Raw genomic sequence first — 111249 nt, 5'->3', positions numbered from 1 at the left:
GGCGGCCTGCGCCAGGTCGGCCACGCAGGCGGCGGGTGCCAGGTCGATCAGGCCGTCGGGCGTGCGCAGCACCTCGGGCAGGCGCGGCTGCAACTCGCCCAGGTCGATGCCGGCGGGCGCGGCGGCCACCCGGTCCAGGCTCAGGCCCCCCGGGCGCTGGCCGAAGGCGTCGCCGTAGGGGCCGGCGCGCAGCGCCAGATCGAGCAGGCGCTCGGGGCCGCGGCGCGGCGACAGCGCGGCCATCAGTGCCTCCGCGTGCTGCGGGGCGCGGCGGCGCAGGTCCTCGGCGAGCAGCGCGTCATCCAGCGCGTCCAGGTCGGCGTCGCGGCCCTGGCCGCTGACCAGCGCCGCCAGGCGCAGCAGCAGGCGCCACTCCGGCGGGTGGGCGGCGTCGTCGGCGGGCAGCACGGCGGGGCTGTAGCGGGCGTGGTTGCGGTCGGACAGCTGCGGGAAGGCGACGTCGTAGTGGCCGTCCTCCAGCGGTGAGCGGCCGGGCAGGATGACGTCGGCGTGGCGGCTGGTCTCGTTGAGGTAGATGTCCAGGCTGACCATGAATTCCAGGCCGTCCAGGGCGTCGGCCAGGCGCGGGCCGCCCGGTGCCGACAGCACCGGGTTGGTTCCGGCGGTGATCAGGGCGCGCACCTGGCCAGGGCCGGGCGTGGCGATCTCTTCGGCCAGACAGGTCATCGGCAGCTCGCCGAAGACTTCAGGGGCGCCGCTGACCCGGCTGACGTGGCGGCCGGTGACGATGCCGCGGCCCTGGCCCGGACGGCCCTCGGTGTTGGCGGCGAAGGCGGCGGCACGGGGCCACATCGCGCCGCCAGGCTCGTCCAGGTGACCCGTGACGAGGTTGAGCGCATCGATCAGCCAGGCGCAGGTGGTGCCCCAGCGCTGGGTGTGCACGCCCAGGCGGCCATAGACGCAGGCGGCCTCGCTGCGCGCGATGTCGCGCGCCAGGGTGCGGATCGCCTCGGACGCCAGTCCGCAGCGCGCCGCCACGGTCTCCGGCGTGAAGGGCGCGACCGCCGCCTGCAGGCTGTCCAGTCCGCGGCTGAGTGCGCCGGCCCGGCCCGGTCGCGCCAGCCCCTCGGCAAACACCACGTTCAGCAGCGCGGCCAGCAGGAAGACGTCGGCGCCTGGACGGATGGCCAGGTGGGTGTCGGCGATCGCAGCGGTCTCGGTGCGGCGGGGGTCGATCACCACCAGCCGCCCGCCGCGCTCGCGCAGCGCGCGGGCCTTGCCGCGGAAATCGGGCACCGTCCACATGCTGCCATTGCTGGCCATCGGGTTGCCGCCCAGGATCACCAGCAGCCGGGTGCGGGCGATGTCGGGCACCGGCACGCTGAGCCAGTGGCCGTACATCCAGCCGCACTGCAGCTGGCGCGGCATCTGGTCGAGCGTGGACGCCGAGAACACATTGCGCGAGCCCAGCGCGCGCGCCAGTCGCGCGAAGTACAACAGCAGGCCCATCTTGTGCGCCGCCGGGTTGCCCACCGCCAGCGCCACCGCGTCACGGCCCTGCTCGGCGATGATCGGCAGCAGCCGGCGCTCGATCTCGGCGAAGGCCTCGTCCCAGGTGGCGGGCTCCAGGGTGGCGCCGCGACGGATCAGTGGCGTGCGCAGGCGGTCGGGGTCCTCGTGCAGGTCCTTCAGGGCCACCGCCTTGGGGCAGATGAAGCCGCGGCTGAAGACGTCGTCGTCGGCGCCGCGGATGCGCTGCACCCGGCCGTCGGCGACCTCGATCTCGAGGCCGCAGCAGGCCTCGCACAAGGGGCAGATGCGGCGGTGGACGGTGGCGCTCATGCGGGCTCCTGGGCAGCGAGGGCCGCATCCTCGCGCGGCGCGTCGGCGCGCGGTGTCGCCCGGGTGACGCGCCGGGGCCGGGCTTTCCCGGATCAGCTGACGATGTAGGCGGCGGCGCCGGTGGCGATCAGCGTGCCGTCCTGGTTGACCAGCCGCATCTGGGTGCTGGCCACCCGGCCGCCCAGACGCACCACCTCGGCCGAGGCGATGAAATGCTCGCCGATGCCGGGGCGCAGGTAATCCACCCGCAGGTCGATCGTGCCCAGGCGGCTGAAGCGGTGCATCACCACCTCGGCGGCCTCGTCACAGTATTTCTCGGTGATCCCCACCATCACGGCCACGCCGCCCATGGCGTCGAGCACCGCCGAAATGACGCCGCCATGCAGGCGACCGTACAGGTAGTGACCGATCAGGTCGGGCCGCATCTGGATGCGCGCCGAGGGCGCCGGGGGGGCCAGCGAGACCATGGTCATGCCCAGTGTCTGGTTGAAGGTGACCTTGTGCTCGAACAGGTCCCGCAGCGCGGTCTCCAGCAGGGCCTGTTCATCGGGCGATCGGCGGGTGGCGGCAACATGGGTCATGGGCGGATTGTGGCCCGAAGCTGCGCTATCGTCGGCGCATGCCCGGCGAACGCTTCGACCGCCTCGATGCCCTCAGGGGCCTGGCCATCGTCTGGATGGTGGGGTTCCACTTCGCCTACGACCTGAACCATTTCCGACTGCTGCAGCCGCCGCAGCAGTTCCTGGCGGATCCGTTCTGGACGCTGCAGCGCACTTCGATCGTCAGCCTGTTCCTGCTGTGCGCCGGGCTGGGCCAGGCGGTGGCGGTGCAGGCGGGGCAGTCGGCCGGCCGCTTCTGGCGCCGCTGGGCGCAGGTGGCGGCCTGCGCGCTGCTGGTGTCGGCCGGTTCGGCGCTGGTCTTTCCGCAGCGATGGATCAGCTTTGGCGTGCTGCACGGCATCGCGGTGATGCTGGTGCTGGTGCGCCTGGGGGTGGCGCCGCGACTGGGGGGCGACCTGGCAACCGCCCGCGCGCAGGCGTGGCTGTGGGGCCTGGGCGCGCTGGCACTGGTGGCGCCGAGGCTGTGGCAGCACCCGCTGTTCGACCAGCGCTGGGGCTGGGGTGTGGGCCTGGGCACGCACCTGCCGGCGACCGAGGACTATGTGCCCGTGCTGCCCTGGCTGGGCGTGCTGCTGTGGGGCCTGGCGATCGGCGGCTGGCTGCTGACCCACCGCCGCCATTGGCTGACCGGCGCCTTGCCCTCCGTGCTGCGGCCGCTGGCCTGGCTGGGTGCGCGGCCGCTGCGCATCTACATGCTGCACCAGCCGCTGCTGTTCGGCCTGCTGATGGCCTGGCAGGCGTTGCGCTGAGGCGGTTCAGCGCGGCACGCCGCGCTGCAGCGACTGCAGCATCTCGTGCAGGTCGTGGGTCATCACGGCCAGGAAGCCCAGCAGCGCCAGGTAGTACAGGCCGTACTCGATCTTCGTGCCCAGCGGCACGGCGTAGTAGGTGGCGGCTTCGGGGAGATCGCGCCGCCAGCGCAGCGCGCGCCAGACCTGCGGCGCCGCCAGCACCGCCATGATCAGCAGCATCGGGCTGGGCCGCCACCAGAACAGCGCCAGCAGCACCGGGACGCCCAGCAGCCAGATGCGCGGCGACAGCACCGCGGTGATGCGGCCGCCATCGAAGGGCGACAGCGGGATCAGGTTGAACAGGTTCAGGAAGAAGCCGGCATAGGCCACCGCCAGCAGCCAGGGCAGGTCGCCCTCGCCGCGGGCCAGCAGGTAGCACAGCACCGCGCCCACCGTGCCCAGCAGTGGCCCGCCCAAACCGACGAAGGCCTCCGTTTCGGCGTTGTGCGGGCGGTCCTTCAGTTCGACCCAGGCGCCGACGAAGGGGATGAAGGTGGGCCAGCCGACGTCCAGGCCCCGGTGCCGCGCCGCCAGCAGGTGGCCCAGTTCGTGCACGAACAGCAGGACGACGAAGCCGGCGGCATAGCGCCAGCCGTACACCATGGCGTAGACCGCCAGCGACAGCAGCATCGAGCCGCCACTGACCAGCAGCTTGCCCAGCTTGGCGCCGGACAGCAGGAGCAGCAGCAGCTTGATCATGGTCGCACTCAGGCGGCGGGCGGCTCGGCGTCGCGCGCAGGTTTGCGCTTGAAGACGCGTGTCGCCAGGGCACCCAGACCGGCCAGCGCCAGGAAGCCCAGCTTGGCGAACTTGGCCAGGAAGGCCCCCACCACGGCCAGCAGGCCCAGCTTCTTGGCACCTGCCCCCAACACCAGGGCCGCCAGACCGTACTCGGCGACCTTGTCGGTGCTGGCGTCGAAGTCGGCGTAGCGCTTGCCCTCGTCGAAGGCCAGTGCTGCCAGCAGCGCCTGGCCGTCGGCCTGGTACTTCGGCAGGTCCTTCAGCCCGGTCACCAGGTTCATGCTGAAGTAACCCTCGCGGCCCAGCAGGTAGGTGTTGTAGTTGACGCCCAGGTCGTCCTCGCCGGTCTGACCCTTCTCGCGCGACTTCATCGCCCACACCAGGCGGTGCGTGCCGGCGTCATAGGCCGGCGGCTGGGCCCAGCCGAGGATCTCCAGTGCCGGCGCGCCCAGCTTCAGGCGCTCCTCGTTGCTGGCCTCGGTGCCTTCGGTGAAGCTCTGCAGCAACTCGTCGGCCTTCCAGTCGCGGGCGTCGTCGTCGCGGATGTAGCCGGCCGACTCGAAGCGCACGGTCATGAACCAGTCGCCGCCATCGGCCGGGAACACCAGGCCTTGCAGGCGCGGGTCCTCGCCCGGGTTGCCCATGGCCTGCAGCAGGCGCGTGGCGTGCGGCTGGGGAATGAACAGGCGGCCGGCGGGCAGCGCCAGGTGGGCCTGGCCGGACAGCGCCACGCTGGCCGGGCCGGCCTGGGCGGCGGCCCGTGCGGCCTCCCAGGTCTGTCGGGCGCGCGTCTGGGCGTCGTCGGCGGGCTGGGCGAAGGCCGCCCAGGACAGCATCAGCAGCAGGCTGGCGGCCAGCAGATGGCGCAGGGTGCGCATGGTGATCATTCCTCCCCGTGGTGACTGGGGGGATTGTCCCCGGACAGCGGCCCGCCGCTCATCCCTCCAGTGCGGGACGGGCGAACAGGGCCTGCGCGGTGCGGCCCACCTGGCGGGTGTCCCAGGCCGCCCAGGCGGCCATGCCGGCGGCGCCGGCCAGCGGCAGCCAGCGTGCCAGGCTGCGCCCGGCCACCCGCCTGGCAATGGATGCGCCCACCTTGGCGGCTGCCATGCGCAGCAGCTGCGCCTGGGCCACCTGCACCAGGCCGCGCTCGCCGGTCTGCACCAGCAGCTGGCGCACGACGCGGGCGCCGGTGTGGTCGAACAGGCAGTACAGCAGCTGTTCGGGCGAGGGGGGCGGCTGGCCATGCACCGCGGCGATGTCGGCCACCAGCGCGCTCTGCAGCCGCCACACGGTGGCCAGCTCGGGCAGCACCGTCAGCCAGCCGATCGGCCCCAGCGGCAGGGCCAGTGCGCCCGCGGCCAGACCCGCCTTGCCGGCGGCGCTGCGGATCAGGGCGTCGCTGGCGGCCGCCGGGTCGGCGCGGCGGCGCAGCCGCGAGCGGGGTGGCTGACCGATCACGCCCAGCACGGCGCCCCCCAGGGCGTCGGCGGGCTCGGCATCGGGGGCAGGGCGTGTGGTTCGACTCATGCCGCGATGATGGGGGCAGCGGGCCGGGTTTCCAGGGCGGCCCACCCTGTTAACCTGTCGGCTTTGCCGCTTCGGCCACCGACATGTCCAGCAAGACCCTCTACGGCTTCCATGCCGTGACGGTGCGCCTGAAGACCGCACCCGAATCGATCGACGAGATCCACCTCGACGCCACCCGCCGTGACGCGCGCATGCGCAGCTTCGCCGAGCGCGCCCGCGAGGCCGGGGTGCGGGTGCTGGAGAGCAACGACGAGCAGCTCAGCCGCCTGGCCGCCTCGCCGCGCCACCAGGGCGTGGTGGCGCGGGTGCAGCCGCTCAAGCCGCGCCATTCGCTGGACGAGGTGATGGAGGACGTCGAGGCCGCCGGCATCGCGCCACTGCTGCTGGCCCTGGACGGCGTGACCGACCCGCACAACCTGGGCGCCTGCCTGCGCGTGGCCGACGGCGCCGGCGCCCACGCGGTGATCGCGCCCAAGGACCATGCGGTGGGCCTGAACGCCACGGTGGCCAAGGTGGCCTCGGGGGCCGCCGAGACCGTGCCTTACCTGATGGTCACCAACTTGGCGCGCAGCCTGACCGAGATGAAGGAGCGCGGCCTGCGCATCATCGGCACCAGCGACGATGCCGAGCGCACGATCTACGACCTGGACCTGAGCGGCCCGGTGGCCCTGGTGCTGGGCGCCGAGGGCAAGGGCCTGCGGCAGATCACCCGCAAGACCTGCGACGAGCTGGTCAGCATTCCGATGGCCGGCGCGGTCGAGAGCCTGAACGTCTCGGTGGCGGCCGGGGTCTGCCTGTACGAGGTGCTGCGCCAGCGTCGCGCGCGCCCCTGAGCGCGGCCGCTCAGGCCTGGCCGATCGCCGCCAGGCTGGTCGACAGGCGCAGCAGCATCTCGCTGCGCTCCTCGGGCACGAAGCGCAGCGCCTGCCAGGTGGCTTCCGGCACCATGGCCAGCGCCTGCTCGGCGCTCCAGCCGCGCTCCAGGGGCCCGAGCAACTGGTGGATTTGCGACAGCAGTGCGGCCAGACCCGGCGCCTGGGTGCCCTCGGGCCAGCCGCGGTGGTGATCGGCGATGGCCTCGACGATGGCCGGCGGGAAGTTCCAGCGCCGCGCCACGGCCGAGCCCACCTCGACATGGTCGGTGCCCAGCAGCTGCCGTTCCACCGCGCGGGCGGACTCGCCCTCGGCCACCCGGCGTTCGACGTCGGCCACGATCTCGGGCACCAGCACCACCAGCATCAGCTCGCCGATGTCGTGCAGCAGGCCGGCCAGGAAAGCCTCGCTGGGGTCCAGGTCCAGCCGGGCGCTGAGGGTCGAGGCCGTCATCGCCACGTTCATCGCATGGCGCCAGAAGCCGTTGAGGTCGAAGCCCGGGCACTGTTCGGGACGGATGGCCTGCTGCAGCGTGACCGCCGTCAGCAGGTTGTTCACGGTGCGCAGACCCAGCAGGGTGACCGCGCCGCTGACCGAGCCGATGCGGCCGGGCCGGCCATAGAACGGCGAGTTGGCCAGGCGCAGGCAGCGTGCGGCCAGCGACGGGTCGCGCTCGATCAGCGCGATGCAGCGCTCCATCGTCAGCCCGCCCTGGCGCAGCGCCTGCAGCACCTCGGCCAGCGCCGCGGGCAGCGGTGGCAGGTCCGCCAGGCGGCGGCTCAGGTCGGGCAGCTCCAGCGTGGCGCTCACGGGGCCCTCCGGCGATCGGCGTGCTTCATGCGGCTTCCGTGCAGCAGGGCAGCAGGACCAGCAGGTCGCCGCGGTTGAACTCGGCGCCATCGATGTGGCGCAGCCAGCCGCGCCACTGCTGGTCGCCCAGGGTGATCACGCCCTGGGGCTGGCCACCGCGCAGCTGCGCCAGCACCGAGGCCAGCTCGGGCGCCGGGGGCAGGCCCAGCGATCCCAGCGCCTGCGGGAACAGTTCGCTGGCACGCTCGTTCAGGTAGGCCAGCGTGCCCTCGGGGTCGATGCCCAGCACGGCTGCGGGCATCAGCTCCAGCAGGTCGCGCACGCCGCCGGCGCCGGCTTCCACCAGCTCGGCCTGCTCGCGCTGCTGGGCCAGCAGCGAGGACATGCGCCGGTTCAGGCTGGCCTGCTCGATGCTGGCACGCGCCAGGGCCTGGGTGAGCCGGCGGTTCTCGTCGGCCAGCTCCTTCTGGCGGAAGGCCTGGGCGACATGCTCGCGCAGCCGGTCGTCGTCCCAGGGCTTGGTCAGGAACTTGAAGACCGCGCCCTCGTTGACGGCGTCGATGATGGTCTGCAGGTCGGTGAAGCCCGAAAGCGTCATGCGGATCGTGTCGGGCCACAGCTCCTTGGCGCGGCGCAGGAAATCCACGCCGACCATGCCGGGCATGCGCTGGTCCGAGACGATGACGTCCACCTCGGTGGTGGCCAGCAGCGCCAGCGCCTGCTCGCCGCTGGTGGCGGTCAGCAGCTTGTAGCCGTCGCGCCGGAACAGGCGGCGCAGCGAGGACAGGATGTTCTCCTCGTCATCGACCAGCAGCAGCGTGCGCGAGCGGGTGCGGGTGCCGGCCAGCTCGGCCGGCAACTGGCGGCGCGTGCGCAGCATCGTGGCCAGCGTGTCGGCGTCCACCGGGGGACTGAAAAAGTAGCCCTGGATGGCGTCGCAGCCGGCGCTGGCCAGCAGGCGCAGCTGTCCTTCGGTCTCGACCCCCTCGGCCAGCACGCGCACTTTCAGGCCGTGGGCCAGGTTGATGATCGAGCGCACCACCGAGGCCGCTTCGGCGGATGTGGTGACATCCTGGACGAAGCTGCGGTCGATCTTCAGCACGTCGATCGGCAGCTGCCGCAGGCGGCTGAGGCTGGAGAAGCCGGTGCCGAAATCGTCCAGCGAGATCTCCAGCCCGCTGGCCTGCAGCGCGCCCAGCGTGTCGGCCACGCGGTCACCGTCGTGCAACAGCGCGCTCTCGGTCAGCTCCAGACCCAGGTCGGCGGCCCGGGCGCCACTGAGGTCCATCGCGCTGCGGATGCTCTGGGCGACGTCGCCCACCTGGAACTGCACCGGCGACAGGTTGATCGCGATGCGTGTGGCCGGCACGCCAGCCTGGCGCCAGGCCACGGCCTGGCGGCAAGCCTCGCGCAGCACCCAGTCGCCGATCGCGGCCACCAGGCCGGAGCGCTCGGCCACCGGCAGGAACTCGCTGGGCGCGACGCTGCTGCCGTCGGCCCGGAACCAGCGCAGCAGTGCCTCGACGCCACAGATCTCGCCGCCTTGCAGGCTGACCTGGGGCTGGTAGTGCAGCCGGAACTCGCCGTGCTCCAGGGCGTGGCGCAGCTCGTTCTCCAGCGCCAGCGCACGCAGGTTGCGCTCGTCGGCGTCCTCGGTGTGGAAGGAAATGGGCGTGGTGGTGCCGGCATCGGCGCGCGCGGTCTGCGCGGCTTCCAGCACGCGTGGGCCGGCCGGGCCGTCATCGGGGTAGGCGGCCACACCGATGCGGCAGCGCGGGTGCACATCCACCCGGCCCAGCCGCACCGGCTGTTCAAGCGCATCGATCACGGCGCGGGCGCGGGCCTCGATGGTCTCGCGCGGCAGGCCCGTCGGATGACGGATCACCAGCGCGAACTCGCTGCTGCCCATCTGGGCGACGAACTCGTCGCGCGAGCGCAGCGCCCGCAGACGGGCGGCCAGCGCGCCGGCCAGGGCGTCGGCGGCGCCGAAGCCCATCGAGCTGGCCAGCTCGGCGATGCGCGGCACGTCGATCGACAGCACGCTGAAGCCGCGCTGGTCCCAGCTGCTGGCACTGACCGCGATGTCCAGCTTCTGCAGCAGCCAGGCGCGGTTGGGCAGACCGGTGGTCTCGTTGGCGTTGGACAGCGCGTGCAGGCGCTCCTCGGCCTCGCGCTGCGCGGTCACGTCGTGCAGCACCGCGAAGCCCGAGGGGCCGTCCGGCTCGCTGGCGGCACGGCGCAGCAGGCCGCGGTGCAGCACCTGCAGGCGCCGGCCGTCGGCCGTCAGCACGGTGTGCCGCAGGTCGAAGACCGTCCCGGGCTGGGCGTTGCGCCACAGGTGGGCCAGCAGCTTGCGCTCGGCCTCGGGCACCCAGGTCAGCGTGTCCAGAGGCTGGTCGGGTGCCTGGGCTGGCAGACCCAGCAGGGTCAGCAGGCCGGCCGAGGGCCGCACGCGCCAGTCGGGGCCGCTGACGACGAAGCTCCCCGCCTGGCACAGTGACTCGCACTGGCGCAGCATGTCCGCCAGGGGTTCGTCCAACAGGATGTCGGTGGCGGTGGTCATGGCCTCAGCTCCAGGCGGGGGGCTGGCTGCCGGGCGGCACCGACTCGGGACCGGCGATCGGCACCCACACCCTGAACGCGCTGCCCACGCCCGGTGTCGAGCGCACCTGGATCGCGCCGGCATGGCGCTGGACGATCGAGAAGGCCAGCGACAGGCCCAGACCCGTGCCCTTGCCGACCTCCTTGGTCGTGTAGAAGGGCTCGAAGATGCGTCGGCGCACCTCGTCCGACATGCCGCAGCCGGTGTCGTCCACCTGGATCCAGGCCCAGGCGTCCTGGGTGCCGCTGGACAGCGTGATCGTGCCGTGGCCGCTGATGGCGTGCGAGGCGTTGACGATCAGGTTCATGAAGACCTGGTTGAGCTGGCCTGCCAGGCAGCGCACCGCCGGCAACGAGCCCAGGGACTTGACCACGTCGGCCTTGTACTTGACCTCGTTGCGCACCACGTTCAGCGTGGATTCCAGGCCGGCGTTGAGGTCGGCCTCCTGCCATTCGGACTGGTCGACGCGGGAGAAATCCTTCAGGTCCTGGACGATCTTCTTGACCCGGCTCAGGCCATCGGCGCTCTCGTCGAGCAGCTGCGGCAGGTCCTCGCGCAGGTAGTCGATCTCGATCTCGTCACGCATCTGGCGCACCGGGTCGAGCAGCGGCTCGTTGGGCAGCTGGTCGATCGCGGCCTTGCCGGTGTCCACCAGCCGCAGGATGTCGTTGACGTACTGGCGCAGCGTGTTCAGGTTGGAGCTGACGAAGCCGATCGGGTTGTTGATCTCGTGGGCCACGCCCGCGGCGAGCTGGCCGATCGAGGCCATCTTCTCGGACTGCAGCAGCTGGTTCTGCGCTTCCTCGAGCTTGCGGTTGGTGTCGCGCACGCGCTCGAACTGCTCGCGCAGCTCGTCCTGGGCGGCGCGCACCTCGGTGCGGTCCTGCACCATCCACCAGGAGCCCCACTCGGGGTCCTTGGGGTCGGGCATGAAGGCGTTCATCTGCACCCAGATGCGCTCGCCGTCAACACGGCGCAGCCACTGCTCCTGGTGCGTGGGCCGGCCGGCCAGCAGCTCCGGCCCGGCCACAGCCAGGAAGGACTTGAACTCGGCCGGGCTGCCGAACAGCGACGGTGTGTCGCGGCCCACCGCGCTGCCCTCGGCCATGCCGAACATCTGCTCCATCGCCCGGTTGCAGCGCTCGATGCGGTGCGCACGCACGTAGCTGACACCGATCGGCGCGTTGTCGACGAAGGCCTCCAGCGCCTGCATGCTGGCTTCCAGCTCCTGCGAGCGTGCCTCCACCAGCAGCTCGAGCTGGTTGCGGTGGCACATCAGCTCTTCCTCGGCCTGCTTGCGGGTGGTGATGTCCTGCATCGACCCGACGGCGCCAATGATCTCGCCCTGGGCGTTGCGCAGCGGCGCCGCGGTGAAGAAGATCCAGCGCCCGGTCTCGCCCAGATCGCCGAAGAAGGCCTCGACCTCGCAGAAGCCCGGCACCAGCTTGGACGGCTGGGCGGCCTCGCCGTAACGCGCCATCAGCTCGGGGCCACTCAGGCCGTCCACCACCAGGTCGGCCATCAGGGGGCGCTCGGTGGGGTAGAAGGCCCGCCAAGTGTCGGTGCGGCCGATCATCTCATGGGCCGGCTTGCCGGTCAGGCTGGCGCAGGCGGCGTTCCAGTGGGTGACCCGGTGGTTCATGTCCAGCACGAAGGTGGCCAGCGGGGCGTGGTCGACGATCTGACGCAGCATGTCGCTGAGGCCGAACAGGCTGCTCTGCACATGGTGGATGTCGGAGTGGTCGATGCAGGTCAGCAGCACCGTCGGCTGGCCGCCCAGCACGACCAGGCGCTGGGTGATCTCGACCTGGCGCTCGCTGGCGTCGCGCGTCAGCAGGGTGCTGGCCAGCGCGGGGGTTTCCTGTCCGGCCAGGCTGGCCCGGGCGGCGGCCTGCAGTGCGGCGCGGTCGGTCTCGACCAGCAGCTGGGCGGCCGGCAGTGCGCGCAGTGCGTCCTCGTCCAGGCCACTCAGGCGCTGCAGCGCGGTGTTGGCAGCCAGCAAGGCGTCGCCGCGGTGCAGCGCGGCGGGCACCGGCAGGGCATCGATCAGGCTGCGCGCGAGCAACTCGTCGGCAAAGGGCAGGTGCAGGTCGCTCATCAGGAGGTGGCCACGGCGGGCAGGGCCGGGCGGACGAAGTGCGGGGTGCTGGACTCGGCACGGATGAACAGGCTCAGGCGCAGGCCCTCGCGCTGGGCGAACTCGTTGACCTGGCGGATCACCCGTGGCTCGAACACATAGCCGGCGGCCAGCAGGATGGCGCCCTTGGACGACAGCAGGTCACGCGCCAGCACCATGCCAGGCTGCAACTCGCGCACGTCGACCTTGCGGTCGGTGTTGATCTCGCGGGCCTGCTCGGCCAGGGCCTGTTCCAGCGCTTCCACCACCCGGGGGTCGTAGCGGGTGCCGGCGCTGCCGCGCAGGGACTGCATCGCGGCATCCGGGCCGTAGGCGTTTTCGGTCAGGCTGCCCGTGACCATGCCGTCGTAGTCGCTGGCCGCGGCGATGATGCGGGCGCCCAGGACGATCTCGTCGCCCACCACGCCGTCCGGAAAGCCCTTGCCGTCGTAGCGTTCGTGGTGCTGGCGCACCATGCGCGCCACGCCGTGCATCTTGGCCAGCGGCATCAGGGCGGCCTCGCCGTCCAGCGGGTGCTTGCGGTAGCGGGCCAGCTCTTCGGGGTTGTAGACCGACACCGGGCGGCGCAGCATGCCGTCGGGGAAGCCCATCTTGCCCAGGTCGTGCAGCAGCGCGGCGAGGTAGACGTCCTCACGGTCACGTTCGGACAGCCCCAGCTTGATGGCCACGCGGCGCGACAGGTCGGCCACCCGTCGGCCATGGCCGGCCATGCCGCCCTCGCGGGCCTCCATCAGGCCGGAGAAGAGGTTGACGGCCAGCTTGAAGTTCTCGTTGAGCTCCTCGTAGGCCTTCTCGAGCATGTCGTTGATCTGCTCGATCTCGGCGGTGCGGGCTTTGACCCGGGCCTCGAGGCTGGCGTTGAGCTGGCGCAGTTCCTCGTTGCGGCGGGCGTTCTCGGCCGACAGCTGGCGGTTGCGCCGCTCCAGGCCCTGGCGTTCCAGCGCCTGGCGCACGATCAGCAGGATGTCCTGGTCGTCCCAGGGCTTCTGGATGTATCGGTGCAGCTCGCCGCGGTTGATCGCCTGCACGGTGGACGAGATGTCGGCGTAGCCGGTCAGCAGGATGCGCACCGCTTCGGGGGCGGGCTCGCGCGAGGCCTCCAGGAACTGCGCGCCGTCCATGCCGGGCATGCGCATGTCCGAGATGATCAGGTCCACCGGCGCCTCGCGCAGCAGCGCCAGCGCCTCGGCCCCCGAGGTGGCCTGCTGCAGGCGGTAGCCATGCGGGCGCAGCAGCCGGCGCAGTGCGCTCAGCACCGAGGGCTCGTCGTCGACCAGCAGGATGCTGGCGGCGGGCAGGGTGGTGTCGTCGGTCGAGGTCGGCATGATCGCGATCTGGTGCGGCTCAACGCGGTCATCGACCGATCCGGCGACCACTTTAGGGCCACAATCCGGCGCAGGCGGCCGGCCCGGCCGCCGCTGCCCCCCGGATCCACGCCGCCATGCCCGTCATTGCCGTTCCCCACCCGCTGGTCCGCCACAAGGTCGGACTGCTGCGCGAAGCAGACATCTCGACCAAGAAGTTCCGCGAGCTCACCGGCGAGCTGGCCCGCCTGCTGGCCTATGAGGCCACGGCCGACTTTCCGCTGGGCAAGGTGACGATCGACTGCTGGAGCGGACCGGTCGAGGTGGACCAGATCGCCGGCCGCAAGGTCACGGTGGTGCCCATCCTGCGCGCCGGCCTGGGCATGCTCGACGGCGTGCTGGACATGATCCCCAACGCCAAGGTCAGCGTGGTCGGCCTGGCGCGCGACCACGAAACGCTGCAGCCGGTGAACTACTTCGAGAAGTTCGTCGGCCACCTGGACGAGCGCACCGCGCTGATCATCGACCCGATGCTGGCCACCGCCGGCTCGATGATCGCCACGATTGACCTGCTCAAGCGCCGCGGCTGCAAGGACATCCGCGCGCTGGTGCTGGTGGCGGCGCCGGAGGGCATCGCGGCGCTGGAGAAGGCCCATCCCGAGGTGCGCTGCTGGACCGCCTCGATCGACAGCCACCTCAACGAGCACGGCTACATCATCCCCGGCCTGGGCGATGCCGGCGACAAGATCTTTGGTACCAAGGACGAGGACACCCGATGAGCAAGGCCCTTGCGCTGGCCCTGGTGGCGCTGCTGGCTGTGGCCGGCTGCACCCAGGAAAAGCAGAACCAGATCAAGCGCGAGATCCAGAACTGGACCGGCACCGACGGCGTGCTGGAGATCTACGCCGGCAACCAGGTGGTCAAGCGCTTCCTGAAGATCGACAAGCTCAGCACCGCACTGGGCACCGACGACAACCTGCCGCGCCACTACCGCTTCGGCTACGGTGTGCTCGACGAGAACCTCAACGGCAAGGTCGACGAGGGCGAGAAGCGGGTGTATTTCGAGCTGGGCGATTATGTCCAGTACGTCTTCTTCGACAACCCGCACTGAGCCCGCTCAGACCCAGCCCAGCGCGCCCGCCAGCGCGCCGGCCGCGATCGGCCACAGCGGGTTGAGCTTGGTGCGCCAGGCCAGCAGCACCGTGCCCAGCACCAGCAGCCAGGCTGCCGGTTGCTGCAAGGTGGGGCGCGCCAGCAGCCAGCCGGTGGCCAGCACCAGGCCCAGCGTCACCGGCGCCAGGCCGGCCACGAAGGCGCGCACGCCGCGGGTGTCGCGGCGGCGCGAGCCCCAGCGCGAGACCACCAGCGTCAGCACCGTGCTGGGCAGCAGCATGCCGCTCATCGCCGCCAGCGCGCCGGCCAGCCCGGCCACGTTGTAGCCCACCACGGCGACGAACAGCAGGTTGGGGCCCGGCGCGGCCTGGGCCAGGGCCACCGAGCCGGTGAAGTCGGCATCGCTGAGCCAGCCGTGTTCGATCACCACATGGCGGTGCAACTCGGGCACGGTGGCCACCGCGCCGCCGATGGCCAGCAGCGACAGCGTCAGGCAGTGCAGGAACAGCCAGGGCAGGGTGTCGATCACCGGTCGTCCTCCTGTCCCAGGCGCCACCAGGCCAGGCCCAGACCCAGCAGGCCCACCAGCGGCAGCACCGCCACCAGCGGCCAGCGCAGCACGCCCACCAGCAGCAGCGTCAGGGCCGCCAGCGGTACCCACAGCGCGCGGCCCAGCGGGTTGCGCGCCAGCGTGGGCAGCAGCTTCAGGCCCATGGCGAAGATCAGGCCGGCCGACACCGCCCCCATGCCGCGCACTGCGCCCACCACCGCCGGCTGGTCGGCCAAGCCCTGGTACAGCGCCGCCAGCGCCAGGACCAGGGCCGTGGGCACCACCAGCATGCCGGCCACCGCCGCCAGCGCGCCGCGCAGGCCGAACCAGCGGTCGCCCACCATCAGTGACAAGTTCACCACGTTCGGCCCGGGCAGCACCTGGCCGACGGACAGCAACTCGGCGAACTCGGCGGCCGTGAGCCAGCCCAGGCGGTCGACCAGTTCGCGCTGGGCGATCGGCAGCACCCCGCCGAAACCCATCAGCGATAGCCGGGTGAAGGCCAGGAAGACATCCCGCAGACCCCGCGGGCGGGCACGGGCTTCAGACATGGGTCGGGTCCCGGGCGATGCGTCGGGACACCCAGTGGCTCAGCGCCATCGCGGCCAGCATCCAGGCCAGCGCGATCCAGTGCAGGCGCACATAAGGGGGCTGACCGGCCGCCAGGCTGGCCGCCACCACCGCGCCGCCGCCGCCAGCGCCCAGCGCCTGGCCCAGGTAGATGGCCGAGGTGTTCAGCGCCATCAGCGCCGGTGCCAGCGCCGGAGCCGCCTGGCTCAGCCGGGCCTGCTGGGCCGAATTGCTGGCGAAGCCGGTCAGCGCCCAGGGCAGCAGCACCAGCGGCATCAGCCACAGCTGGCCGGCCAGCGGCCACAGGGCCATGCTCAGGGCCATGCCCGCCAGCGACCAGGCCACCGCACGGCCGGCGCCGACGCGGTCGACATGGCGGCTCAGCAGCACATTGCCCAGCAAGCCGAAACCGCCGAACCAGAAGAAGAGGGCACTGATCTGCGCCGCGTCCGCCTGCAGCACCTGGCGGTAGAAGGGCGCGAAGTAGGCGAACAGCGTGAACTGGCCGGAGCCCGACAGCGCGGTGACCGCCACCATGGCCATCAGCACCGGGTGGGTCAGCAGCTCGCGCCACTGGTCCAGGCCCAGGCTGGGCGGGCGCACGCCTTCGGGCACCGCGCGCCAGACCGCCCAGGCCGACAGTGCCGACAGCAGGGTCACCAGCCCGAAGGCCCAGCGCCAGCCGAAGGTCTCGCCGATGAAGCTGTGCAGCGGCATGCCCAGCACCGAGGCCACCGACCAGCCCAGGAAGACGAAGGTGATGGCCCGGCCGCGTCGCTCGGGCGGCGCCATCCAGGCGATCGCCGCGGCGGCCTGCGGCGTGAACACCGCGGCGGCCAGCACCGACAGCGCCCGCACCGGCAGCAGCGCCGCGTAGTCGGGCATCAGCGCGCTGGCGGCGTGGCCCAGCGCGTACCAGGCCAGGGCCAGCGCCAGCAGGCGCCGGCGGTCCCAGCCCGCGCACAGCGCGGCCAGGATCGGCGCGCCCAGCGACATGGCCAGCGCCGCCACCGTGATCAGCTGCCCGGCGGCGGCCACGCTGACCTGCAGCGAGCGCGTCAGGTCGTTCAGCGAGCCGGCCACCACCATCACGCCGCAGCCGATGGCGAAATTGCCGGCCAGCAGCGACCAGCTGGCCCGGCGCAGTGCGGCGTCGCTCACCGCAGGACCTTCAGCGCCTCGGGGTTGACGATGTTGGTCGGCGTGCCTTGGACGAAGTTGACGACGTTGTCGAACGCCGCCCCGAAGTACTGCTCGTAGCTGTCCTGCTCGACATAGCCGATGTGCGGCGTGCAGATCGCGTTCTCCAGGCGCAGCAGCGGGTGGCCTTGCAGGATCGGTTCGGTCTCGAAGACATCGACAGCGGCCATGCCGGGCCGCCCACGGTTGAGCGCCGCCACCAGTGCGCTGTCCTCGACCAGCTCGGCGCGCGAGGTGTTGACGAACAGGCTGGTCGGCTTCATCCGCGCCAGGTCGGCCGAGGTGACCAGGTGGCGCGTGGTGTCGGCCAGGCGCAGGTGCACGGTGAGCACGTCGGACTGCTCGAACAGCGCCTCGCGGGCTTCGAACACGCCGTAGCCATCGTCGCGGGCGCGCTGGCGGCTGTCGCCGCTGGCCCAGACCCGCACCTCCATGCCGAAGGCGCGGCCGTAGCCGGCGACCAGCGCGCCGATCTTGCCGTAGCCCCAGATGCCCAGCACCTTGTCCTTGAGCAGCATGCCCAGGCCGAAATTGGGCGGCATCGACTGCGACTTCAGCCCGGCCTGCTGCCAGGCGCCATGCTTGAGGTTGCCGATGTACTGGGGCAGGCGGCGCATGGCCGCCATGATCAGGGCCCAGGTGAGCTCGGCCGGCGCGTGCGGCGAACCCACGCCTTCGGCCACCGCGATGCCCAGCCGCGTGCAGGCGGCGACGTCGATGTGCGGCCCGACACGGCCGGTCTGGGCGATCAGGCGCAGGCGCGGCAGCTTCTCCAGCAGCTGGCGGTTGAAGGTGGTGCGCTCGCGGATGGCGACCAGGACCTCGGCGTCGCGCAGCCTCACCGACAGCTGGCCCAGGCCCTTGACGGTGTTGGTGAACACCTTGGCCTGCAGATCGTTCAGCTTGGTCGCGCAGCGCAGCTTGCGCACCGCATCCTGGTAGTCGTCAAGGATGATGATGTTCACGTCCCCGATTGTGCACCGGGGACGCGGGCCGACCGCTCAGCGCAGGGGCATCTGGCGCGTGTTGCGTGCGGCGTCCAGGCTGGGCATGGGCACACCCGCCGGGGGCACACCGGGCATCAGGTGCGAGCTGCCGAAGGCCTGGGGGAAGACGCCATCGATCGCGCGGTAGAGCTCGGCGCGCAGGGCCAGTGCGTCGGCGCTGTTGCCGGACTGGGCGGCCAGCACCGGGCCGCGCAGCAGCCACAGGTCCATCGGGTCGGTGGCCAGGCGGACCTTTTCCTGCAGCCATTGGCCCTTGCGGTCCTGCAAGGGCTCGACGGCCCGCATGAACATGGTCTTCAGGTCGACAAAGGCGCGGCGGGCAGCCAGCCGGGCCAGGCGGTCACCGGGCAGGCCGGCCAGCGCCGTGGCGACGATGGCGGCATCCGAGCCCGTGTCAGGCAGCGTGGTCGTGTCCATGGGGAAGCGCGCTCCGTTGGGCCACAGCCCGGGTGTCGACAGGAAAGTGGCGGTTCACCGCGACCAGGCGGCGTTCGGCCTCGCGCTGGTCCAGGTGGCGGGCGATCAGGCCGTAGAGCTCGGCGCGCAGATGCCACAGCTCGCGCAGCGAGCGGGCATGGGCGGCGCGCTGGCGCAGGTCCTGGGCGTCGCGGGTGAGCAGGCCGTTGAGGGCGGTGCAGAAGTCCTGCCGGGCCAGCGTGAGCTTGGGTCCGGGGTGGGGTTCCGCGGTCTGGGCGTCCTCGCGCAGCCACTGCCACAGCGACTGCCAGACCGAATCGGCCTGCCCCCAGCGCGCCGGTGGCCGGACATCCATCCGGGCCAGGGTGCTGGAAGGCGCGGTGGCCGGGCGCCAGCCCATCAGGCGGGCCAGCCAACGGCCTGCGGGCGCGGAAGGGGTGGGGGTACGGCGGAACATGGGCTCATCGTGACAGCCCGGTGCCGCCGCGATGGCCGGAAAAGCCAGCCCGGTGGCGGTCAGTTCATGCCGTCGTCACACGGCGGCGGGCGTGGCCCGGCCGTGCGCGTCACAGGCCGCGGCGCTCGCACACCGCATGCACCTGGCAGCGGCTGCACTGCGGCGACCGCGCGGTGCAGACATAGCGCCCGTGCAGGATCAGCCAGTGGTGGGCGTCGACCCGGTAGGCGGGCGGCACGCGTTCGAGCAGGGCCCGCTCCACCGCCAGCACGTCCTTGCCGGGCGCCAGCCCGGTGCGGTTGGAGACCCGGAAGATGTGGGTGTCCACCGCCATCGTCGGCTCGCCGAACGCGACATTGAGCACCACGTTGGCGGTCTTGCGGCCGACGCCGGGCAGCGCCTCCAGGGCCTCGCGGCTGCGCGGCACCCGGCCGCCGTGCTGCTCGACCAGGATGCGGCAGGTGGCGACCAGGTTTTTCGCCTTGGTGCGGAACAGGCCGATGGTCTGGATGTGCCGCTCGACCTGCTCGACCCCCAGCGCCAGCATCTTTCCGGGCGTGGGCGCGCGGGCGAAGAGGGCGCGCGTGGCCTTGTTGACGCTGACGTCGGTGGCCTGCGCCGACAGCAAGACCGCGGCCAGCAGCTCGAACACGTTGGTGAAGGCGAGTTCGGTCTCGGGATGCGGGTTGGCCCGCTGCAGCGTGGCGAAGAAGGTCTCGACCTGGGCGGGCGTCATCATCGGCGGCGGGCGGCAAGCAGGGGGTGGAGCTGGACCAGCAGGATGCTGCCCAGGATGGTGGCACAACCGGCCAGGCCGGCCGGGCCCAGGCGGTCGCCCATCAGCCAGGCGCCGAACAGGGCGGCGAACAGGGTCTCGGACGACAGCAGGATGGCCGCATCGGCCGGCGGCGCATGGCGCTGGCCCACCACCTGCAGCGTGAAGGCCACGCCCACCGACAGCACGCCGGTGTAGGCGATCGCGCCGGCGGCCACCCGCAGGCCGTCCCAGCTGACCGGCTCCAGGGCCAGGCCGGCGGCAGTGGCCACCAGACCGCAGACCAGGAACTGCGCGCAGGCCAGCAGGTAGGCGCCGCGCATGCGGTTGGCGACGCGGCCCACCCACAGCACATGGAAGGCCCAGGGCAGGCTGCTGGCGATCACCCAGGCGTCGCCGCGGCCGATGTCCAGCGTGGCGCCGCCGGCCAGCAGCCAGGTGCCGGTCAGGCAGCCCAGCGCGGCGGGCCAGACGATCCAGTCGGGACGTTCACGGTGCACGAGCCAGGCGATGATCGGCACCAGCGGCACGTACAGGGCCGTCAGGAAGCCGGCGTTGGTGACCGTGGTGGCCATCAGGCCGAACTGCTGCATCACCACGCCGGCGGTCAGCAACGCGCCCAGCAGGCCCACCTGGCGCCACTCGCGGGCACCGGGGCGGTGGTCCCGGGCGCGCAGCTGGCCCCACTCGCGCCAGGCCAGCGGCGCCACCACCGCAGCGCCCAGCAGGAAACGCAGGCCGGTGAAGGCCAGGGGACCGACACCGTCCATGCCCAGCACCTGCGCGACGAAGGCCGAACCCCAGATCACCGACGCCAGCAGCAGAAGGCCATTGGCCTGCCAGCGCGTCATCCGCCACCGTCCTGGCGGGCCTTGGCGCGGGCCATGGCGGCTTCGATCACGGCGCGCTTCCTGGCCAGAACGTCGGGGTCGGTGTGCAGCGACTGGTTCTCCAGGTCGGCCAGCTTGTGCGCCGCCTTGGCGGCCAGCCGGGCGTCGTTCTCCTGCTTGTCGCGCACGACGCGGAGCTGGTGGAAGGCGTAGCGCTGGCGCGCCTGCTGGGCCAGCTCGGGGCTCCAGGCGTCCCAGCCGGTGCGTGGCGTGGTGACCGCCTCCATCGAGATGCAGTCCACCGGGCAGGCCGGCACGCACAGCTCACAGCCGGTGCAGTCGGCTTCGACGATGGTGTGCATGCGCTTGGAGGCGCCCAGGATGCAATCGACCGGGCAGGCCTTGATGCACAGCGTGCAGCCGATGCACCAGGCCTCGTCGATCACCGCCACGGCGCGCGGCCGCTCCGGGCCATGCTCGATGTTCAGCGGGATCACCGGCCGTCCGGTCACCTCTGACAGCCGGGCAATCCCCTGGGCACCGCCGGGCGGGCACTGGTTGATCGCCGCCTCGCCGGCGGCGATCGCGTGGCCGTAGGTGGCGCAGTCGCGGTAGCCGCAGCGGGTGCACTGGGTCTGCGGCAGGACGGCATCGATGCGCCGCGCCAGCGCCTGGCCGGCGTCGTCGAGCGGGGGCAACTGGTCGCGGCCGATCGGGGCCGGGGGCAGGCCGGAAACAGGCGGGGCCGCGTCAGGCGCGGCCCCGTGGGGGTCTGGCAGGTTCACGCACCGGATTATCCCGCGAGCCGCGGGCGCCCGGGCTTGACGGCACTCAGCCGCGTGCGGTCTTGCGCGTGGCCTTGGCGGGGACCTTGCGAGGCGCTTTGGTGGCAGGCTGGGCGCTGGCCTGGACAGCCGGCTGGGCCGGCGCCGCCAACTCGGCCGGCTTCACGGCCGCCGGCCTGGAACGCTTGGCGGCAGGCTTGGCGACCTTCGTCGCCGCTGGCGTGGCCGCCGGTGTGGCAGACGGCTTGGCCGGCTTGCGGCCGGGCAGGTCCAGCTTGTTGGCGTCCTCGTTGAAACGCTGGATGAAGCGGCGGACCTCCGGGTAGACCATCTCGCGCCAGCGGCGGCCCGAGAAGATGCCGTAGTGGCCCGCGCCGGCCACGTCATAGTGGAACTGGCGCTCCTTGGGGATGCCTGTGCACAGCTCATGCGCGGCCTTGGTCTGGCCGGCGCCGGAGATGTCGTCCAGCTCGCCCTCCACCGTCAGCAGCGCGGTGGTGCTGATGTCGGCCGGCTGCACCGTGGTGCCCTTGACCACCCAGGTGCCGTTGACCAGGGCGAAATCCTGGAACACGGTCTTGATGGTTTCCAGGTAGTACTCGGCGGGCATGTCCAGCACGGCGTTGTACTCGTCGTAGAACTGGCGGTGCGAATCGACCGAGTCGTCATCGCCGCGGACCAGGTCCAGGAAATAGTCGTAGTGCGAGTTCAGGTGGCGGTCGGGGTTCATCGCCACGAAACCGGTGTGCTGCAGGAAGCCGGGGTAGACACGGCGGCCGGCGCCGGGGAAGTTCGGCGGCACGCGGTAGATGACGTTGTTCTCGAACCAGGAATGGCTCTTGTTCATCGCCAGGTTGTTGACCGCGGTGGGCGACTTGCGGGCGTCGATCGGGCCGCCCATCATGGTCATGGTGCGCGGCGTGGCTTCGCCGTGGGTGGCCATCAGCGACACCGCGGCCAGCACCGGCACGGTGGGCTGGCAGACCGAGATGACATTCACCTCGGGGCCGATGTGACGGATGAACTCCTGCACATAGGCGACATAGTCGTTCAGGTGGAACGGGCCCACCTCGGTGGGCACCATGCGGGCGTCGGTCCAGTCGGTGATGAACACCTTGTGGTCCTGCAGCAGGCTGCGCACGGTGTCGCGCAGCAGCGTGGAGTGGTGCCCCGACAGTGGCGCCACCACCAGCACCAGCGGGTGCTGCTTCATGTCGGCCAGGGCGGTGGGGTCGTCGGTGAAGCGCTTGAAGCGGATCAGGCGGCAGAAGGGCTTGTCGATGACCACCTGCTCCTGCACCGCGACGTCGACGTTGTCGACCTTGACCGTCTTGATGCCGAACTCGGGCTTCTCGTACTCCTTGGCCAGACGGTGCATCAGGTCCAGGCCGGCGGCCACGCGCTGGGCCATCGGGGTGTGGGTGAAGGGCGACAGCGGGTGGCTGTACAGCTTGGCCGAGGCGCTGGCGAACTCGGAGAACGGTGCCATCAGGGCACGCTGGGTTTCGTAGAGTTGATACAGCATCGCGGTGGCTCCAGGAATGACTTGAGAGACGTCAAGGGTCGGACGGCATGATGCACCCGCCTCGCTGAGAGGACGCTGACATCCAAGGCTCTATTGTGCACTGCAGCATGGTTCAGTGGCGTACGTGTCTCTCCGCACAGTGACATCCCCGATGCTGCGATGGGACGCGCAGCGGGAATCCACCGAAAAAACCCGCTGAACTGTCCCGTTCTGGTGCAGTGCCGGCCCGCCGGAGGGAACTGCCCCGCTGCGGCGCCGCATTTCCGGGCTTCCGGGCGGCCGGCTTCGGCCACCATCCTGCACGCAACGTGGCCAGCCGCCGATCAGGCTGCAGCGGCGTCGACACACTGCAGGAGACGGTTTGTGAAGATCACCTGGCGCTGGCCCGTGGGGCCGATCACCTCCCGGGGCAAGATGGCCGCCATCATCCGGGGTGCGGTGCCCTTGAACACCTCGGTCAACCCGCTGAGTGCACTGGGCCGCACGCTGGGCCGGTTCCTGGCCCGCATCCGCGAGCTGGTGCTGATCGCCCGCGGTGGCAGCATCCGCACCGCGATCAATGCGGCCCATCTGAAGAAGCACGTGGACCTGAGCGCCCAGCGCGCCGGTCAGCAGCGTGAGGATGCGCAGGCACTGGCGGTCTCGGCGCAGCGGGTCACCGAGCTGTCCGGGCTGGTCGAGTGCGGCGCGCAGGAGATTGCCGACATGTCGGGCCGCAACCTCAGTGCGGCCGTCCAGTCGATGGACGAACTGGAGCGGGTGCGCGCTCGCATGAGCGAGATCGAGGCGACCGTGGCCACCTTCGCCGGCACGGTGCGCGAACTGGCCGAGGGCGCCAAGGCGATCGAGAGCATCGGCGGCGTCATCCAGGGCATCGCGATGCAGACCAACCTGCTGGCGCTGAACGCCGCCATCGAGGCCGCGCGGGCCGGCGAGGCCGGGCGCGGCTTCTCGGTCGTGGCGCAGGAGGTGCGCGGCCTGGCCGCCCGGGTGAATGCCGAAACGCGCGAGATCAGCGAACGCAGCGCCCGGATGATCCAGTTGGTGGAATCGACCACCGTGGGCACACAGCAGATCCGCGAGGGCGTGGAGCATTCGGTGGGTGAGGTCGGCAGCACTGCCGACCGCTTCGGCCATTTCATGCGCGATTTCCGGGCGATGACCAGCACCGTCGAGCAGATCGCCGGCTCGATCCAGGACCTGGCCAGCGTCAACCGCGAGATGAACCAGCGCATCGAGGCCGTCGCCGGCTCGGCCGAGCAGGTGCACCGGCTGATGGACGACGCCGCCCACCGGGTGGATGAGCTGCGCCTGGGCACCGAGGACATGCAGGGCGTGCTGGCCGAATTCCGCACCGGCGGCACCACCTTTGACGAGCTGGTGCAGGCCACCACCCGGCTGCGCCGCGACGTGGCGGAGGTCCTGCGCCGCCACGGTGCCAAGGGTCTGGACGTGTTCGACCGGCGTTACCAGCGGATCGAGCAGTCCAACCCGCCGCGTTTCCACACCAGCTACGACCAGGCGGTGGAGGCCGAGCTGCAGGCGCTGTACGACGCCGTGCTGGGCTCGCTGGGCGGCTGCGTCTATGCGCTGGCGGTGGACGCCCAGGGCTACGCCCCGGCGCACAACAAGGTGTTCTCCCAGCCCCCCACGGGCGATCCGGCGCAGGACCTGCTGCGCAGCCGCCACAAGCGCATCTTCGACGACCCGGTGGGGCAGAAGCTGGCGGCGAACCAGAAGCCCTTCCTGTTCCAGACCTACCTGCGCGACACCGGCGAGGTGATCAACGACATGTCGATGCCGATCTTCCTGGGCGACCGCCACTGGGGTGCGGTGCGGGTGGGCTTCGACAGCAGCCGCCTGTCCTGAACCTCCCGGCGTCCACGAAAAAGGCCCCGCGATGCGGGGCCTTGGTCCGTCAGGGCCAGCGGGTTCAGAGCACCTTGGCGATGGCCTCGGCAACGTAGCCGATGTTCTTCTCGTTGAGCGCCGCCACGCAGATGCGGCCCGAATCGACGCCATAGACGCCGAACTCGCTGCGCAGGCGCTCCATCTGGGGCTTGCTCAGGCCCGAGTAGCTGAACATGCCGCGCTGGCCGGCGATGAAGGACATGTCCTGCTGCACGCCCGCGGCCTTCAGGCGCTCGACCAGGGCCACGCGCATCGCCTTGATCCGGTTGCGCATGCCCGCCAGCTCCTGCTCCCACTGCGCGCGCAGCGCCGGCGTGGTCAGCACGGTGGCCACGACCTGGGCGCCGTGGGTGGGCGGGTTGGAGTAGTTGGTGCGGATGACGATCTTCAGTTGGCTCAGCACCTTGGCCTGCTCGTCCTTGCTGGCGCAGACCACGCTGAGCGCACCGACACGCTCGCCGTAGAGCGAGAAGCTCTTGGAGAACGAGGTGGAGACGAAGAAGTCGATGCCGGCGTCGACGAACTGCTGGATCACCGCGCCGTCTTCGGCGATGCCATCGCCGAAGCCCTGGTAGGCCATGTCCAGGAAGGCCACCAGGCCCTGGGCCTTGACCACCTCGACCACCTGGGCCCACTGGGCCGGGGTGATGTCGTAGCCGGTGGGGTTGTGGCAGCAGGCGTGCAGCACGACGATGGTGCCGGCCGGCGAGCCCTTCAGGCAGGCCAGCATGCCCTCGAAGTTGACACCGCGCCGGGCGGCGTCGTAGTAGGGGTAGGTGTCGACGGTGAAGCCGGCGTTGGTGAACAGCGCGCGGTGGTTTTCCCAGGACGGGTCGCTGATCAGCACCTTGGCGCCCGGGTTGACCTTCTTGAGGAAGTCGGCGCCGACCTTCAGGCCGCCGGTGCCGCCCAGGGCCTGCACCGTGGCCACGCGGCCAGCGGCCAGCAGCGGGCTGCCTTCGCCGAAGACCAGGCCCTGCACCGCCTTGTCGTAGGCGGCGATGCCGTCGATCGGCAGGTAGCCGCGGGCGCGGGCGGCCTCGATCAGCTGCTGCTCGGCGGCCTTGACGCAGGCCAGCAGCGGCAGTTTGCCGTTCTCGTCGGTGTAGACGCCGACGCCGAGGTTGACCTTGGCCGGATTGGCGTCGGCGTTGAATTGTTCGTTCAGACCCAGGATCGGGTCGCGCGGGGCCATTTCGACGGCGGCGAAGAGCGACATGCGTTGCCTCTGAAGGTGCGGGAGCGGGCGGGGGGACAGCGGCCCCGGCATCGAACGGCCGGATGCGCTACGCTGTCAGGTTCGCTCGTGGGCCGGCAGGCCCTTGAGCGGCGTCATTTTATCCGCAGCCCCGGGAATACCCCCATGACCGATGTGCACGAGGTGGATGCGCCGGCCGAAGGCCAGTTCGTCAGCTTCCCCGATTCGCCGTTCCAGCTGTTCCAGCCCTACCCGCCGGCGGGCGACCAGCCCACGGCCATTGACCAGCTGGTGGAAGGGGTGCAGGACGGCCTGGCCTGGCAGACGCTGCTGGGCGTGACCGGCTCAGGCAAGACCTTCACCATGGCCAACGTGATCGCCCGCCTGGGCCGCCCGGCCATCGTGTTTGCGCCCAACAAGACGCTGGCGGCCCAGCTGTACGCCGAGTTCCGCGAGTTCTTCCCGAAGAACGCGGTGGAGTACTTCGTCAGCTACTACGACTACTACCAGCCGGAGGCCTATGTGCCGCAGCGCGACCTGTTCATCGAGAAGGACAGCGCGATCAACGAGCACATCGAGCAGATGCGGCTGTCGGCGACCAAGAGCGTGCTGGAGCGGCGCGACACCATCGTCGTGGCCTCGGTCAGCGCGATCTACGGCATCGGCAAGCCCGAGGACTACACCCAGATGCGTTTCATCGCCCGGGTGGGCGACAAGATCGGCCAGCGCGATGCGATTGCCCAGCTGGTGCGCATGCAGTACACGCGCAATGACGTGGATTTCTCGCGTGGCAGCTTCCGGGTGCGCGGCGACACGATCGATGTCTTCCCGGCCGAGCACTCCGAGCTGGCGGTGCGGCTGGAGCTGTTTGACGACGAGATCGAGTCCCTGAGCCTGCTGGACCCGCTGACCGGCCGGGTGCGGCAGAAGATTCCGCGCTTCGTGATCTACCCCTCCAGCCACTACGTGACGCCGCGCGAGCAGGTGCTGGCGGCGATCGACGGCATCAAGGCCGAACTGCGCGAGCGGGTCGACTTCTTCGTCAAGGAGGGCAAGCTGGTCGAGGCGCAGCGCATCGAGCAGCGCACCCGGTTCGACCTGGAGATGCTGCAGGAGGTGGGCCACTGCAAGGGCATCGAGAACTACACCCGCCACCTCAGCGGCGCCAGGCCGGGCGATCCGCCGCCCACGATGGTCGACTACATGCCCAAGGACGCGCTGATGTTCCTGGACGAGAGCCATGTGCTGATCGGCCAGTTCGGCGGCATGTACAACGGCGACCGGGCCCGCAAGTCCACCCTGGTGGAGTACGGCTTCCGGCTGCCCAGCGCGATGGACAACCGGCCGCTGAAGTTCGACGAGTTCGAGCAGCGCATGCGCCAGTGCATCTTCGTCTCGGCCACCCCGGCCGACTACGAGAAGACCCACGCCGGCCAGGTGGTCGAGCAGCTGGTGCGGCCCACCGGCCTGGTCGATCCGCTGGTGGAGGTGCGCCCGGCCGGCACCCAGGTCGACGACCTGCTGCAGGAGATCCGCCTCACCACCGACAACGGCGAGCGGGTGCTGGTGACCACGCTGACCAAGCGCATGGCCGAGCAGCTGACCGACTACCTGACCGAGAACGGTGTCAAGGTGCGCTACCTGCACTCGGATGTCGACACGGTGGAGCGGGTCGAGATCCTGCGCGACCTGCGCCTGGGCCACTTCGACGTGCTGGTGGGCATCAACCTGCTGCGCGAGGGCCTGGACATCCCCGAGGTGTCGCTGGTGGCCATCCTCGACGCCGACAAGGAAGGCTTCCTGCGCGCCGAGCGCAGCCTGATCCAGACCATCGGCCGGGCGGCGCGCAACGTCAATGGCCGCGCCATCCTGTACGCCGACCGAATCACCGACTCGATGCGCCGGGCGATCGACGAGACCGAGCGCCGCCGCGCCAAGCAGATCGCCTACAACGAGGCCAACGGCATCGTCCCGCGCGGCATCCGCAAGCAGGTGCGCGACCTGATCGACGGCGTGGTGGCCGACAAGTCGGGCGCCGACGACCTGCGCCTGGCCCAGCAGGCGGCCGAGGTCGAGGCCTTGTCCGAGAAGGACCTGGGCAAGCGCATGAAGGCCCTGGAAAAGCAGATGCTGGAGCATGCGCGCAACCTGGAGTTCGAGAAGGCGGCGCGCATCCGCGACCAGCTCGCGCTGCTGCGTGAGCAGGCCTGGGGCGGCGGTGGCGGCCATGACAGCAACGTGGTGCCCCTGGTGGCCCAGGGGGGCAGCCGATGAGCGGCAAGGTGCGTGTGCTGATGGTCTGCACGGGCAACATCTGCCGCTCGCCCACCGCCGAGGGCGTGCTGCGGGCGCTGGCGGCGCAGGCCGGCTGGCGCCAGCGGCTGGAGGTGGACTCGGCCGGCACCACCGCCTACCACGTGGGCGAGCCGCCGGACGAGCGCAGCCAGGCGCATGCGCTGCGCCGCGGCTACGACCTGTCGGCCCAGCGGGCACGACAGGTGCAGGACGAGGATTTCCGCCGCTTCGACTGGATCCTGGCCATGGACCGCGGCCACCTGCGCGAGCTGCGCGACCGCGCGCCGGTGCTGGTGCACGACCGGATCCGGCTGCTGCTGGACTTCGCACCCGGTCTGGCGGGCCGGGACGTGCCGGACCCGTATTACGGCGGCGCCACCGGCTTCGAACAGGTGCTGGACCTGGTGGAAGAGGGCTGCCGCGGCTTCCTGGCCGAGGTGGCCCGGCGATGAATGCGGTGGGGCAGGGAACTTTCTGGCGCCAATCTCGACAAAAAGACTCGGGTTCCTCTATAATTGAGCAAATCACTCGGGTTCATCGGGCCCCCCCGCTGACCCCGGGCCGACTGGAGATTGACATGCGACTGACCACCAAGGGCCGCTTTGCGGTGACCGCCATGATCGACCTGGCGCTGCGCTCGACCAACGGGCCCGTGGCCCTGGCGGCCATCAGCCAACGCCAGCAGATTTCGCTGTCCTACCTGGAGCAGCTGTTCGGCAAGCTGCGCCGCCACGAACTGGTGGAAAGCACCCGTGGACCGGGCGGCGGCTACTCGCTGGGCCGCAAGGCCGACGAGATCAGCGTGGCCGACATCATCGTCGCGGTGGACGAGGCCCTGGACGCCACCGGCTGCGGCGGCAAGGAAAACTGCCAGGGTGACGATTCCGGACGCTGCATGACGCACGAGCTGTGGACCAACCTGAACGCCAAGATGATCGAGTACCTCGATTCGATCAGCCTGAAGAAGCTGGTCGATGAGCAGCTGGCCAAGGGCATCTCGATCGAGGAAGCACCGATCAAGCGTGCGATCAGCAGCACGCCGGTGGTCAAGCCGATCAAGGTGACGGCGCCGAACTCGGTGTTCGCGCTCGGCAACGCCTTCTCCAAGTAAAACCAATTCCCCTTTGAGACGGCTGCGGCCCACCGGGCCGGCCGCCGCTTCGCCATGGACATGACCCCGCACTTCCCGATCTACCTGGACTACGGCGCGACCACGCCGGTCGACCCGCGCGTCGTCGACGCCATGATCCCCTGGCTGCGCGAGCACTTCGGCAATCCCGCCTCGCGCTCGCACGCCTGGGGCTGGGAAGCCGAGGAAGCGGTGGAAAAGGCGCGTGGCCAGGTGGCCGAGCTGATCGGCGCCGACCCGCGCGAGATCGTCTGGACCAGCGGGGCCACCGAGTCCAACAACCTGGCGATCAAGGGGGCGGCGCACTTCTACGGCCCCACCAAGGGCAAGCACCTGATCACCGTGAAGACCGAGCACAAGGCCGTGCTTGACACGGTGCGAGAGCTGGAGCGCCAGGGCTTCGAGGCCACCTACCTGGATGTCCAGGCCGACGGCCTGCTGGACCTGGATGCCTTCAAGGCGGCGATCCGCCCCGACACCGTGCTGGCCTCGGTGATGCTGGTCAACAACGAGATCGGCGTGATCCAGGACATCCCGGCGATCGGCGCCATCTGCCGCGAACACGGTGTGCTGCTGCACGTCGACGCCGCCCAGGCCACCGGCAAGGTGGCGATCGACGTCAAGTCGCTGCCGGTCGACCTGATGAGCCTGGCCTCGCACAAGACCTACGGTCCCAAGGGCATCGGCGCGCTGTATGTGCGCCGCAAGCCGCGCGTGCGCCTGGAAGCCCAGATGCACGGCGGCGGCCACGAGCGCGGCCTGCGCTCGGGCACGCTGCCCACGCACCAGATCGTCGGCATGGGCGAGGCCTTCCGCATCGCCCGTGAGGAAATGGCCGGCGAACACGCCCGCATCCAGGCGCTGCATGACCGCCTGGTCAAGGGCCTGTCCGACATCGAGCAGACCTTCATCAACGGTCACCTGACGCAGCGGGTGCCTCACAACCTGAACATCTCCTTCAACTTCGTCGAGGGCGAGTCGCTGATCATGGGCGTCAAGGGCCTGGCGGTGTCCTCGGGCTCGGCCTGCACCTCGGCCAGCCTGGAGCCCAGCTACGTGCTGCGCGCGCTGGGCCGCTCGGACGAACTGGCGCACAGCAGCCTGCGCATGACCATCGGTCGCTTCACCACCGAGGAAGAGATCGACTATGCGGTGACCGTGCTGAAGGACCGCGTGGCCAGGCTGCGCGAGCTGTCGCCGCTGTGGGACATGTACAAGGACGGCATCGACATCTCCACCATCCAGTGGGCGGCGCACTGAGCGCACCAGTCCAACCAGGAGTACCGACATGGCATACAGCGACAAGGTCATCGACCACTACGAGAATCCCCGCAACGTCGGCGCCTTCGACAAGGGCGACGAGACCGTGGGCACCGGCATGGTGGGCGCGCCCGCCTGCGGCGACGTGATGAAGCTGCAGATCAAGGTCAACGCCGACACCGGCCTGATCGAGGACGCACGCTTCAAGACCTATGGCTGCGGCTCGGCGATCGCCAGCAGTTCGCTGGTCACCGAGTGGGTCAAGGGCAAGACCCTGGACCAGGCCCTGACCATCAAGAACACCCAGATCGCCGAGGAACTGGCGCTGCCGCCGGTGAAGATCCACTGCTCGATCCTGGCCGAGGACGCGATCAAGGCGGCGGTCGACGACTACCGCGCCCGTCACGGCGCCAAGGCGGACTGATCCGATGGCTGTCACCCTGACCGAGGCGGCTGCCCGTCACGTCACCCGCTACCTGGCCCGGCGTGGCAAAGGGGTGGGCGTGCGGCTGGGCGTCAAGACCACCGGCTGCTCGGGCCTGGCCTACAAGCTGGAGTACGCCGACGATGTGGCGCCCGAGGACATCGTCTTCGAGGGCCACGGCGTGAAGGTGCTGATCGACCCGAAAAGCCTGCCGTACCTTGACGGCACCGAGCTCGATTTCGTCCGCGAGGGCCTGAACGAGGGCTTCAAGTTCCACAACCCGCGCGAGAAGGACCGCTGCGGCTGCGGCGAATCGTTCCGCGTCTGACCGACAATAGCTGCCTGGTCCGCCGGGGCGCCGCGCCTGTCGCCGCGCCCTTTTTCGTGCCTGATACCCATGCGTCCCTGTCTGTCCTGCCTGTCTCTGCCGCCCCAGGGCCCGAATCTTGCGCCGCTGTTGCGCAGCCGGGTCGGTGCGCTGTGGCAGGACGCCGGCCTGTTCGAGAACCCCCATTCGCGACGCCGGTCATGAAACTCCAGGACGACGACTTCACCCTCTTCGGCGTGCCCGCCACCTTTGCGCAGACCCGCGCCCAGCTCGACGAGCGCTGGCGCCAGCTGCAGGCCCAGGTGCACCCGGACCGTTTTGCCGCCGAGGGCACGGCCGCCCAGCGCGTGGCCATGCAGTGGGCGGTGCGCGTCAACGAGGCCTACGCCCGCCTGAAGGACCCGCTGGCACGCGCCCAGTACCTGTGCGAGCTGCGTGGCGCGCCCATCGACGCCGAGCGCAACACCGCCATGCCCGCCGCCTTCCTGATGCAGCAGATGCAATGGCGCGAGGCCTTGGACGAGGCGCGTGACCTGGCCGCGGTCGAAGCGCTCGACGACGATGTCGCCCGCCTCGGGCGCGCCATGTTCGATGACCTGGCGCGCCTGCTGGACGAGCAGGGCGACGCTGCCGCGGCGGCGCAGCAGGTGCGTGCACTGATGTTCGTCCAGCGTTTCCGGGCCGACCTGTCGCGGCGGCTCGAAGCCCTGGACCCCTGATTCCTGTTTCCCGATGGCACTGCTTCAGATTTCCGAACCCGGCCAGGCGCCGGACCCGCACCAGCGCCGCATCGCGGTGGGCATCGACCTGGGCACGACCAACTCGCTGGTGGCCTCGCTGCGCCATGGCGTGGCCGAGTGCCTGCCCGACGACCAGGGCCGGCTGATGCTGCCCTCGATCGTGCGCTACCTGGGCGAAGGTCGGCGCCAGTTCGGCTGGGAGGCGGCTGCGCACCAGGCCGAGGACCCGGAGAACACCATCGTCTCGGTCAAGCGCTTCATGGGTCGCAGCCTGGCCGACATCGCCGGGGCGGCCAAGCTGCCCTACCGCTTCGTCGATCAGCCCGGCATGCTTGCGCTGCAGACCCGCGAAGGTGTGAAGTCGCCGGTGGAGGTGTCGGCCGAGATCCTGGCCACACTGCGCCAGCGGGCCGAGGACACCTTCAACGATGACCTGTACGGCGCGGTGATCACCGTGCCGGCCTATTTCGACGACGCCCAGCGCCAGGCCACCAAGGACGCCGCGCAACTGGCCGGCCTGAACGTGCTGCGCCTGATCAACGAGCCCACCGCCGCGGCCGTGGCCTACGGCCTGGACAACGCGCTGGAGGGTCTGTACGCCGTGTACGACCTGGGCGGCGGCACCTTCGACATTTCACTGCTGCGCCTGACGCGCGGGGTCTTCGAAGTGGTGGCCACCGGCGGCGATGCCGCGCTGGGCGGCGATGACTTTGACCAGGCCATCGCCGACTGGGCCCTGCACCAGGCCGGCCTGGCCGTCGGCACGGCGGGCGACCGGCGGGCGCTGCTGGTGGCGGCGCGCACCGCCAAGGAAGCACTGACGGCCGCGGACCAGACGGAGCTGGTGGCTGAACTCTCCACCGGCCGCCTGGCCCTGCCGCTGAACCGCCCGCAGTTCGACCTGCTGACGCGGCCTTTGGTCGACCGCACGCTGGCGGCGGTGCGCAAGGTGCTGCGCGATGCCCGCGTCCAGCGCGACGAGGTGCAGGGCGTGGTGATGGTCGGCGGCTCCACCCGCATGCCGGCGGTGCGCACCGCGGTGGGCGAGTTCTTCGCCCGTGAGCCCCTGACCAACCTGAACCCCGACGAAGTGGTGGCGCTGGGCGCCGCCATCCAGGCCAATGCGCTGGCCGGCAATGCGCAGGACGGCGAACTGCTGCTGCTGGACGTGATCCCGCTGTCGCTGGGCCTGGAGATGATGGGCGGCCTGGTGGAGCGCGTCGTCGAGCGCAACAGCACCATTCCGGTGGCCAAGGCGCAGGACTTCACCACCTTCAAGGACGGCCAGACGGCCCTGGCCGTGCATGTGGTGCAGGGCGAGCGCGAACTGGTGGCCGACTGCCGGTCCCTGGCGCGCTTCGAACTGCGCGGCATTCCGCCGATGGCGGCGGGGGCGGCGCGCATCCGCGTGACCTTCCAGGTGGACGCCGATGGGCTGCTCAGCGTGTCGGCGCGCGAACAGACCAGCGGGGTCGAGGCCGCGGTGCAGGTCAAGCCCAGCTATGGCCTGGCGGATGAGCAGATCGCCCGCATGCTGCAGGACGGCTTTGCCAGTGCCGAGGCCGACATGCAGGCCCGCACCCTGCGCGAGGCCCAGGTCGAGGCCGAGCGCATGACGCTCGCCACTCGCGCCGCACTGGCCGCCGATGGCGAACTGCTGGACGGCGACGAGCGCGCCGAGATCGAACACCTGCTGCAGCAACTCACCGAGACGGCCCGCGGCACCGACGCTGCCGCCGTGACCGCGGCCACCGAAGCCCTGGCCACCGGCACCGAAGCCTTTGCCGCCGCACGCATGAACCGCGGTATCCAGGCGGCGCTGACCGGTCAGCGCATCGACAACCTCTGACCTCTGACGACGACCGAACCATGCCGACCATCACCGTCCTGCCCCACGCCGAGCTGTGTCCCGAGGGGGATGTGATCGAGGTGACCGCTGGCACCTCGGTCTGCGAGGCGCTGCTGGACAGCGGCATCGCGATCGAGCACGCCTGCGAGATGAGCTGCGCCTGCACCACCTGCCATGTGGTGGTGCGCGAGGGCTATGCCTCGCTGGGTGATCCGGATGAGCTGGAAGAGGACCTGCTGGACAAGGCCTGGGGCCTGACGCCGGTCTCGCGCCTGTCGTGCCAGGCCATCGTCGGGCAGACCGACCTGACGATCGAGATCCCGAAATACACGATCAACCACGCGCGCGAGAACCACTGAGGCCGCGCACCGCCGCCCGTGCCGGCGGCTCAGCGACAGGGGCAGGCGCTCAACCGGCGCGGCGGGTGCGCCACTGCTGCAGCGGCCAGACCCAGCGTGCCCAGCTGCTGTCGTGGCCGCGGCGCACGTCGGCGGGGGGGGTGTCGCGCTCGTCCAGCAGGCCGTGGCCACTCAGGTGGCCCAGCAGCAGCTTCAGGTCCTGCGGGGGCAGGCCACTTTCGCGCAGCAGTTCCGTCTCGCCGACATGGCGCTGGGAGAGCTGGTTCAGCACGCGGCGATGCCCCATCCGCCGGAAGCCCGGCGGCAGGTCCGGCCAGGCCTTGAGCTTGTAGGTCTTCATGTTCCCAACGCTGGTGTGTGTCTGTTGTGGTGGACCATGCGGTGCAGCGATACACCGTTGCCGATCAGAATATTGTCGGTCGGCGCCCCCTAGGTTGACGCAGTTCAACTTCCAATTGATGAAAATGAGAAGACCATGTATGGAAGCCACCACAGCGGTTCGCCTCTGACCGCCTCAAGCTGCCAGGTGCTGGGCATCGAGTCCTCTTGCGACGAGACCGGTGTCGCGCTGGTCCGTGCCGAGCCCGGGCAGGTGCCCCGCCTGCGCGCCCATGCGCTGCACAGCCAGGTGGCGATGCACCAGGCCTATGGCGGCGTGGTGCCCGAACTGGCCTCGCGCGACCACATCCGGCGCGTGCTGCCGCTGACCCGCCAGGTGCTGGCCGACGCCGCCGCGACGCTGGCCGAGGTGGATGTGCTGGCCTACACCCGCGGGCCGGGTCTGGCGGGGGCCTTGCTGGTGGGCGCCGGCACGGCCTGTGCGCTGGCGGCAGCGCTGGGCAAGCCCACGCTGGGCGTGCACCACCTGGAAGGGCATCTGCTGTCGCCCTTCCTGTCGGCCGATCCGCCCGAGTTCCCGTTCGTGGCCTTGCTGGTGTCGGGGGGACACACCCAGCTGATGCAGGTGGATGGCGTGGGCCGCTATGCGCTGCTGGGCGAGACGATCGACGACGCAGCCGGTGAGGCTTTCGACAAGTCGGCCAAGCTGCTGGGCCTGGGCTATCCCGGCGGTCCGGCGCTGTCCCGACTGGCGGAGCAGGGCGACCCGGCGGCCTTCGCGCTGCCGCGCCCGCTGCTGCACCAGCCCAACCTGGATTTTTCCTTCGCCGGTCTGAAGACCGCCGTGGCCACCGCGCTGCGCAAGCTGGGGCCGCAACCCACGGCGCAACAGCAAGCCGATCTGGCGGCCAGCACCCAGGCGGCGATCGTCGACGTGCTGGTGCGCAAGTCGGTGAAGGCCGTGCAGGCCAGCGGCCTGCGTCGTCTGGTGGTGGCCGGTGGCGTGGGGGCCAACCGGGCGCTGCGCGAGCAGCTCAACGCCCAGGCGCAGCGCCGTGGCTGGCGGGTGCACTACCCGGAGCTGTCGCTGTGCACCGACAACGGCGCGATGATCGCGCTGGCGGCGGCGATGCGTCTGCAGGCCGGCCTGGACCAGGCCGGCGCCGACTACCGTTTCGAGGTGCGGCCGCGCTGGGCGCTGGCCGGCACCTGAGGCTCAGTGCACCTCGAGCTGTGACGCGGTGGTCGCGCCCCGCTTGGCCAGCGTCAGCGTCAGCACGCCGTTGTCCAGGCGGGCTTCGGAGGCCGACTGGTCGATCTCCACCGGCAGCGTGAAGCTGCGCGCGAAGGACCCGCCTGAGCGCTCACGGTAGAGCAACCGCTCGCCGGGCTTGGCCTCGCCGTCCTGGCGCACCGCGGCCGACAGGCTGATGCGCCGGCCTTCGATCTGCACCTTCACGTCCTCGCGCGCCACGCCGGGCAGGTCGGCCTGGACGACGTAGGCCTGGGCGGTCTCGGTGATGTCCAGCGCCGGCGTACGGCCCGCGCGCTCAGCCGCGGCGGGCGCGGCGAAACGGTCGAAGAAGTGCTCGTCGAACAGGCGTTCGATGGAACGCGAGAAGTCGCTGGAAGGGCGGCCTACGGGGACGAGAAACATGGTGCAGCTCCTACAATCAGGGTTGAGGGTCCGATCGTCACGGGGGTGTGCATCGGCCCATGCCGCTCATCTGGAAGCGGCTTTTTTGTTTTCAAGGGCTGGCATCGCGCCGGCTGACGAGGTGAATGTGATGCATCCAGTCGACGGCGCTCGCCGTGCGTTGGTGGGGTCTGGCGTGGCACTGGCGGCGGCGCCGGTGTGGGCGCTGCGTTCGGCCGAGCCGATCAAGCTGGCCATGATCGAGGGCCTGTCCGGTGCCTTCGGCAATGCCGGCGAGGCGGTCTGGCGCAATCTGCTGTGGGCGGTGGAGCGGGTCAACGCCCGCGGCGGCGTGCGCCTTCCGGGTGGCGCAAGGCCGCTGCAACTGCTGCGCCTGGACAGCAAGGGCAACACCGAGGAGGCCCTGTCCCAGCTGAAGCTCGCCGGTGACCAGGGCATCGGCTTCGTGCTGCAGGGCAACAGCTCGGCGGTGGCGGCGGCACTGATCGATGCGATCAACAAGCGCAACGAGCGCGAGCCGGCGGCGCGTCAGCTGTTCCTGAACTACTCGGCGGTCGAGCCGGCGCTGACCCAGGACAAGTGCAGTTTCTGGCACTTCCGCTTCGACGCCCACGCCGACATGCGCCTGGAGGCGCTGACCGAGGTGATGCGCACCGATTCGCGCCTCAGGAAGGTCTACCTGATCGGCCAGGACTACAGCTTCGGCCAGCACGTGGTGCGGCAGGCCAGGGCGATGCTGGCGCGCAAGCGGCCCGACATCGAGATCGTCGGCGAAGAGTTGCACCCGATGGGCCGGGTCAAGGACTTCCTGCCCTACGCCACCAAGATCCGCGCCAGTGGCGCCCAGGCGGTGCTGACCGGCAACTGGGGCAATGACCTGACGCTGCTGGTCAAGGCGGTGCGCGACCTGGGCCTGGCGCCGCGCTTCTACACCTTCTACGGCAACGCGCTGGGCGTGCCGGCCACCTTGTCCGAGGCGGGCGTGGGCGCCGTGGTGGCGGTGGCCGAGTGGCACCCCAACGTCGGCGATGCCGGCTCGGCGGCCATGGTCAAGGCCTTCCGCCAGCGCTTCCCCGATCCGCGCGAGGACTACCTGCACGCGCGCATGCAGGCGCTGATCGAGATGCTGGCGCAGGCGATCGAGAAGGCCCGCAGCACCGAGGCGGCGGCGGTGGCCCGTGCACTGGAGGGCCTGAAGTTCGACGGTCGCGCCGTGGGGGTGCCGCACCGCGGCGAGATGCGCGCCGCCGACCACCAGTTCCTGCAACCGCTGTACGTCAGCGTGATGGACCGCGCCGGCTCGGGCGGAGTGGCCTTCGATGTCGAGGGCTCGGGCTTTGGCTTTCGCACGGTGCGGCGCTTCGAGGTGGACGAGCTGGCGCCGTCCATGAGCTGCCGGATGACCCGCCCCGCGGCCTGACCTGCGCAAAAAAAAAGCCGCCCGAGGGCGGCTTGTCGTGGCAGCGGGGCGCGCCTCAGGGCGTGCGGTACTGCAGGTGCATCTGGTCCATGCGCGTGGCTTGCAGCGCGGTGAACTGGTTCATGCACGAGTCATCGGTGTAGTCCATGAAGTTCGTGATCGGGTCCAGGCCGGGCTTGGACGTGCACGAATCGCGGCCCACCGGGCAGCCGAAGGCGGCGCTGGCTTCGTACGGGGTGTCATCGACGCTGTCGCCGGCGCCGGTGCAACCACCCTGGAAGGTGTGGTACAGACCCAGCCAGTGGCCGACCTCGTGGGTGCCGGTGTCGCCCTCGTTGTAGGGCGCCGCGGTGCCGCCAGGCACGCTGGAGTACAGCATCACCACGCCGTCCATCTTGGGCTGCGCGGTGTAGCTGGACGGGAAGGTGGCCCAGCCCAGCAGGCCGCCACCCAGGTTGGCCGAGTACAGGTTCAGGGTCTCGGGGCCGCCCTTGCGCAGGGCTGCCTTGGCCTTCTTCTCCTGGCGGCTGCCGTAGCCCATGGTGTACCACTTGTTGTTGGTGGTGCGGTCCACGCCGACCAGCTGGAACTGGAACGGGGTGCTGGCGTAGGCGGCGTTCAGCACGGCGATCTGGTCATCGATCTGCGACTGGGGAATGTCGCCGTTGGCCAGGCCAGCGCCCTTGTTGATCACGTGGAACCACACGGGGATGGTCACCGAGCCCGGGGCGCGGTGGGTCTGGCCGCCCTTGGCCCGCTTGGCCAGCAGGAAGGTGTTCAAGCGCTGGTCGATCGCGGCGCGCTCTTCCGGCTCGGGGGCGACGGTGTAGCAGCGGTGGCTCAGGTGGTCGTCGCGGGCGGCCAGGGTGGGGCCGGACAGGACGAGCAGGGCCGCGGTGGCGGCGGCAAGGCGGGTCAGGGTGCGCATGGGCGCTTCTCCGTGGGTGTACTGGAGGCCCGATTCTGGCCGCAGCAGGCCGGCTAAATCGATCCCCAAGGCCGTGGGGTGGCATTGGGAGTTTCCCGGGGCACCGTTTGCCCCTATAATCACCGGGTTGTGCCCTGGAAGGGGCGCAGCACCAGCACGACGCGGGTCGGTTTCACCCGCGATCGCAAGTCGACAACGGAAACCGCGCCCTGGCCAGTCTGGTCAGGGAAGGCGGCTTCCCATCTACAAGGAAATCGCCATGTCCGTGGCTGACATCAACAAGGCCGACATCGTCAAGGCCAACGCCCGCAGCGCCGCCGATACCGGCTCCCCCGAAGTCCAGGTGGCCCTGCTGACCGCTCGCATCAACGAGCTGACCCCCCACTTCAAGCAGCACGCCAAGGACCACCACGGTCGCCGCGGCCTGCTGAAGATGGTCAACCAGCGCAAGCGCCTGCTGGCCTACCTGAAGGCCAAGGACGCCGACCGCTACACCGCGCTGATCCAGAAGCTGGGCCTGCGCAAGTAATCAAGACGCCCATGACCAGGAGCCTGTCTGGAATCCAAGCCAGCACAGGCTCTTTGTCTTTCTCGCGTCTGCAGGAGACCACCCGCCACCGGGGTACTGTCGTGTCATTCCAGCGTTCGCGCGCGCCGCGCACGCTGGAATGGCATACCGCCCGGCCCAGGTGAACTCCCGGAATCCGGCGCCGCCGCAACGGGCGCCTGACTGCTGCAAGGAGCAAACCATGAGCATGTTCAACAAGGTCACCAAGAGCTTCCAGTGGGGGCCGCACCAGGTCCGCATGGAAACCGGCGAAGTCGCCCGCCAGTCCAGCGGCGCCGTCATCGTCGACATCGAAGACACCGTGGTGCTGGCCACCGTGGTGGCCAAGTCGGCCCCCAAGGCCGGCCAGGACTTCTTCCCGCTGACCGTCGACTACATCGAGAAGACCTACGCCGCCGGCAAGATCCCCGGCAGCTTCTTCAAGCGTGAAGGCCGCCCCAGCGAACTGGAAACCCTGACCAGCCGCCTGATCGACCGTCCGATCCGTCCGCTGTTCCCCGAAGGCTTCTTCAACGAAGTCCAGGTCGTCGTCCACGTGCTGAGCCTGAACCCCGAAGTCCAGGCCGACATCGCCGCGATGATCGCCACCTCGGCCGCCTTGTCGATCTCGGGCATCCCGTTCAACGGCCCGATTGGCGCTGCCCGCGTGGGCTATGTCAATGGCGAGTACGTGCTGAACCCGGGCAAGACCCAGCTGGCCGACTCCAAGATGGATCTGGTCGTCGCCGGCACCGAAGCCGCCGTGCTGATGGTCGAGTCCGAGGCAGACCAACTGAGCGAAGAGGTCATGCTGGGCGCCGTGGTCTACGGTCACGAGCAGGGCAAGGTGGCGATCAACGCCATCCACGAACTGGTGCGTGAAGCCGGCAAGCCGGTCTGGGACTGGAAGGCCCCGGCCAAGGACGAGCCCTTCATCGCCAAGGTCACCGCGCTGGCCGAAGAGCCGCTGCGCGCCGCCTACCAGATCCGCTCCAAGCAGGCCCGCACCCAGGCCTGTCGTGACGCCTACGCCAATGTCAAGGCCGCGCTGACCGCCGAAGGCCTGGCCTTCGACAGCGTCGAGGTCGACGGCCTGCTGTTCGAGATCGAGGCCAAGATCGTCCGTGGCCAGATCCTGGCCGGCGAGCCGCGCATCGACGGCCGCGACACCCGCACCGTGCGTGCCATCGAGATCCGCAACAGCGTGCTGCCGCGCGCCCACGGCTCGGCCCTGTTCACCCGTGGCGAGACCCAGGCCCTGGTGGCCGCCACGCTGGGCACCGAGCGTGACGCGCAGACCATCGACGCGCTGGCCGGCGAGTTCAGCGACCGCTTCATGCTGCACTACAACATGCCCCCGTTCGCCACCGGCGAAACGGGCCGCGTGGGCAGCCCCAAGCGCCGCGAGATCGGCCACGGCCGCCTGGCCAAGCGGGCGCTGATCGCCTGCCTGCCGGACCCGACCGAGTTCCCGTACACCATCCGCGTCGTCTCGGAGATCACCGAGTCGAACGGCTCCTCGTCGATGGCGTCGGTCTGCGGCGGCTGCCTGGCGCTGATGGATGCGGGCGTGCCGATGAAGGCCCACGTGGCCGGCATCGCCATGGGCCTGATCAAGGAAGGCAACAAGTTCGCCGTGCTGACCGACATCCTGGGCGATGAGGATCACCTGGGCGACATGGACTTCAAGGTGGCCGGCACCACCGGCGGCATCACCGCACTGCAGATGGACATCAAGATCCAGGGCATCACCAAGGAGATCATGCAGGTCGCCCTGGCGCAGGCCAAGGAAGCGCGCATGCACATCCTGGGCAAGATGGTCGAGGCCATGGGCGGTGCGAAGACCGAGGTCTCGCAGTTCGCGCCCCGTCTCTACACGATGAAGATCAACCCGGAGAAGATCCGCGACGTGATCGGCAAGGGCGGCGCCACGATCCGTGCGCTGACCGAAGAGACCGGCTGCACGATCGACATCGGCGAGGACGGCACCATCACCATCGCCTCCACCGACGCCGACAAGGCCGAGTTCGCCAAGAAGCGCATCACCGAGATCACCGCCGAGGCGGAAGTGGGCAAGGTCTACGAAGGCCCGGTCACCAAGATCCTGGACTTCGGCGCCCTGGTCAACATCCTGCCGGGCAAGGACGGCCTGCTGCACATCAGCCAGATCGCCCACCAGCGCGTCGAGCGCGTCGAGGACTTCCTGAAGGAAGGCCAGGTCGTCCAGGTCAAGGTGCTCGAGACCGACGAGAAGGGCCGCATCAAGCTGTCGATGAAGGCCCTGCTGGAGCGTCCGGAGGGCATGGAGGACGAGCCGCGCTTCGAGCGTCCGCGCCGTGACGACCGCGGCGACCGCGGCCGTGACCGTGGCGACCGGGGTGATCGCGGCGACCGTGGCCCGCGCCGCGAGCGCGCCGAGCAGCGCCCGGTCGAGGCACCGAGCGACGCGCCGGTCGACGCGGCCGAGCAGCAGCAACAGCAGCAGCAGTAAGGCGGCGTCGGCGTCCATGCGTGCCATCGCGATCCGCGAATTCGGCGGCCCTGAGGTGCTGGTCCCGGCTGAACGGCCGGACCCGGTGCCGGGCGCCGGCGAGCTCTTGATCCGCGTTAGCGCCTCGGGGGTGAACCGCCCGGACGTGCTGCAGCGCAAGGGCGCCTATGCGCCGCCGCCCGGCGCCTCGGACCTGCCGGGTCTGGAGGTGGCCGGCGTGGTGGCCGGCGGCGATGCCGCCGAGCTGGCCGCAGCCGGCCTGGCGCTGGGCGACCGCGTCTGCGCGCTGGTGGCCGGGGGCGGCTATGCCGAACTCTGCGTGGCGCCGATCCCGCAGGTGCTGCCGGTGCCCGCCGGCCTCACCGATGTCGAGGCGGCCTGCCTGCCCGAGACCTTCTTCACCGTCTGGTCCAACGTCTTCGACCGCGGCCGCCTGCAGCCCGGCGAGACCCTGCTGGTGCAGGGCGGCGCCAGCGGCATTGGCGTCACCGCGATCCAGCTGGCCAAGGCCTTCGGCGCCACGGTGATCGTCACCGCCGGCGCTGACGACAAGTGCGCCGCCTGCCTGCGCCTGGGGGCGGACCACGCGATCAACTACCGCAGCGCCGACTTCGCTGCCGAAGTCAAACGCCTGACCGGCGGCCGTGGTGCCGACGTGGTGCTCGACATGGTGGCCGGCGACTACGTGGCGCGTGAGGTGAGCTGCCTGGCCGACGACGGCCGCATCGTGATCATCGCGGTGCAGGGCGGCGTGAAGAGCGAGTTCAACGCCGGTGAAGTGCTGCGCCGCCGCCTGCTGATCACCGGCTCGACGCTGCGTCCGCGCCCGGTGGCCTTCAAGGGCGCGATCGCCGCGGCGCTGCGCGAGCGCGTCTGGCCGCTGCTGGCCTCGGGCCAGGTGCGACCGGTGATCGAGCGCATCTTCGCCGCCGACGAGGCCGCCCAGGCCCATGCGCTGATGGAGTCCAGCCAGCACGTCGGCAAGATCGCGCTGCGCTGGGCCTGACCTGACCCATTCTTAGATTCGAAGGAAGCAAGACCATGCGACGCAAGCTCGTGGCCGGCAACTGGAAGATGCACGGCAACCACAAGGCCAACGCCGAGTTGCTGGACGGCATCAGCGGTGCCCGGCCCTTTGGCTGCGACGTGGCCGTGTGCGTGCCGTTCCCCTACCTGTCCGAGGTGGCGGTGGCCCTGGCGGGCAGCGACGTTCGCTGGGGTGCCCAGGACTGCTCGCAGCATGAGCAGGGCGCCTACACCGGCGAGGTGTCGGCCGGCATGCTGCACGAGTTCGGCTGCCGCTACGTCATCGTCGGCCACTCCGAGCGCCGCCAGTACCACGCCGAGAGCGACCAACTGGTGGCTGACAAGGCCAAGGCCGCGCTGGGCAAGGGCATCACGCCCATCGTCTGTGTCGGCGAGACCCTGGCCCAGCGCGAGGCCGGCGAAACCGAGGCGGTCGTCAAGCGCCAGCTGTCGGCGGTCATCCATACGCTGGCCCACTGCGCCGGCGAGATGGTCGTGGCCTATGAGCCCGTCTGGGCCATCGGCACCGGCAAGGTCGCCACGCCCGAGCAGGCCCAGGCCGTGCACGCGGTGCTGCGCGCCCAGCTGCGCGCCGCCACGCCGCGCGCCGACCAGATGACCCTGCTGTACGGCGGCAGCGTCAAGCCCGACAACGCGGCGGTGCTGTTCGCCCAGCCCGACATCGACGGTGGCCTGATCGGCGGTGCCGCCTTGAAGGCAGCCGACTTCGTCGCCATCTGCCGAGCCGCGGGTTGACGCGGCCGGCCCCTGATCCATTGCGGAGTTTCTCTACATGCAAGTCTTCATGAACCTCATCGTCGTGGTGCAGCTGCTGGCCGCGATCGCGATGATCGGCCTGGTGCTGGTGCAACATGGCAAGGGCGCCGACATGGGCGCCTCGTTCGGCAGCGGCGCCTCGGGCAGCCTGTTCGGTGCCACCGGCAGCGCCAACTTCCTGTCGCGCTCGACCGCGGTCTGCGCCACGATCTTCTTCGTCGCCACCGTGGCGCTGGCCTTCGGCGCCAACCCGGGCGGCTCGCGCAGCAGCGGCGGCAGCGTGCTGGACAGCGCCGCCACGCCGGCGTCGGCCGCCGCCGCGGCGTCCGCCGCGCCCACCGGCCCGGCCATCCCGAACCAGTGAGCGGGCAGGGTGGGCGTCTCCGCCCACCCGCAGCGCCTCACCGCCCCCCGGGGCCCGCTGAAAAGATCAGCAGGAACCCTAGGAAGTGGCTTGATTTCGGGCTAGAATCCGAGGCTGTTCGGCCAGCCATCCTCATGCCAGCCGAGCAGCTGAAAAGCCCGCTGCGTGCGGGTCTTGAGGGGCTGTGCTGCAGCCCCGTCAAGGCCGGCACCGGCGAGCCGGACGAGCCGACGTGGTGAAATTGGTAGACACGCTATCTTGAGGGGGTAGTGGCGAAAGCTGTGCGAGTTCGAGTCTCGCCGTCGGCACCATGAACACATCGGTCAGCGCCTGCCCAGAGGCGACTGGCCGGGCGCCCTGAGCTGATCCAGGGAACGAAAGGGGGCGCGCTCCGTTCTGGCCAGACATGGGCCAAGGACAGCGCGCCTTTTTTGTGGCCGGATCGGATCACGGGCGTCGGACTCTGCACGACGAGCGACGCGCATCATGGACCTGCAAGCCTACCTCCCCGTCATCCTGTTCATCCTGGTGGGCGCCGCGGTCGGCGTCGTGCCCCAGCTGATCGGTTTCCTGATCGGCCCGCAGCGGCCCGACGCCCAGAAGAACAGCCCGTACGAGTGCGGCTTCGAAGCCTTCGAGGACGCGCGCATGAAGTTCGATGTGCGCTACTACCTGGTCGCCATCCTGTTCATCCTGTTCGATCTCGAAATCGCCTTCTTGTTCCCCTGGGCCGTGGCGCTCAAAGACATCGGGGCGTCAGGTTTCTGGGCGATGATGATTTTCCTGGCCATTCTCGTGGTGGGCTTCGCCTACGAATGGAAGAAGGGCGCGCTGGACTGGGAGTGATCCCGGCCGCCACCGTTCCTCACTGCACGAGACATCTAGAGGCAAGACATGGGTATTGAAGGCGTTTTCAAGGAAGGGTTCATCACCACCTCGGTGGACTCGCTGATGAACTGGTCCAAGACCGGCTCGCTGTGGCCCATGACCTTCGGTCTGGCCTGCTGCGCCGTCGAGATGATGCATGCCGGCGCCGCGCGCTACGACATCGACCGCTTCGGCATGCTGTTCCGGCCCAGCCCGCGTCAGTCCGACCTGATGATCGTGGCCGGCACGCTGTGCAACAAGATGGCGCCGGCGCTGCGCAAGGTCTACGACCAGATGGCCGAACCGCGCTGGGTGCTGAGCATGGGCTCCTGCGCCAACGGCGGCGGCTACTACCACTACAGCTACTCGGTGGTGCGCGGCTGCGACCGCATCGTGCCGGTCGACGTCTACGTGCCGGGCTGCCCGCCCACGGCCGAGGCGCTGCTCTACGGCATCCTGCAGCTGCAGGCCAAGATCCGCCGCGAAAACACCATCGCCCGCGCCTGAGCCGGGACTTCTCATGACGCAGAAACTCGACACCCTGCAGGCCGCGCTCGAATCCGTGCTGGGCGAGCGCATCGCCCACTTCAAGCGCGCCCTCGGCGAGATCACGATCACCGTCAAGGCGGCCGACTACGCCGCGGTCTGCACCACGCTGCGCGACCACCCCGAACTGGCTTTCGAGCAGCTGATCGACCTGGCCGGCCTGGACATGTCCACCTGGAAGGACCAGCCCTGGGACGGCCCGCGCTACCTGACCGTGCTGCACCTGCTGTCGGTGGGCAAGAACTGGCGCCTGCGCGTCAAGGTCTTCGCCCCCGATGACGAGCTCCCGGTGGTGGCCTCGGTCACGCCGATCTGGAACTCGGCCAGCTGGTTCGAGCGCGAGTCCTTCGACATGTACGGGATCATCTACGAAGGTCACCAGGACCTGCGCCGCATCCTCACCGACTACGGCTTCATCGGCCACCCGATGCGCAAGGACTTCCCGGTCAGCGGCCACGTCGAGATGCGCTACGACGCCGAGACCAAGCGCGTGATCTACCAACCGGTCACGATCGAGCCGCGCGAGATCACGCCGCGCGTGATCCGCGAAGACCACTACGGCGGCCTGCAGTAAGCCCGGGACGAACGCCATGGCAGAAATCAAGAACTACACCCTGAACTTCGGCCCCCAGCACCCGGCCGCGCACGGCGTGCTGCGCCTGGTGCTGGAGCTCGACGGCGAGGTCATCCAGCGCGCCGACCCGCACATCGGCCTGCTGCACCGCGGCACCGAGAAGCTGGCCGAGCAGAAGACCTACATTCAGTCGCTGCCCTACATGGACCGCCTCGACTACGTGTCGATGATGTCCAACGAGCACGCGTACTGCCTGGCCATCGAGAAGCTGCTGGGCATCGAGGTGCCCGAGCGCGCGCAGTACATCCGCGTGATGTTCGCCGAGATCACCCGCCTGCTGAACCATCTGCTGTGGCTGGGCTGCCACGGCATGGACTGCGGCGCGATGAACATCCTCATCTACTGCTTCCGCGAGCGTGAGGACCTGTTCGACATGTACGAGGCGGTGTCGGGTGCGCGCATGCACGCGGCATACTTCCGTCCGGGCGGCGTCTACCGCGACCTGCCCGACGCGATGCCGCAGTACCAGGTCAGCAAGATCAAGAACCAGCGCGCGATCGACCAGCTCAACAAGAACCGCCAGGGTTCGCTGCTGGACTTCATCGACGACTTCTGCGCGCGCTTCCCCAAGCTGGTCGACGAGTACGAGACCCTGCTGACCGAGAACCGCATCTGGAAGCAGCGCACCGTGGGCATCGGCGTGGTCACGCCGGAGCGCGCGCTGCAGATGGGCCTGACCGGCGCCATGCTGCGCGGCTCGGGCATCGCCTGGGACCTGCGCAAGCAGCAGCCCTACGATGTCTACGCCAAGATGGACTTTGACGTGCCGGTAGGCGTCAACGGCGACACCTACGACCGCTACCTGGTGCGTGTCGAGGAACTGCGCCAGTCCAACCGCATCGTCAAGCAGTGCGTCGACTGGCTGCGCGCCAACCCGGGCCCGGTGATCACCGACAACCACAAGGTGGCGCCGCCCTCGCGCGTGGCGATGAAGACCAGCATGGAAGAGCTGATCCACCACTTCAAGCTCTTCTCCGAAGGCTTCCGCGTCCCCGAGGGCGAGGCCTACGCCGCTGTCGAACACCCCAAGGGCGAGTTCGGCATCTACCTGGTCAGCGACGGTGCCAACAAGCCCTATCGCCTGAAGATCCGCGCCCCCGGCTTCGCCCATCTGGCGGCGCTGGACGAGATGGCGCGCGGCCACATGATCGCCGATGCGGTGGCGATCATCGGCACCATGGACATCGTGTTTGGTGAGATCGATCGATGAGTCTGTCTGAAGCCACGAAGGCCCGCTTCGCTCGCGAGGTGGCCAAGTACCCGAAGGAGCAGGCGCAGTCGGCCGTGATGGCCTGCCTGTCGATCGTGCAGCAGGAGCAGGGCTGGGTGTCGGCCGAGGCCGAAGCCGAGATCGCCGCCTACCTGGGCATGGCACCGATCGCCGTGCGCGAGGTGACCACCTTCTACAACATGTACAACCAGCAACCCACTGGCAAGTACAAGCTGAACGTCTGCACCAACCTGCCGTGCCAGCTGCGCAACGGCCAGAACGCGCTGGAGCACCTGTGCAAGGCGCTGGGTGTGGAAGACGGCGGCACCACCGCCGACGGCCTGTTCACCGTGGCCAAGTGCGAATGCCTGGGCGCCTGCGCCGACGCGCCGGTGATGCTGGTCAATGACCGCCAGATGCTGAGCTACATGAGCAACGACAAGCTCGACGACCTGGTCGCCACGATCAAGGCCGCCGAAGGGAAGGGGGCCTGAGCATGGCGCTTGATCTTTCGCGCTTCCAGGCCTCGGGCCTCGAGACCTGCTTCCACGGCCGCCACATCCAGCCGCAGATCTATGCCGACCTGAACGGCCGCAACTGGGGCCTGCAGGACTACCTGGCCCGCGGCGGCTACCAGGCCCTGCGCAAGATTCTCGGCGCCGATGGCGGCGAGGCGATGACGCCCGACCAGGTGATCGCCGAGGTCAAGGCCTCGGGCCTGCGCGGCCGCGGCGGCGCCGGTTTCCCCACCGGCCTGAAGTGGAGCTTCATGCCGCGCGCCTACCCGGGCCAGAAGTACCTGGTGTGCAACTCCGACGAGGGCGAGCCGGGCACCTGCAAGGACCGCGACATCCTGCGCTACAACCCGCACAGCGTGATCGAGGGCATGGCCATCGCCGCCTACGCGATGGGCATCAGCGTGGGCTACAACTACATCCACGGCGAGATCTTCGAGGTCTACGAGCGCTTCGAGGCGGCCCTGGAAGAAGCCCGTGCCGCCGGCTACCTGGGTGCCAACATCCTGGGCAGCGCCTTCAGCTTCCAGCTGCATGCGCACCACGGCTTCGGCGCCTACATCTGCGGCGAGGAAACCGCGCTGCTCGAATCGCTGGAAGGCAAGAAGGGCCAGCCGCGCTTCAAGCCGCCGTTCCCGGCCAGCTTCGGCCTGTACGGCAAGCCCACCACGATCAACAACACCGAGACCTTCGCGGCGGTGCCCTGGATCATCCGCAATGGCGGCCAGGCCTACCTGGAGTGCGGCAAGCCCAACAACGGCGGCACCAAGATCTTCTCGATGGTGGGTGACGTCGAGCGGCCCGGCAACTACGAGATCCCGATGGGCACCTCGTTCGCCCAGCTGCTGGAACTCGCCGGTGGCGTCAAGGGCGGCAGGAAGCTCAAGGCCGTGATCCCCGGCGGCTCGTCGGCGCCGGTGCTGCCGGCGGCGGTGATGATGGACTGCACGATGGACTATGACTCCATCGCCAAGGCCGGCTCGATGCTGGGCTCGGGCGCGGTCATCGTGATGGACGAGACCCGCTGCATGGTCAAGAGCCTGCTGCGCCTGTCCTACTTCTACCAGCACGAGTCCTGCGGCCAGTGCACCCCCTGCCGCGAAGGCACGGGCTGGCTGTGGCGCCTGGTCAACCGCATCGAGCACGGCGAAGGCCGTGCCGACGACCTGGCCCTGCTGGACAACGTGGCCGAGAACATCATGGGCCGCACCATCTGTGCGCTGGGCGACGCCGCCGCGATGCCGGTGCGCGGCATGCTCAAGCACTTCCGCGACGAATTCGCCTACCACGTCGAACACAAGACCTGCATGGTCCCGGCGTACATCTGATCGGCGGGGACGAACAAGATGCTCGATATCGAACTCGACGGCAAGAAGGTCCAGGTTCCCGAAGGCAGCATGGTGATGCATGCGGCCGACGCAGCCGGCACCTACATCCCGCACTTCTGCTACCACAAGAAGCTCTCGATCGCCGCCAGCTGCCGCATGTGCCTGGTGGATGTGGAGAAGGCGCCCAAGCCGATGCCGGCCTGCGCCACGCCGGTGACGCAGGGCATGATCGTGCGCACCCGCTCCGACAAGGCCGTCAAGGCCCAGAAGTCGGTGATGGAGTTCCTGCTGATCAACCACCCGCTGGACTGCCCGATCTGCGACCAGGGCGGCGAGTGCCAGCTGCAGGACCTGGCCGTGGGCTACGGCGGCACCGCCTCGCGCTACCAGGAAGAAAAGCGCGTGGTGTTCCACAAGAACGTCGGCCCGCTGATCTCCATGGAGGAGATGAGCCGCTGCATCCACTGCACGCGCTGCGTGCGCTTCGGCCAGGAGATCGCCGGGGTGATGGAACTGGGCATGCTCAACCGCGGTGAGCACGCCGAGATCACCACCTTCGTCGGCAACTCGGTCGATTCCGAGCTGTCGGGCAACATGATCGACGTCTGCCCGGTGGGCGCGCTGACCAGCAAGCCCTTCCGCTACAGCGCCCGCACCTGGGAGCTGTCGCGCCGCAAGAGCGTCAGCCCGCACGACAGCGTGGGCGCCAATCTCGTGGTCCAGGTCAAGAACGGCAAGGTGATGCGTGTCGTGCCGCTGGAGAACGAGGCCGTCAACGAATGCTGGATCTCGGACCGCGACCGCTTCTCCTATGAAGCGCTCAACGGCGAGCAGCGCCTGACCCGTCCGATGATCAAGCAGGACGGCCAGTGGCTGGAGGTCGACTGGAACACCGCGCTGCAGTACGTCGTCGACGGCCTGAAGAGCGTTCAGGGCCAGTTCGGTGCCGCCGGCATCGGCGCGATCGGCTCGGCCACCAGCAGCAATGAAGAGCTGCACCTGCTGGCCAAGCTGGTGCGCGGCCTGGGCTCGGACAACATCGACCACCGCACCCGCCACGCCGACTTCACGGCCGCTGCCGGCGTGCGCTGGCTGGGCACCTCGATCGCCTCGCTGAGCACGCTGCAGCGGGCCTTCGTGATCGGCTCCTTCCTGCGCAAGGACCACCCGCTGCTGGCCCAGCGCCTGCGCCAGGCCGTGCGCCATGGCGGCCAGCTGCTGAGCCTGAACGCTGTGCATGGCAATTGGGCGATCCCGGTGGCCGGCAAGATCACCGCCGCCCCGTCGGACTGGGTGCAGTCGCTGGCCAACGTGGCCGGCTACGTGGCCTCGGCCAAGGGCGTGGCCGCACCGGCCACCGCGCTGGTGGACGCGGCCGCCGAGGCCGTCGCCCAGGCGCTGCTGTCGGGCGAGCGCAAGGCCGTGCTGCTGGGCAACGCCGCCGTGCAGCACCCGCAGGCCAGCCAGCTGCTGTCGCTGGCCAACTTCATCGCCGCCCAGACCGGCGCCACCGTCGGTGTGCTGGGTGAGGCCGGCAACTCGGTCGGCGCCCAGCTGGTCGGTGCGCAGCCTCAGCAGGGCGGACTGAACGCCGGCCAGATGCTGAGCCAGCCGATGAAGGCGCTGCTGCTGCTGAACACCGAGCCGGCGCTGGACGCCGCCGATGGCGCTGCCGCCGTCGCGGCGCTGAACGCCTCCGGGCTGGTCGTCGCGCTGACCCCGTTCAAGGACGCCCGCGTCGACAACGCCGACGTGCTGCTGCCGATCGCCCCGTTCACCGAAACCGCCGGCAGCTATGTCAACGCCGAAGGCCGGCTGCAGACCTTCCAGGGCGTGGTGCCCGCGCTGGGCGAGAGCCGCCCGGCCTGGAAGGTGCTGCGCGTGCTGGGCAGCCTGCTGGGCCTGTCGGGTTTCGCGCAGGAGTCGGTCGAGGAGGTCCGCGCCGAAGCGCTGGGCGACGGCAGCGGCATCGCCGCCCGACTGTCCAACGCCAGCACGGCGGTGGCGCAGCCGGTCGGCCCCCTGGCCGGTCTGCAGCGCGTGTCCGATGTGTCGATCTACGCCACCGACGCCATCGTGCGCCGCGCGCCTGCCCTGCAGGCCACCGCCGATGCCAAGGAAGCGGTGCTCGCCGGCCTGCCCAGCGCGCTGTGGGCGCAACTGGGTCTGCAGGCCGGTGACAAGGTGCGCGTCAGCCAGGGCGGCGCCAGTGCCGTGCTGGGCGCCATCGAGGATGCCAGCCTGGCCGCCAACACGGTGCGTGTGGCGGCCGGCCACCCGGCCACCGCCACCCTGGGCGCGATGTTCGGCGCGATCACCGTCGAGAAGGCCTGAGGACGAGACACACCATGATCGACAACATCTACCAATCGGGTCTCGCCACACTGGGCGCCCCGGCCTGGGCCGTGGTCTGGTCGCTGATCAAGATCATCGTCCTGGTCGCGCCGCTGATGGGCTGCGTCGCCTACCTGACGCTGTGGGAGCGCAAGGCCATCGGCCGCACCCAGGTCCGTCCCGGTCCCAACCGTGTCGGCCCCTTCGGACTGCTCACGCCGATCGCCGATGCGGTCAAGCTGATCTTCAAGGAGATCATCCGCCCGACCGCCGCCAACAAGGGCCTGTTCTTCCTGGGCCCGATCATGACCATCATGCCGGCGCTGGCCGCCTGGGCCGTGATTCCGGTCGGCCCGGAAGCGGTGGTGGCCAACGTCAACGCCGGCCTGCTGTTCCTGATGGCGATCACCTCGATGGAGGTCTACGGCGTGATCATCGCCGGCTGGGCGTCCAACTCGAAGTACGCCTTCCTGGGCGCGCTGCGTGCGTCGGCGCAGATGGTCTCCTATGAGATCGCCATGGGCTTCGCGCTGGTCATCGTGCTGATGGTCTCGGGCAGCCTGAACCTGGGTGACGTGGTCGCCGGTCAGCAGAAGGGCACGTTTGCCTCGATGGGCCTGAACTTCCTGTCCTGGAACTGGCTGCCGCTGCTGCCGATCTTCTTCGTCTACTTCATCTCCGGCCTGGCCGAGACCAACCGCCACCCCTTCGACGTGGTGGAAGGCGAGTCCGAGATCGTGGCCGGCCACATGATCGAGTACTCGGGCATGTCCTTCGCGATGTTCTTCCTCGCGGAGTACGCCAACATGATCCTGGTCTCGATGCTGACCGTGCTGTTCTTCCTGGGTGGCTGGGACGCGCCGGTGAGCTGGCTGTCGTTCATCCCGGGCTGGATCTGGCTGGGCATCAAGGTCTTCGTCGTCGTCACGATGTTCCTCTGGGTGCGCGCCTCCTTCCCGCGCTACCGCTACGACCAGATCATGCGTCTGGGCTGGAAGATCTTCATCCCTGTCACGCTGGTGTGGCTGGTCGTCGTGGGTCTGTGGATCCAGTCGCCCTTCAACATCTGGAAGTAAGGGGAGGGCCAACACATGAGCACCAACAACTCCCTCAAGGGTTTCTTCGGCGCCTTCCTGCTGACCGAGCTGTGGAAGGGCCTGGCACTGACCGGTCGGCACTTCCTGTCGCGCACGATCACCGTGCAGTTCCCGGAAGAGAAGACCCCGCTGTCTCCCCGTTTCCGCGGCCTGCACGCGCTGCGCCGCTATGAGAACGGCGAGGAGCGCTGCATCGCCTGCAAGCTGTGCGAAGCGGTCTGCCCGGCGATGGCCATCACCATCGAGGCCGGCGAGCGCGCCGACGGCACCCGCCGCACCACGCGCTACGACATCGACCTGACCAAGTGCATCTTCTGCGGCTTCTGCGAAGAGTCCTGCCCGGTCGACTCGATCGTCGAGACCCACATCTTCGAATACCACGGTGAGAAGCGGGGCGACCTGTACTTCACCAAGGACATGCTGCTGGCCGTGGGCGACCGCTACGAGAAGCAGATCGCCGCCAACAAGGAGGCCGACGCCAAGTACCGCTGATGCGGTCACCCACGCGCTGACAAGAATGAACGCAACCTCCGCCCTGTTCTACCTGTTCTCCGCGGTGCTGCTGGTGTCGGCCTTCCTGGTCATCACCTCGCGCAGCACGGTCCACGCGGCGCTCTACCTGGTGCTCACCTTCTTCAATGCGGCCTGCATCTGGATGCTGCTGAAGGCCGAGTTCCTGTCCATCACGCTGGTGCTGGTGTATGTCGGCGCCGTGATGGTGCTGTTCCTGTTCGTGGTGATGATGCTCGACATCAACACCGACACCATGCGCGCCGGCTTCTGGTCGCACTTCCCGCTGGCCGCGCTGGTGGGCGTGCTGATCGCGATCGAGGTGGCGCTGGTGATGAAGGCCGGCTTCAACCTGCCTGACGCCAAGCCCATGGCGCCCGAAGTGCTGGCCATGGGCAACACCAAGGCGCTCGGCGTGGTGCTCTATACCGAGTACCTGTATCCGCTGCAGGTGGCCGCGGTGCTGCTGCTGGTGGGCATGATCGCCGCCATCGCGCTGACCCTGCGCAAGCGCAAGGACGCCAAGGGCCAGGACCCGAGCCAGCAGGTGCGCGCCCGCCCGGCCGACCGCGTCCGCCTGGTCAAGCTGGCGCCGACGATCGAGGCGCCCTCGGTGCCCAAGACCCCGGAAGGAGGCCAGGCATGAGCGCCGGCATCACCCTGTACCACTACCTGACGCTGGGCGGCTGCCTGTTCGCGCTGTCGGTGGTGGGCATCTTCATGAACCGCCGCAACCTGATCGTGCTGCTGATGGCGATCGAGCTGATGCTGCTGGCGGTGAACATGAACTTCGTGGCCTTCTCCCACTTCCTGGGTGACATGCACGGCCAGGTCTTCGTGTTCTTCATCCTGACTGTCGCGGCGGCCGAATCGGCCATCGGCCTGGCCATCCTGGTCGTGCTGTTCCGCAACCGCGCGACCATTGCGGTCGACGAACTCGACACCCTGAAGGGCTGACCGCCAAGAGGAGCCCCGAAGACCATGTCTGCACAACTGTCCCAGAACCTGCTGCTCACGGTGCCGCTGGCGCCGCTGGTGGGCTCCATCGTCGCCGGCCTGGCCGGCAAGGTGGTCGGCCGCCGCGGTGCCCACCTGATCACCATCCTCGGCGTTCTCGTCGCCTTCATCTGCTCGGCCATGGTGCTGCAGTCGGTGGCGGTCGATGGTGCGCGCTTCAACGCCACCATCTACGAATGGATGTCGGTGGGCCCGCTGAAGATGGAGGTCGGCTTCCTCGTCGACGGCCTGACCGCGATGATGATGTGCGTGGTGACCTTCGTGTCGCTGATGGTGCACATCTACACCATCGGCTACATGGAAGAGGACCCGGGCTACCAGCGCTTCTTCTCGTACATCTCGCTGTTCACCTTCTCGATGCTCATGCTGGTCATGAGCAACAACTTCCTGCAGCTGTTCTTCGGCTGGGAAGCGGTGGGCCTGGTGTCCTACCTGCTGATCGGCTTCTGGTTCAAGAAGCCCACGGCGATCTTCGCCAACATGAAGGCCTTCCTGGTGAACCGGGTCGGTGACTTCGGCTTCATCCTGGGCATCGGCCTGCTGCTGGCCTACACCGGCTCGCTGAACTACGCCGAGGTCTTTGCCAAGTCGGGCGACTTGGCCGCCAGGACCTTCCCCGGCACCGACTGGCCGCTGCTGGCCGTGGCCTGCATCTGCCTGTTCATCGGTGCGATGGGCAAGTCGGCGCAGTTCCCGCTGCATGTGTGGCTGCCCGATTCCATGGAAGGCCCGACGCCGATCTCCGCGCTGATCCACGCCGCCACCATGGTGACGGCCGGCATCTTCATGGTCACCCGCATGTCGCCGCTGTTCGAGCTGTCGGACATCGCGCTGAACGTGGTGCTGGTCATCGGCTCGATCACCGCGCTGTTCATGGGTTTCCTGGGCATCATCCAGAACGACATCAAGCGCGTGGTCGCCTACTCCACGCTGTCGCAGCTGGGCTACATGACGGTGGCGCTGGGCGTGTCGGCCTACAACGTGGCGGTCTTCCACCTGATGACGCACGCCTTCTTCAAGGCGCTGCTGTTCCTGGCCGCCGGCTCGGTGATCATCGGCATGCACCATGACCAGGACATCCGCAACATGGGCGGTCTGCGCAAGTACATGCCCATCACCTGGATCACCTCGCTGCTGGGCTCGCTGGCGCTGATCGGCACGCCGTTCTTCGCCGGCTTCTACTCGAAGGACTCGATCATCGAGGCGGTGGCTGCCAGCCACCTGCCGGGTGCCGGCTTCGCGCAGTTCGCGGTCATCGCGGGCGTGTTCGTCACCGCCTTCTACTCGTTCCGGATGTACTTCCTGGTCTTCCACGGCAAGGAGCACTTCCACCACAAGCCCTTCCCGGGCGAGCATGACCATCATGACGACCACGGCGAGCACCACGAGCCGCACGAATCGCCCTGGGTGGTCACCGCGCCGCTGCTGCTGCTGGCCATCCCCTCGGTGGTGATCGGCTTCCTGACGATCCAGCCGATGCTGTTCGGCGACTTCCTGAAGGACGCGATCTTCGTCAACCACGAGGCGCACCACGCGATGGAAGAGCTGGCGCACGAGTTCCATGGCGCCACCGCCATGGCCCTGCACGCCTTCAGCACGCTGCCCTTCTGGCTGGCGCTGGGCGGCGTGGTCACGGCCTACGTCTTCTACATGGTCGCCCCGGGCATCCCGGCGGCCATCGCCAAGGCGCTGAAGCCGGTGATCACCGTGCTCGAGAACAAGTACTACATGGACTGGATCAACGAGAACATCCTGGCCCGTGCGGCCCGCGGCCTGGGCATCGGGCTGTGGAAGGGGGGTGACCAGACCCTGATCGATGGGGCCGTGGTCAATGGCTCGGCCCAGGCGGTGGGCGCCCTCGCGCGCGTCACCCGACTGGTCCAGACGGGCTACCTGTCCTGGTACGCGCTGGTGATGGCGCTGGGCGTGTTCGGTCTGATGACCTGGCAACTGTGGCCCTATTTCCCCGGCCTGACCGGCCGTTGATCAGAGGGCGGAGAACTACAAATGGGTCTGTTGAGCGTTGCCATCTGGCTGCCGATCGCCTTCGGCGTCCTGCTGCTGGCACTTGGCCGTGACGAGAACGCGGGCGCCGTCCGCTGGATCGCGCTGGCCGGTGCCGTCCTGAGCTTTGTCATCACCATTCCGCTGGTCACCGGCTTCCACCTCGACACTGCCGCGCTGCAGTTCGAGGAGAACCTGGCCTGGATCGAGCGGTTCAATGTGCGCTACCACCTGGGTGTCGATGGCATCTCGGTGTGGTTCGTGCTGCTGACCGCCTTCATCACGATCATCGTGGTGATGGCGGCCTGGGAGGTGATCACCGATCGTGCCCACCAGTACCTGGGCGCCTTCCTGATCCTGTCGGGCCTGATGGTGGGCGTGTTCTCGGCCGTCGATGGCCTGCTGTTCTACGTTTTCTTCGAAGCCACGCTGATCCCGATGTACATCATCATCGGCGTCTGGGGTGGCCCGCGGCGGGTCTATGCGGCCTTCAAGTTCTTCCTCTACACGCTGCTCGGCTCGCTGCTGATGCTGATCGCGCTGATCTACCTGTACGCCAAGTCGGGTGGCAGCTTCGAGATCCTCGAATGGCACAAGCTGCCGCTGCCGCTGAACGCGCAGGCGCTGCTGTTCTTCGCCTTCTTCGCCGCCTTCTCGGTGAAGGTGCCGATGTGGCCGGTGCACACCTGGCTGCCCGACGCCCACGTCGAGGCGCCCACCGGCGGCTCGGTGGTGCTTGCGGCCATCATGCTGAAGCTGGGCGCCTATGGCTTCCTGCGCTTCTCGATGCCGATCGCCCCGGATGCCTCGCGCGAGTACGCCTGGTTCATCATCGCGCTGTCGCTGATCGCGGTGATCTACATCGGTCTCGTGGCGATGGTGCAGACCGACATGAAGAAGCTGGTGGCCTATTCGTCGATCGCCCACATGGGCTTCGTCACGCTGGGCTTCTTCATCTTCAACGAGTTGGGCATCTCCGGCGGTCTGGTGCAGATGATCTCGCACGGCTTCGTCTCCGGCGCGATGTTCCTGTCGATCGGCGTGCTCTATGACCGCGTGCATTCGCGCGACATCGCAGCCTACGGCGGCGTGGTCAACACCATGCCCAAGTTCGCGGCCTTCGCGCTGCTGTTCTCGATGGCCAACTGCGGCCTGCCGGGCACTGCGGGCTTCATCGGCGAGTGGATGGTGATCCTGGGCGCCGTCCAGTACAACTTCTGGATCGGCGCGCTGGCCGCCACCGCGCTGATCTTCGGCGCCGCCTACACGCTGTGGATGTACAAGCGGGTCTACTTCGGCGACATCGCGAATGACCATGTGCGCGAGCTGACCGACATCAACGCCCGCGAGTTCGCGATGATGGCGCTGCTGGCCGTCGCCGTGCTGGCCATGGGTCTGTATCCGAAGCCCTTCACCGACGTGATGCACACCTCGGTGGACGCGCTGATCAAGCACGTGGCCCAGCCCAAGCTGCCTTGACGACAGGGCGCACACCATGAATCCTATGAACTGGCTTGTTGTCTCTCCCGAGATCGTCCTGCTGGTCGCCGCCTGCGCGATCGCACTGATCGACCTCTACATCACCGACCCGAAGCGCACGGCGACCTTCTGGCTCACCCAGCTGACGCTGGCCGTGGTGGCGCTGATGCACGCCAGCGCCATGCAGGCCGGCCTGGGCGCCAGCGGCGCGGCGGCGTCGGTCTACGGCATGCAGGGCCTGGTGGTGTCCGACCCGCTGGGCCACCTGCTGGCGATGTGCGCCTCGCTGGCGCTGATGGCCACGCTGGCCTACGCACGCCCCTACCTGGGCGAGCGCGACCTGCTCAAGGGCGAGTTCTTCACGCTCTCGATGTTCGTGCTGCTGGGCGTGTCGGTGATGATCTCGGCCAACAACTTCCTGGTCATCTACGTGGGCCTGGAACTGATGAGCCTGTCGCTGTACGCGATGGCGGCGCTGCGCCGCGACCATGGCGTGTCCACCGAAGCCGCGATGAAGTACTTCGTGCTGGGCGCGCTGGCCAGCGGTTTCCTGCTCTACGGCATGTCCATGCTCTATGGCGCCACCGGCAAGCTGGACCTGCCCGAGGTCTACGCGGTGGTGGCCGCCGGCCAGATCAACCCGGTCGTGCTGACGCTGGGCGTGGTCTTCCTGGTGGCCGGCCTGGCCTTCAAGCTGGGTGTGGTGCCGTTCCACATGTGGGTGCCCGACGTCTACCAGGGCGCGCCCACCGCGGTCACGCTGATGATCGGCGGCGTGCCCAAGTTCGCGGCCTTCGCGATCGCCTTCCGCATCCTGGTCGAGGGCCTGTCCACGCTGGGCCACGACTGGCAGCAGATGCTGATGGTGCTGTCGGTGCTGTCGATGCTGATCGGCAACCTCGCCGCGATCGCCCAGACCAACCTCAAGCGCATGCTGGCCTACTCGGCCATCGCCCAGCTGGGCTTCATGCTGCTGGGCCTGACGCCCACCGTGGTGGCCGCCAACACCACCTCGGCCGCCAACGGCTACAGCTCGGCGCTGTTCTATGTGGTCACCTATGTGCTGACCACGCTGGGCAGCTTCGGCCTGATCATGCTGCTGGCCCGCCAGGGCTTCGAGAGCGAGGAGATCAGCGACCTGGCCGGCCTGGCCAAGCGTGCGCCCTGGCTGGCGGGTGTGATGACCGTCTTCATGTTCTCGCTGGCCGGTGTGCCGCCGATGGTGGGCTTCTACGCCAAGTTCGCGGTGCTGCAGGCGCTGGTCACCACCGGTGACAGCACCTACATCACGCTGGCCATTGTCGCGGTCCTGCTGTCCCTGGTCGCGGCCTACTACTACCTGCGCATCGTCAAGGTCATGTACTTCGACCAACCCGCCGAGTCCGGCGCTGGGCTGACCTCCGGCTCCGGTGTGTCGGCGCTGCTGGCACTCAATGGTGCCGCCGCGCTGGTGCTGGGCCTGCTGCCGCAAGGCCTGATGGCCCTGTGCCGCGACGTGATCGTCGCCGCGCTGCAGGGCTGATCCGATGAGCGCCGGGGCAGCCACCTGGCTCGTGGTGGCGGTCGCGCTGCTGGCCGCGAACCTGCCCTTCGTCAACGAACGCCTGTTCGTCGTCGGGCCGCGGCGCGCGCCCAAGGCCTTCGGCTGGCGGCTGCTGGAGCTGGTGGTGGCCGGCGGGCTGACCCTGTTGCTGGGCAGCGCGCTGGAGGCCTCGCTGGGCCAGCGGGCGCCCCAGGGCTGGGAGTTCTACGCCGCCTGGACCTGCCTGATGCTGACCCTGGCCTCGCCGGGCTTCGTCTGGCGCTACCTGCGGCGCGGCGCGTCGGCGGCGGCGCATGAGTGACGAGCACCTGATCGAGCGCCCGCTGCGTCCGGCCCAGGTCTGGCAGGGGCGCTTCCTTGACGTGCGCTGCGACGTCGCCCGCCTGCCCGACGGCAGCGAGGCCACGCGCGAATATATCGTCCACCCCGGCGCGGTGATGGTCGTGCCGATCACCGATGACGGCCGGCTGGTGATGGAGCGGCAGTGCCGCTACCCTCTGCAGACCGTGCTGCTGGAGTTCCCGGCGGGCAAGCTCGATCCCGGGGAGCCTCGCTGGCGCTGTGCCCAGCGCGAATTGCTGGAGGAAACCGGCTACCGCGCGCGCGAATGGGCCTGCGCGGCGCTGATGCACAACGCGCCGGCCTACTCGAACGAGCTGATCGAGATCTGGTTCGCGCGCGGACTGGAGCCTGGCCAGCAGCAACTCGACCACGGTGAGTTCCTGGACGTGTGTCTGGTGGATGAGGCCGAACTGGATCGCCTGGCGGCGCGCGGCGAACTCACCGATGCCAAGTCGCTGATCGGCCTGCTGTGGCTGCAGAAATGGCGTGCCGGTCTGTGGGAATTGCAGTGGCAGTCTGCACAGGACCTGGCTTCTGACCGATCATCCGGGGCATGAAGGTCCTGAACCTGCGTTGCGAGCACGAGCACGGTTTCGAAGGCTGGTTCGCGTCGGAGGACGACTACCGGGACCAGCTGGATCGGGGCCTGCTCAGCTGTCCGCTGTGCGCCAGCGCCGCCATCACCCGGCTGCCCAGCGCCCCACGGCTGAACATCTCTGGTGCTCAGCCCTCGCCGACTGCCGAGCCGCGGCCGCCGGCCGAGCCGGCCCGCAGCGCCCAGCCCGAACTCGCTGCCCAGTTGCAGTCGGCGCTGCAGGCCGTCGTGCAGGATCTGATGCAACGCACCGAGGACGTCGGCCCGCGCTTTCCGGAAGAAGCCCGCCGCATCCACTACGGCGAAACCGAGGCCCGGGGCATCCGTGGCCAGGCCACGCCACAAGAGCGCGAGGCCCTGCGCGACGAAGGCATCGAGGTCTTCGCGTTGCCGCTGCCGCCGGGGTCGGGCGGGCCGACGCACTGACCTGCCACTCGGCCCAGCAGCGCCGCGCCGCGGCAGGGCCGCCCGGTCGCACCGCAGAGTGGTCGCACCCCTGCCGGGCGGCTGCGCGCCTCAGGGCCCCAGCAGCCGCCCCGGGTTCATCAGTCCGTCGGGGTCCAGCGCCTGCTTGATGGCCCGCATCATCCCCAGCGCCACCGGCGATTTGCGCCGGGCCAGCTCGCCCCGCTTCAAGGCGCCGATGCCATGCTCGGCCGAGAACGAACCGCCTCGCGCCATGACGGCGTCATAGACGCGCTGGTTCAGCGCCGCCTCATGCTGTGCCAGAAAGGCCGCCGCGGACTCACCCTGCGGGGCCTGCAGGTTGTAGTGCAGATTGCCGTCGCCCAGGTGACCGAAGGTGACCAGACGGATGCCGGGCACCAGGGCGCGCAGCGTGTCGGCCATCTCGGTGACGAAGCCCGGGATGGCCGACACCGGCAGCGCGATGTCGTTCTTGATGTTCAGGCCTTCCTCGGCCTGGGCCAGCGGGATGCTCTCGCGCAGGTGCCACAGCGCCTGGGACTGCGCCAGGCTCTCGGCGACCACGGCGTCGTCCACCTCGCCCGATTCCAGGGCCTCGCCCAGCACCGCTTCCAGCAGCGCACGGGCCTGGGCTTCGTCGGGCGCGGCCAGTTCCAGCAGCACCGTCCAGCGGGCCGCGGGCAGCGGCTGGGGCAGGGTGGAGAAATGCTTCGCCACCAGGTCCAGCGCGAAGCGCTCCATGACTTCGAAGCCGGTGAGCCCGGCGTCCAGCCGCTGGCGTGCCCGCCGCAGCAGGGCCACGCAGGCCTCGATCGACCCGCAAGCGGCCAGTGCCGTCATCGTGGCGCCCGGGCGGGGGTGCAGCTTCAGCGTGGCCGCGGTGATCACGCCCAGCGTGCCTTCGCTGCCGATGAACAGGTCGCGCAGGTCGTAGCCGGTGTTGTCCTTGCGCAGCCCGGACAGGCCGTCCCAGACCTCGCCCTGCGGGGTCACCACCTCCAGGCCCAGGCACAGTTCGCGCGCGTTGCCGTAGCGCAGCACCTGCGTGCCGCCGGCATTGCTGGCCAGGTTGCCGCCGATCGTGCAACTGCCCTCGGCGGCCAGGCTCAGCGGGAACAGCAGGCCAGCCTCGCCCGCAGCCTGCTGCAGGGTCTGCAGCACACAGCCGGCCTCGGCGGTGAGGGTCAGGTTGTCGGCATCGATCTGGCGGATGCGCTGCATCCGGCCCAGGCTCAGCAGCACCTGGCGTCCGCTGTCGTCGGGCACGCCGCCGCCCACCAGGCCGGTGTTGCCGCCTTGCGGGACCAGGCTGGTGCCGTGTTCGCGGCACAGGCGCACCACCGCGGCCACCTCGGCCGTGCTGCCCGGTCGGACCACGGCCAGCGCGCGGCCGCGGTAGCGCTTGCGCCAGTCGACTTCGTAGGCGGACAGGTCGCCGTCGTGCAGCACGTGGGCCGCGCCGACCGTGGCGCGCAGCGCGTCCAGCAGGGTCGTCATCCCAGCGCCGTGGCCGCCTTGGCCCGCTGCAGCCGCCAGCGCACCTGCACCGCGCAGGCCGCGAACAGCACCAGGCACAGCGCGATCTCAATCATGGCCAGGGTCGCGCCCGGCGCCGGCTCGCTGGTGGCGCGCACCAGGCCCTCGGCGCAGTACAGCCAGACCAGCAGGCTGACCCAGCGGTAGGTGTAGAGCCGGTGCTTGAGCAGTCCGGCCAGCGGCAGCAGCAGCGGCAGCACCTTGATCACCAGCGTGCGCCGGCCGGTGGGCGCCAGCCACAGCTCCCAGGCCAGGCACAAGGCGATCAGCGCCAGCAACGCGCCCACCGCCACCCAGCGCGTGATCCGGGTCACGGCGTCGGCTTCCAGCGTCAGCGGGGGCGGCGAGGTCGACATGGGCTGGCATCATAGCGGCCGATGAATGTCCTCGATCCGAACCCCCGCGCCGAACGCGTGACCCTGGCCCTGCTGCTGGAGTCGCTGCGCACCTGGCCGTGGTTCGACACCCTGCGCACGCTGCGCCTGCGCTTTCGCGAAGACCGGCTGGGCCTGACCGCCGGCAGCCTGACCTTCACCACGCTGATCGCGCTGGTGCCGCTGCTGACCGTGATGCTGGCGGTGTTCACCGCCTTCCCGATCTTCAGCCAGTTCCAGGTGGCGCTGCAGAAGTACTTCCTGCAGAGCCTGGTGCCGGACAACATCGCCCGCCCGGTGCTCACCGCCTTGACCCAGTTCGCCAGCAAGGCCAGTCGGGTGGGTGCCGCCGGCCTGATCTTCCTGCTGGTCAGCGCGCTGATGCTGATGCTGACGATTGACCGCACGCTCAACGCGATCTGGCGCGTGCGCACACCGCGGCCGATCGCCCAGCGCGTGCTGGTCTACTGGGCGGCGCTGACGCTGGGGCCGCTGGTGCTGGGTGTCAGCCTGACGCTGACCAGCTATGCGCTGTCGGCCTCCAAGGGCCTGGTCGAGGGCCTGCCCGGGGGCGTCGGCCTGGTGCTCGACGTGCTGCAGTTCGGCCTGCTGTGGGCCACGATGGGCGGGCTGTTCCACTACGTGCCCAACACCCATGTGCGCTGGCGGCATGCGCTGGCGGGTGGGGCCTTCGTGGCGCTCGGTTTCGAGCTGGCCAAGTCGCTGCTGGCCTGGTATGTCTCCAAGGTGGCCACCTACGCCACGATCTATGGCGCCTTCGCCACCGCGCCGATCTTCCTGCTGTGGATGTTCACCGGCTGGGTGATCGTGCTGATGGGGGCGGTGATCGCCGCCTATGCGCCCAGTCTGCAGATGAGGGTGGTGCGGCATTCCGACACGCCAGGCCATCGCTTCGTCATCGCGCTGGCGGTGTTGCGTGAACTGGCCGCGGCGAGGGCGGCCGGGCAGGCTGGCCTGACGCTCAGCGCGCTGGCCGGCGTGCTGCGGATTGACCCGCTGCAGATCGAGCCCGAGTTGGACGAGTTGTTCGAGCCCGACTGGGTCGGCCGGCTGGAAGAGGGCGGCGAACAGCGCTATGTGCTGCTGCGCGATCCGGCGCTCACCCCCGCGGCGCCACTCGTCGACCGCCTGCTGCTGCGGCCCGATGGCCGGGTGGCGGCGTTCCGCGAACGCGCCGGCCTGGCGCGCATGACGCTGGCCGAGCTGCTGGCCTGAGGGCCCGGCTCAGGCCGGGTGCACCACCACCAGCAGTGCGCGGGCTTCGCCGCGACCGGGGTTGCGCAGCGCGTGGGGCTGGTCCACGGCGTAGCGCGCGGTCTCGCCCGGGGCCAGGCGCTGGCGCGCCTCGCCGGCATGCACTTCCACCTGGCCGCTCAGCACGCTCAGGTGTTCGCGGCTGCCGGGCTCGTGCGGCTCCGAGGCCAGCATGCCGCCGGGCTGGATCGTCAGCTCGTACCACTCGAACTGGCCGGCCAGCTCGATCGGGCCCAGGATGCGCAGCTCGCACTGGCCATCCGGGCTGCGCAGCGTGGGCACGGCGTGGGCCGGCACCGCGGCGATCGAAGGCGGCTCAGGTGCGTCGCCCGGCGTGAGCAGATCGGTCAGCGGCACGCCCAGCGCGTTGGCCAGGCGCCAGACCACGGCGACGGTCGGGTTGGCCTGGTTGCGCTCGATCTGCGAGAGCATCGACTTGGACACACCGGCCTGGCGCGACAGGTCGTCCAGCGACAGCTTGCGCGCATGGCGCAGCTGCGCCAGGGCCTGACCCACGCGGGGCGGTTCGGGGGAGGGGGCTGGGCGGGCCATCGCAGTCCTTGAGGGGCAGTCCTTGACGGATCGAACGCTTCACATGATACTGCACGAAAGTTCGATATATCGAACATCGCATGCAAGCAGTGAACACGCCGCCAGGACCCCGCCGATGAGCTCCACCGACGCCTTTCTCACCCATGTCCGCCAGGAGCTGGATCAGCTCGACCAGGCCGGCCTCTTCAAGCGCGAGCGCGTCATCGCCACGCCGCAGGGCGCGCATGTGCGCACCACCGATGGCCGCACGCTGATCAACCTGTGCGCCAACAACTACCTGGGGCTCTCCAGCCACCCAGCGGCCATCGCAGGCGCCCACGCGGCGCTGGACAGCCACGGCTATGGCCTGAGTTCGGTGCGATTCATCTGCGGCACCCAGGACCAGCACAAGACGCTGGAACAGCGCATCGCCCGCTTCGTTGGCTGCGAGGACGCGATCCTCTACGCCGCCGCCTTCGACGCCAACGGCGGCCTGTTCGAGCCGCTGCTGGGCGAGGCCGATGCCGTCATCAGCGACAGCCTGAACCACGCGTCCATCATCGACGGCATCCGCCTGTGCAAGGCCAAGCGCTGGCGCTATGCGCACGACGACATGGCCGACCTGGCGCGTTGCCTGCAGGAAGCCCGTGACGGCGGCGCCCGCTTCATCCTGGTCTTCACCGACGGCGTGTTCTCGATGGACGGCACGATCGCCCGGCTGGACGAGATCCGCGCGCTGTGCGACCGCTTTGATGCGATGCTGGGCATCGACGAGAGCCACGCCAGCGGCTTCGTTGGCGCCACCGGCCGCGGCACGCACGAACTGCGCGGCATCTTCGGCCGCGTCGACATCGTCACTGGCACCTTCGGCAAGGCCCTGGGCGGCGCCTCGGGGGGCTTCACCGCCGGCAAGCGCGAGGTGATCGAGCTGCTGCGCCAGCGCTCGCGGCCCTACCTGTTCTCGAACACGCTGGCGCCGGCCATCGTCGGCGGCTCGCTGGCGGTGCTGGATCTGCTGGAGGGCTCCACCGAGCTGCGTGACCGCGTGGCCGACAACGCCTTGTGGTTCCGCCAGGCGATCAGCGCCACCGGCTTCGAGATCAAGCCCGGCACCCACCCGATCGTGCCGATCATGGTCTACGACGCGGTGCTGGCGCAGCGCCTGGCAGCCCGCCTGCTGGAGCTGGGTGTCTATGTGGTGGGCTTCTTCTTCCCGGTGGTGCCCCAGGGCCAGGCGCGCATCCGCGTGCAGCTCAGCGCCGCGCACAGCCGCGACGACCTGGAGCGCGCCGTGGCCGCCTTCACCCAGGCCGGCCGCGAGCTGGGGATCCTGAAATGAGCGCCACGCCGAAGATCCTGATCATCGGCGCCAACGGCCAGATCGGCACCGAGCTGGCCGAGGCCCTGGCGGCCCGCCACGGCCAGAGCGCCGTGGTGACCAGCGACCTGTCGCCGAGGGGGCGTGTGCCCGGCCTGGCCCATGAGGCGCTGGACGTGACCGACGCCGGTGCACTCATCCAGGTGGCCGAGCGCCACGCCATCACCCAGGTCTACCTGCTGGCCGCCGCCCTGTCGGCGCGTGGCGAGCAGCACCCCACCTGGGCCTGGGACCTGAACATGAAGGGCCTGCTGAATGTGCTGGAGCTGGCCCGCACCCACAAGCTGGATAGGGTGTTCTGGCCCAGCTCGATCGCCGCTTTCGGCCCCACCACGCCGCGCGACCACACGCCGCAGAAGACGGTGATGGAGCCCACCACGGTTTATGGCATCTCCAAGCTGGCCGGCGAGGGCTGGTGTGCCTGGTACCACCGCATGCATGGCGTGGACGTGCGCTGCCTGCGCTACCCCGGCCTGATCAGCTGGAAGACGCCGCCCGGCGGCGGCACCACCGACTACGCGGTGGAGATCTTCCACGAGGCGCTCAAGACCAACCACTACACCTGCTTCCTGGGGCCCGAGAGCGCGCTGCCGATGATGTATATGCCCGATGCGATCCGCGCCACGCTGGCGCTGATGGACGCACCGGCCGACGCACTGCGCGAGCGCCACGGCTACAACCTGGCCGGCGTGTCTTTCACCCCGGCGGAACTGGCTGCCGAGATCGCCCGCCAGCGCCCGGGCTTCACGATCGACTACGCGCCCGACTTTCGCCAGGCGATCGCCGACAGCTGGCCGCGCTCGATCGACGATTCGGCCGCCCGCGCCGACTGGGGCTGGCAGCCGCAGGTCGATCTGGCCGCGATGACCGCCGATATGCTGGCCAACCTGGCGCCGCAGGTCCGCTGATCAGAAGCGGATGCGGCCGGTCCAGATGTCCTTGTACATGACCCAGTCGCCCATGAAGCTGTAGAGCGGGCGCTTGAAGCTGGCCGGCTTGTTCTTCTCGAAGACGAAGTGGCCGATCCAGGCGCAGCCATAGCCGCACAGCAGGCCGTAGAGCAGGTACTGCGGCCGACCGGTCCACAGCAGCATCGCCAGGCAGACCAGGGCCAGGGTGCTGCCCAGGAAGTGCAGACGACGGCAGGTGCGGTTGGCGTGTTCGCCCAGGTAGACCGGGTAGAACTCGGCGAAGCTGCGGATCGCGCCCAGGTCGGGCGTGGTGACGCTGGAAGGGGGGGCTGTGTTCATGCGGCGGCTCCGTGCAACGGCTTGGCCCCGATTGCAGCGCGCGCGGGCAGGCTCGGCCATCCGGGCTTGCCCCGGCGTGCTGTCGCGCAGGTGTCAGCCCGTGGCGCGCAGGCCCAGGCGCTCCAGGCGGTAGCGCAAGGTGTCGCGGCTCACGCCCAGCAGGCGCGAGGCCTGGGTGACGTTGCCTTCGCTGCGCCGCAGCGCCTCCTCGATCAGTCGGCGCTCCGCGCGCTCGAGGTTCAGGTCGCTGCCGGCGTCCAGCGGCGCATCGGCGCTGGCAGGCGCCACGGTGCGCAGACCGGCCAGTTCCAGCTCGGTCACCCGGTCGGTGGTGGCCAGCAGCACCGCCTGTTCCATCAGGTTGCGCAACTCACGCACATTGCCTGGGAAACGGTGCGCCCGCAGCCGCTGCTCGGCGCCCTCGCTCAGGCGCATCTCGCCGCGGCGGTAGCGCTGCGCATGGTGCGCCAGGAAATGCCGGGCCAGCACGATCACGTCCTCGCCGCGCTCGCGCAGCGGGGGCACCTGCAATTCGACGATGCGCAGCCGGTAGTACAGGTCGGCGCGAAAGCGCCCCTCCGCCACCATCTTCTCCAGCGACTGGTGGGTGGCACTGACGATGCGCACGTTCACCGCCTGGTCGCGCAGCCCGCCCAGGCGCCGGAAGCGCTTGTCCTCGAGCAGCTTGAGCAGCTTGACCTGGGTGGCGGCGTCGGCCTCGCCGATCTCGTCCAGGAACAGCGTGCCGCCCTCGGCGGTCTCGACCAGGCCGGCCTTGCGTTGGCGGGCATCGGTGAAGGCGCCTTTCTCGTAGCCGAACAGCTCGGCCTCGACCAGGTGCGCCGGCAGGGCGCCGCAGTTCAGTTCGACGAAGGGGCCGTCGCGGCGCGGGCCGTCGAAGTGCAGCGCGCGGGCCACCAGTTCCTTGCCGGTGCCAGTCTCGCCGTGGATCAGCACGGCCGGCCCGTCGGCGTCTTCCAGCTGGCTTTCCGAGGCCAGCATCTGGCGGATGCGCTGGCGCAGCTGGTGCATCGCGGGCGAGTCGCCGACGATCTTGTCCAGGCCGCTGCCGGCCGCTTCTCGGCCCGCGTAGTAGTGCACGGTGCGCTGCAGCCGGTCCTGGCTGAGCAGGCGCTCGATCAGCAGGCGCACCTCGCCCAGCGCCAGCGGCTTGGACAGGTAGTCCAGCGCGCCGCTCTTGAGCGCGTTGACGGCCAGGTCCACGCTGCCGAAGCCGGTCATCAGCACCACCCGGCAGTCCGGGTCCATGGCCCTGAAGCGGCCCAGCGCCTGCAGACCGTCCATCCCGGGCAGGTTGTGGTCCAGCAGCACCAGGTCCGGCCGGAACTCGGGGTACAGCGCCAGGCCCTCTTCGGCGGTCTCCGCCACCCGGGTATCCCAGCCCTGCCGCGACAGGAAAGTGGCCAGGTTGCGCGCGAGCGCGGCCTCGTCATCGATGATCAGCACGGCGTGGCCGGCGCGTTCAGACATGGTGGTGAAGCGGTCTCAGGTGGGGCTGGCCGGCAGCAAGGGCAGGCTCAGGACGACGCGCGTGCCATGCGGCGTCGCGGGTTCGATGCGCAGGCTGCCGCCAGCGCGTTCCATCGCGCGGCGGGCCAGCGGCAGGCCCAGTCCCAGGCCGCGCGGCTTGGTGGTGAAGAAGGGCTGCAGCAGTTGCTCGCGTCCGGTGGTGGGCAGACCGATGCCACTGTCCTCGACCACGATGCGCAGCTGGCCGTCGGCCTGGCTGGCGCGCAGGCTGACCTGGTCGCCGCTGCGCGTGGCCTCGGCCGCGTTGGTCAGGACCGAGGCAAGCGACTGGGTCAGCAGGATGTCGTCCAGGGCCACTTCGCCCAGCTGATCGGGCCAGTCATGGCTGAACTGCTTGTGCTGTGCGGCCAGGTCGGGGGCGATGCGGGCGCGAGCGGCTTCGAGCACCGGCCGCACGGCGCAGCGGTGGGGTCGGCCCGTGGGGTCGCCGGCGCTGGTCAGCAGCGTGCGCACCAGGTGTTCGATGCGGTCGACGTGGCGGATCACCTCTTCGTGGTCCAGCGGCATGGTCGGCCCCAGTTCGCGGGTCAGCTCGGCCGCGCTGCGGATCGAGCCCAGCGGGTTGCGGATGTTGTGGGCCACGGCGGCCGACAACTCGCCCACCATCGCCAGGGCCTCGTTGTCGACCAGGCGCCGCTGCTGCTCGCCCAGCGCCCGCTCGATGCGGCGCACGAACCACAGCAGCGACAGCACCAGCAGCGAGCCGCCCAGCAGCGCCGCGCCCCAGATGCGGCGCTGGCCCTCGGCCAGGGCCTGGGTCAGGGCGACCGGGCGCCGGTAGAGTTCGATCACGCCGACGATCGGCCCGTTGCGGGCGGCGTGCACGGGGATGTAGTTCTCGACGAACTCGCGCGGCGAGCCCAGCATCACATGCTCGGACTTGTCGGACTCGGCGTCGAAATTCGCCACCACCTCGCCGGCCAGCGCCTCTTCAAGCTCGTCGTTGTGGCCGAAGGTCTGGCCGATCATCTCGGGGCTGCTGGACCACAGCACCCGCTGTTCAGTGGTGTAGGCGTTGATGCGCAGCACATCGGGCATCGCCGCGACGTGGGCCAGGAATTCGACGAAGTCGGGGTCGCTGGCGCGCTCTGGGTGGCGGAAGGCTTCCGCGGCCTTCTGGGTGTCGGCCACGCTTTGCACGAAGTCGCGGCTGAGTTCGGCATCGCGGTGCAGCAGGCGCGACTCGATGAAGGCATCGAGCAGCCAGGCCATGCCAATGGCGAACAGGGCCACGCCGATCGAGCCGGCGATCATGAACCAGCGCGTGATGGCCGCAGGGCGGCCCACCGTGGTCATTGAGGGGGATAGGATGTCAGGCATCGGGGCGGGCATCGGCAGCGGGGGCAGGCCGCTGCCGATTGTGCCCGGACCCGGTGACCTGAGGGATCAGCGCACGCGGCAGGCGACGGTCTTGGTCGCGACCAGCGCGCCGGCTTCGGTGTACAGCGCGCCGGTGGCCTGGCCGCCGACGATGAAGTCGGCCGCCAGCGGGGTGGCACCCTTGTTGATGTCGCGCGGACGGCTGGAGAAGTCGATCTCGACTTCACGCTGGATGGTGGGCTGGGCGGTCGAGGTGGCGCTGTTGGCGCCCGAGGTCAGCACGGCGTAGTAGTTGCCGTTGGGAACGCTCTTGCCGTCGACCGAGGCGGTCGAACGGTCGCTGCGGACTTCGCACTTGACGCGCAGTTCGGCCTGGGCGGCGGTGGCGACAGTCAGCGAGGCGATGGCGAGGCCCAGCAGGGTGGTGATGCGACGGGTCATGGCTTGCTCCAGTGTGGTGAGGGATGGATGGGAGGAGGAGAAATGCCCCGGCGCTTTGGTGGGCAGGACCTCGGCGACCGGGACGATCCATGATTCGCAATGGACGTGCCAGCAAGTGTGCAAGGTGCACACTTTTCGTAAGTTGTTGATTTATAAGGATTCGTGTGGGTCCCGTCGCCTGGCGTCCGGGGCCAGCATCGGCCGGCTGGGGCATTTGCCCCACCCACTGGCGTGAAATCCCCCGGTGGCCGGGGGCGATCGCCCGATCAGGCCAGCGCGGCCCGCAGCGCGGCCAGCAGCGCGTCCGGCTGCTCGGTCATGATGGAATGCCCGCCGGGCACCCGGTGCACGGTGGCGCGCAGGCGCTGCGCCAGTTCGCGGGTGAGCTTGGGCGGTGTCATCTGGTCGGCCTGGCCCAGCACCAGGTGGGCAGGGCAGCGCACGGCATCGGCCGCCTCGTGGCCGTGGGCGTAGGCATTGCACAGCCCGAAGTCGTGGCGGAACACGTTCGCGCCCTGGGGCCCATGGGCCTGCACCTGGGCCATCAGCTGGCGCCCCCCGCCATGCAGCCACATGCCGGGCCCGGGGTAGCTGGGCTTGGCCGCCCAGGTCGACAGCGAGAAGGCATTGACCATGTCCATGCCGGCCTGGGGACGCTGCTCGGCGGCGTCGAGCAGGCTGGACGACACCGCCATCGGGTAGGCGGTGCCCACCATCACCAGCCGCGACACCCGCTGCGGGTGGCGCGCGGCCGCCTCCAGCGCGATCAGCGAGCCCATGCTGTGACCGACCAGGGCCGCCTGGGCGACACCGGCGGCGTCCAGCACCGCCACGGTCCAGTCGGCCAGCGATTCGATGTCGGGCAGCAGCGGGCCCTCCGAGCGCATGTGGCCCGGCTGGTCCAGCGCCAGCGCGCCGAAGCCATGGTGGGCGCACCAGCGCGCCAGCAGGTTCCAGACGCTGTGGTCGTTCAGCGCGCCGTGCAGGAAGACGACGCAGGGCAGGGCGGGGTTGAAGGGCTTGCCGCCGGTGTAGGCATAGGCGCGGCGGCCGTGGACGCTCAGTTCCATCTCAGGCCCCCGCTTTCTCGGCCGCCTTCAAGGCGCGGCCCAGGTCATCGATCAGGTCGGCGGCATCTTCCAGGCCGACCGACAGGCGGATCGTGCCGGGCGTGATGCCGGCCTGGCGCAGCGCGGCGTCGTCCATGCGGAAATGGGTGGTCGAGGCCGGGTGGATCACCAGCGAGCGGCAATCGCCCACATTGGCCAGGTGGGAGAAGATCTTCAGCGCCTCGATGAAGGCCACGCCCTGGGCGCGGCTGCCCTTGAGGTCAAAGCTGAAGACCGCGCCCGCGCCGCGCGGCAGCAGGCGCTGGGCCAGGGCGTGGTCGCGGTGGTCGGGCAGGCCGGGGTAGGCCACGCGCTCGACCATCGGGTGGGCCGCCAGGAAGGCCGTCACCGCCCGCGTGTTCTCGACATGGCGGGCCATGCGCAGCGGCAGGGTTTCAATGCCCTGCAGGATCAGCCAGGCGGTGTGCGGGCTCATGCAGGCACCGAAGTCGCGCAGGCCTTCGCGCCGGGCGCGCAGCAGGAAGGCGCCGACGGTGCTTTCCTCGGCAAACACCATGCCGTGAAAGCCCTCGTAGGGCTCGCACAGTTCGGCGAAATGCCCGCTGGCGGCATGCGCATCGGCCCAGTTGAAGCGACCGGAATCGACCAGCACCCCGCCCACCACGGTGCCGTGTCCGCCCAGGAACTTGGTGGCCGAGTGGAACAGCAGGTCGGCGCCGTGCTCGAAGGGCTTGAGCAGCCAGGGCGGAGTGAAGGTCGAGTCGACCAGCAGCGGCAGGCGGTGGGCGTGGGCGATGGCGCTGACCGCCGGGATGTCCAGCACATCCAGGCCCGGGTTGCCCAGGGTCTCGCCGAACAGCAGCCGGGTGTTGGGGCGGATCGCGGCGCGCCAGGCGTCCAGGTCGTGGGGCGGCACGAACGTGGTTTCAATGCCGAAACGCCCGAGGGTGTAATGCAACAGGTTGTGCGAGCCGCCGTACAGCGCGGCACTGGCCACGATGTGGCTGCCGGCGCCGGCAATGGTGCTCACCGCCAGGTGCAGCGCCGCCTGCCCGCTGGCGGTGGCGATCGCCCCGACCCCGCCTTCCAGCGCGGCCATGCGCTCCTCGAAGACCGCGGTCGTGGGGTTGGAGATGCGGCTGTACACATGCCCCGGCCGCTCCATGTTGAACAGCGACGCGGCGTGCGCGCTGTCCTGGAAGACGAACGACGTGCTGAGGTGGATCGGCACCGCCCGCGCGCCGGTGGCAGGGTCCGGGGCGGCGCCTGCATGCAGGGCCAGGGTGTCGAAACCGGGATCTGTCGCGCCAGGCATGAAGAGGGGGCCGTTTGAGGGGCAGCCAGAGCTTGAATGGCACGCATTGTGTGCTATGTTGGGCGCATGCCGTCACAGGGTCCGGGAGACGCTGACCCCGTGGCGGCGCCCAGGCATCCCACGGTCGGAAGGAGAACCCACGATGAAGGTCAGCGACATCCTGCGCGTCAAGGGCAACACGCTGTTCACCGTCACGCCGGACCAGCCACTGGCCGACGCTGTCACCACCATGGCCACGCATGACATCGGCTCGCTGGTGGTGATGGACCACGGCAACCTGGTGGGGATGCTGACCTTCCGCGAGGTGATCCTGGCGATCGTCAAGAACGGCGGCCAGGTCGGCGCCACCACGATCAGCGGCGTCATGGACAGCCACCCGCTGACCTGCTCGCCCGATACCGAGATCGACGAGGTGCGCCGCATGATGCTGGGCCGCCATGCCCGCTACATGCCGGTGCTCAACGAGCGCACGCTGATGGGGGTGATCTCGTTCTACGACGTCGCCAAGACCGTGGTCGAGGCGCAGGACTTCGAGAACCGCATGCTCAAGGCCTACATCCGCGACTGGCCCGTCGAGGAAGGCGCGCCCGGCAACACCGCCGTGCCCGGCGCCTGATCAGGCGGCCGTGGCGTCGGCCGGGCTGCGGGACGCGGCCGGCTGACGCGCCATCATCCAGGCAAAGGCCGCATCGGCGTCCACCGGACGGCAGTAGCGGTAGCCCTGGACCATGTCGCAGCCGTGGGCGCGCAGAAAGCGCGCCTGCTCGTCGTTCTCCACGCCTTCGGCGATCGTGCTCAGGTGCAGCGCCCGGGCCAGCTGGATGATGGCCTGCACGATCGCGCGGTCGTCGGCGTCGGTCGAGATGTCGCGCACGAAGCTCTGGTCGATCTTCAGCGTGTGGATCGGGAAGCGCTTGAGGTAGTTCAGCGACGAGTAACCGGTGCCGAAGTCGTCGATCGACAGGCGCACGCCCAGCGCGTGCAGGCGCTCCATCATGGCCATCGCCGCGGCCGGGTTGCCGGTGGCCACGCTCTCGGTCAGTTCCAGCTCCAGGCAGGAGGCCGGGATGCCGGCCTCGTCGAGGATGGCCTTCACCCGGTCGGGCAGCGTGGGGTCGCGGAACTGCAGCGCCGACAGGTTGACGGCCACGGTGATCGGCGGCAGCCCGGCGGCCATCCAGGCCTTGACCTGGTGGGCGGCGGTGCGCATGACCCACTCGCCGATCGCCAGGATCTGGCCGCTGCTCTCGGCCAGCGGGATGAATTCACCGGGCGAGACCATGCCCAGCTCCGGGTGCTTCCAGCGCACCAGGGCCTCGATGCCGCTGACTTCGCCGGTGTCCACCGCCAGCTGGGGCTGGTAGTGCAGCAGCAGCTCGTCGCGCTCCACCGCGCGACGCAGCGCCGATTCCAGCTGCAGCTGGCGCACCGAGCGCTGCTGCATGCCTTCCGCAAAGAACGCGACGCGGCCGGGACCCTCCTGCTTGGCGCGGTACATCGCGGTGTCGGCGCAGCGCACCAGGGCTTCGACGTCCGGGCCGTCGGCCGGGTAGACGGCGATGCCCACCGACAGCGTCATGCTCAGCTCGTGACCCATCACCATGAAGGGCTGGGCCACCTGCTCCAGCAGCTTGCCGGCCACATGGGCGGCGCCGTTGGCGTCGGTGTCGGGCAGCAGGACGGCGAACTCGTCGCCGCCCAGGCGCGCCACGGTGTCGCCCTCGCGCAGCGCATTGCGCAGGCGCAGCGACATCTCCAGCAGCACCGCGTCACCGGCGGTGTGGCTGAAGTTGTCGTTGATGTCCCGGAAACGGTTCAGGTCCATCACCAGCATCGCCACCGACTGGCCCTGGCGCCGCGCCTGGGCCACCGCGGCGTCGGCGCGCTCGAGCAGCAGGTGGCGGTTGGGCAGGTCGGTCAGCGCGTCGTAGTGCGCCTGGCGCTGCATGCGCTGCTCGGTCTCCCGGGTGCGCGTGATGTCGTTGATGATGCAGATCAGGTGGGTGGTGCGGCCCTCGCCGTCGACACGCCGGCTCATGGACACCCAGGCGGTGTAGAGCTCGCCGTCCTTGCGCAGGCTGCGCAGTTCGCCCTGCCAGTGGCCGCTGCGCAGCAGCTGGCGGCGGATGCGGCGGTGCAGGTGGGGGTCTTCCAGCGCGGTGGTCAGCATCGCCGGGTAGTGGCCCTGGACCTCGTGCGCGTCGTAGCCGGTGATCTGGCTGAAGGCGGGGTTCACCGACACGATCACGCCGCGCGGGTCGGTGATCATGATGCCCTCGCGCGCCTGGTCGAAGACCGCGGCGGCCAGCATCAGTTTGTCCTCGGCCAGGCGGCGCATCGTGATGTCGCGTGCCTCGATCAGCAGGCGTGCCGGCGCGCCCAGGCCGTTGATGCGACGGGCCTGGAATTCGATCTCGCGGCGGCCCTGGCCGGGGCTGTCGAGCCGCAGGTCCAGCCGTGCGGGCTGGCCGTCCAGCGCAGCTCGGACCGCCTGCTGCAGCCGCTGCGCCTGGGCCGCCGGCTCATGCCAGCCGGCACATTCCCACAGCGGTCGGGTGGTCCGGTCCTGGCCGTCCAGCCAGGGGCGGCCCGCAGCGTTGACCTTCAACAGGCGGCCGCTGTCATCCATCAGCCCGATGAACTGCGGGCCCTGCTCCAGCATCGCCTGGCACATCAGGTCCTCGTTGGGCGGGCTGGCCGGGTGGCTGCGGCGGCGTGCCCAGGCCCAGCCAGCACCGGCGCCCAGCGCCAGCAGGCCCAGGCCGACCAGCCCGGAGGCGCCGCTCGCCGAGCTCTGTGCCCAGGCCGGTGCGCTCGCGCAGGCGGTGCCCAGCGCCAGCAGGCGGGGCATCGTGCGCAACAGGGCGGGCGGGGGGCGAAGCGGCATCAGGCTGCAGAACGGACAGGGTTACAGACCTCACTGTGCCGCGAAGCCACCCCTCACGATGCCCGGAGTCCCGGGCAAAAAACGGTCCTGTTCGGTGGCGAGGCCAGGCCGGGCACAGGCCCGTAAAATCAGCAGCTCTTCACACGACCCCGGACCGCCCCTGGCCGGTCCGCCCGCGATGTCCGGCAGCACCCTCGGCGAACTCTTTCGCGTCACCAATTTCGGCGAAAGCCACGGCCCGGCCATCGGCTGCGTGATCGACGGCTGCCCGCCGGGGATGGCGCTGAGCGAAGCCGACATCCAGCCCGAGCTGGACCGGCGCCGCCCGGGCACCAGTCGCCACGTCACCCAGCGCAACGAGGCCGACGCGGTGGAGATCCTCTCCGGCGTCTACCAGGGCCACACCACCGGCACGCCGATCTGCCTGCTGATCCGCAACACCGACCAGCGCAGCAAGGACTACGGCAACATCACCGAGACCTTCCGCCCCGGCCACGCCGACTACACCTACTGGCACCGCTACGGCATCCGTGACCCGCGCGGCGGCGGCCGCAGCTCGGCACGCCTGACCGCGCCCACCGTGGCCGCCGGCGCGGTGGCCCGCAAGTGGCTGCACCAGGTCTACGGCACCACGTTCCGCGGCTGCCTGACGGCGATCGGCGAGCGTGAGATCGCCCGCGACGACTGGACCCAGGTCGACCGCAACCCCTTCTTCGCCGCCACCGCCCAGGGCATCGACGAGCTCGAGGCCTACATGGATGCGCTGCGCAAGTCCGGCGACTCGGTCGGCGCGCGGCTCTATGTGGAGGCCCAGGGCGTGCCGGTGGGCCTGGGCGAGCCGCTGTTCGACCGCCTGGACGCCGACATCGCCCACGCGATGATGGGTCTGAATGCGGTCAAGGGCGTCGAGATCGGTGCCGGCTTCGACTGCGTGCGTCAGCGCGGCAGCGAGCATGGTGATGAGCTGACGCCCGAGGGCTTTCTGAGCAACCACGCCGGCGGCATCCTGGGCGGCATCTCCAGCGGCCAGGACATCACCGTGAACGTGGCGATCAAGCCGACCAGCTCGATCCGGCTGCCCCGCCGCTCGATCGACCTGAACGGGCAGCCGGCGGTGGTCGAGACCCACGGCCGCCACGATCCCTGCGTGGGCATCCGCGCCACACCGATCGCCGAGGCGCTGCTGGCGCTGGTCCTGATGGACCACGCACTGCGGCGGCGTGCTCAGTGCGGCGATGTGTCGGTGTTGACGCCCGATATCGCCCGCGCCACCCGCTGACCCGGCGCCACGCGGGCCTGCTGCAGCAGCCAGGGCGCGATCTCGGGCAGCGGCAGCACCGCGTCGGCCGCGCCCAGGCGGATCGCCTCCTTGGGCATGCCGAACACCACGCTGCTGGCCTGGTCCTGGGCGGCGGTGAGGGCGCCGGCGTCGTGCATGTCGCGCAGACCGCGGGCGCCGTCGTCGCCCATGCCGGTCATGATCACGCCGATCGCCGCCGCACCCGCCTGCTGGGCCACCGAGCGGAACAGCACATCCACCGACGGCCGGTGGTGGTTGATCAGCGGCCCGTCGATCACCTCGACCACGAACTGGCTGCCCTGGCGGCGCAGGCGCATGTGGCGACCGCCGGGGGCGATCAGCGCGCGGCCGGGCAGCACACGCTCGCCGTGGCGGGCCTCGGCCACCTCGATGTCGCACAGGCCGTTCAGCCGCGCGGCCAGTGAGGCGGTGAACCCCGCCGGCATGTGCTGAACGATGACGATGCCTGGCGTCTGCACGGGCAGGGCGCGCAGCACCACCTCGATCGACTGCACGCCGCCGGTGGACAGGCCCATAGCGATGACCCGGCTGCCCGGGGGGCCGAGCGGCGCCGCGGGCAGCGGCGGCGGCGTCAGCGGCGCCGGACGGGCGGCCTGCGGCAGCGCGCCCAGCGCGCCCAGGTTGGCGCGTGCGGCGCTGCGCACGGTGTCGACCAGGTCGTTGGCCTGGTCTTCCAGGAAGGACTTCAGCCCCGCCTTGGGCTTGGTGACGAAGCCCACCGCGCCGGCGGCCAGCGCCTCCAGTGTCACCTCGCAGCCGGCCTCGGTGAGGGTGGAGCACATCACCACCGGGGTGGGTTGCTCGGCCATCACCTGGCGCAGGAAGCTGATGCCGTCCATGCGCGGCATCTCGACGTCCAGCACCAGCACATCGGGTTGCAGCGAGCGCAGCTTGGGCCAGGCGAACAGCGGGTCGGAGGCGGTGGCCACCACCTCGATGCCGGCTGCCTCCAGCCGGTCCGACAGGTGTTTGCGCACGACCGCCGAGTCGTCGACGATCATCACGCGGGTGCGGGGTGGCCGGGGGGCGTTCATGCGTGTCGTCGTCCGCCGCGCCGCACCTCGACCGTCCCGCTGCCCAGCGCCAGCGTGACGGTGCGCGGGACATGGTCACCGACATCGACGCCTTCGAGCTGGAAGCCGTGCTTGTCGATCTGCGTCCAGCCCTGTTCGATGTTGCGCTCGCCCACGTTGAGCTTGACGCCGGTCTGGTCGGGCATGGTGTCGGCGCCGCCATAGAGGTGGGCGACGTATTCTTCCGGCCGCGTGCCCAGCTCGCGCAGGCGCATCACCAGCAGGTCGATCGCCTCCGAGCCGTAGCGGCCGTCGAGCACGCCATCGGTCGGCCCCTTGCGCTCGGGCAGCAGGAAGTGGCACATGCCGCCCCAGCGCTTGGCCGGGTGCCACAGCGTGACGGCCACGCAGGAGCCCAGCAGCGTACGCAGCTCCGAGGCCTTGCCGCCGAAGTACCACTGGCCCGGCATCAGGAACAGCTTCTGCCCGGACTCCGCGACCATGCCGCCGCGGCCCGGGGGCAGCGCGCTAGCGGGCGTAGACCGCGGTGCGAACCGGCCGGAGCTGGGTGGCGAGATTGCTGAGTGATTCCGCATGGCCTGTGAACAGGTATCCCTGGGGCTTGAGCAAGGGCGCGACCCGGTTGACGATCGCCTCCTTGGCCGGGTTGTCGAAATAGATCAGGACGTTGCGCAGGAAAATGACGTCGAAACTGCCCAGCGCGGGCAGGGTCTCCATCAGGTTGGCATTGTCGAAGCGCACGTTCTGCCGCAGGCTGCGCGAGATCAGCAGACGCCCTTCCTGGTCGCCATGGCCGCGCAGGCAGTGGCGCTTGAGGTACTCGCGCGGCACATGGCGCGCCCGCTCCATCGGGTAGACGGCGCGCCGCGCGGTCTCGACCATCACCGTGGACAGGTCGGTGCCGATCACTTCCCAGCCGGTCGCTCCCAGCTTCTCGGCCAGCAGCATGGCGATGCTGTAGGCCTCCTCGCCCGATGAGCTGGCGGCGCTCCAGACGCGGAACGGCTCGTGGCCGTCGTGGTCCTCGGCCAGCCGCGCCAGGAACTCGAAGTGCTGGGGTTCGCGGAAGAAATAGGTCTCGTTGGTGGTGAGCTTGTCCACCACGCGCACGATCTCGGCTGGGTCGCGCTGCTCGAGCAGCTGGCGCACGTAGTCGTCCAGCCGGCGCACGCCCAGGCGCTGCGCCAGCTTGTGCAGGCGCCCTTCGACCAGCGGCCGCTTGGCTTCGGACAGGCGGATGCCCGAGACGCTCTCGAACAGGCCCACCACGGCCAGGAAGGATTCCTTGGACAGGCTGTCGGACATGGTCAGGCGGCCAGCGGCTGGCCGATCAGGTCCGCCAGTTCCTCCAGCGCCAGCGTGCGCGACAGCGCCAGCACCGGCACCATGTCACCGCGGTGGCGGGCAATGCCGGCCATGAAGCGCGGATCGATGCGGTTGCCCAGCGCCGGTGGCTCTTCCAGTTGCTGGGCGTCAGCGTCCAGCACCTCGTGCACCGCATCGACCATCAGGCCGATGACCTGGGCGCCGTGGTCGGACAGCTCAGACGGCGGCACCTCGACGACGATGATGCAGCTGCGCCGGCCCGGCACGGCCGGGGGCAGGGCCAGGCGCGCCGCGAGGTCGATCACCGGCACCACTGCGCCGCGCAGGTTCATCACGCCGCGCACGAAGGCGGGCATCAGCGGCAGCGGCGTCGAAGGGCCCAGCTCGAGGATCTCGCGCACCGCATCGATCGGCACGGCGAAGATGCCGTCACCCAGCGCGAAGCGCAGGAACTGGGACGAGGCGCCCTGCAGGTCGGCCAGGAGGCCGGTGTCGCCGGACGGGATGGCATGCATGGCGGCTCTCCGTCAGAAGGGGGCAAAGGCGTCGGACTCGGCGGCCGCTCGCCGCGGACGGGCGCGCGCGGCAGGCCCGTCCCGCCGCGCGGGCTTGGCCGCCGGCGCGGCATCGTCGGCCAGCTGGAAGCTGGCCATCAGCTCCTGCAGCTGGGTGGCCTGGGCCGACAGTTCTTCGGCCGTGGCCGACAGCTCTTCGGACAGCGACGCATTCTGCTGCGTGCCCTGGCTGATGTGGTCCATGGCGGTGGAGACCTGGTTGACGCCACCCGCCTGCTCGGCGCTGGCGGCGGCGATTTCCTGGACCAGCGCGCTGGTGCGGCTGATCGCCGGCAGCATGCTGGCCAGCAGCTGGCCGGCCTGCTCGGCCTTGCCCACCGATTCGGTGGCCAGCGTGCTGATTTCCTGCGCCGCGACCTGGCTGCGCTCGGCGAGCTTGCGCACCTCGGCAGCCACCACCGCAAAGCCCTTGCCGTGTTCGCCGGCGCGGGCGGCCTCGATCGCGGCGTTCAGGGCCAGCAGATTGGTCTGGTAGGCGATGTCGTCGACGATCGAGATCTTGCGGGCAATGACCTTCATCGCCTCCACCGTCTGCGCCACCGATTCGCCGCCGCGCGCGGCCTCCTGGGCGGCCTGGTTGGCCATCTGGTCGGTCAGCGTGGCGTTGTCGGCGTTCTGGCGCACCGACGAGGCCATTTCCTGCAGCGAGGCGGTGGTCTCTTCCAGGCTGGCTGCCTGCTCCGAGGCCGACTGCGACAGCACCTGGGAGGTGGACGACACCTGGCCCGCCGCCGAACCCAGCTGCTGGGCCGAGCGGCGCACCTCGACGATGGTGCGGCTGACGGTCTGGACCAGGCCGTTGAAGCGCTCGGCCAGCTCCTTGTAGAAGCCACTCTTGTCCTCGGTGCCGATGCGCAGCGTGAAGTTGCCCTCCACCGCCAGCGAGGCCAGCTGGCTGATCTCGGCCTCGGCCGCCAGCTGCTCGGTCATGTCGTTCCACTGGCCGACCGAGCCGACCTGGCGACCATCGGGGGCGAAGATCGGCGAGGTGATCACGTCATAGGTGCGCCCACCCAGCATCATGCGGGTGGTGGTGGGCTGCTTGAGGCTGCGCAGGCGCGCCAGCGCCTCGTCCGGCTTGACGTAGAACACGCCGACCGAGGAGCCGACGATGGTGTCCGGATTGAACTGCGGGCCCAGCGAGGCGCGGAAAGCCGTCAGATCGCGGCGCAGGATGCGGTCCAGCGCCTTGTTGATGAAGATGATCGTGCCCTCGGCGTTGGCGATGCGGGTGGGCGTGGCGGCCTCATCCAGCGCCTGGCGCACGCGCGAGGCTTCCTCGGCCTGCTTGCGGGCGTCGGCGTACTCGAAGCCCAGGCGCGTCTGCACCTGCTTGAGCGACATCAGCATGGTCGCCAGCTGGTCATGACCATGCACGTCGATGGCGCCGTCGAAGCGGCCCTGGCCGAAGGCCTGCATCTGCTGGGCGGTCACCGCCAGCGAGCTGGACAGGCGGCGGGCAAAGCGCCAGCTGGCCACGCCGGACACCGCCAGCACGCCGGCGCAGACCTGCGCCAGCGGCCAGGAGCCACTGGCATAGGCCAGGCCGCCCAGGGCGCCGCTGGCCAGCATGGACAGGCCCAGCAGACCGGCCTTGCCAATCAGCCCCAGGGCATCCAGGCCGCGGCTGAAGCGGTCGCCCCAGGCGGCCAGGCGGCCGCTGATCACGCGTCCCTGGCGCAGCTCGATGCCGTGACCGGCGTCCTCGCGCATCCGGCGGTACAGGGCCTCGGCCATCTCGACACGGGCCCGCTCGGGACGGGTGCGCACCGACATGAAGCCGGCGATGCGGCCGCCCTCGTACAGCGGCGTCACGTTGGCCTGCACCCAGTAGAAGTCGCCGTTCTTGCGGCGGTTCTTGACCAGGCCCGACCAGGGCTGGCCGTCCTTGAGCGTGCGCCACATGTCCTCGAAGGCCGCGGGGGGCATGTCAGGGTGACGCACCAGGTTGTGCGGCTGGCCCAGCAGCTCCTGCTCGGTGAAGCCACTGGCCCGGACGAAATCCTGGTTGACGTAGGTGATGCGGCCCTGCGGGTCGGTGCGCGAGACGATGGTCTCGCCCTCCGACATCAGGTACTCGACTTGGGTGACGGGCTGGTTGTTGCGCATGGCTTCGAGCAGGCGGGGGGGCCGGCCTCAGAACGGGGCGAAGGAGCCTTCATCCACCGATTCGCCCAGAGGCGTCGGGGCGGCGGGCGTGCGTTGGCGTGGCGCGCTGGCGCGCGGGCGGGCTGCGGCGCCGGCCTGGGCCGGGCTGCGGGTCACGGCCCGGCTCTCTGCCCGACCGCTGCCCTCGTCGCCGGCGACCTGGAAGAAGGCCATCAGCTCCTGCAGTTGCGCAGCCTGGGCCGACAGCTCCTCGGCCGTGGCCGACAGCTGCTCGGCCGACGAGGCGTTCTGCTGCGTGGCGCCGTTGAGGTGGTCCATGGCGGCGGTGATCTGGCTCACGCCACCGGCCTGCTCGGCGCTGGCGGCGGCGATTTCCTGCACCAGTTCGCTGGTGCGGTTGATCGAGGGCACCATCTCGGCCAGCAGGGCGCCGGCCTTCTCGGCCTGTTGCACCGAATCGGTGGCCAGCGTGCCGATTTCCTGTGCCGCGACCTGGCTGCGCTCGGCGAGCTTGCGCACCTCGGCCGCCACCACCGCAAAGCCCTTGCCGTGTTCGCCGGCGCGGGCGGCCTCGATCGCGGCGTTCAGCGCCAGCAGGTTGGTCTGGTAGGCGATGTCGTCGATGATGGAGATGCGGGTGGCGATCTGGCGCATCGCGGCGGCGGTGCGCACCACGGCCTCACCGCCCTCGGTGGCCTCGCGGGCCGCCTTGGTGGCCATGCTGTCGGTCTGGTTGGCGTTGTCGGAGTTCTGCTGCACCGACGACGACATCTCCTGCAGCGAGGCGGTGGTCTCTTCCAGGCTGGCCGCCTGCTCCGAGGCCGACTGCGACAGCATCTGCGAGGTCGACGAGACCTGCGCCGAGGCCGAGGTCAGCTGTTCGGCCGCCGCGCGGACTTCGATGATCGTCTGGCTGACCGTCTCGAGCAGGTTGTTGAACAGGTTGCCCAGCGTGGCGAAGAACGGCTGCTTGCCTTCGGTGTCCATGCGGGCGGCGAAGTCGCCGCGGCCGGCGCCTTCGACGATGGCGCCGATCTCGCGCTCGGCTGCCACCTCGTCGGTGCGGTCGTTCCACTCGACCACCGTGCCGATCCGCAGGCCGTTGGCGTCGGAGATCGGGTTGGCGATCAGCGAGAAGCTCAGGCCGCCGATCTCGATGCTGGCGCGGTGCTCGCCGCGCAGGTGACCCAGCAGGTTGCGCTGGTGGCTGGGGTTGCGGTGGAAGCTGTCAAAGCTCTGGCCCATCACATGGCTGGCACTGAAGCCGGGCAGGGCGGTGCGCATGGCGGCCTCGCGGCGCTGCAGCATCTGCTCGACAGCGCGGTTCATGTAGACGATCTGGCCATCGGCGTCGGCGATCATCATGTTGGTGCTGCTGGTGTCCAGCGCCTGGCGCACGCGCAGGTTCTCCGAGGCGATGCGGGCATCACGCTCGATGCGCTGCTTCAGGTCGCTCTGCATGCGCGAGAGCGACTGCAGCAGCTGCGAGGCCTCGCTGCGGCCGTTGTCCACAGGGATCACGTGGTCCAGCTCACCGGCACCCACCGCCTGCGCAGCGGCCACGGCATCCGCGATCGGCCGGGTGACCGAGCGAACGATCAGCACCGAGAAGCCCAGGCCGCTCAGGGCCAGCAGGGCCACGGTCGCGATGAGCGTCGTGATCTCATTGAGATGGGCCGACTCGCGCGCTTGCAGACTGGCCTGCAGCGCGGTGTGCAACTGATCCACCAGTTGGTAGTGGGCCTGCACCGCCGGGTAGAAAGCCTTGTGGGCGTCGATCGCGTTGCCGCTCTGGCTGGCGCCCGGGCGCAGCACCGCGGCCGCGAACTTGACCGCCGCCTGCTGGGCCTCGTCGGTCTTCTTGGCCAGGGCGCCGACGCTGCCTTCCAACGAGGCGTCGGCGGCCAGGATCTTCTCGATCTGCGTGGTGTAGTGGTTCTGTACGTTGGTGAGGGCTCGCAGCGTGGCCGCCGCCTCGGTCAGGCCTGCCACGTCGCCACCCGCGCCGGCCAGCAGACGCTGGCTGTCGGCATGGAGCTCGGTGAGCGCGCTGGTGGTCAGCGCGGCATCCATGACCGCGGCCGCCTGCAGGAAGTAGCCATCGGCGGCCGGATCCAGCGTCAGGCCGAAGTGGTCGGCGATGTGCTCCTGGAGGTCCCGGCCGTTTTGCAGCATCGCGTCGAACTGCGCCATCGCGTCGTCCAGCTTGGAGTCGTCGACCGTGCCCAGGGCCGCCAGCGCCTGGCTGGCCTTGGCGATCTCGCCCCAGTGATGGCTGATCTCGTCGTCGCCGGTGATCGTGCCGACGGTCTTCTCGACTGTGGCGTACGCGGCAGAGAATCCGCCGTCCCCCGCAGGGGCCAACCGTCGCACGGCTTCGTCGCTGCTGGCCAGTTGGACCATTGCGGTGCGGCGCGTCTCCACCGCCCGCAGCAGGGCATGGGTGTGGCGGATCGGCTCGACACCGGCCAGCTCCAGGCGGGTGGAGCCGAGCGTGGCGAACTCGGTGCGCATCAGCAAGGCCAGCGGCACGGCGCACAGCACCAGGGCCAGAACGCCCAGCACGGCAAATTTCTGCCACAGCAGCAGGCGGGCAAGCAGGTTCTTCATCGGGCGTCTCCGGACAGGACAGGCTGCAGGCCGCTCGACGAGACGGCCTGGTGGGTCGGGTGGGTGAAGGAACGGGTGGTGTGCACGACAGCGCTGGACACCAGAGCCGGCACATCCAGGACCAGGGCGACTTCGCCCGAGCCCAGGATGGTCGAGCCGGCGATGGCGCGCAGGTGGCGGAAGATCGGTGACAAGGGTTTGAGCACGGTCTGGTGCTCGCCCATCAGGCGATCGACGATCAGGCCCACGCGCTTCATGCCGTCACGCACGATGACCAGGCTGCGCCGGGCGTTGGGCGCCAGGGGCGCCGGGGCGTGGCGGTAGAACGCGGCGACGTCCAGCCAGGGCAGGACCTCGCCACGCAGGTCGAAGCAGCCCGAGACGCGCTGGGTGTCGCGCGTGCAGGCTTCGGGCACGTCGATGCACTCCGAGACGATCTCCAGCGGCAGCACATAGCAGACGCCGCCGACCTGGGTCAGGAAGCCGTCGATCATCGCCAGCGTCAGCGGCAGGCGGATCTGCATCGTCGCGCCCTTGCCCGGGCGGCTGTAGACACGGATCTGGCCGCGCAGCGACTCGATGTTGCGCTTGACCACGTCCATGCCGACACCACGGCCAGAGACATTGGTCACCTGCTCGGCCGTGGAGAAGCCGGGCAGGAAGATCAACTGGTCGATGTCCTCGTCGGCCAGGTCGGCGTGCGCCGGCACCAGGCCGCGCTCGATCGCCTTGGCGAGGATGCGCTCGCGGTTCAGGCCGCGACCGTCGTCGCCCACCTCGATCACGATGGCGCCGGCCTCGTGGTACGCGTTCAGGCGCAGCTTGCCCACGGCCGGCTTGCCGGCGGCCTGGCGGCCTTCGGGCGTTTCCAGGCCATGGTCCATGCTGTTGCGCACCAGGTGCATCAGCGGGTCGGCGATGATCTCGACCATCGACTTGTCGAGCTCGGTGTCGCCGCCGGTGATCACCAGCTCGACGTCCTTGCCCAGTTGCTTGCCCAGGTCGCGCACCACACGCTGGAAGCGCGAGAAGGTGTCGCCCACCGGCACCATGCGCAGGCCCAGGGCGCCGTCGCGGGCTTCCTCGACCAGGCCTTCGATGCGCAGCGCGGCTTCCATGAAGGCCGGCGAGGCCTCCTGCTGGGCCACCAGCTGGGCGCCCGAGCTGGCGATGACCAGCTCACCGATCAGGTCGATCAGGTGGTCCAGCTTGTCGGCGCGCACGCGGATGAACCGGGTGTCGTCGCCTGGGCGGCGGGCCGCGGTGGTGGCGGCGGCGGCCGCAGCAGCGGTCGGCGTCGTCGCGGGGGCCGGTGCGGATGCGGTGACAGGGGCGGCCGCCACGGCGACGGCCGGGGCGGCGGCCGGTGGCACCTCGGGCGCCTGGCTGGCGGGAGGGCTCAGGTCGAAGCCGAAGGCCTGCCAGGTCTGGCTGAGCCGATCACGCACCGCGGCGTCCTGCGCGGCGCGGCGCTCCAGCAGCGCCAGGCGCTGCGCGGGGTCGGCCTGCGGCTCGAGGATCGCGATGTCGCAATCGTCGGCACAGAACTCGAACACCTGTTCAATCTCCTGTCGGCTGGCCGCGCTGTCAAAACGCAGCTCAACACCGACATGGCAGGACTCCGGATCCAGTGCCGCCAGCGGCGGCACCTGCTCGGTCAGCAGCCGGATGCCGGCCACCCGGCCCAGGGATTCCAGATAGCGCAGGAAGGCCAGCGGGTCCAGGCCGTTGCGCAGGGCGTCGGGGCCGAAGCGCAAGGACAGCTGCCAGGCGCCGGCAACGCCGGCGTCGGCGTCGGCGTCGGCGTCGGCCGCCGGCGTATCGTCGACCAGCTCCTGCGGCGCTGGCTGGCCGCCGGCGGCCTGCGCGGCGGCGCGCAGTTCGGCACCCAGGGTGCGGCTGACATCGGCCACCGCGGCATCGCGGGCGCCGGTGCGCACCTCGTCGAGCAGCGCCTCCATCTGGTCGCGGCTGCGCAGCAGCAGCTGGGTCACGTGCTCGTCGACGGCCAGGGTGCCCGAGCGCAGATGCTCCAGCAGGGTTTCGGCCTCGTGGGTGAAGGCCACCACGGCCTCGAAGCCGAACAGGCCGGCGGTGCCCTTGATGGTGTGGGCGGCGCGGAAGGCCGCGTTCAGGTTCTCGCTGTCCTGCGGGTTCTCTTCCATCACCAGCAGCGCCTGCTCGAACTGGCGCAGCATGTCGCCGGCCTCGTCGAGGAAGCCCTCGCGTGCGACGGCCAGGATCTCGTCGTCGTCACGGCTCATGCAGGCTCTCCGGCAGGGGCGGTGGAGGAGGGACTCAGCGAGGCGTCGAGCCCGTAGGTGCGCAGCGCCTGCTCGACGGCGGACGACAGCTGCACCAGGTGCAGGCGGTGGCCGCGTTCGCGCAGGCTGCGGTCGGTGGCCAGCAGCAGCTGCACGCCCGAGGTGTCGGCTTCATCGACCTGGGTCAGGTCCAGGCTCAGGTCGCCCGGGTGGCTGTCCAGCAGCGCGATCAGCTGCTCGCGCTGACGCGCGGCATCGACCACCCCCAGACCGCCTTCGAGGCGCACCGCCATCGGCTCGCTCATCGCGCGCTCCCGGTGTTCAGACGCACAGGCGGCCGACGGCGTCGACCAGTTGCGAGGGCTGGAAGGGCTTGGTGATCCAGGCGCGGGCGCCGGCGGCCTTGCCCTCGGCCTTCTTGGATTCCTGCGACTCGGTGGTCAGCATGATCACCGGGGTGAACTTGTACTGCGCCATGGTCTTGAGGTGGCGCAGGAAGCTCAGGCCGTCCATCTGCGGCATGTTGACGTCGCAGACGATCAGGTTGAGCTTCTGGCCGTTGAGCTTGGCGACCGCGTCCTTGCCGTCACAGGCCTCCACGACCGCGTAGCCGGCCTTCTGCAGCGCCAGCTTGACGACGGTGCGGAAGCTGCCGGAATCGTCCACCACCATGATGGTCTTGCTCATGTCGATATCTCCTGGAAATGAAAGCGTGTGGGGATGACGGGGGTCAGATGCAGAGCTTGTTCACGGCATCGAGCAGCTGCGCGGTCTGGAAGGGCTTGGCCAGCCAGCCCTTGGCGCCTGCTGCCCGCGCCTCGTCCTTCTTGGACTGCTGGGTCTCGGTGGTCAGCATCACCACCGGCGTGAACTTGTGCAGCGGACTGGCCTTGAGCTGCTTGACGAAGCTGATGCCGTCCATCTGGGGCATGTTGATGTCGCAGACCACCAGGTTGAGCTTGCGGCCGGTCAGCTTGGCCAGTGCGTCCCGGCCGTCAGTGGCCTCGACCACGTCGTAGCCCGCCTTCTGCAGGGCCAGCTTGACCACGGTGCGGAAGCTGCCGGAATCGTCGACGACCATCACGGTCTTGTTCATGGTGTGCTCCATCGATCAGAAGAACTCGACCTCGGACTTGGCGTCGACCTTGGCCGTGGCATGGTGGGAGGAGCGCATGTCCTCCATCGTGTAGGTGGATTCCAGGCGGTCCAGCCAGCGGTTGGCCGACTGCGCGGCCTCGTCGGGCTCGCCCTCGAGCCAGCGCTGCAGGCGCTGCATGTCGTCGGTGACCGAGACCAGCATCTGGCTCAGGCGGTCCTGGGCCTGCAGGTTGACGAGGATCTGCTCGACCTCCTGCTGGACCTGGTGTCCGGCCTCGTGCAGCGTGCGCTGCGAGCGGGCGACATCCTCGATACCCACCAGCAGGGCCTGCAGCACCGCGCGGGCGCCCTGTTCGGCCTGCAGGCGCAGTTCGTCCTCGGTGGTATCCACCGACTGGCCATGGCGGCGCAGGCCCTGAACCTTGGACTGCAGCTGGGCCAGGTGGCGGCCCAGTGCGGCGCCGGCCTGGCGCGACTGGTCGGCCAGCTGGCGCACCTCCTGGGCGACCACGGCGAAACCGTGGCCGGCCTGGGCGCCGCCACCGCTGCCGGCGCGCTGGGCCTCGACGGAGGCGTTCAGCGCGAGCAAGTGGGTGGCGCGGCTGATCGTCTGGACTTCCTTGCTCAGCGCGGTCATCTGGTCGAGCGTGCCGCCCAGCTCGGACAGCCCGCCCAGCAGCTCGTCCTTGAGCTGGGTGATGGCGCGGGTGGAGGCCAGCAGGGTTTCAAGCTCGTCGCGGTGGCTGTCGAGCAGCTGGTCAATGGAGGCGGCGTCCAGGCGCGGCGCCTGGCCGCCGGTCTGCAGCGCCTGGTCCAGCTGAGAGGCGATCTCGGCGAAGCTTTCGACCAGCGCCGACATGCTCTGTTCGGCATGCAGCCGCGCGCCGTCGACGTTGCGGCGCCACACCGGCACGATCTGCCGCGTCAGGCCGCTGGCCGGCGTTGCGGGGGCCGACGGGGTGGCCGCCGATGCCGCTGCGGCAGCGCCTGTGGACCGTGGCACGGCGCGCCGTTGCCAGTACCAGCCGACGGCCAGGCAGGCGCCGGCGCCCAGCGCCAGCGGTGCCGCCTGCTGGGTTCCCAGGGTGGCGCCTAACGCCAACGCGCTGGCCAGCGCCAGCCCGGGCAGCCAGGATTGCCATGCGGCGGCGCGGATCGACGGGCGGGTCCCGTCGATGGCGTCATCACCCGGCGAGCTTGGAAGGTGCATGCGAAAGGGCTCCGATGGATGTGCAGGGCCTGAAGGGCCCGACACTGGATCGACCAATGCAGCCAAGTGTGTAGGGCTCGGTCGCGGATTGATCGACCGATCAGGCCTGAAAAGCGTCTGCTCTTCGGTCCATGGGGGGGATGGCGCCTGCCTAGGATGCGTCCATCGGTTCCCCGCCCGTGGTCGTCTGGCGCGCGTGCGGGGTTTCCCACGCCCCACGCGCGACCTGCATGATCGACTTACGACACCTTCTCGGCCTGCACCGCCGCCGCAGCGATGGCAGCGTCGAACAGCTGCATCTGCTGCGCTACCACGGCCTGTGGGGCCCGGGCGTGCGCCTGCTGCAGAACCTGCGCTTTCGCAGCAAGATCATGCTGTTGCTGGTCTCACTGGCGATGCCGCTGGCCTTGCTGCTGACGCAACTGGCATTGGCCGGCTGGACCGAATGGCGCGAACTGCAGCGCTCGGTGGCGGCGCTGAAGGTCTACCGCGCGGTCGCGAACGAGCAACTGGCGCTGGGCCAGCTGGGGGTGGCGATGTTCGATGCCGACCGCGACCCCGCCGCCGCACCGCAGGTGGCACAGGCGCTGAAGGCGGCCCAGCAGGCGGCGGCCGATCTGCGCCAGCAGCTGGCCAGCGAGCCCGCCACCGCCGAGCGTCTGCGCGAAGCCCTGTACGTGCTGCGCGACGACGACCGCACGCTGCAGGCCCTGGTGGCCGATACCCGAAGCGGTGCGGCCGGCCGCCCGCCCGCCAAGTACATGGGTCTGTTGGACGTTCAAGCCGGCCTGGACACCTTCCGGACCGCGGTGCTGCAGGAGGGCGGCAAGGCGCTGCATGACCAGCATGTCGCCTTTGCCCTGAATGCCGGTGCGCTCGACGCCATGCCCCTGGTCAACCGCCACCTGTGGCGCAGCGAGCGCCCCGGCGTGCGCGTGTTCACCGAGGAGGGGCGCGCCGCCCACGGCATTCGGCTGCTGGAGAGCACCGTGGTGATGCAGCGCGAGGTGGATGTGCTGCGCAGTCACCTCGACTCGCTCAGCGACGACGGCCTGCCCGAGATCGCCAACCTGCGCCGCTCGATCGATCAGCTGACCAGCTTCGGCGCCCTGGCGCGCCGGTTGGCCGGCGTGGCCCAGACGGCCGGCTCCGAGGCCGAGGTGGTCCGGGCCATGGGCATGGACGTGGCCGGCTTCCTGCGCCAGGCGCGCGGCAGTCAGGCCCTGGCACGCGGTCTGCACGAGCAGTTGATGAACCTGGCCGAGCGCACCCAGCAGCAACGCCTGGCGCACACCCGTGCGGCGCTGCTGAGCGTGGCCCTGAGCACGCTGGCCTGTCTGGCGGTGATGGCCTATCTGCTGGTCTGCGTGGTGAAGGTGGTGGGCGGCGGCCTGAGCGAGCTGTGTTCACGCGTCGATGCCCTGGCCAAGGGCGACCTGAGCGAGAAGCCCGAAGCGCGCGGCACGGACGAGGTCGGCCAGGCGCTGACCGCGCTGTCCATGTCGACGCACCGGATGTCCACGCTGTTCGAGGCGGTCACGCAGGGCGTGGCCGCGGTGTCCTTCGCCTCGCGCGAGGTGGCGGTGGGCAATGCCGGCCTGAACGGCCGCACCGGCGACATCCAGCGCTCGATCGAGGACGTGGGCCAGCGCGCCCGGGCCTCGATGGAGGCGATGAACCGGGCCGGCGGCGAAGTCGACCGCATTGCCGAGCACATGCGTGAGGTGCGCGTCGACGCGCACCGCAGCCGGCGCGCAGCCCAGGAACTGGCGTCGTGCATGAATGGCCTGCAGGCCAAGAGCCGGGAGATCGGCCGCGTGGTGATGCTGGTCGAGTCGGTGGCCCACCAGACCCGGCTGCTGTCGCTCAACGCCTCGGTCGAGGCCGCGCGCGCCGGAGCGGCCGGCAAGGGCTTCGCGGTCGTGGCCCAGGAGGTGCGCCAGCTGGCCCGCCGCAGCGAGACCGCGGCGCACAAGATCGCCGAGATCGTCAAGGCGTCGGTGGACGAGATCGCCCAGGGCAATCTGCTGACCGAGCGCGTGGGCGAGAGCGTGCGCAAGACCGACGAGCGGGTCGGCGAGGTCAGCGCCATCATGGGCGACATCGTCCGGCTGACCCAGGCCGGACGGGACCAGTCCAGCGAGGTGGTGGGCATCACCCGCCAGGTCGAGGAGTCGGCCGGGGGCAATGCGCGGATGGTCGAACAGCTGGCCCAGGCCTCGGCGGGGCTGCGTGAGCAAGGTGATCACCTGAAGCGCTCGATGCAGCACTTCGTCTTCGGTTGAGGGGCGCGACATGGTGTCGTTGATCTGGGAGCGCGGCGTTGCGTGGACGCAGCGGCGGGGCCTGTATGCCAAGCTGGGCCTGATGCTGCTGGTGCTGGGGCTGCCGCTGGTCGCGCTGCTCGGGCAGTCCCTGCACGAACGCCTGGGCGAGGTCGAGCGCCTGTCGCGCCGGCTGGATGGCCTGTTGGCCACCGAGCAGCTGCTGCGTGTCCAGCAGCGCCTGGATGCACCGGCGGATCTGACCGATCTGGCGGCGGTGGACACCGCTCTGGCTGCGCTGAACATGCCGGACAGTGAGACCGGCTGGCACGCGCTGCGTGAGCGCCTGGCGCAGCGCCCGGCGCAGGCCGCACCGGTGCTGCGGTCGGCCTTGCTGGCCGACCTGCAGCGCCTGGCGCTGCGCGTGGCGCGCGACAGCGGCACGCTGGAGTCGGGCAGTGCCACCGAGGCCCTGCGCCTGTCGCTGTCGACCGATCTGCTGCCGGCGTTGCAGGACGAGGTGGGCCAGATCGCACCGCGCCTGACCCCGGGTCAGATGCCCGACATGGGCGACGGCGAGCGCTCGGCACTGCGGACCCAGCTGGCGATGCTGGAGCGCGACACCGAGACGATCGATCAGCGCACCGATATGCTGCTTGGCGCCGAGAACCTGCAGTCGCCCGCCTGGTCCCAGGCGCGGCAGACCATGCGCGCCTACCTGCGCGAGGCCGACGCCGCGCTGCAGGACCCCGACGGCGCGGCCGGCCAGGTGGACCTGCCGGGACGCGGGCAGCAGGTGCTGCAGCAACTGGGCAACACCGAGGTGGCCCTGCTTGAGGCGCAGATGGACGACTCTCGGTCCGCGCTGGCGCGTGCGCGCTGGTCGCTGTGGGCCACGGCCCTGGTGGCCCTGCTGTGGCTGGGCGTGGTGGTCATCACCGTGCTGCTGCTGCGCTCCGGGTTGCTGCAATCCTTTGCTGCGCTGGGCGGCGCGATTCGCGCCATCGCTGACGGCGACCTCGGCCACCGTGCCGATGTGCCCGGCCAGGACGAGCTGACCGCGCTGGGGCGCCGTGTCGACCGCATGGGACAGCGCATGTCGGCGATGGTGGCCGAGATCCGCACCACCGCAGTGCGCGTGCGCGAGGGCGGCGCGCAGGTGGCCGACGAGGCGCTGTCGCTGGCCGCCCGCAACGAGCGGCAGACCGAACGCCTGACCCGCTCGGTGCGGGATGTCGGGCGCCTGGGTGACGAGGTGCGGGTCACCGCCGAGGCGGTGGCCGATCTGGGCACGATGTGCCGACGCCTGGAGGAGCGCGCCAGCGAGAGTGGCGAGGCGATGCGCCACGCCGTCGAGACGGCGACCGCCCTGCAGGACAGCTCGCGCCGGGTGGCCGAGATCAACGGTGTGATCGACGACATCGCCTTCCAGACCAACCTGGTGGCGCTCAATGCCTCGGTCGAGGCGGCACGGGCCGGTGAGAGTGGTCGCGGCTTCTCGGTCGTTGCGGCGGAGATCCGCCAGCTGGCGCTGCGCTGCGCGGAAGCCGCCGGCGAGGTGCGCGAGACGATCGAGCTGATCGTCGACGGCGCCGACCACTCGGCCACGCGCATCGCGGGCATTGGTCAGGCGCTGGAAGGCATGGGGCAGGGCATCGGGTCGATGGCCCGCCGGGTGCACGACATCGGTCAGGCCGCCGAGCGCCAGGCCGACGCGCTGGCCGAGGTCAATGGCGAGGTGCAGGCGCTGCAGGCGCTGGGCCAGGAATATGCGCGCAGCGTGCTGGCCACCGAGGACGCCTCGCGCGCCATGGTCCAGCAATCCGAGGCCTTGCAGACCTCGGTGGCGGCGTTCCGGCTGCGCCAGGGCACGGCCGATGAGGCACGCGCGATGAGCGAAGCCGCCCGTCGGCGGGTGGCCGAGGTCGGCTGGACCAAGGCGGCCGAGGAATTCCACCGGCCCGACGGCCCGTTCCTGGACCGGGACATGTATGTCTTCGCCTTCGACGCCGAGGGCCGCTACCTTGCTTGTGGCAACGCTCCAGACCGGGTCGGACGCTGCGTGCTGGACATCCCCGGCCTGCCGCCCAGCGGGGCCGAGACCCTGTTGAACGCCGGCCGGGCCATGGCCGAGCAGGGCGGTGGCTGGGTCGAGTACGAATTCGCACTGGCCGACCTGTCCGGTTCCGGTCGCAAGAGCGCCTGGGTGGAAGACCTGGGTGACGGCGCCTTCCTGGGCGTGGGCGTCTACCGCCCGGGCCCGACCAGCGACGCCGCATCACCGCCGGTGGCGGGTGCGGGCGCCTCCGCCGCCGCACCGGCGACCGAGGCCCACGCCTGAAGACGGCCCGGGCGGGTTCCCCGTTTCGTCGGCCCCGGCTGCACTTCGTCGGACGGCCACGCCGTTCATCGGGCACTGCGCCAGATCAAGCCGCTGCCTCTACACTGCGCCACGCCTCACGAGGGCAATCACGCGGTCGATGGTCGACCGGGCACAGGGGACGAGGATGCGGTCAGGCAAGCAATGGGTTTTTGGCGTTGTGGCGCTGGTGGTGCTGGCGGGTGCTGGCATGTGGTGGAAGGGCCAGCAAAGTGCCCAGGCGGCTGACAAGAAGGAGCCGCCACCGCCGCCGCTGGTGTTCTCACCCAAGGAAGTGGCCACCGCGCAGATGCGCGCGCTGACCCAGGTGATCACCTTCTCGGGGCCGCTGGTCTCGCCCAATACCGCCACCGTCAAGGCCAAGGCAGCGGGCACGCTGCTGTCGCTGTCGGTGTCCGAGGGCAGCCGGGTGAAGCGCGGCCAGGCCCTGGGCATGCTTGATCTGGCCGACCTGACGGCCCGGCTGCAGGAGCGCCAGGCTGGCGTGGCCTCGGCCCAGGCCACGCTGGCCCAGGCCGAGCGCACCCATGCGTCCAACCAGCGGCTGGCTGACCAGCAGTTCATCTCGCCGATCGCGCTGGACAACTCGCGCGCCGCGCTCGACACCGCCCGCGCCCAGTTGGGTGCGGCCCAGGCGCAGGTGGAATCGGCCCGCATCGCGCTGCGCGAGGCCGCGCTGGTGGCGCCGATCGATGGCATCGTCGCCAAGCGCCATGCGCTGCCGGGCGAGAAAGTGTCGGCCGAGCAGCCGGTGCTGACCCTGGTGGACCTGCGCACGCTGGAGATGGCCGGCAGCGTGGGCACGCGCGACATCGCGCGGCTGCGCCCCGGGATGACGGTGCGCCTGCTGATCGAGGGCGACCCCCGCGCGGTCGATGGCCAGCTGGCGCGCATCGCGCCGTCGGTGGATGCCGGCGCACGGTCGATCCAGGTGACAGTGACCCTGGGCAACCCTGACGAGCGCTGGCGCGCCGGCCAGTTTGCGCTGGCCCGGGTGGAGTTGCCGGCCGAGCAGCCCACCCTGGCGGTGCCGGCCACCGCGGTGGGCACGGCCTCGGGGCAGGAGTACGTCTGGGCGCTGGAGAAGGACCAGCTGATCCGCCGCACCGTGGTGACCGGCCGCCGCGACCCGTCCAGTGGCGAGGTCGAGGTGCTGCAGGGCCTGAGCGCCGGCCAGGTGGTGCTGGCGGGCAGCTTCGAGAACCTGCGCGAAGGCCGCACGGCCCGCGTGGGCGACGCCACGGCCAGCGCACCGGCCGCCGCCGCGTCGCGCTGATCCCTCATCCCATGTCCCGGAGGTTCCAGCCATGTGGATGACCCGCGTCTCGATCAACAACCCCGTCTTCGCCACGATGGTGATGGTGGCCATCTGCGTGCTGGGCCTGTTCGCCTACAACCGCCTGGGCGTGGAGCAGATGCCCGACGTCTCGCCGCCGATGGTGTTCGTCCAGGTGGCCTACCCCGGCGCCTCGCCACCGGCGGTGGAAACCGAGGTGACCCAGCCGCTGGAGCAGGCCCTCAACGGCATTGCCGGCATCAAGCAGATCACCTCGAACAGCTTCGAGGGCCGCAGCGAAAGCTACCTGCGCTTCAATGTCGACGCCGACATGAGCCGCGCCGTGCAGGACGTGCGTGACAAGGTAGCCCAGGTCCAGGCCAGCTTCCCGCGCGACGTCAAGCAGCCGCTGATCGCCCGCTTCGATGGCGACAACCAGCAGCCCACGGTCATCGTGGCGCTGATGGCCAGCGACCGCAGCGCCCGCGAGCTGTCGCTGCTGGCCGACCAGACGCTGCGCCGCCGCTTCGAGCGGGTCGACGGCGTGGCGCGCGTGCAGATCGGCGGCCTGGTGGTGCGCCAGGTGCGCATCGACCTGGACCCGCAGCGCCTGCGCGCCCATGCGCTGACGCCGGCTGACGTGGCCGCCGCGCTGCAGCGCGCCAACGCCGACCAGCCGGTGGGCCTGCTCAGCGGCGAGCGCATCGATGCCATCGTGCGCATCGAGGGCCGCATCCGCACGCCCAAGGAATTCGGCGAGGTGGTGGTGTCCTCCGGCGCGGCCGGCGTGGTCACCGTGGCCGACCTGGGTCAGGTGGTGGAGCGCGAGCAGGAACCCGACTCGCTGTCGCGCATCAACGGCAAGCAGGCGGTGACCTTCAACATCGTCAAGCAGCAGGACGCCAACCTGGTGGCCACCGGCGAGGCCGTCAAGGCGGCCTACGAGGAGATCAAGGGCAGCCTGCCGCCGGGCATGGAGATGCGTCTGATCTGGGCGCGCAGCGACTGGACCAAGGACTCGCTGGACGGCGTCAAGCGCACCCTGATCGAGGGCGCGCTGCTGACCGTGGGCATCGTCTTCCTGTTCCTGCACAGCTGGCGCAGCACCGTGATCACCGGCCTGACGCTGCCGATCTCGGTGATTGCCAGCTTCCTAGCGGTGTACGCCTTCGGCTTCACGCTGAACTTCATGACGATGATGGCGCTGAGCCTGTGCATCGGCCTGCTGATCGATGACGCGATCGTGGTGCGCGAGAACATCGTGCGCCACGTGAAGATGGGCAAGGACCACCACACCGCGGCCCGCGAAGGCACCGACGAGATCGGCCTGGCAGTGCTGGCCACCACCTTCGCGATCTGCGCGGTGTTCACGCCGGTGGCCTTCATGCACGGCATCGTCGGCAAGTTCTTTTATCCCTTCGGCATCACGGTGGTGGCGGCGGTGCTGGTCAGCCTGTTCGTCAGCTTCACGCTCGACCCGATGCTCTCGGCCGTCTGGAAGGATCCTCCGGGTGACCGCTTCAGCCGGCTGCCCGTCGTGCGGCACCTGCTGGCCGCGGTGGATGCGGGCATGGAGCACCTGCACAGCCTGTATGGCGCGCTGATCCGCTGGGCGATGGGGCCCAGCCGATACCGGCTGCCCTGGCCCGCCTACGGCCATCCGTTCGGCCCCGATGGCCACCGCCAGAAGGGCGAGCCGCGCCGCTGGCGCCGGGCCACGCTGAGCCCGCGCGGGGTGGTGCTGTGGATCGCCGCCTTCAGCTTCGTGGCCGCGCTGGCCATCCCGGCCTCGGGCCTGATCGGCGCCGAGATGATCCCGCAGACCGATGACGGCTTCATCCAGATCAACGTCAAGCTGCCGGTGGGCTCCAGCCTGGAGCGCTCCGACGAGAAATTCCGCCAGCTCGAGGCCATCGTCACCCGCTTCCCCGAGGTGGTGACGGTCAACACCAACATCGGTGGCGAGCAGGGACGATCGGCCGGCACGATCGGTGTGAACCTGAAGCCGCGCAAGCAGCGCGAGCGCAGCCAGAAAGAGGTCGAGGACGCGATCCGCGCCGCCTTCGCCAGCGTGCCCGGCGTTGACGTGGCCCTGGGCTGGGACCGCCCGATCTATGTGGGCGTGCTGGGGCCGGACCCGGAAGTGCTGGACCAGATCACCACCCAGCTGACCGAGAAGATCCGCAAGATCAAGGGCATCGCCGACCTGGAGAACTCGGTCAAGCCCGGTGTGCCCGCCTACGCGGTGCGCCTGAAGCCCGATGCCGCCCGCGAGCTGGGCCTGTCGGCGCAGACACTGGCCAGCTCGATGCGCGCCTATGTGAACGGCGACGTGGCCACCTGGTGGACCACGCCCGATGGCCAGCAGGTGGAGGTGCAACTGCGCCTGCCGCAGGACCAGCGGCGCGACATCGACCAGCTGCGCCAGCTGCCGGTGGCCTATGCCAAGGACGGCACGCCGGTGGCGCTGGAGCGCGTGGCGACGATCACCGCGGTCACCAACCCGCAGCTGATCAAGCGCCAGGACCTGCAGCGCCGCCAGGGCATCTACGCCGGCATCGACCATGGCTCGGGCCGCGCTGCCGGTGACGTGGGCGCCGACGTGAAGAAGCTGGTCGAGCAGACCTCGCTGCCGCCGGGCTACCGCTTCGATGTGGGCGGCCAGACCAAGGACCAGGACGAGGTGTTCGGCGCCATCTTCGGCGCGCTGGGCCTGGCGGTGATCTTCATCTACATCGTGCTGGCCAGCCAGTTCGGCAGCTTCATCCAGCCGCTGGCGATCATGGCCTCGCTGCCGCTGTCGCTGATCGGCGTGATGCTGGCGCTGTGGATCAGCCAGTCCACGATCAACCTGTTCTCGCTGATCGGCCTGATCATGCTGATGGGCCTGGTGACGAAGAACGCGATCCTGCTGGTCGACTTCGCCAACCATGCGCGCCAGCGCGGCGCCGGCATGATGGACGCCCTGCTCGAGGCCGGCCAGACCCGGATGCGGCCCATCGTCATGACCACCGCGGCCATGGTCTTCGGCATGCTGCCGCTGGCGCTGGCGCTGAATGAGGGCGGCGAGTTCCAGGCCTCGATGGGCCGCGCCATCATCGGTGGCGTGATCACCTCGACGCTGCTGACGCTGGTGGTGGTGCCGGTGATCTACAGCTACCTGGTGCGCGAGAAGCGGGGCTGAGCGGGCGGCCGGCGGCGTCTCATCCGGCGCGGGTGGTGGGCTGGAAGCGCTGCAGGAATCGCTCGGCGATTTCCTCGGCGCTGCCCTCGATCACCTGGTTGCGGCCCAGACGCAGTGCCAATGCCGGGCTGAGGGCGACGTCGCCGATGCGCACCGCGAACACCGGCTTGCCCAGGTCGTCGGCATAGCGCACCTCGCGCTGTACCCAGGGTGACGCCACGCTGGCCGGAGACAGGAAGAGCAGCAGGGCCTGACAGTTCTGCACCTGCAGCGCCAGGCTGGTGTCCCAGTCGGTGGCGCCCTCCAGGCCTTTGTCGAACCACAGCGCCTGACCGGCGGCGTCCAGGCGGTCCAGGACAGGCAGCAAGGCAGCCAGGTCGGCATGGGCGTAGCTGACGAACACATAGGGCCTGCCCTCCGACGCGGTGCTCGGCGCGCGTCGGATCAATGCCTGGAAGCCCGGCCGGGCCAGTCCGGTGGCCAGTACACAGGCGGCGCACCAGGCCAGCGCCCAGGACAGCAGCAGCGCCAGGCGCACCAGATCGACGCTCCAGGGCTGCCAGATGCGGGTGGCCTCGTACTCGGCCGAGCGCAGCGCATCCAGATCGTCGTCCGGGCAGGTCTGCGGGTAGATCAGGCGCGCCTCTGGCGTGCAGACGAAGCCCTTGACACCGGTCTCGCCAGTGGCGGGGATGGTGAAGCCAAAGCGCGACATCAGGCCCAGGAACAGGGCGGCGCAGAGCAGCAGCGCCAACAGCGCGCCGCGCTGCAGGCCCACGCTCCAGACCGATGGGCGATGGGCCCGCCAGCGACCCAGCGCCAGCGCGCCGGCCACCGCCAGCACCGCCGTCAGCGAGCCGCTGCGCGCCGGCCACGGCGGTGCCGTGCCACCCGCCGACAGCACCAGGGCCACTGTGGCGAGGGCCAGCAACACCCACCAGGGCGGCTCCAGGTGGCGCAGCAACAGCAGGCTGCGGGTCAGGCCCGGACGCCGGGCCGCGGGGCTTGGCGGGCGGCTCATTCAGCGGCGCAGCTCAATACGGACAATGTCGTCGGCAGGCCCATCGACCACTGAGGCCGGGCGGGTGTCGAACACGCCCGAGCTGAGCTGACCATCCGGCCAGCGCACCTGGTAGGCGTACTGGCCGCTGAGGAATTCCTGGGCCTTCACCACATCCACCCAGCCGCGGCAACGCTGGCGGTCGGTGGGCGGAATGCGCTGGACCTCGCACAGCCGGTGTCTGAACAGCGTGATATAGCTGATGCGCCCTCCGGCCGGCCGCGTCCGCAACTCCACCGGCAGCTCACCGGCACCGCAGCCGTCCTGAAGCACCACCGGCGGGCCTCGGCGCTGGCGTTGATGGCGCACCGCGGCTTGCTCGAGTTGCCCCTTGAGCGCCTGATGGCGCGCGGACAGGCGCTCGACGCTACGTTGATGCGCCGCACCGCGGGTGCTGGGTTCGGCCAGCGCCTCGATCGCGGCACTTTGCATGCCGTCGAGCAAGGGCTGCCACAGCGCGGGGGGCAGTGCCAGCGCACGCAGCGATTGGCCCAGTTGCTCGACCTCCATCGCGACCTGGATGACCATGCTGTCCGGGTCCTTCTCGCCGACGCCCAGGTCGAGGCCCGCGTCCAGGCAGTCGAGCAAGGGAATCGTCGGTTCGCCGGGAGTCCGCATGGCAGGGCGGCTCAGGCTGGGTGCGGCGGCCACGGCGGCCTGGCGGATCTGCGCGAAGCGTGTGGCGGCGTCGGCGGGCGTCTGGGCAGGCGCTGGGCACACGGCCAGCGTCATGCACAGGGCCAGGCCGCCCCGCAGGCCAGTCGGGAGACGATGGACGCTTGTAGGCATGGTGGCTCCGCTTGGCCGGTCGTCGCGCCGGCGTCCCGCTGTTGTAGCGCCGGCCAGCCAGCGCCGCCACCCCTTGTGCTGGGGTGGCGGGCCGCACTCAGCATTCGACGATATTGACCGCCAGACCGCCGCGCGCGGTTTCCTTGTACTTGGTCATCATGTCGGCGCCGGTCTCGCGCATCGTCTTGATGACCTTGTCCAGGCTGACGAAGTGGCTGCCGTCGCCGCGCAGTGCCATGCGCGCGGCATTGATGGCCTTGACCGAGGCGATCGCGTTGCGCTCGATGCAGGGAATCTGCACCAGGCCACCCACCGGGTCGCAGGTCAGGCCCAGGTGGTGCTCCATGCCGATCTCGGCGGCGTTCTCGGCCTGCTCGGGCGTGCCGCCCATCACCGCGCACAGCGCGCCGGCGGCCATCGAGCAGGCCACGCCCACCTCGCCCTGGCAGCCGACCTCGGCGCCGGAGATGCTGGCGTTCTCCTTGTAGAGGATGCCGATCGCGGCGGCGGTGAGCAGGAAATCGACCACCCCGGCCTCGGACGCACCGGGCACGAAGCGGGTGTAGTAGTGCAGCACCGCCGGCACGATGCCGGCCGCGCCGTTGGTGGGCGCGGTGACCACGCGGCCGCCGGCGGCGTTCTCCTCGTTGACCGCCAGCGCATAGAGGTTGACCCAGTCCAGCACCTGCAACGGGTCGCGCAGCGCCTCCTCGGGCTTGGCGGTCAGCGCCTCGCGCAGCGCCTTGGCGCGGCGCTTGACCTTGAAGCCGCCGGGCAGCGTGCCCTCGGTGCGGCAACCGCGCTCCACGCAAGCCTGCATCACCGCCCAGATGCGCAGCAGACCGGCATCGATCTCGGCGTCGCTGCGCCAGTGGCGCTCGTTGCGGCGCATCAGCTGGGCGATCGACAGGCCGTGCTCGGCGCACAGCGCCAGCAACTGCTCGCCGCTGGTGAAAGGCAGCGGCAGCACCGTGGCGTCGGGGGCGATGGTCTTCTGGCGGCTGCCGTCGGCGGCCACCTCCTCGCTGACCACGAAGCCGCCGCCCACCGAGTAGTACACGCGCTGACAAAGCTCGGCACCGCTGGCGTCGAAGGCCGTCAGGCGCATGCCGTTGGCGTGGAAGGGCAGGCTCTCGCGGCGGAAGAAGGCCAGGTCGCGCGCCTCCTCGAAGGCCACCGCATGCTCGCCTTGGAGCAGCAGGCGGCCACCGCCGCGAATCGCCGCCAGCAGCGCCGGCACCTGGTCCACATCGACGGTGTCGGGCTCATGACCGGCCAGGCCCAGCAGCACCGCGGTATCGCTGCCGTGGCCCTTGCCGGTGGCGCCCAGCGAGCCGTACAGGCCGCAGTGCACGCGCGCGGTGCGCGCCAGCAGGCCCTCATGGGCCAGGCGCAGCGTGAACAGGCGCGCGGCGCGCATCGGCCCCACGGTGTGCGAGCTGCTCGGCCCGATGCCGATCTTGAAGAGGTCGAAGACCGAGACAGCCATGGCTCAGTGCTCAGGCGTAGTCCGACATCGGCGGGCAGCTGCAGCTGAGGTTGCGGTCGCCCCACACGTTGTCGACCCGACCCACCGGCGACCAGTACTTGCCGGCGCGCAGGCTGGCCACCGGGTAGGCGGCCTGTTCGCGGGTGTAGGGGTGCGTCCAGTCGGCGGCCAGCAGGCTGGCAGCCGTGTGCGGGGCGTTCTTCAGCGGGTTGTCCTCGCGCGGCCAGGCCCCGGCCTCGACCTGGCGGATCTCGTCGCGGATCGCGATCATCGCGTCGCAGAAACGGTCCAGCTCGGCCTTGCTCTCGCTCTCGGTGGGCTCGACCATCAGCGTGCCGGCCACCGGGAAGCTCAGCGTGGGCGCATGGAAGCCATAGTCGATCAGGCGCTTGGCGACGTCCTCGGCGCTGACGCCGGAGCTGTCCTTCAGCGGGCGCAGGTCCAGGATGCACTCATGGGCCACGCCACCGCCGGCGATGCCGTCATGGCCGCCGCTGAAGTGGATGTCGTAGTGCGGCGCCAGGCGCGCGGCGACGTAGTTGGCGTTCAGGATGGCCACCTCGGTGGCGTCCTTCAGGCCGTCGGCGCCCATCATGCGGATGTACATCCAGCTGATCGGCAGCACCGCGGCATTGCCCAGCGGACCGGCGCTGACCGCACCGACGCCGCCCTCGCGGGTCTGCCCGGCCGTGGCATGGCCCGGCAGGAAGGGCACCAGGTCCTCGACCACGCAGACCGGGCCGACGCCGGGGCCGCCGCCGCCGTGCGGGATGCAGAAGGTCTTGTGCAGGTTCAGGTGGCTGACGTCACCGCCGAACTCGCCGGGCGCGGCCAGGCCGACCAGGGCGTTCATGTTGGCGCCGTCCACATAGACCCGGCCGCCGTAGCGGTGGACCATCGCGCACAGCTCCTTCACCCGTGGCTCGAAGACACCGTAGGTGGAGGGGTAGGTGATCATGATGCAGGCCAGCTGCTGCGCGTGCGCCTCGCATTTGGCCTGCAGGTCGTCCAGGTCGACGCTGCCGTTGGGGTCGCACTTGACCACCACCACGCTCATGCCGGCCATCTGCGCCGAGGCCGGGTTGGTGCCGTGAGCGCTTTCGGGGATCAGGCAGACGGTGCGCTGCGCATCACCGCGCGAGGCATGCCAGCCGCGGATGGCCAGCAGGCCGGCGTACTCGCCCTGCGAACCGGCGTTGGGCTGCAGGCTGATGCCGGCGTAGCCGGTGGCCTGGCTGAGCCAGCCGCACAGCTGGGCGTTCAGCTCAGCATAGCCTTGCAGCTGCTCGGCCGGTGCGAACGGGTGCAGTTCGGCGAACTCGGGCCAGGTGATGGGGATCATCTCGCTGGTCGCGTTGAGCTTCATCGTGCAGGAGCCCAGCGGGATCATGCTGCGGTCCAGGGCCAGGTCCTTGTCGGCCAATTGCCGCAGGTAGCGCAGCATGGCGGTTTCGGAGTGATGGCGGTTGAAGACCGGGTGGGTCATGAACGCCGACCGACGCTGCAGCGCAGCGGGGATCAGGCTGTCGCAGTCGCCTGCCAGCGCCTCGACGCTGGGCAGCGCGGCACCTGCCGGGGCCAGCCAGCGCCACAGCGCGGCCAGGTCGGCGCGGGTGGTGGTCTCGTCCAGCGCGATGCCGACGATGCGATCGGACAGGCGGCGCAGGTTGGCATGCTCGGCGCGCGCAGCGGCCAGCACGGCGTCGGTGCGCTCAGCCGTCTCGACCGCGATCGTGTCGAAGGCATGCGGCGTCAGCACCTTCAGGCCCATCTGCTGCAGGCCGGCCGACAGGATGGCGGTGTAGCGCGCCACGCGGCGGGCAATGCGGGTCAGGCCCTCGGGCCCGTGGTAGACCGCGTACATGCTGGCCATCACCGCCAGCAGCACCTGGGCGGTGCAGATGTTGGAGGTGGCCTTCTCGCGGCGGATGTGCTGCTCGCGGGTCTGCAGCGCCAGCCGGTAGGCGGGCTGGCCATGGGCGTCGATCGACACGCCGACCAGGCGGCCGGGCATCGAGCGCTTGTACTCGTCGCGGCAGGCCAGGTAGGCGGCGTGCGGGCCGCCGGCGCCCATGGGCACGCCGAAGCGCTGGGTGTTGCCCAGCACGATGTCGGCGCCGAACTCGCCCGGCGGCACCAGCAGGGTCAGCGCCAGCAGGTCGGCCGCGACGATGAAGGCGGCCTGCTTCGCGTGGGCCTGCTCGACATAGGGCTTCAGGTCGTGGATCAGGCCGGTGGTCGACGGGTACTGCGCGATCACCGCGAAGTAGTCGTTCTCGGCCATCAGCTGCGGCGCCATGCCCACCAGCACCTGCAGGCCCAGCGGCTCGGCACGGGTGCGGATGACCTCGATGGTCTGCGGATGGCAGTCGCCAGCGACGATGATGGTGTCGCTCTTGCTCTTGACCGAGCGCTTGGCCAGGGTCATGGCCTCGGCGGCGGCGGTGGCCTCGTCCAGCATGCTGGCGTTGGCGATGGCCATGCCGGTGAGATCGCAGACCATGGTCTGGAAGTTCACCAGCGCCTCCATGCGGCCCTGCGAGATCTCGGCCTGGTAGGGCGTGTAGGCGGTGTACCAGGCCGGGTTCTCGAGGATGTTGCGCAGCACGACGCCCGGCACATGGGTGCCGTGGTAGCCCTGGCCGATGAAGCTCTTGAAGACCTGGTTCTTCGCCGCGATCGCGCGCAGCTCGGCCAGGGCCTGGGCCTCGCCCACCGGGGCGGGCAGGTCCATCGGCGCCGGACGGCGGATGCTCTCGGGGACGATGGTGCGCATCAGCGCCTCGCGCGAGGCGGCGCCGATGGCGGCCAGCATCAGCGGTTCATCAGCGGCACCGGGGCCGATGTGGCGGGGGGCGAACTCGCGGTCGGTCTCGAGCGCGGCCAGGGGCAGGGCGGTGGGCATGGGCGGCAGGCGGGGGTCAGGGTCAGGCGCCGGGGCGCCGGAAATCAGAGGGTCTTGAGCAGCGCGTCGTAGGCCGGCGGGTCCATCAGCTCGTCGAACTGGGCCATGTCGGTGACCTTGACGGTGAAGAACCAGCCCTTGCCCAGCGGGTCGGAGTTGGCCAGCGAGGGGTCGTTGCGCAGCTCTTCGTTGACCTCGACGATCTCGCCGGTGACCGGCATGTAGATGTCGGCAGCGGCCTTGACCGACTCGACCACGCCGGCCACGTCGCCCTTGGCGTAGGTCTTGCCCACCTCGGGCAGGTCGACGAAGACCACGTCGCCGAGCGCGTCCTGCGCATGCAGCGTGATGCCGACGACGGCGGCCTCATGGTCCTCGATGTTGATCCACTCGTGGTCGGCGGTGAACTTGGTCGTCATGGGTTGGCTCCTGTGGGGGGATGGGGAGGTCAGCCGCGGTAGTAGCGGTTCGGGGTGAAGGGCATGGCGGTCACGGTCATCGGCAGGCGCTTGCCGCGCACCTCGGCGAACACCTGGGTGCCGACGGCCACGTAGGCCGGCGGCACATAGGCCATGGCCACCGGCTGGCCGACGGTGGGGCCCAGCGTGCCACTGGTGACAGTGCCCAGGGCCGTGCCGTCGGCGGCGAAGAGGGCGGTGCCTTCGCGCACCGGGGCGCGTTCCTGGCCGAGCAGACCGACGCGCTTGCGGGCGGCGCCGGCGGCCAGCTGGGCGTCGATCACCGCGGCGCCGGGGTAGCCGCCGGCGCGCGCGCCACCGGCGCGGCGGACCTTCTGGATGGCCCAGGTCAGCGCGGCCTCGACCGGCGTGGTGGCGGTGTCGATGTCATGACCGTACAGGCACAGGCCGGCTTCCAGGCGCAGCGTGTCGCGCGCGCCCAGGCCAGCGGGCTGCACCTCGGGCTGTGCCAGCAGTGCGCGGGCCAGGGCCACGGCCTGGTCCTGGTGCACCGAGATCTCGAAGCCGTCCTCACCGGTGTAGCCCGAGCGGGTGACAAAGCAGTCAAGGCCGTCCAGCGCGAAGCGGCCACCCGTCATGAAGGTGAGGCTGGCGACATCCGGGTTCAGCCGGGCCAGCGCGGCCACTGCCTGCGGGCCTTGCAGCGCCAGCAGCGCGCGCTCGGGCATCGGGATGACCTGGCAGCGCTGGCCGATGCCGGCCTGCAGGTGGGCGATGTCCTGGGCCTTGCAGCCGGCGTTGACCACCACGAACAAATCACCGAAGGCCGCGCGCGCGTCCAGCGCAGGGCGGGTGACCATCAGGTCGTCGAGCAGGCCGCCCTGCTCGTTGGTGAACAGCGCATAGCGCTGCTTGCCCACCGGCAGGTCGACGATGTCCACCGGCACCAGGGTTTCCAGCGCAGCGGCGGCGTCGGCGCCGACCAGGCGCAGCTGGCCCATGTGCGAGACATCGAACAGCGCCGCCGCCGTGCGGCAGTGGCGGTGCTCGGCCATCAGCCCGGCGGGGTACTGCACCGGCATGCTGTAGCCCGCGAAGGGCACCATGCGAGCGCCCAGTTCCAGGTGCAGGTCGTTGAGGGGGGTGGTCAGCAAAGGGGTGTCAGGCGTGCTCATCAGGGCGGTGTCCAAGGGGCAGTTCGGGAAGGTCTGGCCGTTCGAAATGCCCCCGCTGTCCGCTTTACCTGAGAGATTGACCCCGCCGCGTCAGACGGCCGGGCTTGCCCCTTCGGTGGACGGACTCCAGGGTCCGCCTCTCTCCAGTGAGGAGCGCGTGACCTGGGCCACGCGCCTTGCCAGTCCTTTTGCCTGAGCGTTCGGGTGGGCCCTGCGCCTTCGGCGGCCCCGGGTGGGGCTCTCTCCTGACAAGCGGGCACTGTAGCAGTGCGCGGCCGCTGAGGCATCATGTGCGAACCCCAATTGCCCACCCGCCGTCATGACCGAGGCCGATGCTTTCCACCGCCTGCTGCAGGCCCACCGCTCGATCCGGTGTTTTCGCAGTGACCCGGTGGACGATGCTCTGGTGGACGCGTGCCTGGTGGACGCGCTGCAGGGCAGTTCGTCCAGCGGCAACCTGAACATGGTGTCGGTGGTCAAGACCCGCGACCAGGCCTCGCGCCGCCAGTTGCATGCGCTGCACGGCGAGCAGGACATGATCCTGCAGGCGCCTCTGCTGCTGACCTTCTGCGCCGACACCCACCGCACCCGGGCCTGGCTGGCCGAGCGTGGCGCCCGGCTGGGTTTCTCCGACCTGGTGAGCTGGCACGTGGCCAGCTTCGACGCGATGATCATCGCCCAGACCGCCGCACTGGCACTGGAAAGCCATGGCCTGGGCATCTGCTACATGGGCACCACGCTGTTCTCGATGGCGGCCATTGCCGAGCTGCTGGGCTGCCCCGACCACGTGCTGCCGGTGACCACGCTGGTGGTGGGCTGGCCCGACGAGGCGCCGGCCCAGCGTGACCGACTGCCAGCGAGCGCCTGGATCCATGACGAGCGCTACCAGCGCCTCGACGCCGCCAGCATCGAACGCGATTTCCGCGAGCGCGAGGAGCGTGGCAAGGCGCGCTACCTGGCGGTGCCGCACATGGCCGAGCGCTGGCGCGAACTGGGCATCGAGTCGCTGGCCCATTACTACACCAGTCCGATCAAGTACGACCCGGACGTCTTTGCCGAGTTCAGCGCCGAGATGGAGCAGGCCTTGCGCCGCAACGGCTTCCTGGCCTGATCGCCACCGCCGGCAGCGCTACAGTCCGCACACACCGCCCGGGAGCTTCCACATGACGTCGATCTACGACCTGCACCTTGACCGCAACCCCGCCAACCACGTGCCGCTGTCGCCGGTCAGCTTCGTGGAGCGCAGCGCCGAGGTGTTTGCCGACCTGCCGGCGGTGATCCACGGCGCGCGCCGCTACACCTGGGCCCAGGTGCGCGGGCGCAGCGCCCGGCTGGCCGCCGCCTTGCGTGCACTGGGCGTGGGGCGCGGCAGCACCGTCACGGTGATGCTGCCCAACACCCCCGAGATGGTCGAGGCCCACTATGCGGTGCCCGCGCTGAACGCGGTGCTCAACACCCTGAACACGCGGCTGGACGCCTCCTTGCTGGCCTGGCAGATGAACCACTGCGAGGCCCAGGTGGTGATCACCGACACCGAGTTCGGCCCGGTGATGTACGAAGCCCTGCGCCTGCTGCGTGAGAAGCATGGCCGCGACCCGGTGGTGATCGACGTGGCCGACAGCGAGCACACCGGCCGTGCCGAACGCGTGGGCAGCCACGAGTACGAGGCCCTGCTGGCCGCCCATGCGCCGCTGGCCCGGCTGGACGGCCCGGCCGACGAGTGGGATGCGATCGCGGTGAGCTACACCAGCGGCACCACAGGCGACCCCAAGGGCGTGGTCACCCACCACCGGGGCGCCTACCTCAACGCAGTGTGCAACGCCGCCACCTGGACCATGCCGCACTTCCCGGTCTACCTGTGGACGCTGCCGATGTTCCACTGCAATGGCTGGTGCTTCCCGTGGACCATCGCGATGCTGGGCGGCACCCATGTCTGCCTGCGCAAGGTGGATGCGGCCCACATCCTGGCGGCGATGCGCGAGCACCGTGTGGACCACTACTGCGCCGCCCCCATCGTGCACAACCTGCTGATCAGCGCCGACCCGGCGCTGCGCGACGGCATCACCCAGCGCGTGCGCGGCATGGTGGCCGGCGCGGCACCGCCGGCGGCGATGATCGAGGGCATGGCCAGGCTGGGCTTTGACATCACCCACGTCTACGGCCTGACCGAGGTCTACGGGCCGGCCTCGGTGGCGGTCAAGCGCCCCCACTGGGCCGGTGAAAGCCTGTCCGAACAGACCCGCCTGAACGGTCGCCAGGGCGTGCGCTACGCGCTGCAAGAGGGCATGACGGTGATGGACCCCGAGACCATGACCGAGGTGCCGGCCGATGGCCAGACCATGGGCGAGATCATGTTCCGCGGCAACATCGCGATGAAGGGCTACCTGAAGAACCCGTCGGCCACCGACAAGGCCTTCGAGGGCGGCTGGTTCCATACCGGCGACCTGGCCGTGCTGGAGCCCGACCGCTACGTCAAGATCAAGGACCGCAGCAAGGACATCATCATCTCGGGTGGCGAGAACATCAGCTCGATCGAGGTGGAGGACGCGCTGTACCGCCACCCGGCGGTGGCCGCCTGCGCGGTGGTGGCCAAGCCGGACCCGAAGTGGGGTGAGACGCCGGTGGCCTTTGTCGAGCTGGCTGCCGGTGCGCAGGTCAGCGCCGAGGACCTGGTGGCGCATTGCAAGGGCCTGCTGGCCGGCTACAAGGTGCCGCGCGAGATCCGTTTCGAGCCCATCCCCAAGACCAGCACCGGCAAGATCCAGAAGTTCATGCTGCGCGACCGCGCGAAGTCGGCGCAGGCCTTCGAATGACGACCCCAGGAGACACCCCCATGCTGACCACCGAAGACCCGCTGCTGCTGCGCAACCAGGATGCGCGCGGCGTGCTGACGCTGACGCTGAACCGCCCGCAGGCCTTCAACTCGCTGTCCGAGGCCATGCTGGCCGCGCTGCAGACCGAGCTGGACGCGATCGCCCGCGACGACAGCGTGCGCGTGGTGGTGCTGGCCGCGGCCGGCAAGGCCTTCTGCGCCGGCCACGACCTGAAGGAGATGCGCGCCGACCCGTCGGAGGCCTACTACCGCCGCCTGTTCGCCCAGTGCGCCAAGGTGATGATGGCGATCCAGAAGCTGCCGGTGCCGGTGGTGGCCAAGGTGCAGGGCATTGCCACCGCGGCCGGCTGCCAGCTGGTGGCGATGTGCGACCTGGCGGTGGCCGCCAGCAGCGCCCGCTTTGCGGTCAGCGGCGTCAACCTGGGTCTGTTCTGCTCCACGCCGGCGGTGGCGCTGAGCCGCAACCTGGGCCGCAAGGCGGCCTACGAGATGCTGGTGACCGGCGAGTTCATCTCGGCCGACGAGGCGCGCGCCAAGGGCCTGGTCAACCGCGTGGCCGCGCCCGAGGCGCTGGACGAGGCGGTGGAGGCACTGGTGGCCAGCATCGTGGCCAAGCCGCGGGTCGCGGTGGCGATGGGCAAGCAGCTGTTCTATCGCCAGCTGGAATCCGGCATCGAGGCGGCCTATGTCGACGCCGGCCAGACCATGGCCTGCAACATGATGGACGATTCGGCGCTGGAAGGCGTGCAGGCCTTCATCGACAAGCGCGCACCCAGCTGGAAATGAGCCTGGGAAAGTGCCTGGAAATGAATCAGCCGCCGGCGCCCAGGGGCGCACGGCGGCTGACGGTAAGAGGGTGACGAGCCTGAACCCCGGCACTGGTCACAACGGTTAGGGCTGCTTGGTTCCCCACCTGACCCGGTTGGCCGCGCTTCCATGCGAGGAGGCCCGTCACTGCCCATTGTAGGCGAGATGAACCGTCTGCGCCGGCCACTACACTCTCAGCCATGCTGCCTCATTCCCTCGCCCTGGTCGATGACGATGCGGACTTCAGCGGTTACCTGGCCGAGTTCCTGACCGGACTGGGCGTGTCGGTCAGCAGCTTTGCAGACAGTGACGACCTGCTGACCAGCGACGGCGCCTTCGAGCACGAGTTCTACGTGGTCGACCTGATGCTGCCCGGCATCGATGGCCTGGACCTGCTGCGCCTGCTGCGCAAGCGCACCAATGCCGGCATCCTGGTGGTCTCGGGCAAGCTGGGCAGCGACGTCTTCGGCCATGTCATCGAGGCCGGTGCCGACATGCTGCTGGTCAAGCCGGCGACCTTCGAGCAGATCCTGACCGGCATCCGGGCGATCTACCGGCGCAGCGGCCGCGGAGGGTCGCAGCAGGAGGTCTGGGTGCTGGATGCCGCGCACGCCACGCTGCGGGCGCCCGACGGTGCGCTGATCGAGCTCAGCCCGACCGACCTGCAGGTGATGGAGAGCCTGCTGGAACACCCCGGCCAGACCGTGGGGCGCGATGAATTGACGCGTCGGCTGGGCCTGGACAGCGAGGACCCCAACGCGCTGCACGCCACCATCTACCGCCTGCGCCGACGCATCGAGCGGGCCACCCCGGCGCTGGTGCCGCTGCAGTCGCGCTCGCGCCAGGGCTACCTGTTCAAGGCCGAGTTGCGGCGCGCCTGACGGCGGCTCAGGCCAGGCGCTGGCGCGGGCTGGTGCGGGTGTCGGGCCAGGGAAACAGCATCGTGGCCTCCAGCCCGCTGGGCTGGACCGGGCGCAGCACCAGCTGGCCGCCGTGCACCGACATGATCTGCCGCACCACGCTCAGCCCCAGGCCCTGGCCGCGCTGGCTGGGGAAGGGCTTGTGGTGGGTGGCCGGGTCGTCCAGGTGGGCCCAGTGCGAGGCGCTCAGGCCATGGCCGTGGTCGCACACCGACAGGGCCATGCCATAGGGCGAGTGGCTCTCCTCGATGCGCAGTTGCACCAGCGACTGACTGTCGCCGCCGTGGACGAACGCGTTGCGCAGCAGGTTGCGCAGTGCCAGGCGCACCAGGCCCGGCTCCACCTCCAGCGTGCGCAGGCGCGTCAGGCGCTCGACCACCACGCGCTGCCGCTGGTCGGGGGCCAGGTCGCCCATCACCAGCTCGATCAGCAGGTCCAGGTCCACGTCCTGCAGCGTGACCTGTTCGCGACGGGTCAGGATCTGTGCGGCGGCCAGCGTGTTGTCCAGCACCGAGCGCAGCTCGCCCAGCACGGTCTCGGCGGCGTCCAGGCGCTCGGCGATGGCCTGCACGTCGGCCCGCGGGCCGCGCAGCGCCGCCCCGGCCGACAGCAGGGCGCCGGTCGCGCGGTGCAAGGGCTGACGGATCTCATGGGCCAGCACCCCCAGCAGCTGCTCGCGTTCGCGGGCCAGCGCGTCGAGCTGGGTCAGCGCCTCGGTCAGCTGGCCGGCGTGCTGCTCGGCCGATTCGCGGCGGGCTCGCTCGGCGTACTCGGCGGCCTGGGCGCGGGCCTCGCTGGAGCGCACGCGGTCCAGCACCATGCCCAGGTAGGCCACATTGCCGAACAGGCCCAGCGCGTAGCACATCACCCAGGTGGCCAGATTGGCCGGGGTCAGCGCGGCCACATTGGCCGATGGCGGGTCCCACAGCGCCCAGACCACGCGGCTGGCCGCCACCGCCGCCCAGGCGCCCAGCAGCGCGGCCAGCCATTGGCCGCTGCGCGAGGGCAGCACCGCCGCCGCCCGCCAGGCCAGGCGGGCGTTGATGGCGAAACCCGCGGCCAGCACGCTGGCCGCGAAGAGGAAGCGTGGCGTCACGCCCGCCAGCACGTCGATCAGCAGGTAGGCGGTGCTCAGCAGCAGCCACAACGCGGCCAGCAAGGCGGGCGGCGAGGACTCGCCGGCTTCGCGCCGCAGCGCCAGATGGGTCAGCAGCATGCCGGCAAAGGCCAGCGCATTGGCGAGGGGGAATCCCGCCCAGTCCGGCACGATGCCGCGCAGGCCCAGCAGCAGCATCCAGCCGCCGGACGCCACCGCGGCGAAGGCCCAGGGGCGCAGCCGGTCGC

The 111249-nt window shown here is 70.0% G+C and carries 102 protein-coding genes, 1 tRNA gene, 1 other RNA gene and 2 riboswitches (2 of these 106 running past the window's edge); of the genes, 52 read left to right on the top strand and 52 right to left on the bottom strand.

Annotated elements, in window-relative coordinates:
• Nucleotides 1-1803, bottom strand: partial view of a molybdopterin-dependent oxidoreductase gene (locus KAK03_RS13025; protein ID WP_210854385.1) — the 5' portion only. It extends 411 nt beyond the left edge of the window; only the first 1803 of its 2214 coding nucleotides appear in the window; the start codon lies at nucleotides 1801-1803; the stop codon falls past the left edge of the window.
• Between the two features lie 92 nt (nucleotides 1804-1895).
• Nucleotides 1896-2384 (bottom strand): thioesterase family protein, encoded by a 489-nt coding sequence (locus KAK03_RS13020; RefSeq protein WP_210854384.1) that lies wholly within the window; start codon nucleotides 2382-2384, stop codon nucleotides 1896-1898.
• Between the two features lie 38 nt (nucleotides 2385-2422).
• Here KAK03_RS13020 and KAK03_RS13015 point away from each other — a divergent pair, with 38 nt between their 5' ends.
• Nucleotides 2423-3172 carry an acetyltransferase domain-containing protein gene (locus tag KAK03_RS13015; RefSeq protein WP_210854383.1) on the top strand — a complete coding sequence of 250 codons (750 nt, stop codon included), beginning with the start codon at nucleotides 2423-2425 and terminating at the stop codon, nucleotides 3170-3172.
• Nucleotides 3173-3178: 6 nt separating this feature from the next.
• Here KAK03_RS13015 and KAK03_RS13010 read toward each other — a convergent pair whose 3' ends face one another.
• From KAK03_RS13010 to KAK03_RS13000, 3 genes are read right to left on the bottom strand one after another with little or no spacing between them, the layout of a single operon-like run.
• The gene (locus KAK03_RS13010) at nucleotides 3179-3913 is read right to left on the bottom strand and encodes a site-2 protease family protein (protein WP_210854382.1); all 735 of its coding nucleotides are present in this window, start codon (nucleotides 3911-3913) and stop codon (nucleotides 3179-3181) included.
• An 8-nt stretch (nucleotides 3914-3921) separates the two neighbouring features.
• Nucleotides 3922-4833 (bottom strand): DUF2167 domain-containing protein, encoded by a 912-nt coding sequence (locus KAK03_RS13005; protein WP_247661132.1) that lies wholly within the window; start codon nucleotides 4831-4833, stop codon nucleotides 3922-3924.
• Between the two features lie 58 nt (nucleotides 4834-4891).
• Nucleotides 4892-5485, bottom strand: a complete 594-nt coding sequence (locus KAK03_RS13000) for a hypothetical protein (RefSeq protein ID WP_210854380.1) — start codon at nucleotides 5483-5485, stop codon at nucleotides 4892-4894.
• 83 nt (nucleotides 5486-5568) lie between these two features.
• Here KAK03_RS13000 and rlmB point away from each other — a divergent pair, with 83 nt between their 5' ends.
• Nucleotides 5569-6318: a 23S rRNA (guanosine(2251)-2'-O)-methyltransferase RlmB gene (gene rlmB / locus KAK03_RS12995; protein ID WP_210854379.1), complete on the top strand. Its 750-nt coding sequence runs from the start codon at nucleotides 5569-5571 to the stop codon at nucleotides 6316-6318.
• Nucleotides 6319-6328: 10 nt separating this feature from the next.
• Here the strand turns inward: rlmB and KAK03_RS12990 are convergent, their stop codons facing one another.
• The 4 genes from KAK03_RS12990 to nosR are packed head-to-tail and all read right to left on the bottom strand — an operon-like array spanning nucleotide 6329 to nucleotide 13232.
• A complete protein-coding gene (locus KAK03_RS12990; RefSeq protein ID WP_210854378.1) occupies nucleotides 6329-7168 on the bottom strand; it encodes an HDOD domain-containing protein in 840 nt (279 codons plus the stop codon).
• Between the two features lie 25 nt (nucleotides 7169-7193).
• A complete protein-coding gene (locus tag KAK03_RS12985) occupies nucleotides 7194-9731 on the bottom strand; it encodes an EAL domain-containing protein (RefSeq protein WP_210854377.1) in 2538 nt (845 codons plus the stop codon).
• A 4-nt stretch (nucleotides 9732-9735) separates the two neighbouring features.
• Nucleotides 9736-11868, bottom strand: a complete 2133-nt coding sequence (locus KAK03_RS12980; RefSeq protein WP_210854376.1) for a PAS domain-containing sensor histidine kinase — start codon at nucleotides 11866-11868, stop codon at nucleotides 9736-9738.
• A complete protein-coding gene (nosR, locus tag KAK03_RS12975; RefSeq protein ID WP_210854375.1) occupies nucleotides 11868-13232 on the bottom strand; it encodes a response regulator c-di-GMP phosphodiesterase, NosR family in 1365 nt (454 codons plus the stop codon). The genes KAK03_RS12980 and nosR overlap by 1 nt, the downstream gene beginning before the upstream one ends.
• 116 nt (nucleotides 13233-13348) lie before the next feature.
• Between nosR and upp the strand changes: the two genes are divergently transcribed.
• A complete protein-coding gene (gene upp, locus KAK03_RS12970; protein WP_210854374.1) occupies nucleotides 13349-13990 on the top strand; it encodes a uracil phosphoribosyltransferase in 642 nt (213 codons plus the stop codon).
• On the top strand, nucleotides 13987-14322 hold the full coding sequence (locus KAK03_RS12965) for a hypothetical protein (RefSeq protein ID WP_210854373.1): 336 nt from the start codon (nucleotides 13987-13989) through the stop codon (nucleotides 14320-14322). Before upp ends, KAK03_RS12965 begins: the two co-directional genes overlap by 4 nt.
• 6 nt (nucleotides 14323-14328) lie before the next feature.
• On the opposite strand, the gene KAK03_RS12960 is transcribed toward KAK03_RS12965, so the two are convergent.
• The 10 genes from KAK03_RS12960 to KAK03_RS12915 form a co-directional block, all read right to left on the bottom strand.
• Nucleotides 14329-14853 carry a chromate transporter gene (locus KAK03_RS12960; protein ID WP_310738589.1) on the bottom strand — a complete coding sequence of 175 codons (525 nt, stop codon included), beginning with the start codon at nucleotides 14851-14853 and terminating at the stop codon, nucleotides 14329-14331.
• Complete coding sequence (locus tag KAK03_RS12955; RefSeq protein WP_210854371.1) at nucleotides 14850-15425, bottom strand: chromate transporter; 576 nt, start codon at nucleotides 15423-15425, stop codon at nucleotides 14850-14852. Before KAK03_RS12955 ends, KAK03_RS12960 begins: the two co-directional genes overlap by 4 nt.
• On the bottom strand, nucleotides 15418-16605 hold the full coding sequence (locus KAK03_RS12950; RefSeq protein WP_210854370.1) for an MFS transporter: 1188 nt from the start codon (nucleotides 16603-16605) through the stop codon (nucleotides 15418-15420). The genes KAK03_RS12955 and KAK03_RS12950 overlap by 8 nt, the downstream gene beginning before the upstream one ends.
• Entirely contained in the window at nucleotides 16602-17609 is a 1008-nt protein-coding gene (locus KAK03_RS12945) for a D-2-hydroxyacid dehydrogenase family protein (RefSeq protein WP_210854369.1), read from the bottom strand. Before KAK03_RS12945 ends, KAK03_RS12950 begins: the two co-directional genes overlap by 4 nt.
• A 36-nt stretch (nucleotides 17610-17645) precedes the next feature.
• On the bottom strand, nucleotides 17646-18068 hold the full coding sequence (locus KAK03_RS12940; RefSeq protein WP_210854368.1) for a hypothetical protein: 423 nt from the start codon (nucleotides 18066-18068) through the stop codon (nucleotides 17646-17648).
• The gene (locus tag KAK03_RS12935) at nucleotides 18046-18525 is read right to left on the bottom strand and encodes a hypothetical protein (protein ID WP_210854367.1); all 480 of its coding nucleotides are present in this window, start codon (nucleotides 18523-18525) and stop codon (nucleotides 18046-18048) included. The genes KAK03_RS12940 and KAK03_RS12935 overlap by 23 nt, the downstream gene beginning before the upstream one ends.
• A 109-nt stretch (nucleotides 18526-18634) precedes the next feature.
• Complete coding sequence (nth, locus tag KAK03_RS12930) at nucleotides 18635-19261, bottom strand: endonuclease III (RefSeq protein ID WP_210854429.1); 627 nt, start codon at nucleotides 19259-19261, stop codon at nucleotides 18635-18637.
• A complete protein-coding gene (locus KAK03_RS12925; RefSeq protein WP_210854366.1) occupies nucleotides 19261-20151 on the bottom strand; it encodes a DMT family transporter in 891 nt (296 codons plus the stop codon). The genes nth and KAK03_RS12925 overlap by 1 nt, the downstream gene beginning before the upstream one ends.
• Nucleotides 20148-20828 carry an electron transport complex subunit RsxB gene (gene rsxB / locus KAK03_RS12920; protein WP_210854428.1) on the bottom strand — a complete coding sequence of 227 codons (681 nt, stop codon included), beginning with the start codon at nucleotides 20826-20828 and terminating at the stop codon, nucleotides 20148-20150. Before rsxB ends, KAK03_RS12925 begins: the two co-directional genes overlap by 4 nt.
• A gap of 133 nt (nucleotides 20829-20961) precedes the next feature.
• Complete coding sequence (locus KAK03_RS12915; protein ID WP_210854365.1) at nucleotides 20962-22440, bottom strand: polyhydroxyalkanoate depolymerase; 1479 nt, start codon at nucleotides 22438-22440, stop codon at nucleotides 20962-20964.
• Nucleotides 22441-22803: 363 nt separating this feature from the next.
• Between KAK03_RS12915 and KAK03_RS12910 the strand changes: the two genes are divergently transcribed.
• On the top strand, nucleotides 22804-24309 hold the full coding sequence (locus KAK03_RS12910) for a methyl-accepting chemotaxis protein (RefSeq protein ID WP_310738587.1): 1506 nt from the start codon (nucleotides 22804-22806) through the stop codon (nucleotides 24307-24309).
• A gap of 64 nt (nucleotides 24310-24373) precedes the next feature.
• Here the strand turns inward: KAK03_RS12910 and KAK03_RS12905 are convergent, their stop codons facing one another.
• Nucleotides 24374-25570, bottom strand: coding sequence for an amino acid aminotransferase (locus KAK03_RS12905; RefSeq protein ID WP_210854364.1), 1197 nt, complete (start codon nucleotides 25568-25570; stop codon nucleotides 24374-24376).
• A gap of 144 nt (nucleotides 25571-25714) precedes the next feature.
• Between KAK03_RS12905 and uvrB the strand changes: the two genes are divergently transcribed.
• The 9 genes from uvrB to fdx all read left to right on the top strand — a co-directional run bounded on the left by uvrB (nucleotide 25715) and on the right by fdx (nucleotide 33933).
• Entirely contained in the window at nucleotides 25715-27823 is a 2109-nt protein-coding gene (gene uvrB / locus KAK03_RS12900) for an excinuclease ABC subunit UvrB (RefSeq protein WP_210854363.1), read from the top strand.
• Nucleotides 27820-28296: a low molecular weight protein-tyrosine-phosphatase gene (locus tag KAK03_RS12895; protein WP_247661130.1), complete on the top strand. Its 477-nt coding sequence runs from the start codon at nucleotides 27820-27822 to the stop codon at nucleotides 28294-28296. The genes uvrB and KAK03_RS12895 overlap by 4 nt, the downstream gene beginning before the upstream one ends.
• 125 nt (nucleotides 28297-28421) lie before the next feature.
• Nucleotides 28422-28955 carry a Fe-S cluster assembly transcriptional regulator IscR gene (gene iscR, locus KAK03_RS12890; RefSeq protein WP_210854362.1) on the top strand — a complete coding sequence of 178 codons (534 nt, stop codon included), beginning with the start codon at nucleotides 28422-28424 and terminating at the stop codon, nucleotides 28953-28955.
• A gap of 54 nt (nucleotides 28956-29009) precedes the next feature.
• Nucleotides 29010-30233, top strand: coding sequence for an IscS subfamily cysteine desulfurase (locus KAK03_RS12885; RefSeq protein WP_210854361.1), 1224 nt, complete (start codon nucleotides 29010-29012; stop codon nucleotides 30231-30233).
• A gap of 28 nt (nucleotides 30234-30261) precedes the next feature.
• A complete protein-coding gene (gene iscU, locus KAK03_RS12880; RefSeq protein ID WP_210854360.1) occupies nucleotides 30262-30657 on the top strand; it encodes a Fe-S cluster assembly scaffold IscU in 396 nt (131 codons plus the stop codon).
• Between the two features lie 4 nt (nucleotides 30658-30661).
• On the top strand, nucleotides 30662-30985 hold the full coding sequence (iscA, locus tag KAK03_RS12875) for an iron-sulfur cluster assembly protein IscA (RefSeq protein ID WP_210854359.1): 324 nt from the start codon (nucleotides 30662-30664) through the stop codon (nucleotides 30983-30985).
• A gap of 200 nt (nucleotides 30986-31185) precedes the next feature.
• Nucleotides 31186-31704: a Fe-S protein assembly co-chaperone HscB gene (gene hscB, locus KAK03_RS12870; RefSeq protein WP_210854358.1), complete on the top strand. Its 519-nt coding sequence runs from the start codon at nucleotides 31186-31188 to the stop codon at nucleotides 31702-31704.
• A gap of 13 nt (nucleotides 31705-31717) precedes the next feature.
• Entirely contained in the window at nucleotides 31718-33574 is a 1857-nt protein-coding gene (gene hscA, locus KAK03_RS12865) for a Fe-S protein assembly chaperone HscA (protein ID WP_210854357.1), read from the top strand.
• Between the two features lie 20 nt (nucleotides 33575-33594).
• On the top strand, nucleotides 33595-33933 hold the full coding sequence (gene fdx, locus KAK03_RS12860; RefSeq protein ID WP_210854356.1) for an ISC system 2Fe-2S type ferredoxin: 339 nt from the start codon (nucleotides 33595-33597) through the stop codon (nucleotides 33931-33933).
• 49 nt (nucleotides 33934-33982) lie between these two features.
• Here the strand turns inward: fdx and KAK03_RS12855 are convergent, their stop codons facing one another.
• On the bottom strand, nucleotides 33983-34273 hold the full coding sequence (locus KAK03_RS12855; protein ID WP_210854355.1) for a hypothetical protein: 291 nt from the start codon (nucleotides 34271-34273) through the stop codon (nucleotides 33983-33985).
• 135 nt (nucleotides 34274-34408) lie between these two features.
• Here KAK03_RS12855 and tsaD point away from each other — a divergent pair, with 135 nt between their 5' ends.
• The gene (gene tsaD, locus KAK03_RS12850) at nucleotides 34409-35485 is read left to right on the top strand and encodes a tRNA (adenosine(37)-N6)-threonylcarbamoyltransferase complex transferase subunit TsaD (RefSeq protein ID WP_210854354.1); all 1077 of its coding nucleotides are present in this window, start codon (nucleotides 34409-34411) and stop codon (nucleotides 35483-35485) included.
• 3 nt (nucleotides 35486-35488) lie between these two features.
• On the opposite strand, the gene KAK03_RS12845 is transcribed toward tsaD, so the two are convergent.
• Nucleotides 35489-35929 carry an Hsp20/alpha crystallin family protein gene (locus KAK03_RS12845; protein WP_210854353.1) on the bottom strand — a complete coding sequence of 147 codons (441 nt, stop codon included), beginning with the start codon at nucleotides 35927-35929 and terminating at the stop codon, nucleotides 35489-35491.
• Nucleotides 35930-36059: 130 nt separating this feature from the next.
• On the opposite strand from KAK03_RS12845, the gene KAK03_RS12840 reads away from it, so the two are divergent.
• The gene (locus KAK03_RS12840; RefSeq protein ID WP_210854352.1) at nucleotides 36060-37349 is read left to right on the top strand and encodes a branched-chain amino acid ABC transporter substrate-binding protein; all 1290 of its coding nucleotides are present in this window, start codon (nucleotides 36060-36062) and stop codon (nucleotides 37347-37349) included.
• A gap of 55 nt (nucleotides 37350-37404) precedes the next feature.
• On the opposite strand, the gene KAK03_RS12835 is transcribed toward KAK03_RS12840, so the two are convergent.
• Nucleotides 37405-38277 (bottom strand): zinc metalloprotease, encoded by an 873-nt coding sequence (locus tag KAK03_RS12835; RefSeq protein ID WP_210854351.1) that lies wholly within the window; start codon nucleotides 38275-38277, stop codon nucleotides 37405-37407.
• Nucleotides 38278-38536: 259 nt separating this feature from the next.
• Here KAK03_RS12835 and rpsO point away from each other — a divergent pair, with 259 nt between their 5' ends.
• The 23 genes from rpsO to KAK03_RS12720 all read left to right on the top strand — a co-directional run bounded on the left by rpsO (nucleotide 38537) and on the right by KAK03_RS12720 (nucleotide 59929).
• Entirely contained in the window at nucleotides 38537-38806 is a 270-nt protein-coding gene (rpsO, locus tag KAK03_RS12830) for a 30S ribosomal protein S15 (protein WP_210854350.1), read from the top strand.
• A gap of 220 nt (nucleotides 38807-39026) precedes the next feature.
• The gene (gene pnp / locus KAK03_RS12825) at nucleotides 39027-41315 is read left to right on the top strand and encodes a polyribonucleotide nucleotidyltransferase (protein ID WP_210854349.1); all 2289 of its coding nucleotides are present in this window, start codon (nucleotides 39027-39029) and stop codon (nucleotides 41313-41315) included.
• Nucleotides 41316-41331: 16 nt separating this feature from the next.
• Nucleotides 41332-42321, top strand: coding sequence for an NAD(P)H-quinone oxidoreductase (locus KAK03_RS12820; protein ID WP_210854348.1), 990 nt, complete (start codon nucleotides 41332-41334; stop codon nucleotides 42319-42321).
• Between the two features lie 35 nt (nucleotides 42322-42356).
• Nucleotides 42357-43097 carry a triose-phosphate isomerase gene (tpiA, locus tag KAK03_RS12815; protein WP_210854347.1) on the top strand — a complete coding sequence of 247 codons (741 nt, stop codon included), beginning with the start codon at nucleotides 42357-42359 and terminating at the stop codon, nucleotides 43095-43097.
• Between the two features lie 37 nt (nucleotides 43098-43134).
• Nucleotides 43135-43482 (top strand): preprotein translocase subunit SecG, encoded by a 348-nt coding sequence (gene secG / locus KAK03_RS12810; protein WP_210854346.1) that lies wholly within the window; start codon nucleotides 43135-43137, stop codon nucleotides 43480-43482.
• 226 nt (nucleotides 43483-43708) lie between these two features.
• A tRNA-Leu gene (locus tag KAK03_RS12805) sits at nucleotides 43709-43793 on the top strand.
• Nucleotides 43794-43968: 175 nt separating this feature from the next.
• Nucleotides 43969-44328, top strand: coding sequence for an NADH-quinone oxidoreductase subunit A (locus tag KAK03_RS12800; protein ID WP_210854345.1), 360 nt, complete (start codon nucleotides 43969-43971; stop codon nucleotides 44326-44328).
• Nucleotides 44329-44376: 48 nt separating this feature from the next.
• The gene (locus KAK03_RS12795) at nucleotides 44377-44856 is read left to right on the top strand and encodes a NuoB/complex I 20 kDa subunit family protein (protein ID WP_210801186.1); all 480 of its coding nucleotides are present in this window, start codon (nucleotides 44377-44379) and stop codon (nucleotides 44854-44856) included.
• 13 nt (nucleotides 44857-44869) lie between these two features.
• Entirely contained in the window at nucleotides 44870-45469 is a 600-nt protein-coding gene (locus KAK03_RS12790) for an NADH-quinone oxidoreductase subunit C (protein WP_210854344.1), read from the top strand.
• A gap of 16 nt (nucleotides 45470-45485) precedes the next feature.
• Nucleotides 45486-46739 (top strand): NADH-quinone oxidoreductase subunit D, encoded by a 1254-nt coding sequence (locus KAK03_RS12785; RefSeq protein ID WP_210854343.1) that lies wholly within the window; start codon nucleotides 45486-45488, stop codon nucleotides 46737-46739.
• Nucleotides 46736-47233 (top strand): NADH-quinone oxidoreductase subunit NuoE family protein, encoded by a 498-nt coding sequence (locus tag KAK03_RS12780; protein ID WP_210854342.1) that lies wholly within the window; start codon nucleotides 46736-46738, stop codon nucleotides 47231-47233. The genes KAK03_RS12785 and KAK03_RS12780 overlap by 4 nt, the downstream gene beginning before the upstream one ends.
• Before the next feature lie 2 nt (nucleotides 47234-47235).
• The gene (gene nuoF, locus KAK03_RS12775; RefSeq protein WP_210854341.1) at nucleotides 47236-48582 is read left to right on the top strand and encodes an NADH-quinone oxidoreductase subunit NuoF; all 1347 of its coding nucleotides are present in this window, start codon (nucleotides 47236-47238) and stop codon (nucleotides 48580-48582) included.
• An 18-nt stretch (nucleotides 48583-48600) separates the two neighbouring features.
• Nucleotides 48601-50916, top strand: coding sequence for an NADH-quinone oxidoreductase subunit NuoG (nuoG, locus tag KAK03_RS12770; RefSeq protein WP_210854340.1), 2316 nt, complete (start codon nucleotides 48601-48603; stop codon nucleotides 50914-50916).
• A gap of 14 nt (nucleotides 50917-50930) precedes the next feature.
• On the top strand, nucleotides 50931-51992 hold the full coding sequence (nuoH, locus tag KAK03_RS12765) for an NADH-quinone oxidoreductase subunit NuoH (RefSeq protein ID WP_210854339.1): 1062 nt from the start codon (nucleotides 50931-50933) through the stop codon (nucleotides 51990-51992).
• A 15-nt stretch (nucleotides 51993-52007) separates the two neighbouring features.
• Nucleotides 52008-52505, top strand: coding sequence for an NADH-quinone oxidoreductase subunit NuoI (gene nuoI / locus KAK03_RS12760; protein WP_210854338.1), 498 nt, complete (start codon nucleotides 52008-52010; stop codon nucleotides 52503-52505).
• 25 nt (nucleotides 52506-52530) lie between these two features.
• Nucleotides 52531-53169: an NADH-quinone oxidoreductase subunit J gene (locus tag KAK03_RS12755; protein ID WP_210854337.1), complete on the top strand. Its 639-nt coding sequence runs from the start codon at nucleotides 52531-52533 to the stop codon at nucleotides 53167-53169.
• Nucleotides 53166-53480, top strand: a complete 315-nt coding sequence (gene nuoK / locus KAK03_RS12750; RefSeq protein ID WP_210801195.1) for an NADH-quinone oxidoreductase subunit NuoK — start codon at nucleotides 53166-53168, stop codon at nucleotides 53478-53480. The genes KAK03_RS12755 and nuoK overlap by 4 nt, the downstream gene beginning before the upstream one ends.
• Nucleotides 53481-53504: 24 nt before the next feature.
• Nucleotides 53505-55526, top strand: coding sequence for an NADH-quinone oxidoreductase subunit L (gene nuoL / locus KAK03_RS12745; protein WP_210854336.1), 2022 nt, complete (start codon nucleotides 53505-53507; stop codon nucleotides 55524-55526).
• 21 nt (nucleotides 55527-55547) lie between these two features.
• Complete coding sequence (locus KAK03_RS12740) at nucleotides 55548-57023, top strand: NADH-quinone oxidoreductase subunit M (protein WP_210854335.1); 1476 nt, start codon at nucleotides 55548-55550, stop codon at nucleotides 57021-57023.
• Between the two features lie 16 nt (nucleotides 57024-57039).
• Complete coding sequence (gene nuoN / locus KAK03_RS12735; RefSeq protein ID WP_210854334.1) at nucleotides 57040-58545, top strand: NADH-quinone oxidoreductase subunit NuoN; 1506 nt, start codon at nucleotides 57040-57042, stop codon at nucleotides 58543-58545.
• Nucleotides 58546-58549: 4 nt separating this feature from the next.
• Nucleotides 58550-58867: a DUF2818 family protein gene (locus KAK03_RS12730; protein ID WP_210854333.1), complete on the top strand. Its 318-nt coding sequence runs from the start codon at nucleotides 58550-58552 to the stop codon at nucleotides 58865-58867.
• Nucleotides 58860-59465, top strand: coding sequence for an NUDIX domain-containing protein (locus KAK03_RS12725; RefSeq protein ID WP_210854332.1), 606 nt, complete (start codon nucleotides 58860-58862; stop codon nucleotides 59463-59465). Before KAK03_RS12730 ends, KAK03_RS12725 begins: the two co-directional genes overlap by 8 nt.
• Complete coding sequence (locus KAK03_RS12720; protein WP_210854331.1) at nucleotides 59462-59929, top strand: DUF1178 family protein; 468 nt, start codon at nucleotides 59462-59464, stop codon at nucleotides 59927-59929. The genes KAK03_RS12725 and KAK03_RS12720 overlap by 4 nt, the downstream gene beginning before the upstream one ends.
• Before the next feature lie 90 nt (nucleotides 59930-60019).
• On the opposite strand, the gene KAK03_RS12715 is transcribed toward KAK03_RS12720, so the two are convergent.
• The gene (locus KAK03_RS12715; RefSeq protein WP_210854330.1) at nucleotides 60020-61426 is read right to left on the bottom strand and encodes an FAD-binding oxidoreductase; all 1407 of its coding nucleotides are present in this window, start codon (nucleotides 61424-61426) and stop codon (nucleotides 60020-60022) included.
• Entirely contained in the window at nucleotides 61423-61821 is a 399-nt protein-coding gene (locus KAK03_RS12710) for a DUF2069 domain-containing protein (protein WP_210854329.1), read from the bottom strand. Before KAK03_RS12710 ends, KAK03_RS12715 begins: the two co-directional genes overlap by 4 nt.
• Before the next feature lie 21 nt (nucleotides 61822-61842).
• Here KAK03_RS12710 and KAK03_RS12705 point away from each other — a divergent pair, with 21 nt between their 5' ends.
• Nucleotides 61843-63075: a YihY family inner membrane protein gene (locus KAK03_RS12705; RefSeq protein WP_210854328.1), complete on the top strand. Its 1233-nt coding sequence runs from the start codon at nucleotides 61843-61845 to the stop codon at nucleotides 63073-63075.
• Between the two features lie 9 nt (nucleotides 63076-63084).
• Here the strand turns inward: KAK03_RS12705 and KAK03_RS12700 are convergent, their stop codons facing one another.
• Nucleotides 63085-63666, bottom strand: coding sequence for a helix-turn-helix domain-containing protein (locus KAK03_RS12700; RefSeq protein ID WP_210854327.1), 582 nt, complete (start codon nucleotides 63664-63666; stop codon nucleotides 63085-63087).
• 115 nt (nucleotides 63667-63781) lie between these two features.
• Between KAK03_RS12700 and kbl the strand changes: the two genes are divergently transcribed.
• Together kbl and KAK03_RS12690 are read left to right on the top strand one after the other, a co-directional pair.
• Nucleotides 63782-64984, top strand: a complete 1203-nt coding sequence (kbl, locus tag KAK03_RS12695) for a glycine C-acetyltransferase (protein ID WP_210854326.1) — start codon at nucleotides 63782-63784, stop codon at nucleotides 64982-64984.
• Complete coding sequence (locus tag KAK03_RS12690; RefSeq protein ID WP_210854325.1) at nucleotides 64981-65931, top strand: NAD-dependent epimerase/dehydratase family protein; 951 nt, start codon at nucleotides 64981-64983, stop codon at nucleotides 65929-65931. The genes kbl and KAK03_RS12690 overlap by 4 nt, the downstream gene beginning before the upstream one ends.
• On the opposite strand, the gene KAK03_RS12685 is transcribed toward KAK03_RS12690, so the two are convergent.
• The 6 genes from KAK03_RS12685 to KAK03_RS12660 form a co-directional block, all read right to left on the bottom strand.
• The gene (locus KAK03_RS12685) at nucleotides 65932-66273 is read right to left on the bottom strand and encodes an Mpo1-like protein (RefSeq protein WP_210854324.1); all 342 of its coding nucleotides are present in this window, start codon (nucleotides 66271-66273) and stop codon (nucleotides 65932-65934) included.
• Between the two features lie 93 nt (nucleotides 66274-66366).
• Nucleotides 66367-67764 carry a sigma-54-dependent transcriptional regulator gene (locus KAK03_RS12680; RefSeq protein ID WP_210854323.1) on the bottom strand — a complete coding sequence of 466 codons (1398 nt, stop codon included), beginning with the start codon at nucleotides 67762-67764 and terminating at the stop codon, nucleotides 66367-66369.
• 15 nt (nucleotides 67765-67779) lie between these two features.
• Nucleotides 67780-69120 (bottom strand): sensor histidine kinase, encoded by a 1341-nt coding sequence (locus tag KAK03_RS12675; protein WP_210854322.1) that lies wholly within the window; start codon nucleotides 69118-69120, stop codon nucleotides 67780-67782.
• Between the two features lie 90 nt (nucleotides 69121-69210).
• Nucleotides 69211-69585 (bottom strand): hypothetical protein, encoded by a 375-nt coding sequence (locus KAK03_RS12670; RefSeq protein WP_210854321.1) that lies wholly within the window; start codon nucleotides 69583-69585, stop codon nucleotides 69211-69213.
• Nucleotides 69586-69851: 266 nt separating this feature from the next.
• Nucleotides 69852-70655 carry an alpha/beta hydrolase gene (locus tag KAK03_RS12665; RefSeq protein ID WP_210854320.1) on the bottom strand — a complete coding sequence of 268 codons (804 nt, stop codon included), beginning with the start codon at nucleotides 70653-70655 and terminating at the stop codon, nucleotides 69852-69854.
• A gap of 1 nt (nucleotide 70656) precedes the next feature.
• Nucleotides 70657-71970: an O-acetylhomoserine aminocarboxypropyltransferase gene (locus KAK03_RS12660; RefSeq protein WP_210854319.1), complete on the bottom strand. Its 1314-nt coding sequence runs from the start codon at nucleotides 71968-71970 to the stop codon at nucleotides 70657-70659.
• 142 nt (nucleotides 71971-72112) lie between these two features.
• Between KAK03_RS12660 and KAK03_RS12655 the strand changes: the two genes are divergently transcribed.
• A complete protein-coding gene (locus KAK03_RS12655; protein ID WP_210854318.1) occupies nucleotides 72113-72586 on the top strand; it encodes a CBS domain-containing protein in 474 nt (157 codons plus the stop codon).
• Here KAK03_RS12655 and KAK03_RS12650 read toward each other — a convergent pair whose 3' ends face one another.
• Nucleotides 72587-74821: a putative bifunctional diguanylate cyclase/phosphodiesterase gene (locus KAK03_RS12650; RefSeq protein ID WP_210854317.1), complete on the bottom strand. Its 2235-nt coding sequence runs from the start codon at nucleotides 74819-74821 to the stop codon at nucleotides 72587-72589.
• Nucleotides 74822-75035: 214 nt separating this feature from the next.
• Between KAK03_RS12650 and aroC the strand changes: the two genes are divergently transcribed.
• On the top strand, nucleotides 75036-76136 hold the full coding sequence (gene aroC / locus KAK03_RS12645) for a chorismate synthase (RefSeq protein ID WP_210854316.1): 1101 nt from the start codon (nucleotides 75036-75038) through the stop codon (nucleotides 76134-76136).
• Here the strand turns inward: aroC and KAK03_RS12640 are convergent.
• Genes KAK03_RS12640 through KAK03_RS12585 form a run of 11 tightly spaced genes read right to left on the bottom strand, consistent with a single transcriptional unit; the run spans nucleotide 76082 to nucleotide 88404 of the window.
• Nucleotides 76082-77212, bottom strand: coding sequence for a protein-glutamate methylesterase/protein-glutamine glutaminase (locus KAK03_RS12640; RefSeq protein WP_247661129.1), 1131 nt, complete (start codon nucleotides 77210-77212; stop codon nucleotides 76082-76084). The genes aroC and KAK03_RS12640 overlap by 55 nt on opposite strands.
• On the bottom strand, nucleotides 77209-77694 hold the full coding sequence (locus KAK03_RS12635) for a chemotaxis protein CheD (RefSeq protein WP_210854315.1): 486 nt from the start codon (nucleotides 77692-77694) through the stop codon (nucleotides 77209-77211). Before KAK03_RS12635 ends, KAK03_RS12640 begins: the two co-directional genes overlap by 4 nt.
• Before the next feature lie 25 nt (nucleotides 77695-77719).
• Nucleotides 77720-78517 (bottom strand): CheR family methyltransferase, encoded by a 798-nt coding sequence (locus KAK03_RS12630; RefSeq protein ID WP_210854314.1) that lies wholly within the window; start codon nucleotides 78515-78517, stop codon nucleotides 77720-77722.
• 2 nt (nucleotides 78518-78519) lie between these two features.
• The gene (locus tag KAK03_RS12625) at nucleotides 78520-79053 is read right to left on the bottom strand and encodes a chemotaxis protein CheW (protein WP_210854313.1); all 534 of its coding nucleotides are present in this window, start codon (nucleotides 79051-79053) and stop codon (nucleotides 78520-78522) included.
• Between the two features lie 12 nt (nucleotides 79054-79065).
• Nucleotides 79066-81222 carry a methyl-accepting chemotaxis protein gene (locus tag KAK03_RS12620; RefSeq protein ID WP_247661128.1) on the bottom strand — a complete coding sequence of 719 codons (2157 nt, stop codon included), beginning with the start codon at nucleotides 81220-81222 and terminating at the stop codon, nucleotides 79066-79068.
• A 27-nt stretch (nucleotides 81223-81249) separates the two neighbouring features.
• Complete coding sequence (locus tag KAK03_RS12610; RefSeq protein WP_210854312.1) at nucleotides 81250-83832, bottom strand: methyl-accepting chemotaxis protein; 2583 nt, start codon at nucleotides 83830-83832, stop codon at nucleotides 81250-81252.
• Entirely contained in the window at nucleotides 83829-86096 is a 2268-nt protein-coding gene (locus tag KAK03_RS12605) for a chemotaxis protein CheA (RefSeq protein ID WP_210854311.1), read from the bottom strand. The genes KAK03_RS12610 and KAK03_RS12605 overlap by 4 nt, the downstream gene beginning before the upstream one ends.
• Nucleotides 86093-86401 carry an STAS domain-containing protein gene (locus KAK03_RS12600; RefSeq protein ID WP_210854310.1) on the bottom strand — a complete coding sequence of 103 codons (309 nt, stop codon included), beginning with the start codon at nucleotides 86399-86401 and terminating at the stop codon, nucleotides 86093-86095. The genes KAK03_RS12605 and KAK03_RS12600 overlap by 4 nt, the downstream gene beginning before the upstream one ends.
• Before the next feature lie 16 nt (nucleotides 86402-86417).
• Nucleotides 86418-86783, bottom strand: coding sequence for a response regulator (locus KAK03_RS12595; protein ID WP_210801224.1), 366 nt, complete (start codon nucleotides 86781-86783; stop codon nucleotides 86418-86420).
• Between the two features lie 43 nt (nucleotides 86784-86826).
• Nucleotides 86827-87192 (bottom strand): response regulator, encoded by a 366-nt coding sequence (locus KAK03_RS12590; RefSeq protein ID WP_210854309.1) that lies wholly within the window; start codon nucleotides 87190-87192, stop codon nucleotides 86827-86829.
• Nucleotides 87193-87207: 15 nt separating this feature from the next.
• On the bottom strand, nucleotides 87208-88404 hold the full coding sequence (locus KAK03_RS12585; RefSeq protein WP_210854308.1) for a methyl-accepting chemotaxis protein: 1197 nt from the start codon (nucleotides 88402-88404) through the stop codon (nucleotides 87208-87210).
• A 230-nt stretch (nucleotides 88405-88634) separates the two neighbouring features.
• Between KAK03_RS12585 and KAK03_RS12580 the strand changes: the two genes are divergently transcribed.
• The 4 genes from KAK03_RS12580 (at nucleotide 88635) to KAK03_RS12565 (ending at nucleotide 97508) form a co-directional block, all read left to right on the top strand.
• A complete protein-coding gene (locus KAK03_RS12580) occupies nucleotides 88635-90689 on the top strand; it encodes a methyl-accepting chemotaxis protein (RefSeq protein ID WP_210854307.1) in 2055 nt (684 codons plus the stop codon).
• Nucleotides 90690-90699: 10 nt separating this feature from the next.
• A complete protein-coding gene (locus KAK03_RS12575; protein WP_210854306.1) occupies nucleotides 90700-93009 on the top strand; it encodes a methyl-accepting chemotaxis protein in 2310 nt (769 codons plus the stop codon).
• Nucleotides 93010-93175: 166 nt separating this feature from the next.
• Nucleotides 93176-94324, top strand: coding sequence for an efflux RND transporter periplasmic adaptor subunit (locus KAK03_RS12570; RefSeq protein ID WP_210854305.1), 1149 nt, complete (start codon nucleotides 93176-93178; stop codon nucleotides 94322-94324).
• Between the two features lie 31 nt (nucleotides 94325-94355).
• Nucleotides 94356-97508, top strand: coding sequence for an efflux RND transporter permease subunit (locus KAK03_RS12565; RefSeq protein WP_210854304.1), 3153 nt, complete (start codon nucleotides 94356-94358; stop codon nucleotides 97506-97508).
• Between the two features lie 19 nt (nucleotides 97509-97527).
• Here the strand turns inward: KAK03_RS12565 and KAK03_RS12560 are convergent, their stop codons facing one another.
• The 6 genes from KAK03_RS12560 to gcvT form a co-directional block, all read right to left on the bottom strand.
• Nucleotides 97528-98529 (bottom strand): toll/interleukin-1 receptor domain-containing protein, encoded by a 1002-nt coding sequence (locus tag KAK03_RS12560; protein WP_210854303.1) that lies wholly within the window; start codon nucleotides 98527-98529, stop codon nucleotides 97528-97530.
• On the bottom strand, nucleotides 98530-99300 hold the full coding sequence (locus KAK03_RS12555; RefSeq protein ID WP_210854302.1) for a hypothetical protein: 771 nt from the start codon (nucleotides 99298-99300) through the stop codon (nucleotides 98530-98532).
• Between the two features lie 154 nt (nucleotides 99301-99454).
• Nucleotides 99455-100846 (bottom strand): L-serine ammonia-lyase, encoded by a 1392-nt coding sequence (locus KAK03_RS12550; protein ID WP_210854301.1) that lies wholly within the window; start codon nucleotides 100844-100846, stop codon nucleotides 99455-99457.
• A gap of 10 nt (nucleotides 100847-100856) precedes the next feature.
• Nucleotides 100857-103751, bottom strand: a complete 2895-nt coding sequence (gene gcvP / locus KAK03_RS12545) for an aminomethyl-transferring glycine dehydrogenase (RefSeq protein WP_210854300.1) — start codon at nucleotides 103749-103751, stop codon at nucleotides 100857-100859.
• Nucleotides 103752-103795: 44 nt separating this feature from the next.
• Nucleotides 103796-104170, bottom strand: coding sequence for a glycine cleavage system protein GcvH (gene gcvH / locus KAK03_RS12540; protein ID WP_210854299.1), 375 nt, complete (start codon nucleotides 104168-104170; stop codon nucleotides 103796-103798).
• A 29-nt stretch (nucleotides 104171-104199) separates the two neighbouring features.
• The gene (gene gcvT, locus KAK03_RS12535; protein ID WP_210854298.1) at nucleotides 104200-105345 is read right to left on the bottom strand and encodes a glycine cleavage system aminomethyltransferase GcvT; all 1146 of its coding nucleotides are present in this window, start codon (nucleotides 105343-105345) and stop codon (nucleotides 104200-104202) included.
• A gap of 45 nt (nucleotides 105346-105390) precedes the next feature.
• Nucleotides 105391-105502: riboswitch (glycine riboswitch) on the bottom strand.
• 13 nt (nucleotides 105503-105515) lie between these two features.
• Nucleotides 105516-105603: riboswitch (glycine riboswitch) on the bottom strand.
• Between the two features lie 61 nt (nucleotides 105604-105664).
• On the opposite strand from gcvT, the gene KAK03_RS12530 reads away from it, so the two are divergent.
• Genes KAK03_RS12530 through KAK03_RS12520 form a run of 3 tightly spaced genes read left to right on the top strand, consistent with a single transcriptional unit; the run spans nucleotide 105665 to nucleotide 108964 of the window.
• Complete coding sequence (locus tag KAK03_RS12530) at nucleotides 105665-106456, top strand: nitroreductase family protein (protein WP_210854297.1); 792 nt, start codon at nucleotides 105665-105667, stop codon at nucleotides 106454-106456.
• Between the two features lie 52 nt (nucleotides 106457-106508).
• The gene (locus KAK03_RS12525; protein ID WP_210854296.1) at nucleotides 106509-108158 is read left to right on the top strand and encodes an acyl-CoA synthetase; all 1650 of its coding nucleotides are present in this window, start codon (nucleotides 106509-106511) and stop codon (nucleotides 108156-108158) included.
• Nucleotides 108159-108178: 20 nt separating this feature from the next.
• On the top strand, nucleotides 108179-108964 hold the full coding sequence (locus tag KAK03_RS12520; protein WP_210854295.1) for an enoyl-CoA hydratase: 786 nt from the start codon (nucleotides 108179-108181) through the stop codon (nucleotides 108962-108964).
• 69 nt (nucleotides 108965-109033) lie between these two features.
• Here KAK03_RS12520 and ffs read toward each other — a convergent pair.
• Nucleotides 109034-109131: signal recognition particle sRNA small type (ffs, locus tag KAK03_RS12515), an RNA gene on the bottom strand.
• Between the two features lie 54 nt (nucleotides 109132-109185).
• On the opposite strand from ffs, the gene KAK03_RS12510 reads away from it, so the two are divergent.
• Nucleotides 109186-109866, top strand: coding sequence for a response regulator transcription factor (locus KAK03_RS12510; protein ID WP_210854294.1), 681 nt, complete (start codon nucleotides 109186-109188; stop codon nucleotides 109864-109866).
• Between the two features lie 7 nt (nucleotides 109867-109873).
• Here KAK03_RS12510 and KAK03_RS12505 read toward each other — a convergent pair whose 3' ends face one another.
• Nucleotides 109874-111249, bottom strand: the 3' portion of a protein-coding gene (locus tag KAK03_RS12505; RefSeq protein ID WP_210854293.1) for a sensor histidine kinase. It continues 103 nt past the right edge of the window; 1376 of the gene's 1479 nt are visible here — the last part of the coding sequence; its start codon lies off the right edge, out of view; its stop codon occupies nucleotides 109874-109876.

This window comes from Ideonella alba (assembly GCF_018069845.1).
In the GTDB taxonomy this organism is placed as follows: Bacteria; Pseudomonadota; Gammaproteobacteria; order Burkholderiales; family Burkholderiaceae_C; genus Ideonella; species Ideonella alba.
Note: the sequence above shows the minus strand (reverse complement) of the source record. Positions and strands in the feature narration are given on the sequence as shown.

What these genes read in the sequence shown, in the direction of transcription:
- KAK03_RS13020 (WP_210854384.1), bottom strand. Translation starts at nt 2,384, where the DNA reads ATGACCCATGTTGCCGCCACCCGCCGATCGCCCGATGAACAGGCCCTG.
- KAK03_RS13015 (WP_210854383.1), top strand. Translation starts at nt 2,423, where the DNA reads ATGCCCGGCGAACGCTTCGACCGCCTCGATGCCCTCAGGGGCCTGGCC.
- KAK03_RS13010 (WP_210854382.1), bottom strand. Translation starts at nt 3,913, where the DNA reads ATGATCAAGCTGCTGCTGCTCCTGCTGTCCGGCGCCAAGCTGGGCAAG.
- KAK03_RS13005 (WP_247661132.1), bottom strand. Translation starts at nt 4,833, where the DNA reads ATGCGCACCCTGCGCCATCTGCTGGCCGCCAGCCTGCTGCTGATGCTG.
- KAK03_RS13000 (WP_210854380.1), bottom strand. Translation starts at nt 5,485, where the DNA reads ATGAGTCGAACCACACGCCCTGCCCCCGATGCCGAGCCCGCCGACGCC.
- rlmB (WP_210854379.1), top strand. Translation starts at nt 5,569, where the DNA reads ATGTCCAGCAAGACCCTCTACGGCTTCCATGCCGTGACGGTGCGCCTG.
- KAK03_RS12985 (WP_210854377.1), bottom strand. Translation starts at nt 9,731, where the DNA reads ATGACCACCGCCACCGACATCCTGTTGGACGAACCCCTGGCGGACATG.
- KAK03_RS12980 (WP_210854376.1), bottom strand. Translation starts at nt 11,868, where the DNA reads ATGAGCGACCTGCACCTGCCCTTTGCCGACGAGTTGCTCGCGCGCAGC.
- nosR (WP_210854375.1), bottom strand. Translation starts at nt 13,232, where the DNA reads ATGCCGACCTCGACCGACGACACCACCCTGCCCGCCGCCAGCATCCTG.
- upp (WP_210854374.1), top strand. Translation starts at nt 13,349, where the DNA reads ATGCCCGTCATTGCCGTTCCCCACCCGCTGGTCCGCCACAAGGTCGGA.
- KAK03_RS12965 (WP_210854373.1), top strand. Translation starts at nt 13,987, where the DNA reads ATGAGCAAGGCCCTTGCGCTGGCCCTGGTGGCGCTGCTGGCTGTGGCC.
- KAK03_RS12955 (WP_210854371.1), bottom strand. Translation starts at nt 15,425, where the DNA reads ATGTCTGAAGCCCGTGCCCGCCCGCGGGGTCTGCGGGATGTCTTCCTG.
- KAK03_RS12940 (WP_210854368.1), bottom strand. Translation starts at nt 18,068, where the DNA reads ATGGACACGACCACGCTGCCTGACACGGGCTCGGATGCCGCCATCGTC.
- KAK03_RS12935 (WP_210854367.1), bottom strand. Translation starts at nt 18,525, where the DNA reads ATGTTCCGCCGTACCCCCACCCCTTCCGCGCCCGCAGGCCGTTGGCTG.
- nth (WP_210854429.1), bottom strand. Translation starts at nt 19,261, where the DNA reads ATGACGCCCGCCCAGGTCGAGACCTTCTTCGCCACGCTGCAGCGGGCC.
- KAK03_RS12925 (WP_210854366.1), bottom strand. Translation starts at nt 20,151, where the DNA reads ATGACGCGCTGGCAGGCCAATGGCCTTCTGCTGCTGGCGTCGGTGATC.
- KAK03_RS12915 (WP_210854365.1), bottom strand. Translation starts at nt 22,440, where the DNA reads ATGCTGTATCAACTCTACGAAACCCAGCGTGCCCTGATGGCACCGTTC.
- KAK03_RS12905 (WP_210854364.1), bottom strand. Translation starts at nt 25,570, where the DNA reads ATGTCGCTCTTCGCCGCCGTCGAAATGGCCCCGCGCGACCCGATCCTG.
- uvrB (WP_210854363.1), top strand. Translation starts at nt 25,715, where the DNA reads ATGACCGATGTGCACGAGGTGGATGCGCCGGCCGAAGGCCAGTTCGTC.
- KAK03_RS12895 (WP_247661130.1), top strand. Translation starts at nt 27,820, where the DNA reads ATGAGCGGCAAGGTGCGTGTGCTGATGGTCTGCACGGGCAACATCTGC.
- iscR (WP_210854362.1), top strand. Translation starts at nt 28,422, where the DNA reads ATGCGACTGACCACCAAGGGCCGCTTTGCGGTGACCGCCATGATCGAC.
- KAK03_RS12885 (WP_210854361.1), top strand. Translation starts at nt 29,010, where the DNA reads ATGGACATGACCCCGCACTTCCCGATCTACCTGGACTACGGCGCGACC.
- iscU (WP_210854360.1), top strand. Translation starts at nt 30,262, where the DNA reads ATGGCATACAGCGACAAGGTCATCGACCACTACGAGAATCCCCGCAAC.
- iscA (WP_210854359.1), top strand. Translation starts at nt 30,662, where the DNA reads ATGGCTGTCACCCTGACCGAGGCGGCTGCCCGTCACGTCACCCGCTAC.
- hscB (WP_210854358.1), top strand. Translation starts at nt 31,186, where the DNA reads ATGAAACTCCAGGACGACGACTTCACCCTCTTCGGCGTGCCCGCCACC.
- hscA (WP_210854357.1), top strand. Translation starts at nt 31,718, where the DNA reads ATGGCACTGCTTCAGATTTCCGAACCCGGCCAGGCGCCGGACCCGCAC.
- fdx (WP_210854356.1), top strand. Translation starts at nt 33,595, where the DNA reads ATGCCGACCATCACCGTCCTGCCCCACGCCGAGCTGTGTCCCGAGGGG.
- KAK03_RS12855 (WP_210854355.1), bottom strand. Translation starts at nt 34,273, where the DNA reads ATGAAGACCTACAAGCTCAAGGCCTGGCCGGACCTGCCGCCGGGCTTC.
- tsaD (WP_210854354.1), top strand. Translation starts at nt 34,409, where the DNA reads ATGTATGGAAGCCACCACAGCGGTTCGCCTCTGACCGCCTCAAGCTGC.
- KAK03_RS12845 (WP_210854353.1), bottom strand. Translation starts at nt 35,929, where the DNA reads ATGTTTCTCGTCCCCGTAGGCCGCCCTTCCAGCGACTTCTCGCGTTCC.
- KAK03_RS12840 (WP_210854352.1), top strand. Translation starts at nt 36,060, where the DNA reads ATGCATCCAGTCGACGGCGCTCGCCGTGCGTTGGTGGGGTCTGGCGTG.
- KAK03_RS12835 (WP_210854351.1), bottom strand. Translation starts at nt 38,277, where the DNA reads ATGCGCACCCTGACCCGCCTTGCCGCCGCCACCGCGGCCCTGCTCGTC.
- rpsO (WP_210854350.1), top strand. Translation starts at nt 38,537, where the DNA reads ATGTCCGTGGCTGACATCAACAAGGCCGACATCGTCAAGGCCAACGCC.
- pnp (WP_210854349.1), top strand. Translation starts at nt 39,027, where the DNA reads ATGAGCATGTTCAACAAGGTCACCAAGAGCTTCCAGTGGGGGCCGCAC.
- KAK03_RS12820 (WP_210854348.1), top strand. Translation starts at nt 41,332, where the DNA reads ATGCGTGCCATCGCGATCCGCGAATTCGGCGGCCCTGAGGTGCTGGTC.
- tpiA (WP_210854347.1), top strand. Translation starts at nt 42,357, where the DNA reads ATGCGACGCAAGCTCGTGGCCGGCAACTGGAAGATGCACGGCAACCAC.
- secG (WP_210854346.1), top strand. Translation starts at nt 43,135, where the DNA reads ATGCAAGTCTTCATGAACCTCATCGTCGTGGTGCAGCTGCTGGCCGCG.
- KAK03_RS12800 (WP_210854345.1), top strand. Translation starts at nt 43,969, where the DNA reads ATGGACCTGCAAGCCTACCTCCCCGTCATCCTGTTCATCCTGGTGGGC.
- KAK03_RS12795 (WP_210801186.1), top strand. Translation starts at nt 44,377, where the DNA reads ATGGGTATTGAAGGCGTTTTCAAGGAAGGGTTCATCACCACCTCGGTG.
- KAK03_RS12790 (WP_210854344.1), top strand. Translation starts at nt 44,870, where the DNA reads ATGACGCAGAAACTCGACACCCTGCAGGCCGCGCTCGAATCCGTGCTG.
- KAK03_RS12785 (WP_210854343.1), top strand. Translation starts at nt 45,486, where the DNA reads ATGGCAGAAATCAAGAACTACACCCTGAACTTCGGCCCCCAGCACCCG.
- KAK03_RS12780 (WP_210854342.1), top strand. Translation starts at nt 46,736, where the DNA reads ATGAGTCTGTCTGAAGCCACGAAGGCCCGCTTCGCTCGCGAGGTGGCC.
- nuoF (WP_210854341.1), top strand. Translation starts at nt 47,236, where the DNA reads ATGGCGCTTGATCTTTCGCGCTTCCAGGCCTCGGGCCTCGAGACCTGC.
- nuoG (WP_210854340.1), top strand. Translation starts at nt 48,601, where the DNA reads ATGCTCGATATCGAACTCGACGGCAAGAAGGTCCAGGTTCCCGAAGGC.
- nuoH (WP_210854339.1), top strand. Translation starts at nt 50,931, where the DNA reads ATGATCGACAACATCTACCAATCGGGTCTCGCCACACTGGGCGCCCCG.
- nuoI (WP_210854338.1), top strand. Translation starts at nt 52,008, where the DNA reads ATGAGCACCAACAACTCCCTCAAGGGTTTCTTCGGCGCCTTCCTGCTG.
- KAK03_RS12755 (WP_210854337.1), top strand. Translation starts at nt 52,531, where the DNA reads ATGAACGCAACCTCCGCCCTGTTCTACCTGTTCTCCGCGGTGCTGCTG.
- nuoK (WP_210801195.1), top strand. Translation starts at nt 53,166, where the DNA reads ATGAGCGCCGGCATCACCCTGTACCACTACCTGACGCTGGGCGGCTGC.
- nuoL (WP_210854336.1), top strand. Translation starts at nt 53,505, where the DNA reads ATGTCTGCACAACTGTCCCAGAACCTGCTGCTCACGGTGCCGCTGGCG.
- KAK03_RS12740 (WP_210854335.1), top strand. Translation starts at nt 55,548, where the DNA reads ATGGGTCTGTTGAGCGTTGCCATCTGGCTGCCGATCGCCTTCGGCGTC.
- nuoN (WP_210854334.1), top strand. Translation starts at nt 57,040, where the DNA reads ATGAATCCTATGAACTGGCTTGTTGTCTCTCCCGAGATCGTCCTGCTG.
- KAK03_RS12730 (WP_210854333.1), top strand. Translation starts at nt 58,550, where the DNA reads ATGAGCGCCGGGGCAGCCACCTGGCTCGTGGTGGCGGTCGCGCTGCTG.
- KAK03_RS12725 (WP_210854332.1), top strand. Translation starts at nt 58,860, where the DNA reads ATGAGTGACGAGCACCTGATCGAGCGCCCGCTGCGTCCGGCCCAGGTC.
- KAK03_RS12720 (WP_210854331.1), top strand. Translation starts at nt 59,462, where the DNA reads ATGAAGGTCCTGAACCTGCGTTGCGAGCACGAGCACGGTTTCGAAGGC.
- KAK03_RS12715 (WP_210854330.1), bottom strand. Translation starts at nt 61,426, where the DNA reads ATGACGACCCTGCTGGACGCGCTGCGCGCCACGGTCGGCGCGGCCCAC.
- KAK03_RS12710 (WP_210854329.1), bottom strand. Translation starts at nt 61,821, where the DNA reads ATGTCGACCTCGCCGCCCCCGCTGACGCTGGAAGCCGACGCCGTGACC.
- KAK03_RS12705 (WP_210854328.1), top strand. Translation starts at nt 61,843, where the DNA reads ATGAATGTCCTCGATCCGAACCCCCGCGCCGAACGCGTGACCCTGGCC.
- KAK03_RS12700 (WP_210854327.1), bottom strand. Translation starts at nt 63,666, where the DNA reads ATGGCCCGCCCAGCCCCCTCCCCCGAACCGCCCCGCGTGGGTCAGGCC.
- kbl (WP_210854326.1), top strand. Translation starts at nt 63,782, where the DNA reads ATGAGCTCCACCGACGCCTTTCTCACCCATGTCCGCCAGGAGCTGGAT.
- KAK03_RS12690 (WP_210854325.1), top strand. Translation starts at nt 64,981, where the DNA reads ATGAGCGCCACGCCGAAGATCCTGATCATCGGCGCCAACGGCCAGATC.
- KAK03_RS12685 (WP_210854324.1), bottom strand. Translation starts at nt 66,273, where the DNA reads ATGAACACAGCCCCCCCTTCCAGCGTCACCACGCCCGACCTGGGCGCG.
- KAK03_RS12680 (WP_210854323.1), bottom strand. Translation starts at nt 67,764, where the DNA reads ATGTCTGAACGCGCCGGCCACGCCGTGCTGATCATCGATGACGAGGCC.
- KAK03_RS12675 (WP_210854322.1), bottom strand. Translation starts at nt 69,120, where the DNA reads ATGACCACGGTGGGCCGCCCTGCGGCCATCACGCGCTGGTTCATGATC.
- KAK03_RS12670 (WP_210854321.1), bottom strand. Translation starts at nt 69,585, where the DNA reads ATGACCCGTCGCATCACCACCCTGCTGGGCCTCGCCATCGCCTCGCTG.
- KAK03_RS12665 (WP_210854320.1), bottom strand. Translation starts at nt 70,655, where the DNA reads ATGGAACTGAGCGTCCACGGCCGCCGCGCCTATGCCTACACCGGCGGC.
- KAK03_RS12660 (WP_210854319.1), bottom strand. Translation starts at nt 71,970, where the DNA reads ATGCCTGGCGCGACAGATCCCGGTTTCGACACCCTGGCCCTGCATGCA.
- KAK03_RS12655 (WP_210854318.1), top strand. Translation starts at nt 72,113, where the DNA reads ATGAAGGTCAGCGACATCCTGCGCGTCAAGGGCAACACGCTGTTCACC.
- KAK03_RS12650 (WP_210854317.1), bottom strand. Translation starts at nt 74,821, where the DNA reads ATGCCCCGCCTGCTGGCGCTGGGCACCGCCTGCGCGAGCGCACCGGCC.
- aroC (WP_210854316.1), top strand. Translation starts at nt 75,036, where the DNA reads ATGTCCGGCAGCACCCTCGGCGAACTCTTTCGCGTCACCAATTTCGGC.
- KAK03_RS12640 (WP_247661129.1), bottom strand. Translation starts at nt 77,212, where the DNA reads ATGAACGCCCCCCGGCCACCCCGCACCCGCGTGATGATCGTCGACGAC.
- KAK03_RS12635 (WP_210854315.1), bottom strand. Translation starts at nt 77,694, where the DNA reads ATGGTCGCGGAGTCCGGGCAGAAGCTGTTCCTGATGCCGGGCCAGTGG.
- KAK03_RS12630 (WP_210854314.1), bottom strand. Translation starts at nt 78,517, where the DNA reads ATGTCCGACAGCCTGTCCAAGGAATCCTTCCTGGCCGTGGTGGGCCTG.
- KAK03_RS12625 (WP_210854313.1), bottom strand. Translation starts at nt 79,053, where the DNA reads ATGCATGCCATCCCGTCCGGCGACACCGGCCTCCTGGCCGACCTGCAG.
- KAK03_RS12620 (WP_247661128.1), bottom strand. Translation starts at nt 81,222, where the DNA reads ATGCGCAACAACCAGCCCGTCACCCAAGTCGAGTACCTGATGTCGGAG.
- KAK03_RS12610 (WP_210854312.1), bottom strand. Translation starts at nt 83,832, where the DNA reads ATGAAGAACCTGCTTGCCCGCCTGCTGCTGTGGCAGAAATTTGCCGTG.
- KAK03_RS12605 (WP_210854311.1), bottom strand. Translation starts at nt 86,096, where the DNA reads ATGAGCCGTGACGACGACGAGATCCTGGCCGTCGCACGCGAGGGCTTC.
- KAK03_RS12600 (WP_210854310.1), bottom strand. Translation starts at nt 86,401, where the DNA reads ATGAGCGAGCCGATGGCGGTGCGCCTCGAAGGCGGTCTGGGGGTGGTC.
- KAK03_RS12595 (WP_210801224.1), bottom strand. Translation starts at nt 86,783, where the DNA reads ATGAGCAAGACCATCATGGTGGTGGACGATTCCGGCAGCTTCCGCACC.
- KAK03_RS12590 (WP_210854309.1), bottom strand. Translation starts at nt 87,192, where the DNA reads ATGAACAAGACCGTGATGGTCGTCGACGATTCCGGCAGCTTCCGCACC.
- KAK03_RS12585 (WP_210854308.1), bottom strand. Translation starts at nt 88,404, where the DNA reads ATGCACCTTCCAAGCTCGCCGGGTGATGACGCCATCGACGGGACCCGC.
- KAK03_RS12580 (WP_210854307.1), top strand. Translation starts at nt 88,635, where the DNA reads ATGATCGACTTACGACACCTTCTCGGCCTGCACCGCCGCCGCAGCGAT.
- KAK03_RS12575 (WP_210854306.1), top strand. Translation starts at nt 90,700, where the DNA reads ATGGTGTCGTTGATCTGGGAGCGCGGCGTTGCGTGGACGCAGCGGCGG.
- KAK03_RS12570 (WP_210854305.1), top strand. Translation starts at nt 93,176, where the DNA reads ATGCGGTCAGGCAAGCAATGGGTTTTTGGCGTTGTGGCGCTGGTGGTG.
- KAK03_RS12565 (WP_210854304.1), top strand. Translation starts at nt 94,356, where the DNA reads ATGTGGATGACCCGCGTCTCGATCAACAACCCCGTCTTCGCCACGATG.
- KAK03_RS12560 (WP_210854303.1), bottom strand. Translation starts at nt 98,529, where the DNA reads ATGAGCCGCCCGCCAAGCCCCGCGGCCCGGCGTCCGGGCCTGACCCGC.
- KAK03_RS12555 (WP_210854302.1), bottom strand. Translation starts at nt 99,300, where the DNA reads ATGACGCTGGCCGTGTGCCCAGCGCCTGCCCAGACGCCCGCCGACGCC.
- KAK03_RS12550 (WP_210854301.1), bottom strand. Translation starts at nt 100,846, where the DNA reads ATGGCTGTCTCGGTCTTCGACCTCTTCAAGATCGGCATCGGGCCGAGC.
- gcvP (WP_210854300.1), bottom strand. Translation starts at nt 103,751, where the DNA reads ATGCCCACCGCCCTGCCCCTGGCCGCGCTCGAGACCGACCGCGAGTTC.
- gcvH (WP_210854299.1), bottom strand. Translation starts at nt 104,170, where the DNA reads ATGACGACCAAGTTCACCGCCGACCACGAGTGGATCAACATCGAGGAC.
- gcvT (WP_210854298.1), bottom strand. Translation starts at nt 105,345, where the DNA reads ATGAGCACGCCTGACACCCCTTTGCTGACCACCCCCCTCAACGACCTG.
- KAK03_RS12530 (WP_210854297.1), top strand. Translation starts at nt 105,665, where the DNA reads ATGACCGAGGCCGATGCTTTCCACCGCCTGCTGCAGGCCCACCGCTCG.
- KAK03_RS12525 (WP_210854296.1), top strand. Translation starts at nt 106,509, where the DNA reads ATGACGTCGATCTACGACCTGCACCTTGACCGCAACCCCGCCAACCAC.
- KAK03_RS12520 (WP_210854295.1), top strand. Translation starts at nt 108,179, where the DNA reads ATGCTGACCACCGAAGACCCGCTGCTGCTGCGCAACCAGGATGCGCGC.
- KAK03_RS12510 (WP_210854294.1), top strand. Translation starts at nt 109,186, where the DNA reads ATGCTGCCTCATTCCCTCGCCCTGGTCGATGACGATGCGGACTTCAGC.